Raw genomic sequence first — 84,195 nt, 5'->3', positions numbered from 1 at the left:
TCTTTTCTGACAAATACAAAACTGTTAATGCATAAACTTGGGAAGCGCCGTATACGAGACCCGTACGTACGGTGCTGTGGGAGGTCGGGAAAGTTATTTAACTTTCTCTCCTACCCGATTGCAAAGATGTGCATGCCGTGTAAAGGAAAGGATGGCTAAAAGGTTATACATAGACAGAAAAAGATAGAGAGGTTCTCAGTTGAAACGAAGCGAAAAGGCGTGCTGTCATTCAAGATGAAAGAGAATGAACGAAAATAAATGTGACAAAAACTTGCCAAAACCATACAAATGTACTAAAATGATAAAAAAAGTACAATTTAGAGGTGGCGAAATGAAAAAATCGGAAAAAATATTAATGGCAGCAACGAAACTATGGCTGCAAAACAGCGTCAAAAAAACGACGATGGATGATATCGCAGAAAGCGCTAACGTTTCAAAAATGACGATTTATAAATATTATTCAGATAAAGATACCCTTTACTTGGAAGTGGGCAGCTATTTGCTGGCTAGCTATTCAAAACAGTTGATGTCCATTTCTGGAAGTGAAGCGCCCCTAAACGAAAAGATGGCGCAGATGATTACAGTTGTCAGTGCTTTTGCAGGAAGCGGCGACTATGCACTTTGCCAAGAACTGGTACGCTATAATGATGCACTGCAAGCGCCGTTTGATCAGTACCGAGAAGCTTATGAGCGCGAATTGTACGCGCTCATTGATGCAGGTGTTGCCGAAGGCAAAATACGCGCAGATATCGAACGGCAAATGATTTTTTATTACATTGATATGGGCATTGTGTATTATCAACACAATGAGCATTACCGAAATCATTTGAATGATGATGCGGCTTTTCAAAATCAGTTTATGACATTTTTAATGGGCAATATTTTTATTGAGGTCATACCTGCAAGATAATACCCAATGGAGGGAAAACGATGATGATTATTAATAATGTGACAATCTTATCGATGAAAGATGATCGATTAACGGCAGGACAATATGTCAAGATTGAAAATGAGACGATTAGAGCGATACAAAGTAGTCCCTTTGCCGAGACAGGCGATGTTGAAATAGTGGATGGAACAGATCAATACTTAATGCCGGGGCTTATTAACATGCACACGCATTTAGGCGATAATCCTGATGATTTACAGCTTTACCTCGTGAATGGTGTGACAACCATCCGAAATATGTGGGGATACGGGCGTTTTAAGCCGATGAACTGGATCATGGGGACACGCGTCTTTGATCACCTTACACTAAAACGACAAATTGAAAATGCAGAAGTCGTCGGGCCGGATATTATCACAGCTGGGGCCTTGCTCGACGGCAATCCGCCCGTTTTTCCAAAATATATGTACCTGCACGCATTAAGCGACAGAGAACAAACGCGACGGATTATCGAAAGGCAAGCATTGCAGGGTTATGATTTTATTAAAATCTATCATGCATTGTCACGTCAGCAGTTTGATGAGATTATGATCTATGCAGGTCAGTACAATATGCGGGTTGCCGGTCACGTGCCGGATGATGTTGGCGTGATGCATGCACTTGATTCGAAAATGTGGACAATGGAACATCTTTATGGCTTTATCAATCCTTATCGCCCTGATTTGAATCCAGATATGGAGACAGTGAAAGTTTTGTCACATCAAGCTGCTGAAAAAAAAGTATGGCAGTGTCCAACGCTCGTTGCCAATGAGCGTTTGGCCAATACCGCCATGCAAAAGACTTATGAACGCGAACGATCGTTTCAATATGTATCGAAGCGTCAGCGAAAAGGCATGCGTTTTTTGCAAAAAGCTTCCGAACAGCTTTATGAAAAAAAGGGGATTCCGGGGAATCATGTTTATATGGATGATTACAAAGCGATTGTTGAACTGCTAAGGCGGGCGGGTGCAGGGATACTCGTTGGAACAGACAAAGCCGTGCCTTATGTGGTTGCAGGTTTTTCAGAACACCGTGAAATGGCACTTTTGCAAGACGCGGGTTTGAGCCGATACGAAGTGATTCGTGCTGCAACAGCGGATGCTGCAAAATGCTTGGGCCTCAGTGATTCGCTTGGAACGGTGGAAGTCGGCAAGCGCGCCAATTTAATTCTAACAACGTCTAATCCTCTTGATGATCTCAATGCCATACAAATGCATACCGGTGTTTTTAAAGCTGGCGTTTTTTACAGCCGTACCGAGTGTGATGCGATGCTTTCAAAAATACAAAGTGCTATTTAATGCAGCAGTGCAAAAGGATGTTGGTTTAAGCATTATACAAGCAATGATACAAGCAATGATACAAACAATGATACAAGCAATTGTGTAAGAGCTTCGGAGACATAGTGCCCTTTGAAATGCATTTAACTTCTCAGCAATTGTCGAAGTGCCTTGAAAAAGCGCAGTGGACACAGTAAAATGGAATGGGAGCGTTTAAAGAGGGGGATTGACTGCGGTGCGTGCGTTTTTACACAATCAAAGGCAAAAGTTCATACAAGTCATGCAATTCAACAGCATTTTTTTCAAGGCGATCTTTATTTTGTTCGTCTTGATTTTTATTATAATCCTCGGGTTTTATTATTATGTTAATTCTAGTTATCAAGCGGCTTATAAGGACAAACGCGTTGATGAAAACATCACGGTACTCGCATCGATAAACCGGGAAGTCGATTTAAACATATCGGCGCTGGATGTTCAAGTTCAGGATATTCTTAAAGATGATGAAACGCTGAGCATGGCGATCAGCGGCAATGATGATGCCTTTTACCCCATTGATATTGCACTGACACTCTATACGTTTGCCGCCCGAAATTCGTGGGTTGATACGGCAACACTCTATATAAAAAGCTGTGGCCTCGTGATGGATTCTGATAAGAATATTTCAGAGGTCGCCTCGGAGGACCTATTTAAAGAGCATCGCTATTTTGGTGATGGTTATCTGAGATGGTATGAGGGCGAACTCTATTACATGGCAGGATTCCCGGCTGAAAAACACTTGGCGGTTATGGCGATTCGCCTTGACCGTGAATATATGTACCATTATTTAGTCGATGAAGTGAATATGGATCCAACGCACAGTTTTCTGTATTTTGAAGATATACCTGTTTTTGATTTGTTTAGCAGCTATCCAAAAGCATCGCCGGAGTCGATTGATTTTTCGGAAAAGTTGAGCAATCAAGCCGCCATTGCCAAGGCAAATGCGCAGGGCAAATTAAAACTTAGATACTTATCACAGAAGACGGGATTCGATTGGCTGATTGATATGGAAGAATCCTATTTGTATCCTGGGTTGAATGATGTGCTTTTACAGATGTCACCGTTTTTAATTGGTATTTTGCTCCTGTCATTGGGGGCTTTCTACTATATGTTGAACTATGTTTATAAGCCGATTAAACAAGTCATGGAATCGGTGAAAGGGTACCAGCAAAACAAGGCAGATCATGAAGCACTTAATGAACTCGATACGATTCAGCGATTTTTTGAGGATAATCTGCAAAAACAGGCGCTTCTGGAAAGAGCGCTTTCAAGCGTAGAACAAGAAGTATCAGACCGTTTTATCATGAACCTAGCACAAAGCGAGCAAATGGATGCTGACTATGTTAATCAGTTTCTAGATGAGATCAACACACCTTATCGGGATGACGGCAGGTACCAAGCAATGGTCTTAAAGCGCTTGAAACCCGGAGGCGATCATTATTTGACAATGTATATGCAAATCAATTTTTTGCATCAAATAAGAGCATTTTGGCACGATAAAGCCTATAGCTGCATCTGTGAAACCCCTGCGGGTGATATCGCGCTCATTCATCAATATCCGCCAAAGCATTCCTCTGTGACTGTGAAAAGTGATCTGTCGCAGTTTGAAAATTTTTTGCACGGGACAGAAGCAGGTGAACATTACTGCCTTGGGATCGGCAGGATCTACGATGCACTTTTGCAGGTTCATCAGTCTTACACGGATGCTGAAACCAATGCAGTGACGCGCATGGCAAAACACCAAGGCAGTGCAGTGATAAAGAAGACACCAATCGTACGCGAACCTGAAATCGTGGAATCCGGTAAGGATATTCTGCATATCGCGCATGCGAAGACCTATATTGAAGATCACTTTGCTGACAGTAATCTTTCACTCGGTGAAGTCAGTGAGGCTTGTGCGATTAATAGTTCTTACTTGTCGCGCTTGTTCGTTGAATACCTTTCCCAAGGTTTCTTAGAATACCTGAATAAGCATCGGATCGCATATTCTGAAACGCTGTTGATTGGCAGTGAGATGACCATCGCAGAAATTGCTTCGAAGTCAGGGTTTAATTCATCCCAGAGTTATATTCGCGTCTTTAAAAAATACAATCATGAAACACCGGGGCTCTTTAGGGCGAGAAAGGTAGGTGCACATGAAAAGTCATAAACGTCTTCTAAAAGTTTTTTTCCTAGCTGTGGCGGTCATTGCAGTAGCGGCTGCCTATAAGCAGTTCGTTATTTCGGCGCCATCGGAGCTTGCGAAACATTCAAGTACCGTTCAAAATATTGAACCGAATGGGAAAGTCATCATAATGACGCATTCAGAACAGACGAACAGTGTTACTCATGAACTGGCCGTTCATTTTAAAGAGCGCTTGGAGCACATTTCGAATGGTGAATTACGCGTTAGCATTTACGGTGAGAATACTTTGGGAAGCCTGAATGATGGAATTAACGGCATCTCAAATGGGACTTTTGAAATGCGGCTGGGAATGGGACCTTCCAAGATCATGCGCGTGGTTACTTGGCTGCCCTCTATTCTTGGGACGAGTTCACAAATAATTGACCAAGCACTGGCTTCCAATGAAGCGCTCAAGACGATGATCGAAGCTGAAAACAATGCAGATGGCGTTTACCTCCTGGGGATGATGCCGTCACGCTATCGTATATTGACCAATAATGGGCCAGTGGAAACATTAACAGATCTTAAAGGCATGAAAATTCGGACCATCAACGCGGGAATTGAATCTGACTTTTGGGAATGCTTGGGTGCAGAGCCAAGTGCCTTTAACATCGAACAAGTGTATATGGCGCTTCAGCAAGGGATTGTCGAAGCGCAGGAAAACACTATACCAAGTATTGTGAGCAATAAAATTTACGAATGTCAGACAAATGTGATCCGAACCAATCACAAAGTGTACTTTGATTCTTTCTATATTAATCTGGATTATTACAATTCGTTGACGGATGCAGAACGGACATGGATAGCCGCAGCAGTATCGGATACAATTGAATTTGGCCGTGAGAATCTTAGAGATTATGAACGAGATGGACTGGAAACCATTATTGAAAGCGGTGTAGAGGTAAGTGCTCTCTCAGACACAGAAAAACAAAAAATGATTGAGATTGCATCGCCAATTCTCGTTAAAAGTTTTGCAGAATCATATGGAGCTGATTTTGTAAATGACGTGATTGATCAATTTCGATATGAAATAAAATAAATTATCTCTAGGAAAATGAAAAGTATTATTCAATCATGCGGTTTAAAATTTTATAGTTATTGTTCAAAACTGTCGGAGAAAAAAACCGGCAGTTTTTTTATGGGATGAACAATTTTATAAATGCATCCGGAGGATGTTCAATAATTGACATTTTCAAATGAGCTGTTATTAAAAGCTGTACAATGACAAGGATTGTAAATGTACAAATATCTGAACAACGTGGTATAACAGTGTTAACACCGCTATAAGCCTTTGACAGGAGGTGATTCGTATGAGGCTTGGAACAAATGAACTAATGCTAATATTGTTAATTGCATTGGTCATATTTGGACCGACAAAGTTACCTGAGCTCGGCAAGCTCGCAGGGTCAATGATGGGGACGGTCAAAAAACAAATCGACAGTATGGGTGAAGAAATTAAAGAGGTTGATGAGATCATCAAGGAAACTGTTGTTGAGAAAGGAGACGTATCATGAGATTGGGAACGACAGAATTAATGGTTATATTGGGGATCGCCGTTTTAATATTTGGTCCTTCAAAATTGCCGCAGCTCGGCAAGGCGATGGGGCAAACCATCGGAAATTTTAAAAAGAGCATGGTTGATACAGAAAGCGATTCTTTAAAGAAGGAAGGAATTGATGCTTAATGGAGCACACCGGCAGTGACGCTTTAACAAAGCGTAAACCACGGTTTCAAAAATTGCATAATCTTTTTAATGAAGGTGCATCAGAAAATAAAATGTCTATCATAACGCATTTGGCTGAATTTAGAAGACGGCTTATCGCATGTCTCGTAGTATTTGCAGTTACATTTTGCGTCAGTTTTTATTATGCTGAATGGATTGTTGACCATTTAAGAGCATTGGGCGAGAATTTTAGTTTTATCTATATTTCTCCGACGGAATTGATGCTCTCCTACATTCGGATTGCCGTTATTGCCGGCATTGTGATCTCTTTTCCAGTGATCGGTTATAATTTGTGGCGGTTTTTGTGCCCTGGACTGACGGTTAAGGAAAAGATGGGTTTTTTTGCAATCTTGACATTTGGCGTTGTCTTGTTCGTAGCAGGTGCATCTTTCTGTTACGCGATTGTAATGCCCTTGGCACTAAAATTTTTAGGCGGCATTAACATGGACGGCAGTATTATGCCGATGGTATCCATTCAGAATTACCTTTCATTCGTATTGAGCATGTTGATTACATTCGGTATTGTTTTTGAGTTGCCGATTGTCACGATTTTGCTGACGAAAATAGGGCTGCTGAATCCATTGTTTCTTAAAAAGAACCGAAAGTATGTCTTTTTGCTGACATTTGTTGTCGCCGCAATTATAACGCCGCCGGATATCACAACGCAGATTTTGGTAGCATTGCCGATGATGGTGCTCTTTGAAATCAGCATTGCACTATGTAGTATTTTATTTCGAAAACGGCTTAAGAATATGTCGAGTTAGTTTATTCAAAATAATATTAATGGGGGATAGAAAATGAATATTCAGACCAAAGAACCACATGGTATTACGAGAAGAACGTTTTTAAAAGGCCTTGCAGCTGGCGCGGCAGGCATTAGCATTGCATCAATTATGCCTGGCAACGTCATTAGTGCGGCAATGGTTGCAGCAGACGATGTCGTACATACAACTGACAGCGATGCTAAAAAGTTAAAAGATGGTATTTATATCGACGGCAATAAAACCAATATGAGCGGCAGCCACTATCGTCTTGAATTTATTCAACCGGTTAAACTCATTGCCGTTATCGGCGGTGTTATTCAAACAGAAGGGACTTGGCGATCAGAAAATAAACACCTTGTCTCCGTTGATCCGGACGGTACCATTATTATGAGAGATGGTGTCGGTGGTTACGATGTTGCCGTTTCTTTTACAGAAGGCAACAGTGTACACAAAGTTACTTTTACCACGAGCCAAACAGCAGGTGCTTATGCCATTGAAGTCGATAGACCAATCAACAGAGGCGCTTTTATGATCCGTCTTGCCAATTACTTTGGATGGCCGCATTATAATGCCGTAATGGATGATGGAACGGATATTGATGAAAAAGGCAATATCTTAAAAAAAGAACGCGTTCGAAATTTCTATGATGTAACGGGCAACAGCGACTACGTCAAAGCGATTGAAAGTGCATTGGATATGGGCGTGATCAGTGCGGCGAGTATTGATGACAAATTCTATCCAATGTCTGTTATGACGCGCGAAGATGCAGCGGTTATTATTTGCAGTGCTTTTAAACTAGAACCGGTCGATACAGATTACCTATCGCTTTTCAGTGATGTGAAACAAGTGAGCAAGGAAGCGTATAGCGCATTAAATACTTTATTCGGCATGAATATTATGCGCGGCAGAACGAATGACAGCATTAATCCACTGGATGGCATTACGGATACCGAAGAACGTATTATCATCGAAACGCTTAGCAAAAAAATTGTTTCTCCAGTATGGTCAATGCCCGTATCGCTTCGCAAATTCGTTAGGTGCCGTCCTGAATGGTTTACGCCGACAGAAGGTGCAACAGTGCATTGGCGTACAAGAGCATTTAATATTTCACATAAAGAACTGCTCGGCTTATTTATCCAAGACCGAGGTGTCGGCGTAACACTGGAAGAAAACTGGGGTCCTTGGTATGATTATGTACCGGGTTTTTCAACCGATCCAATGTTTGGACTTAACAATAATAAAGACTTACCGTATGACAACATTTACTTCTGCGTTGAAGTTGAAGCTTATGCAACCAAAGACGGCATGAAAGACAGCCCGTTAAGCCGCTTTATTTGGCGGATTGATAGACCGGCTTGGCATGATTTCGCCATTGATAAACTGCATGAGGGCTCTGCAAACTTCCCGACAGTTTATCGTTTCTTTGATAACTTCCAAGCAGCGGCATTCTATATTGAAGGCAGCAAAATGGGTATTCTCTACGATGGATTGGTGCCAACCAATACGAGTACATCACTTGTCGATGTCGTCAAAGCAAAATATGCGACGAAACCGTTTATCTTTGTATTGGGACACAATCATCCGGATCATAAAGGTGCGATGGCTTCTGCCTATGATATGGGATTAGACGTTTATATCTGTGATCGCGTCGGACCTATCGACGGCGAATGGAGCATTGATGTCTATGGCAAAGATTATACCAGTGCCAATAAGAATATCATCAGCTCAAGATCAGGCACTTATACAGGCTCTAAAATGCACCTGATGAAAGAGGGCGATACGCTGGATCTTGGGAATGTTACTTTTGAAATGATGCGTCTGCCGGGCCACTGTGATGACCAAATGATGCTTTACAGCAAAGACACAGGTTTGCTTTTCTCATCCGATATTTACGGTGTCAATCGATACTGGGTAGCTGACCAGTTTGGCGCAAGAGGCATTAAACTCGATTTGCTGCTGTCGCTGCATCAACAGCTCTTTGATAAATACAATGAAGGCGGCGGTTCTGTTAAGGAGCTCTACACAGGTCATAACAGAATCGGTGTAGGTTCAGATTATTTAATGGTATGGGAACAGTGCATTCAAAAACTCGTTAACTTTGGTCAAGAAAGCATCTCTGATGACCGACGTGGTGACGGTGCAGTGATGGTAATGGATGGCAATAGCTATGATACATTAAACTGGACTGCATTTGCTATCAGCGGGAAACAAGTGATTTCAGATTACAGCGGTAAATATGACAAACAGGGCTTCAGTAGACTCGAAGTTGACAACACTGGGGAAAATCCGTTGATCGAAAGCAATCTGTTATATGATATCAAAAGCAATGCACAGCTTAGCAATGTTTATTTTAAAGATGCGAAACTTGTGGGTCATGACTTTAATTACAAAACCGGTTTTGATACAGTCAATGATAAATTACCGGATGGCAGACTTAAATATATCATCGAGAATAAATTTGTACCTTATGAGTACAAATACGATGTGAAGATTGCATTGGGTCAAACCAGTGTTACCTTGACGCCAATTGCAATGTCAGATATGATTTCAGGCATGTCTGTAAATGGGAAAAAAGCATCCAGCAGATGTCCGATTACTGTGTCGACAAGTAAACCTGCTGAAATTAGAATCGTTGCGCCAGACGGAAAATCCGTTCAGCAATATACTTTTAACTTCACAGTTTAATGGCGTGTACTGACCGTATATGATGTACCTACAGACTTGAACATGATGTTCACTGCCATTTGACTGCGTTGAATGCAGAACCCTGGCCCGAAAGTGATAATCGAGGGACAGGGTTCTTTGCATGTTAACTGAAGTGATCAGAATCTAAATATAGCGTACGGGATGGTTTTATTGCGTCAAATAGCGATATTCAGTAAGGGGATCAGAATAAATGAAAGAGAAGCATAGAATGAAAGATGAGCTGAAACGGGCAAAGCGTTCTCAAAACCTTAAACGAGAAAGAATGAAAACTTTTTTCATCGAAGCGGCAAAAGAAATCGTCGTCGAATACGGTTCAAATGCGCTTTCAGTTAGAAGCGTCGCAGATAAAGCTGGCTATTCTTATGCGACGATTTACAATTATTATGAAGATTTGGATGCGCTGCTCTGGGATGTAAAGCAGTCATTTGTAAAAGATTTACATACATTTCTCATTCGGCACATGCCGAATGTTATTGAGCCGGGGGCGTTGAAGAAACTATTTAGACAGTATGTTGATTTTTACCTTGAAAATCCCAATATTTTTTCCTTTTTCTATTTTACACTGCTGGATGATGAACGCGACCATATTGAAATGATGCACAATTGTTTTATTGCAATTCGTATTTTTGAAACAGAAGCGTTGGTCGTTAAGCCATCCAAAAAGACCGATGCATCTGCGACAACATGCGCCTATGCTATTCACGGACTGCTGATGCTTCACTTTTCATCCGACAGCGCAGCAGATACATTGCGGCAAGATTTGGAGAATGCACTGCTGCTGCTGGATGGATGAACACGTGCTATGCTAAATTGATGACGACTTTAACGGCGCTTGATGGATCAGAAGCGATTTCAAAAGCTTTTTCAGCGTCTTCGAGTGAGAAGACATGTGAGATAATTTCTGTAACTTTGGAATTGTGATTATTAAGATTTTCAATAACTTCTTCGATATCGGTACGATCATAACCGCGAGAGCCCATGATGGCACATTGGGTACTCATCACTTCGTGAAAGCGAATGGGAACAGCTTCCTTGTGCACGGCAATACAGCAAAGACGGGCATGTTGTTTTGCATGTTTCATAAAGAGGTCCACATATTCTGGACGACCGGCGCAGTCGATGACGGCATCAATATCGAATACGGGATTGGCTTCAACCGTCATTTCGCCGTTGTTCATGTTAATGCGATGATTGGTATTAAACATTGTGCCGAAATGCGATGTTAAAAATTCTACGATGGCTTCTTGCCCTTTTGAGGCGTTAAAGCCTGTACCGCCCATTTTTTCCGCCAGTGCTAAACGTCTGTCGTCAATATCCAATACGGCGACATTGCGGTTGCCTTGTGCAATGAGACTGCTCAATGCGCAGAGTCCAATGGTACCGGCACCAATGATTAGAACATTCTCACCCGGTTTGGCACCAACGGTGTTCTTACCGTGTGTTGCGACGCTAAACGGTTCTATGAGGACGGCTTCTGAATAGGGAAGTGAGTCCGGCAAAAGGAATAGATTGTCATTAACTTTAGCGTTTTGAACGCGAACAAATTGTGAAAATGCGCCGGCCATGTCGGCATTATAAGGGTTTGGCGTACATCGCGTAGGCTCTACAAAAACCCTGGCACCAACGGCGATATCATTGACGTTGGTGCCTTTTTTATAGACGTATCCAACCATTTCATGACCAAATTCACTGCCTTTGTTGATGAGCACTTTTTCTCCGCCGTAAAGGTAGCCGGTGATATCGGTACCACAGATGCCTGCACGAACATTTCGGACGATCACATCGTTGGGACCGCATTCCGGAATTTCCTTCTCGACGAGTTTGACATCTTTGATGTCTTGGTAAATGAGTGCCTGCATTGTTTGTGTGCTTATAGAAGCTTGTGTGTTTTCATTTGTCATTTGATTATTCATATCTTTAACTCCTTGTTTTTTTATTTTTTGAATTATCTTTTTAAGTTTAGGATTGGCTTATTAAAAGTGATTGCCTACTGACACCCTTATTATGAAGGGCAACTGTTTTTAAGTTGTTTCAAAAGTGTTTGCGATATATGAATCCGTAGTCTTTTTGGTGATTTTATGATTTCATTTATCATCACGGTATCCTTAATGGATCAGTGGATTGAACCGGCAATGCAAAGCAAGATGCTAGGGATTTTCAACTTGTGGTTTTGTCAGTGAAGGGGGTGCAGGAATTGCCGTCATACTCTTTGTGACAGGCATTTTGCTGGTGTTGATAGAGTGGCACATTGATGGTGAGAGATATACGATGGTGAAAAGATAGATAATGGGAAATACAATTTGACAAAAGCGTATAGCTGCTATATACTTTGGAGTATGATGATGAAAAACGGTGAAAATAAGAACAAAATTAGCTACACGCTACTTCGCGTTGTATGGAAACTCTTTGAAGCTGATCGAAAGTCGCGGTTCTATGGAACAGACAAAGAGCTCTTTGAAGCGGAGATTCATATGATTAAAGCGATAAAAGATAATGAAGGCATCCATGTAACTGGATTGGCCCAATTATTGGGTGTAACCAAAGGCGCAGTCTCACAGATCATTATGAAGCTGCAAAAGAAGGGAATGATTATTAAAGAAACGGATCCTAATAACTTATCAAGGCTGGTTTTGAAGTTAACCTCTACAGGTGAAATCGCATATAGTAACCATGAAAAACTTCATCAAGCGTTTGATGACCTCGTTAATGATACATTAAAAGATGCTTCTGATGAAAATGTTGAATTTCTCGGTGCATTTTTGAGTTCGCTTGAAAACAATATTGATTATTTTGGTGATATTGAGTAAACGTGATTGTTGCTTTCTAACGGTCACCCATTTTTACGAAGTCCGGCGCATTTACAATTGTAGGTGCGCGTCTATTTTAACTAAAGTGTATAGTAGCTATACCCATTCAATCTTAAAAGGAAGTGATTTTAAATGAATAATGAGCATATAAAATTAGAAATGATGCAGTCGGAAAGAATACCGATAATATTGCTTAAACTAGGAATACCAACGATGATAGGCATGATAATTTCAGCGCTTTACAGTGTTGTCGACGCATATTTTGTAGGTGGACTCGGCAGTAGTCAAATGGCAGCTGTTGCGGTGGTTTTTCCGATTGTTCAGATTATTGTTGGCCTTGGGATGACATTTGGAAGTGGTGCAGCATCATACATTTCACGTCTTCTAGGTGAATCTAATCGTGATCAGGCTAATCGAACGGCATCGACTGCATTATTTTCAAGTATGCTGGTTGGAACTGTTTGTATCGTTTTAGCGTTGTGTTTACTTGATAATATATTGGTTTTATTAGGTGCAACCGCAACAATTCTACCCTTTGCCAAAGAATACGCTGTGATTTATATTGCAGGTGCAATTCTGAATATCGTAAATGTGACGATGAATAATGTGATTACAGCGGAAGGAAGAGCGAAGCTTACAATGACATCGATGTTGGCTGGGGGCATTTTAAATGTCGTGTTAGATCCAATTTTTATTTACCGGTTTGATTTTGGCATTCGTGGTGCTGCAATGGCGACTGTCATTTCGCAAGCAGCGACAGTTTGCCTTTATCTGTGGTTCATACTTGGCAAAAGAGGCTATTTGCATTTTTCAATTCGGCTAGTTACTTTAGATCAAAAGATTTTCAAAGAAATCTTTAAAGTTGGTCTTCCCATTTTACTTTTTCAGATTTTAGCGAGTTTATCAATGGGGTTGTCCAATATGACTGCAAGCGCATATGGCGATTCGGCGGTGGCAGCCATAGGCGCGGTAACAAGGATTATGACCCTCGGTACTTATGTCGTTTTTGGATTTATGAAAGGATTTCAGCCGGTTGCTGGGTTTAACTACGGCTCTAAGCGCTACGATCGATTAAATGAAGCAACGAAGGTATCTCTTAGATGGACTACCATATTTTGTACAATTGTTGGCATAATAATGATTGTCATACCGACGCCAATCATATCGCTATTTTCGGAAAGTGATACAGTATTTATTGATATTGGGACGAAAGCATTGCGGGCAAATGGTTTTATATTTCCGTTTTATGGCCTTCAAATGGTATACATGGCACTTTTCCTGGCAATTGGAAAAGGCAAAGAAGGAGGGCTGCTTAGTGTGAGCCGTCAGGGGATTTTTTTTGTACCAATCATTTTGGTTTGTTCTCGTTTGTTTGGACTTGACGGTATTATTTGGGCACAACCGTTAGCCGATATTTTCACGGTGCTGTTCACAGCGTATTTTGCATATGGCTATTATAAGGATATCGATACAATGAAAGGATCGAAAGTGATTAGTCAATTAGAAGGACAAGGAGAATGGATTAATGATCATAACTGATATGAGAGCACTGATGCTCAACAAAAGGGCGAAGGCGAATTCTGAAAAATTGCTTAATAGCTTACAAATTAAGGAAGGAGATGTAATCGCTGATGTCGGTTCTGGCGGTGGGTATTTTACATTCGAGTTTGCTAAAATGGTCAAAAATGAAGGAAAAGTATTTGCTATTGATGATAACGAAAAATTACTGGATTTTATTAAAAGGCGAATTGGAATGGAGAAGGTACAAAATATAGAAACCATTATAGCTAATCCTTTAGGATTTTGTTTATCCGGTGAACGGTGTGATCTTATCTTCTTTAGAAATGTGTTTCATCATATTGATGATCCTGTATCTTACTTTCAAATGTTAAGACAGCACTTAAAGCCAACTGGGCTGGTGGCGATTGTTGAATGGAAAACGCATAGCAGAGGCCATTGTAAGCCAGAGGCAGAGATATGCCAAATGATGAAAAAAGCTGGGTATCGGCAAATGCGTACATTTGATTTTTTACACAATCAGTCTTTTAATTTATTTGCACCGGAAGCAGCATTAGAAAAAGATTTTGATCAAGATCACGTAATCATTTCAGATAAGTCATAGCAAATATTATAATGATAAAAAAGCACCTCACGCCAACCTTTATTGCGGTATTGGTGCTTTTTTCGTGATACGGCAATGCAAGGGATTTCGACGGCATTGCCGAACCAGGGTGAAACGGTTTGTATGAGCTGGTACTATCAGTATAATGAATAAAGAAACATTTGTAAAAAACTATTTTGGCTGTTGTTAATATAGTTTTTTTGTTATATATATTTTAAATTAGAGAAGCGTTTGAATAAAAACAATCATAACATTTTATCTATGAATATCATAAAATATATAGTATTTTACAATTGACTCGGCGCGCCTTAGACTATAACTAGGCAAATACCTCGTTATAAAGGAGCATAAGTATGAAAAGTTGTAAAGTATTGATGCCAATAGGTGCGCTGGGAGGCGGCATTAACCCGGTGTCATTCGAAAATGGTATGAACATGAAGCCGGATGTCATTGCCATTGACGGTGGCTCAACGGATTCGGGGCCTGCGTATTTGGCAACAGGTGCAAGTAAGTATTCTAGAGCGATGTTAAAACATGATTTAGAAATTGCTGTTATAGGCGGGATTAAAGCCAACATTCCCGTACTCGTTGGCAGCTGCTCAACTTGTGGAACCGATTCGACAGTGGATCTCTGTGCGGAGATCGTCGTCGAAATTATGGCAGAACAAGGTTTGAAAGGAAAAGTTGCAAAAGTTTATTCACAACAATCACCTGATTTAGTGAAACAGAAGTGGGATGATGGCAAAATTAAACCGCTAGGCGGGGCCCCGGATATTACACGGGAAACGTTTGATGACTGTGATAATATTGTTGCCTTGATGGGATCAGAACCGTTTATTGAAGCGATTAACCAAGGCGCTGATGTTGTCCTATGCGGCAGAACGACTGATACGGCTATTATGGCGGCGGTACCGTTGATGATGGGCTGTGATCCGGCAGCGGCATGGCATGGCGCAAAAATTGCCGAATGCGGCAGTCAATGTACTGATGGCGCAGGCGGTGACGGCGTATTCCTCATTGTTGATGAAGAAGGTTTTTACGTGAAACCGCTTCAGGAAGGTGTTCATTGTACACCGTATACGGTTTCGGCACATCTCATGTATGAAAATGCAGATCCTTTTAAGCTGGTTGAGCCTTCTGGTGTTATCATGGCGGGCGATGCAACTTATGAACAAGTAGATGATGTAACCGTTTATGTGACAGGTACGAAATTTGAGCACACACGTCAGTATTCAATGAAGCTCGAAGGGGCGCGTGCCAGTGGTCATCAGGCAATTACATTGGTTGGCATTGCCGATGAACTCGTTTTAAAAGATCCGGATACATGGATGAATAACCTCGTCAATCACGTTGATCAATATGTCAAGCAAACGGGGATTCCAGAAACTGATTATTCATATGATATTCGGGCATACGGTTATAATGGTGTGGTAAATTGGCCAAAAGATTACGATTATCCAATGCCGAGAGAAATTGGCGTTATGCTGACGGTTACAGCGAAAACAGAAGAAATTGCCATTCAAATTACAAAGACGTTTAATCCGTTTCTGCTCCACTTTCCTGCCGATTTTAAAAAGCAATTGCCTAGCTTTGCGTTTGCGTTCTCTCCCTCACATGTATACAAGGGACAGACTTATGAATTTATGTTGAATCATATTGTCGAAATTGATGATCCGCTTGAACTTGTTAAATTTGAGTATATCGACGTAAAGTAGGAAAAGGAGTACAGACAATGGCTAAAATTAAAGACGTTGCAAAATACGTCAAATCGAAAAATGCAGGTCCCTTTTGGACGACGCTAGAGATTTACTGTGAAACGTTCGAAGATTATAGGATTATCAGCCAATCAAAGCATTTGACTAAAGAAACGGTTGCAAGACTTTATGATACCGACGCAGAAGCGGTCAAAATGTTTTATCTTGAAAATTTGAAAGTTGTTAAAATTTCATATCCTCGCAAAAAACCACAAGGTCACAAATATGAAAGAGATATGCACTCAGGGCAGCAATATGTACTAATCGCAAATGTTGAGATTTAAGTTGGGAGATTACTTAATGAAATAAGGGGGACACATGTTAGTATTAGCTGGTATTGTAATTTTAGCACTACTCTTGATTCTAATTCTTAAAAGTCCAATGCTTCCAGGTAATGTGATGGCTTTGGTACCGCTCGTCGTTGCACTGGTTTTTGGACTTGGCTTTGAGCATACAATGTTGATGATGCATGAAGGCATTAGTGATATTTTAGTGGTTGCAGCATTGTTTATGTTTGCGACGATTTTTTTCGGCGTCATGTCAGACGTAGGACTTTTCGATCCTATTATTCGCTTTTTAATGAAGCGCGTGGGCAATAACGTCTTTGGCGTCGTAGGTGTAACAGCGCTTATTGCCCTTGTTGGTCATGTTGACGGACAGGGTATTACGACACTCATTATCACAGTGCCGCCAATGCTCATTATATTTGATAAATTGAATATTCCAAGAACATTGATGGCACTCGTTTTTTCAACAGTCGTTCCAACGATGAATATGATTCCATGGGGTGGACCAACAGTCAGAGCTGCCGGGGTTATCAGCGAAGACGTCATGGTACTTTATAAAGCCCTGCTGCCAATCCAGATTGTCGGTTTGGTGTTAAGCTTTGCCATATTGTATATAGCTTCCAAAGCGGAAGAGAAAAAAGGCAACTTTATAAAAGCCGACAATTTAGAAGTTCATGAAAGGAAGCTTTCCGCAGAAGAGCTTGCACTTAAAAGACCAAAATTATTTTGGATTAATGCGCTCGTTACCGTCGTTATTGTCATTGCACTCTTCTTAGGTGTGCCTTCATATATTACGTTTATTATTGGATGCGGGGTCATTTTACCGCTGAATTTTAGAACGGTCAAAGAGCAAAATGCGAGAATAAAGGCGCATGCCGGCAATATCCTGCTCTCCATCTATACCATTATCGGTGCTGGGGCACTGCTTGGCATTATGGAGGGATCCGGTATGTTTGCGGCCATAGCGGAAGCCTTTGTCAGCATCATTCCGGCCTCAATGGGAGGGTTTATTGATATTATCATCGGCCTGCTGATTACGCCGCTTGGTTTTTTACTTAGTGCAGATGCATTGATTTACGGTATTATGCCGGTGATGGTGAACATTGGTGAGGCGTTCGGCATTCCCACAAATGCTATTGCGGGTATGTTTGTTGCCGGGCACTGTTACTCAGCTGGATTGTGTTTGACGAATCCAACGATTTATTTAGGACTTGGCCTGATGGGACTCGAATATAAACAAGCTTTTAAGGCCAATGCGAAATGGATTATTCTAATTGGTTCGATTACCGTATTGTTGGCATCGTTCCTAATCCATTAATCGAATTGATTAGGGCACAATGATTGCTTTTGTATTATAATAAATCTAGGAGACATCCTAGATTTTATTTTACTTAAAAATGCAAAATGTGATATCCGATGATGCGCGTCTTTAGACGGCATCATCAAGAAAACGATCTGTTTGCAGCGACGTCGAGAGAGAATGAGGTGAATAATGAATGATAGACAGCGGCACTATATTTTAACCATTGCTCAAGAAGGCAGCATAACAGCAGCGGCCAATAAACTTTATATTAGTCAGCCGTCTCTGAGTGCGCTTTTGGCCAATGTGGAAGAATCGCTCAGTGTGAAGCTGTTTGATCGGAACAGTACGCCAATTGTACCGACTTTTGCAGGCGAACATTTCATTAAAGCGTCAAAGCAGATTTTAGATATTCAGCGGAAGTTGGAAAACCAGATTGATGAGATTAATAAAAACAATATTGGTCGGGTGGTTATTGGCTGTACACCGCAGCTTTCTTCGATACTCTTTCCAAATCTGCTCACGCTCTTTATGAAAGAAAACCCGGGCGTACAATTGAAATTATTTGAAGAAGACAATGAGACGTTAGAAAATTTAATGATGACGAATAGCATCGAAGTGGCACTTACAACATCCTATATCGGTAAAAATACCTTTGACCATATTCCGCTCTTTAAAGAAGAGCTGATCTTGGTAGCGCCGATGGCAGAAAACACTGATAATGCGGTTCGAAATGATACGCAAAATTTAGAACAAGTGGATTTGTCCATTTATAAAGAGCATAAATTTGTGCTCTTTAAACCAAATCATTATTTGCGTCAGTTTACCGATAAATTGTTCAGCGATCATGGTTTTGAGCCCGATATTTTACTGGAAACAGATAATTGGGAAAGTTGCTATAATATGGCCAAGCAGGGGTTGGCCTGTACTGTATTGCCGTATTATCCGCTCCAACGCATTAAGAATGCACCGCGTGTGCGCCTGTACCGAATCAAGGGCAGTCCATTCCGCCAATTAAATCTTTACTATCAAAAAAGTCGAAATAACGCGGTATTGATCGATCGCGTTATTGAGGTGACAAAACGAACGGTTAACAAAGATATTTGGGATTTTTAGAGAATAAAAAGCGCTGTCGCGTATCTCACGAGAGATATGACAGCGCTTTTTTAATAAATGATTTTGTGCTCTAAATGAAAGGTAATGGTAAAAGTAAATGTTAAGACAACTGGACGATTAGAACCGGGAAAGCAAATGGTTATTACCAAAAGCGCGTATAAAATAATGGTCGTTTATTTTTGGTGTCAGCTACAGTGTCGATTCTTATGAAAAAATGTGTTGAAGTGATCTGAATATAAGTGCTTCGGCTTCGAGATACTGATCGAGGCGCCTTACGACGAAACCATGCTGGCTTTCCAAAAAGCGTTTTGCCGTAACAACCGTCCCGGCTTCTATTAGCCGATAGGCATATTTTTCAGCTTCTTCACCTAAAAGATCATCTCCACAACTGATGATCAGTGCCTCAGGCAGGCCAACGAGCATTTCGTCTGGCGCGAGAAGCGGTGATACCGTGGGGTCTGCCGTATAAGCGGATTCGACATAAGCATCAACATATAATTGTGCTGCGCGGATTGTAATGGTTGGATCGGGAAGATCATCGCCGCCGACAAAAGCACTGCTAATCATGTGCGAAATCTTAGCTGGAATCGAAACGGGTTTTCTATAGGCATTTCGTTTTAATTGCGGCATGGTGTACAAATCTAAAAAAGGATAATCCAAAATTTGAAAAGCAATTTTAAAATCCCGTTTGACTTGATTGACGATGGTAATTGCCGCAGCTAAATTGCCGCCGGCACTGTGACCACACAATACAATTTTGTCAGCATTAAATCCTAGTGTTTCAGCATTGTCATAAGCCCACTTAACCACGTCATAGCATTGATTGAGTGCGAAGGGATATTTGACTTCCGGTGAGGGCTTGTAATCGATATCCAAGACGGCACAGTTTGCGTGATGGCAAATGTTTTTTGAAAAAACAGTATCTTGTTCACGGTGACCTTTGACAAACCCGCCGCCGTGAATATTGATAAAGAGCGGCAGCGTGTTGCCGGTATGATCTGGATAATGGATGAAGATATGTGTGCTGCCGCTTCGTGTCATTACTTCGCGTTCAATGGTTTGATGAACGCTGAACTTATTCAACATGTATTTGTCAACAGTATTACCTGTGCCTGTTTTCCGAAGAAAGTCGACCAATTGATTTTTATTGTCTGAGATCATTTTTCACTCCAGTTTAAATTGATAATGTAAGTGACTTGCTTTATAGTCTAGCAGGCGTTAAATCGTTTAGGAAATACGAATTTATCTATTGGGGCCATGTGAAAATCTCTATACAGTTTAAATAACTTGCTGAAATGGTGTAAATTGCTTAATCTTGCGATTAGATGCGATTAAACACCGGTTTAACATAGTTTTTTTATTATGGAAACAATAATATATATGGTATTTTACTTCTGACCATTAGAGCCGATATAATGAAATCAATAATGAGACGACAATGGCTAAAAGGAGGCAAAAGATGAGCCAAAAAAAGATAATGTATCTATCGAGAAATTTTCCGGCGATACTCACAGATATGATGGCGCCGCATTTTGATTTAAGGATTAATGAAGCAGATATTTTAGAATCTCGAGCAACATTCTTGAAAAAAATAGAAGGGGCCTCTGTGCTTGTCGTGGACTCAAGGGTGAAAATTGACGCTGAAGCGATGCAGGCGGCGGGGCCATCGCTGGCGATGATTTCAAACTATGCTGTGGGTTACAACAACATTGATATTGCAGAGGCGACTAAGCGCGGCATTTTAGTGACGAATACACCTGGTGTTGTCAATGATGCAACGGCAGATATTGCATGGGGATTGCTTTTCAGCATTGCCAGACGCGTTGCAGAAGGCGATCGCATGATTCGCAAAGGACAGTCGTGGGAATGGACGCCAAAGTTTTTTCTTGGAAAAGATATTGTCGGTAGAACACTTGGCATTATTGGTGCAGGACGCGTTGGTATGATGATGGCGAAGCGGTCAGTAGGGTTTAATATGAATGTTATTTATGCAGATGCCTATCCAAATGAAATAATGGAGAAAACGTTAAATGCAAAACGTGTACAGCTTGAAACGCTTTATGAAATGGCTGATTTTATCTCTGTTCATACACCGCTCACACCAGAGACGAAACACATGATCAATGATGAAGCTTTTGATCGTATGAAGACATCTGCAATCCTAATCAATACATCACGGGGCCCAGTCGTAGATGAAAAGGCATTGATCAGGGCATTGAAATCGGGAAAAATATGGGGGGCAGGGCTAGATGTCTTTGAAAATGAACCGATTTTAAATGCTGATCTTTTTGAACTAGAGAACCTCGTCATGACACCCCATATCGGTACGGCAACAGAACAGACGCGATATCAAATGGCAGAACTTGCAGCCAATAACGTGCTTGATTTTTTACAGGGTAAAGTGCCGAAGGGCATTATTAATAGAGAAGTCATGTCAATTAATAAAAACACTTAACGGGCAGTGTACATTGGCTTTCGGCACAACAATCTGAAAATAGCGGCATACGACGCATACCGCAGTGACTGCACCGGAATGAACAATGTAGAGAGGGGGCATTATGGCAAGATTAACTGAAATGCAGCTAAGCGTGTTAAGCAATTTTGATACACCTACAGTCTGTAATGCGATCGAGCGATTTCAACTGCGTTCGCATACAGAGGGATTTGCGCATCCGGGGATGGTTCTGAGAACATCTCAAACGCGCGCCATGGTAGCATATGCTGTCACGGCAAAACTTTCAAGCTGGACACCGGCAACGGCAAGTCAGAAAGCAATGATGTTCGATTATTATGAAGATGTCTTAAAAGTTGATGTACCGACTGTCGCCGTCATGCAGGATATTGACGAAGTCAGAATAGGCACTTTTTGGGGAGAGGTGCAGGCGACGACATTTAAAGCGTTGGGTGCAATTGGTACGATAACCGATGGCGGTATCAGAGATTTGTCGGATGTGGATGCGCTGGGGTTTTACTGCTTTTCTACAGAACTGATGGTTGCCAGAGCAGAAGCACATCTCGTTGAACGAAATACCCCCGTGACGATAAGAAAGTTAATGATTCATCCAGGTGACCTCATCCATGCGGACGGACATGGTATAACGGTGATTCCGCATGAAATTGCACCAATGCTTGCTGAGGCATGTCAAGGGATATGCGATGCAGAAAAATATGTCTTAGAGCCGTGCCGGAAAGCTGTCGCTGAAGGTCAAAGACCGGGAATAAACCAAATTAAAGCGTGGCGTGAACAAATGAATAAACGAAGATAAAGGAGGTACGAAGCGTTGAATGCTGAACAGCTTATGCAAAAGAATCAGGCGTTGAGGATTAGTATTCTCAAAATGCTTGCGACTGCCAAATCAGGACATCCGGGGGGATCGCTGTCTGCAATTGACATCATCAGCGTTCTCTATCATCAAGTGTTAAAGCATGATCCCAAGAAACCGCAATGGCCGGAACGCGATCGGTTTATCCTGTCAAAAGGACATGTTTGTCCGGCACATTATGCAGTATTAGCCGATCAAGGTTACTTTGATCCGGTGGCACTTGATACCTTAAGACAATATGGTTCAATCTTGCAGGGACATCCCAGCATGCATCATACGCCCGGTGTAGAAGTGTCCGGCGGTTCATTGGGACAAGGCTTATCAATCGCCGTTGGCATGGCGCTTGGTGCTAAAATTAGTCATGAGGCTTTTCGCGTTTACTGTATGATGGGTGATGGCGAACTTCAAGAAGGGCAAATATGGGAAGCGGCAATGGCCGCCGGCTATTATAAACTGGATGGCCTATGCGGCATTGTCGATTTTAATCGCATGCAGATTGACGGTTTTACAGAAGATGTCATGTCTGTGAATCCCATTCGAGATAAGTGGATTGCCTTTAACTGGCATGTCATCGAAATAGATGGACACGACCTTACAGCCATTGAAAATGCCTTTTATCAGGCCTCAGCATACAAAGGTAAACCAACAGTGATTATCGCCAAAACAATTAAAGGAAAAGGTGTATCATTTATGGAAAACAATGCAGCGTGGCATGGGACTGCACCAAATAGCGAAGAACTGGCGAAAGCATTGACAGAGCTTGCATGCTGAGAGGAGTGAATGGTCATTGAGATATGTATCATTAAATTTCAACAGAGATAATATTGTGAAAAAGCCGACGCGTGACGGCTATGGAGAGGGTCTCGTTGAAGCAGGCAGGCGGAATCCAAAAGTCGTTGCCATTGGTGCAGACATTACGGCATCTGTCCGCGTCAATTGGTTTCAGGAGAAATACCCCGAACGTTTTATTAGTTTAGGGATTGCAGAGCAAAATCAGGTTGGCGTTGCAGCAGGTTTGAGTTTGTCAGGCCATGTGCCATTCGCAACCAACTACGGTGTCTTTCTCGCGGGTCGCGCATGGGATCAAATTAGAACCACAGTTTGCTATGGTAATTTGAATGTCAAATTCGGTGGGGCACACGGCGGGATTTCTGTAGGGCCTGACGGGGCAACACATCAGGCGTTAGAAGAAATTGCAGTGATGCGATGCCTTCCCAATATGCAGGTTGTCGTTCCCGCAGATTCAATTGAGACGCGTAAAGCGACAATTGCAGCAGCCGAAATGATTGGTCCGATTTATATTCGATTTGGCAGGGAAAAAGTACCGATTATAACGCAAGCGGAAACCCCCTTTAAGATCGGTGAAGCGTATGCGATACGGGAAGGGACAGATGTTGCCATTATCGCCTGTGGTGCGATGGTGTATGAGAGCCTTGTAGCGGCTGAACAATTAGCCGAAGAGGGGATCGAAGCAATGGTTATTAACAATCACACGATCAAACCGTTGGATGCAAAAATGTTGATTGAAGCAGCTGCACGAACCGGTGCTATTGTGACGGCGGAAGAACATCAGGTCGCAGGCGGCATGGGAAGTGCCGTGTTGGAATTGTTGGCCCAGCATTGCCCGGTGCCGGCTAAGATGGTGGGCGTTAAAGATCGATTTGGCGAATCAGGTGATCCGGACGAACTAATGGCAGCATTTGATCTAAAGCACACTGCGATTATCAATGCAGTCAAAACACTGCTAAAGCGGCAATGATGGATGACATCACATATATGTAAAAAGACGCAAATAAGGGGTGATGATTGCTAAATCATTGCCCTTTACGTGTGTCATGAGCAGTCGTTGTGCAAGTACAGCATGCGTTATAATGCAGCGTCTCAAAAAAGTAAGTGAGTGACATTGTAATTTTGGAAGACGCTTTCTTGCGAGTGGATTCCTCTGATTGCCGCGTTATCGTCGATTTAGGTAAGCAAATACTTTATCATGATCGTCTTTCAACGCATAAATGAGATTCATAATAGAGATGTGATCACAGTCGTAGATTGCTTCTTCGGAGTAAAACGCGGCATGTGGTGTAACCAGAATGCGTTCGTGACCAATTAGTGGATGCGTTTTCGGATTTGGATCTTCGGATTTTAAAACGTCCAAACCGGCATAAGCCAATCTTCCGTTTTCAATGGCTGTGAGCAATGCTGTCTCGTCAACACTTTGGCCTCTGGAAACATTGATAAAAATAGCAGGATTTTCAAGGGCACTGAAATAAGCATCATTAAAGAAATCGGTATTTTCTGCTGTGGCATTCATGTGATTGGAAATAATCGTCGCATGTTTTTGAATATAGGCATTGTCGACAAGTTTTACATTCATTGCAGCGGCTGCTGTCTCAGGGAGATAGGGATCATAAGCAATGACATTCATGTCGAAAGCCAGTGCGCGTTTGGCAACGGCCTGTCCAATTCGGCCGAGACCGTAAATCGCGAGTGTATGGGCACTTAAGCGCTTAATTGGTTTAAAAGCGGCAAAGTCCCATTGTTTTTCGATTCGTACGGCATGATCGAATGACAGCAGTTTTCGGGACAGTGCGAGCATAAGTGCCATCGTGTGATCGGCAACTTCCTGTGTACAATATTCCTTGATACTGCTGACGTAAATACCGTTTCGCGTGGCAGAATCGAGATCAATATTAGAGAAACCGGTACTGCCAATGGAAATCATTTTGAGTGATGGTGCAGCAGATAAAACCTCATCGCCAATAGGGATAAAATAAGTGAGTAGACCATCGACGCCGTCGAGATCTTGAATGAGTGTTTTCGAGTCGATATAGGGCTTTATCAAAACAGATGCTTCTGGCAAGTGCTGTGCCAGTGCGCTCACGGCATATTCTGTTGAACCTTCAAGCAGTGCGGCGTAACTGGTGATTAAAATTTTCATACATAGCTCCTTTCGGGGGTTCATTTGACATATGTGCTGATATACAATATACTATAACATAAATATATAATATATAGTATATTTATGTTATGCGTCTATTTGGCAGGCACCCTATTACCAAAATTGGTTTAAAACTGAGGTGACAGCGTCCGGTTTATGTACCGGCGCGGTAAGTATCCATTAGCCCAAGCTGTCTTGCACAGTGGGCTATTCTAGATTTTCAGACTCACTTCTGAGTCTTAAGGCAACAAACGTTTCTTCTTGAGATGGCAATCATCTCATTCTGTACAAAACATATAATCTTTTAATGTAGAAACCTAATAATTAAATATGGCTAAAGGCAAACACCTTCCTTTGGTAAAGAACAATTACGATATGTAAATATATGACATTTTTGTTTTTCTTAAGGTGTATTCGTTGTATTTTCATGTTGCTAATATAGAAGAAGTAATGTAGATAAGCGCTTGATGATTATGCCGAGCCAATATTTTTAGGTATGTGCTTGAATAGACAAACTAGGAGGCATAAGATGGTCTATTTTGAAAATGTTGAAAAGCGATATCCCGATGGGACACTGGCTGTTGACGGTTTAAATTTAGAAGTGGAATCGGGAGAATTTGTGGTGCTCATCGGCCCGAGCGGATGCGGCAAAACCACGAGCTTAAAAATGATTAACCGGCTGGAAGAATGTACAGGCGGTAAAATTTACGTCAACGGCAAAGATATTATGACGCTGAATCCCGTTAAATTGAGACGGCAGATTGGCTATGTTATTCAAGAACGCGGTTTAATGCCGCATCACACAGTTGCCGAGAATATTGCCACCGTGCCGCTCTTGCTGGGATGGCCTAAAAAGAAGATTGATGCACGTGTAGATGAGCTGCTCGATATGGCAGGGCTCCCAAAAGAAAAGTATAAGTACAGACTGCCCGCACAGATGAGCGGTGGTCAACAGCAGCGGATTGGCGTGCTCAGAGCGCTGGCATCCGACCCGGAGGTCGTTTTGATGGATGAGCCATTTGGTGCACTGGATCCAATCAGCCGTGACAACTTACAGAATGAACTTTTGACGATTCATAAAAAGCTTAAGAAAACCATTATTTTTGTTACCCATGATATCAGTGAAGCTTTGAAGCTGGCAGATCGCATTGTCCTTATGCGCCGCGGGAAAATTGAACAAATTGGAACACCGGATGAATTGATCAATAATCCTGCGACAAAATTCGTAGAAGAGTTTATCGGCAGCGATCAGCTCTCGCAAATTTCGGGTGACGCATCGGTAACGGCACTGTTGGAAGATGTCATCATGGAAGTAAATCTAAATGCTGCAATTGAAGACGTCTTGGAAGATATGCAGGATAGAGATGTAAAATCGGCACAAGTGACCGATGCCAAAAGAAGATGGCATGGATCAATCTATCTGTCAACGCTGAAAAAAGCGAAACGTGAAGGCAAGCAGCTGGTGAAAGAGACTTTGAGTGTCAACCGTAAACTCTATGTCGAGGATGGCAATCTTAAAGATGCAGCGGAAATGCTCGTCGATATGGAAGCGCCGATTCCAATTATCAACAGCGCTAACGAACTTCAAGGTATCGTAACAGAAAAAGGCATGGCGAAATACACGATTAACAAACTCATTAAGTAATCATAATTGCCGGTAAACAAAAAGCGTTGACGATGACGACCGTTTACCGCCATTATCAATGATTCTTAAGCAATAATATCAAACGACAAACGGTAAGCAGACGACTAATAAGATTGATGTATAACGACAAATGAAGGGAAGGAGCGGCCTATGAACAACCCAGGTTTTATAGAAGCTTTTATAGATTATGTTTCAAAGAACTACATGCGAATTTTAACGGCAACTGGTGAGCATATTTACATTTCATTGATTGCGCTGGCAATTACGCTGGTGACGTGTATTCCACTTGGTATCTATTTGACACGGAATGAAAAAATAGCACCTTACGTGATTTCAATTGCCAATGTCTTTCAAACAATTCCGAGCTTAGCGCTTTTGGGTTTTTTGATCTTCGTATTTGGGATCGGCAACGACAATGCAATCTGCGCACTCGTGATGTATGCCATGTTGCCGGTACTCCAAAATACTTATACGGGCATTAAGAATGTCGACAAAGCCACGGTTCAAGCGGCAAAGGGCATGGGAATGACCAATTTCCAAATTTTAATGAAAGTACAGATTCCACTGGCGCTTCCGGTTATTATCAGTGGTGTCCGCGTTGCATCGGTATGGATAATCGGAACGGCAGCACTTGCGGCTGCCATTGGCGGAGGCGGGCTCGGACGTCTTATATTCTCAGGATTATCTCTGATTCGAGATGAAATTATTTTTGCCGGGGCATTGCCAGCAACGGCTTTAGCACTCCTGACAGATATGGTGCTTAAAAAGTTTCAAAAGTATACGACGCCAGAAGAACGTGCCAAACGTATTGCCAAAAAGATGAAGGTAAATTTCAACCACTAATATAAAAAACAAGGAGTTTAACATGAAAAAGAAATTGAGAAAATCGATGGTGCTATTGTTGGTGATGAGCCTTATGGTTTTAGCGCTTGGGGGATGCAGTCAAAAGGAAGCCAAAACGCTCAACATTGCGGCTCAAAACATTAACGAGGTTGTTATTTTGGCAAATATGGCAAAATTGTTGGTGGAAGACCAAACGGATTATGAAACGACGATTAATACAGAATTCAACGGTTCTTCTGTTTTACACCAAGCCATGACACAAGGCGAGATTGATCTCTATCCAACTTGGACAGGGACACAGTTAACGGGGATTCTGCGTTATGAAGGTGAAAATATGTCTCAGCGCGATACCTATGAATATGTTAAAAAAGGTTTTGAAGATCAATTTAACATGACCTGGTCAGAACCATTTGGTTTTAACAATACGTATGTCTTCGTCGTAACGGAGGAAACAGCAGAAGAATATGGGTTGGAAACTTCATCACAATTAGCTCCATACGCACCAGAGTGGATTTTAGCCGGTGATGAAAACTTCGACACGAGACCAGATGCTTATCCGGGGTGGTCAGCGGCCTATGGGATCGAGTTTGATGAAGTGCTCCCAATGCAATACGGTCTCGTCTACCGCGCAGTTGATGCGGGTGAAGTAGATGTTGCAGTTGCCTATGCGACCGATTCAAGAATTCAGGAAATGAACCTTAAAATTTTAGAGGACGACAAAGAATTCTTCCCTGATTATAGCGGCGCATATGTTTTAAGCGAGAATGTTGTTAACAATTTCCCTGAGGTAATTGATATCGTCAATCAACTTGGCGGCTTAATTGACAACGAGCAAATGGTAGCGCTCAATTATCGTTATGACAATGGTGAAGATCCAGCAGTAATCGCTAAAGATTTCTTGCAGGAACATAATTTGATTAAATCAGAATAAGCGAATTGACAGCCTTGGCGAAAGATGATTTGAAGTACTCGAGTTAGAAGCGCTAAATTGAGAATACTCAAAAGAGACACTTCGTTAGATGCCAATGGCGATAAAGCAATGATGAACGAAAAAAACTAAAAATGGAGACAGCCTTGGCTGTCTCCATTTAAAACCTGTATAAAAAAGTGGTTCGTTTGCAATCGTGCATTTGACAACTGGCAAAATGACCGCTAAATGCGGCTGATGCAAATAATGACTACAAGAGGTCAATGTAATCAGTTGCCCAATGGACATCGCGAATGTAATTTTCAATGCCGTCTGCATCCTTGTTTTCAAAGCATTGAATAATATGGTTGTGTTCGTCATTTGTTTGAAACAGGATTTGTTGGTACTGATTTGTATTGACTTTCTGTTGATTATAGGTGATGGGAATATAGCGATAGCGCAGGGACTGTATCGTCTCAATAAGGGGAGTATTGCCGCAATTGTCAATATAAACATCGTGAAAATCCTGTTGCAGCACTAAATAGCGCTCGAAATTGCTGAATTCAATGGCGACATTGATGTTGGCGGCGATTTCTCGCATTTTTACAATTTCTTGTTTTGACATATACGGCATCGCGAGTTTAGCGGCAAAAGCGTCGAGATTGCCCATCAGTGCGTAATACTCGAGCATGTCTTCAGCTGTGACTTCGCGAACGTAAAAGCCCTTTCGCGGAATAAAATCGATGATATGATCGGTTGCCAGCATAATAAGTGCTTCACGCGCAGGCGTGCGGCTGATTTCAAGATCTTTGCATATCTTAGGTTCGTTGAGTTTTTCGTTTGGTCGCAGTTCGCCGGATTTGATTCTTTCGTTGATGTATGAGCACACGTGGTCGCGTAAAGATTTGATTTGTGACATGAAATGCCTCCAAGCATTGAAATTTTAACATATAAGCATGTTGTTGAAATGGGAATAAATAGAATATATTGAAAAATAAAAATATACAAAATATATTTGTATATTTTTTAAAACGATATATAAATATATAATATATTATTTGTTTCGTTTTTTCAAACATTGTTTTTATGAAACAACAAATGAAATGACAAATAACGAATGACGAACAAGCGTCCTTTAATCATACAACGATTTGGCTTGTTTTACACGAAAAATGTAATGGATGGAGGTTATGTATGAAAGAACAGATGACAACAGGTGCGGCTTTGCTCGTCGAAGCACTGCAAAATGCAGGCGTTGAGACGGTTTTTGGCATTCCTGGTGTGCACAATTTAAAAATTTACGATGCATTGACCAAAAGTAATATACGGCATATTGCAACGCGTAATGAGAGTGGTGCAGGTTTTATGGCAGACGGCTATGCAAGGCGTTCGGGGAAGGTGGGTACGGCAATCGTCATTACGGGGCCGGGACTTACCAATATCATGACACCAATGGGGCAGGCCTACCACGATTCGATTCCTATGGTCGTTATATCAAGCCAGCTTCCGACAACCATAGTTAATCAGCGTACGGGTTTTCTGCATGAACTCAAAAACAGTACGATTATGGCACAGTCTGTTACGAAGATGAGCAGGATGATTACATCGGCAGATCAGATTGAACACGCTGTTTATGAAGCTTATGCACTTGCGCAATCTGGAAGGCCGGGGCCCGTTCATTTAGAAGTACCACTGGATATTTTAGCGGAAAATGTACAATTTGGCAATACAATTAAAGCAAAAGATCAACAAGCGCCTTTTCGATACAAGGAATATCAAACCGTTGACCACGCCGTACTGGAAAAGGCGATTACACTCATTGACAGCAGTGATAATGTGGCCATCATAGCTGGCGGCGGGGCATGCGGCGCAGTCAAAGAAGTCAATCAATTAGCAGTTCACCTGTCGGCACCTGTGGTTCAAACATGCGCCGGGAAGGGGATCGTTTCAGATTTTCATCCGCTTAGCATGGGAACGCGACTGCCATTTGCAGGTATACGCGCTTTTCTGGAGGAGCAGGATGTGGTGATTGCCATTGGAACACAACTGGCACCGACAGATTTGTGGGAAATGGATTTATCACTTAAGGGAAAACTCATTCAGATTGATATTGATTCAGAAGCTTTTTACATGAATATACCGTCAGACCTTGGACTAAAAGGTGATGCAAAAGTAATGACGGCAGTATTGCTCGAAAAAGTTCAGCCGAAGCGTCGCGACATTGAGGAGACGGTAAAGGCATTAAAGGACGAGGCCATTCAAACGGGGCCTGCTGTTACAGGCAATACAAAGACGTACCACATTGCCATGGATTTTATTGAAGCGGCTGAAAGTGCATTGGGTGAAGACGGTGTATTGGTGGCTGACATGACAACAGCGGCTTATATAGCCTTAAGTGAATACCACGCTCAGACGGCGCGAAGTTTCTTGCATCCCGTCGGCTTCGGGACGCTCGGTTATGCAATGCCCGCCGCCATCGGTGCGAAAGTCGCCGATCCGGATCAATCAATCATCGCGCTTAATGGCGACGGCGGTTTCCAATTTACCATGCAGGAGCTCGCTGTGGCCTGTACACTAAAATTGCCGCTTCCGGTTGTCATATGGAATAACGGGGGGTATGGTGAAATTAAACGAAATGAACAGGCAATGGCTTTTGAGACGCTCATTGCAGTCGATCAGCAAAATCCGGACTTTACAGCACTGGCTGCTGCTTATGGAATAGAGGGGATTCGCGTACACAATAAAACAGAACTTTTAGACGTACTGACAAAGAGCCTGAAAAAACAGGCGCCAACAGTGATTGAAATCAACGTTGAAAAATGGGAAGGGTGATATGTTGCTAAAAGGTATTCGAAAAGAAGTTGAAAACGTCAATCCCTATATCGCCGGGATGACCATTGATGAAGTAAAAGAAGCTTATGGACTTGAAGAGATTATCAAGCTGGGATCTAATGAAAATGCTTACGGCCCGTTCAAGCATGCCAAGCAAGCGATGATTGATGAAATCAATCAGCTCTTCATGTATCCTGATAAAACGTATGAAACCCTTAAAATACAATTGGCAAAGCTTTATGATGTTTCGCCGTCGCAGTTGGCATTGTCTCATGGTGCAGGCGGGATGCTGGAAACATTGGCGCGAACATTTATCGAAAAAGATGATGAAGTACTGCTGCCCGATCAAACTTATGGCCTCTATCGGGAAATTACCCATTTGATGGGTGGTAAGATTGTTAGCGTTCCGCTGGATTCGGCTTATCGCATTGACATTGAGGCGATGATTCAGAAAATGACGCCAAAGACTAAGCTCATTTGGTTATGCAATCCCAATAACCCAACGGGGACAGTTATTGCAAAAGATGATTTTGATCGTTTATTAGCGCAGATGAATCCACATACATGGCTCGTACTGGATGAGGCTTATGCCGAATTTGCAGCACAGCACGTACTGCCTGACGCGATTGATAAAATTGCAGATGGGCATAATATTATTATCGTTCGAACTTTTTCAAAGGCATATGCGCTGGCAGGCGCACGTGTGGGCTATGCCATTGCGAGTCCTGAGATGATAAAAGTGATCGAAACCGTGGCGGAACCGTTTAATGCAAATCGCATCGGTCTGGCAGGCGCGATTGCGACCTTGAAAGAAGATCAGCAGGAATACCAGCAGGCACTGGATGCCATTGTCAAAGATCGCGAAGTCTTAATGGAAGCGCTGAATGCATTGGGGATTCAATGTGTGCCGTCACATGCAAATTTTATCTTTTGCAGAACGCCATATGACGTGGCGCAGCTTTCAGAGCAATTACTCTTGAAAGGCGTGATTATAAGACCGTGTACAGGCTGGGGCTACCCCGATGCCTTTCGGATAACGGTGGGAACGACTGCCGAAAATGAACGTTTCTTAGCAATTTTTAAAGAAGTCATCAAAGCGCTTTAATGGCGCCGTAGCATTGCTTGGAAGCGATCATATTATTTGAGGTGAAGCATGAATCTAATCGGCAACACGAGCATACGGCAAAAGCAATCATTTAGAAAGGGGTGTACAATACTTTGAAAGATGAAATTAGCACATTTGATTTATTCATAGACGGACAATTTATAAAGCCGGCGGCGCAGCAGTATATTCAGGTAAAAAATCCGGCAAATGGCGAAGTGATCGCCACAGTGGCCTCTGGCACGGAAGCCGATGTCGATGCTGCCGTAGCGGCAGCCAAACGTGCAAAACAGTCGTGGAAACAACTGGGGGCAGCAGGCAGAAGCGATATACTCTTCCGCATCGGTGAATGTATCCTGGAAAACGAAGCGCGCTTAGCCCATATCGAAACCATCGACAGCGGCAAGCCCATTGTCGAGACACTTGAGGATATACGTGCCATTGCAGATCAGTTTAAATACTTTGCAGGTGTTATTCGAAGTGAATCTGGGACGTATACCAAACAGGACGGCGAACACATGACGCTTATTTCAAGAGAGCCATACGGTGTCGTTGGACAGATTATCCCTTGGAATTTTCCGTTCCTCTTAGCTGGATGGAAATTGGCACCGGCTCTTGCTGCGGGAAACTGCGTCGTTATTAAACCGGCGGAATTGACGCCGCTTTCACTTTTAGAACTGGCAGATTTAACAAAGGGCATTTTACCGCCGGGGGTTCTGAATATCGTTACAGGCCGCGGTAGCGTCGTCGGTGAGCATCTCGTACAGCATCCAGATGTTCAGAAAATCGCTTTCACAGGCTCAACCGCAGTTGGCAAGCGCATATCTAAAAGCGCAGCGGATTCTGTAATACCGCTGTCCATGGAACTCGGGGGGAAATCAGCGAATATTATTTTTCCGGATGCGCCGATGGCAAAGGCCATTGAAGGCGCGACGATGGGGATTCTCTACGGTCAGGGACAGGTTTGCAATGCTGGATCAAGGCTCTTTGTCCACCAGTCGATTTATGATGAAACGGTGGCGGCACTCGTTGCGCATTTTAAAAAAGTCAAAGTGGGCGATCCGCTTGATGAAGCAACGCGAATGGGCACGTTGATAAGTGAGGCGCAGCTTGAAGTTGTCTCAAATTACGTTGAAACGGGCATAGCAGAAGGTGCGAAGCTGGCCTATGGCGGCAAACGCATGTTGGAGGCGCCATTTGACAAAGGTTACTACTTTGAACCGACGCTCTTCACACATGTCACCAATGAGATGCGCATTGCTCAAGAGGAAATCTTCGGTCCTGTACTGGTGGTCATTCCATTTGACAGTGATGAAGACGTGATTAAGATGGCAAACGATTCCGAGTACGGCTTGGCAGGTGCATGTTGGACACGCGATATCTATAAGGGACTTAAAATTGCAGCAGCTATTGAGACCGGGCTCTTCTGGATTAACGAATACCACTTAGCACCATCCGGTACACCATTTGGCGGATTTAAAAAGTCCGGCTATGGACGCGACAACGATAAATCGGCACTGGAAGCCTACAGTCAAATCAAGACGATTTACATCAGCTTATCTGACACACCAGTTGGTTGGTATCAATAGATGGGCGGTAAATAGGCGGTTTTGGATCGATGGCTGTCGACGATATGAGTGTGATAAAAGAATACCTAGTCGCATAAAAAGATTGAATTTGTTTCAATTTGATAATAAAATAATAAAAGCTATTAATCCGAGGCACTAAATGACGAAGCACGCCTAAAGCGTCCGTTTTTTGAGTGCCTTGCATTATTTTTGCAGTGTGTGCTTGTTTGCAGCATATACGAATGGCGTAATCAAAAGCTGAGTTTAGAATGAAGGAGCAGTCAAATGGCGCGAATCGGAATGATTTTACCTTATCCAGCATTGTATAAAGAGGCAAAGGAGATACTGAAAAAAGTTTCGGATATTGATGTGCAGCATGGTTTTTTAAGCGGGGCGATCCCAGTGGCAAAAGCGATGATTAACAATGGAGCCGAGGTGCTGATTAGTCGAGGCGGGACATCTGACTATTTGAACAAAGCATTTGAAACCATTCCGATCATTGATATTGAAGTCAATAGCTATGACATTGCAGAGGCGATTATTCGTGCCCAAAAACATGATCCGCATATAGCGTTAATTGTATTTAAGACGATGCTGTATGAAGGCCGTAATCTTTCAGATATTTTTGACTGCGACATTAAGACTTATTATCTCGAAAAGGAAGAGGACGCGACGATGGCGATTGGCGCCGCTATTAATGATGGTTATCGAACACTCGTCGGCGGCAGAATTGTCGACAACGTCGCGTGTAATTTTCCGGTTAAAACGTTTATGATTCGGTCTGAAGTCGATTCGATTGTTGCAGCCGTCAGGCAGGGACAACAGATTTTAAAGGCTAAGGACGAATCGCTTCGAAATCTCAATCTGATTCGTGAGGTCGTTCAGAATACGTATATCGGCATTATTGCGGTTAACGAATCCAATGAGGTTAAGATTGCGAATATTAAAGCAATGGCGCTATTGAAAAAAGAACGTGAACAAGTCATCGGCACCGATGTCTACCAATTGCTCTCGATGCCCAGTGATTGTGCAGATGGCAACTTTCTGGCAGAATGCAACGGTGAGCATCTCGTCATCAACAAAAAGACACAGCATATTCAAGCGATTGACATTGGTGCGCTATTTACCATTGAGCGCTCTTCAGAAATCAATGAAAAGGAGCGAGACCTTCGAAAACTCTATGTAAAAAAGGGCTATAAAGCAAAGTATAGCTTTAACGATATCAAAGGTTCCAGCGATGCCATCTGCGAAGCTGTAAAAATTTCCAAACGTTTTGCAAAAGCGGATTCCACAGTGCTCATTATCGGTGAAACGGGAACGGGAAAAGAGATGTTCGCTCAGAGTATCCATAACGACAGCAATCGAAAGCAAGGGCCTTTTGTCGCTGTCAATTGTGCAGCATTAACGGATAGTTTGCTTGAAAGCGAACTCTTTGGTTATGTAAAGGGTGCTTTTACAGGAGCGTCGTCTGAGGGGAAAGAAGGTTTATTTGAGATGGCCCACGGCGGTACGATTTTTCTCGATGAAATCTCCGAGGTGTCGCTGACGACGCAGGCAAAACTGCTTCGCGTGTTGCAGGAAAGGGAAATCATGCGCATCGGGGACAATAAAATCATTCCGGTTGATGTGCGTATTATTGCAGCGACCAATCGTGATTTGCATGTACTCATCGAAAACGGCGTATTCCGAAATGATCTTTATTATCGGCTCAGTGTTTTGAAAGTTTCCATACCGCCAGTGAGAAAACGCATTGGAGATGTAGAATTACTGATCAAAGAATTTTTAAAATACTATACCATAAGTTTACAGCGTGAAATGCCTATACTTGACAAGCAATGCTTTGATGTCTTGAGACACCATGCGTGGCCCGGCAATATCAGAGAATTAAAAAACTTCGTTGAAAGGCTTTTGATTGCTTTTGACGAAACTGTTATTTTTCCGGAGATGATCTATAAAACGCTGGACATAGAGACTGAAACCGTTCGTTTCGAGAAAACAGTACTCACGGAATCGAGCGTTAAAGAAGCCTTTGAACAATATGGCAACAATAAAACCAGAGTGGCAAAAGCGCTGGGAATTGGTCGAACGACATTGTGGAAATGGCTGAAAGAGCACCCGGACTGTTTAGAGGAGCGATCGAAACAGTAAACACTTAAACAGTAAATCAATCTTACAGGACTGTTCGTGAACGCTTTCGAAACGTTCGCGAACAGTTATATAATCAATCAGAATTACCCGAAAATGGCTAAATAAGCGGATCAATGCATGTGTGGTGACTTGGCATTGATTTTGCACTAATAGATATCGAGGCTCAAAGCAGTCTCGATATTATTATTTTAGCGAGAGGTGATTTTATTGCACGCAATTGAAAAAATTTTAGCGAAGGCAAGCGGGCGAACGTTTGTAAAGGCAGGAGAAATCATTAGTGCTAAAGTGGATTTTGCAGAGATTAATGATTTATATTTGCAAACCATCAAGTCATTTGATGAAATGGGTGGCGAAATGGTTTGGGATCGAAATCGTTTGACATTCGTCTTCGATCATTATGCACCGGCACCGACGATTAAATCTGCTGCGATCCATCAGGAGATGAGAGACTTTGCCAAAGTGAATCATTTGACACATCATTTTGACATTAATGAAGGGGTGTGTCATCAAGTGATGCCGGAACATGGTGTCATCTGTCCGGGGACAATTGTCGTGGCAACTGATTCCCACACGACGACACACGGTGCATTTGGCGCCTTTGGCACCGGCATTGGCGCGACAGATATGGCGACAGTGATGATGACGGGTGAACTCTGGTTCAGGGTTCCGGAAATTATTGAAATTAGAATTGAGGGAACACCACCAAAAAATGTTTTGCCGAAAGATGTTGTATTGTCTATACTAGGCAAATTAAAGGCAGACGGTGCCGTGTACAAGGCGATTGAGTTTTCAGGATCATATATCAAACAATTGGATGTTCCCGGCAGAATGGTCATCTGCAATATGGCGGTTGAAATGGGGGCAAAAACAGCATATATGCAGCCAAATGATGCAGTATTAAAGTATGTGGGCGAACGCGCTCAGTTTCCTTTTGAAGTACATTATTCAGATGAAGATTTTGCTTTCAGTGAGACGCACCATTTTGACATCACACATTTATCACCTCAAATCGCCATGCCGCACAGCGTGGACAACGTGGTTGCCATTGAAGCAGTGCCGCAAATTAAAGTCAATCAAGGTTTTATTGGGACTTGTACAGGCGGAAGGGTAGAGGATATTGCAATTGCTGCAAAAATATTAAAAGGGCATAAGCTCGATCGCTATGTCAGGCTTGTTGTAATCCCAGCCTCAAAAGAAGTGCTGCAAACGTGTATGAAACTCGGCTATATTCAAGATTTGATTGATGCAGGGGCGACCATTTCAACACCCGGATGCGGTCCGTGTCTGGGCGCACATGAAGGCATATTGGCACCGGGTGAGGTCTGTATTACAGCCTCCAATCGAAACTTTCCCGGCAGAATGGGGAGCGTAGCAGCTGAAATTTATTTAGCATCGCCTGCAACTGTCGCGGCATCCGTGAAGAATGGTTATATCAGCGATCCGAGGCAAGTGTGAAGGGAGACGGTATGAAAACACAAATAGAAGGTGCTGTCATTATTTTGAAAGACAACATTGATACAGACCAAATTTATCCGGGACGATACTTGGAACTCGTCAACCCGGAAGAGATAAAGACACATTGTTTAGAGGGTGTTTCACCTGAAATTGCAAAACACTTTATCCCTGGTGATATTATTGTAGCCGGACGAAACTTTGGATGTGGTTCCAGTAGGGAACATGCGCCAATTGCGCTCAAGCATCTGGGCGTAAGCCTCATTATTGCCGATTCGTTTGCGCGTATTTTTTACCGAAATGCTCTAAATTTAGGATTGCCTTTGATCATTTGCAAGGGATTAAGTGAAAAGTTAAAGGCGGGAGACAGCCTGTCGGTTGATTTAACACAGTCTGTCATAAAAATTGCGGCAACTGGTGAGACATTTGATTGTGAGCACATCGGTGAGCATGCACTCAGTATTTTAGAAGCAGGTGGGATCAAGCCGCTCATGAAAAAGCGGTTTCAAAAAAAAGAGGGAAATGAAAGGAGTTAAAACGGTATGGTAAATGAAAAACCCATTATTGCGGTACCTATGGGGGATGCAGCTGGGATTGGTCCGGAAATCGTTGCAAAGCTTGCAGCAAATGGTTTTTTGGAACGCTATGCAAAGCCTATTATCTTGGGAGATCAGCGCGTTTTAGAACTGGGCAAGCGTATTGCAAAAGTCGATTTTGATTACCATGTAGCGACAGATATGAGAGAAGCCGTTGCGCATGACGGGCTGACACTTGTGGATACTCAATCGCTGGATACAGCAGATCTTAAGATTGGTGTTATCTCAGGTGTGAATGGCAAGGAGCAAGGGGATCGACTGGTAGACTGCATTGGCTACTGCAACGAAGGCCTTATTGAAGGATTTTGTTTTGCACCGCTTAACAAAGCGGCAATGAAAAAAGGCGGTTATGATTTTCCAAGTGAACATGAACTGTTTGCCCATTATTACGGCATCAAAGAACATTATGGCGAAATGAATGTGATGGAAGGGCTGTGGAATATTCGCGTTACCAGTCATATACCGCTTTGTGAGGTCAGCAAAAATATCAATGAAGAACGTATTATGGATGCTGTTACACTCGGTTACAATACTTTGAAGCGCGTTGGAATTGATCAGCCGGTGGTTGCAGTGGCAGCACTTAATCCACATGGCGGCGATAATGGTACATGCGGCAGAGAAGAAATTGATATTATACAGCCGGCAATGGCACTTGCGAAAGAAAAGGGCATGCCGCTCATCGGGCCATTTCCCTCTGATACGCTGTTTATTCGCGCGTTTAATGAAAAGTTTGACGGCGTCGTTACCATGTACCATGATCAAGGTCAGATTGCGATTAAATTGAAGGGATTTGCACATTGTGTTACCGTATCCGCCGGCTTGCCGCATGCGATCACAACACCGGCACATGGCACGGCTTATGATATTGCCGGTAAAGGCATCTGTAAAACATCTACTTTTGAGGATGCTTACAAGATTGCGGCAAAGATGGCAATAACGGATCGATCAATTAAAGTAAGATAGGGATAGGAGAATGATACAACATGTCTAAGTTGAATTCAAAGCAAATCGTCCCATTAGCGGCAATTACACTCGCGATTATTTTTTTGATCGTGGGAATTACCGATCTGGGATTTTGGGATGATTCAAATGGCCCAATGCCCGGTTTTTTTCCGGTAATTATGGGCATTATAATGATCATTGCAAGCCTTCTTGCATTGTATCAGTCAAAAAGTGAAACGAAGGCAACATATCGAGCGGAAGATTTTCTCGTCATTTTAGGTGCAGCCCTTTTGATTGCCGCTTCATTTTTAATAGGTCTTATTCCCAGTGCCTTGCTCTATGTCGTCTTATGGTTAAAAATAATTGAGAAAGAGACGTGGCTAACAACGTTTAAAGTGCTGTTGGTCATTGGAACCATTGTCATCGGGGTCTTTGTCCTTTGGCTGGAAGTTCCATTTCCAAAAGGGATTATCGGTGAAGTAATAGGGGGGTGGCTGCACTAATGGATAATTTAATGCTGTTGCTGGACGGTTTTCATACCGTATTGACGCTTCAAAATGTATTGGTTGTCGCCATTGGCGCCATATTGGGATTAGTTGTCGGCGCGATGCCCGGTATTGGTTCTTTAGCTGGCGTAGCCCTGTTGTTGCCATTAACGTATAAGTTTAATCCGACCACGGCAATTATCATGCTGGGATCACTTTATTATGCCAATATGTATGGTGGCAGTTTCAGTGCAATTTTACTGAATATTCCTGGGGATAATCCTGCTGTTATGACGGCGTTGGACGGCTATCCTATGGCGACGCAGAAGGGACGGCCGGGTCAGGCCCTGTTTACAGCCAACTTGTCTTCATTTATAGGCGGTACAATAGGAATGTTGATTCTAACATTTATTGGACCTCAGTTAGCGAATGTCGGTTTGAAATTTGGTCCTGCGGAGATGACGGCAATTTTATTAATCGCCATGACGTCTATTAGCTGGCTCGTAGGAGAGAATCCGACGAAAGGGATTATGATTACGATGCTGGGTATTTTGATTGCCTGTGTTGGCATGGATACTTTATCGGGAAGTCCGCGTTATGAATTCGGCAATATGTGGCTCTTGGGCGGTATTCCATTTACCCCATTTGTCATTGGAACGGTTGGTTTTTCACAAGTTATGAAATTGATGAAGGATCGATATAAAGTCGTTGAGTCCGAGTTTATGAATAAACGGTTAACCATCAAGGGTAGTATGCTCACGCGATCTGATGTCAAAAGGCTGCTGCCGCCGGCGCTTCGTTCCGGTTTTCTCGGTACTTTTGTTGGCGTATTACCCGGTGCGGGTGCGACGACGGGTGCCTTTATGGGTTATGGTGTTCAAAAGGCGTTTAAAAATAAGGAACCACTCGGAACAGGTGCACTTGAAGGCGTTGCTGCATGTGAGGCAGCAAATAATGCCGCAGCGGCAGGCGCTTTTGCACCGCTTTTGGCACTTGGTATTCCAGGGTCGGGAACCGGCGCCGTTTTGCTCGGCGGCCTGCTTATGTGGGGTTTGACACCGGGACCGCTGTTGTTTCAAAATGAGTCAGAGTTTGCGTGGGGATTAATTGCCTCGCTATTTGTTGCCAATATTATCACACTGGCAATCGCACTCATGGTAATCCCGTTCCTGATAAAGATTTTAACGGTAAAAGTAAAGTACATGATTCCGTGTATCACAGTGATTTGCATTGTCGGTTCTTACAGCACGAGTAATTCAATGTATGGTGTTTTGGTTATGTTCTTTGCAGGGATATTAGGTTATTTACTTTATAAAAATGAATATCCGACGGCGCCGATGCTGTTGGCATTTGTGTTATCGCCCTTGCTGGAAAGCAGTATGCGTAAGACGTTTATTATATCAGGCGGCAGTGTTTCGATCTTCTTCGAAAAGCCAATTTCGCTGGTATTGCTGATCTGTCTTGCAGCTATTGTAGCGACACCAATTGTCAGGTCGATTATTAAATGGGTTAGACAAGCGAATCACAAAAAGATTCACATGTCATAAAAAATGGAGGGGTATTATGAAAAAGAAAATGTTAGTGATCAGTATGGTTTTGTGTGTGTTGATGGTGTTGGTAGGATGTGGCAATGATGATGGCGAGAAGGCCGACAAAGCATCGCCGTCGGAAGCATCGTTGACAAGTGAGACATCTTCTGACAGCGATGACGCAGCGGCGTGGGCGCCTAGTCAAAATGTTGAATTTATTGTAACGTCAAGCGCTGGTGGCGGCAGTGATATTTTTAGCAGAACCATTACAGATATCATGACAAAAGAGGGTCTTTGCAGCGAAACATTCCTTGTCAATAATAAGACAGATGGCAATGGTGAAGTTGGCCGTTATCAAGTTGCAAACACCAAAGGCGACAAAGCAGATCATACACTTTTGAGTATGAACAGCGGTGATTGTATGGATATGCTGAGCAATACGGATAACCGTTTAGAAAACTTCAAAACACTTGCGCTAATGGCTGTAGACAAACAACTGGTCTTTGTAACACCGGATGGAAAATATGAAAATTTCAATCAGATCATTGATACTGTACAATCAGGCAAAGAAGTCATTGTCGGCGGTAGTAAAGGGAGTGATGTTGCAACATTTGAAGCGCTTCTGAAAGAATTGAATGTCGATGGCGATTTACTTAAATACATTGCTTATGATTCGACTTCTGAAGCGATTACGGCCATTCTCGGCAACCACATTGATATGGTTATTGCAAAACCGGCGGCATCAAAGCAATATGTGGAATCAGAATCGCTTATTCCGATACTGGCACTTTCAGATGAACGGTTTGATGGTAATTTAGGTGAAGCGCCGACACTGAGTGAATTAGGCGATTATGCCGATGTACAGGTACCCGTATGGCGAAGTGTCGTGGCACCGGGTGAAATGTCAGATGAAGCGGCAGCCTATTGGAGTGAAGCGCTGAAAAAGGTTTCAGAGAGCGATGGCTGGATCAGTGGATATTTAGAAAAAAATGCACTCATTGGTGACTATATGAGTTTTGAAGAGACGACCGCCTATTTGGAGGCATTTCAAGAAGACTATTTGAAAACACTTGAAGAATAAGAATCCCAGTAAGTAATCTTCCCCGAAACGCAAGACAAGGGATGCTTTTGAATGATGCTGTCATTTTAAAGCATCCCTTGTTGCGTAGATGATATAGACTGCTGCTGCATGCGACATACGGCAACAATACAGAAATTTAACGTTTAAACTATCGACATAACCTCGTTTGGCGTAGTATAATCAATTATTATGAGAATCGAGGTAATGAGATGACTGAATTTAAAGATAATGAAAATACTTGCGGCTGCGGCCATGATCACGATCACGACCATGCGCACACGGTGACGCTGGAGCTTGAAAACGGTGAAGAACTGGAATGTCCAATCATTGATATTTTTGAGGTCAATGATAAAGAGTACATTGCACTGCTGCACCCAGAAGAGGAGCTGGCACTGCTCTATGGTTTCATTGAATATGAAGACGAAACCATTGAACTCACAGAAATTGTAAGTGATGAAGAGTATGAACTGGTATCAAAAGCGTTTCAGGAATTGTTTGATTCGGAGGATGACGAAGAAGACGAAGCGTAACCGAGAACTGTGTCAATAGGTTATAACTTATATCGCAGATATTGTATGCTCTAAGTGACTTCATAATCGTGATTTTTTCATGATGAATGAAATCGCTTAGAGCATTTTACATATGAGCAACAGATAATAACATTACAATTGTTGCCGAGATGTGAATGCTTCGCAAGATGAGAGGCGGCATTTTAAGAATACTCATCGCCGCACCGGTGCCGACCAGCACAATGGCGGCGATTATAAAAATGAGCATTAAAATGGGCGTGACCGGTGCCGAGTGAAGCTTTTGCAGAGCGAACAGCAGCAGAGCCGCAGTCGCAATCCCTAATATTTTATGTATGGTAAAAAGAGCGATAGCATAGGGTTTGCCGCTAAATGCCAGCCAGATTCCAGTGCCGATCGTACTTAAAAAACCAGGTATAATGATATAATTTAACCACTTAATCGTATTTTGCATTGTAAACCTCCAATCATGTTCAAGACAAATGCAGCATTTCTGCTAATGTGATTTTAGGGTGATGGTAACGTTCTTGACCTTTGGTACCGCTTCCAAACTGAATAGCCTGAACGGGACACCACTGGAGACAGGCAAAACATTGTTCGCACTGATGGTGCCATTTAGGGATGCCCTCACTGAGCGAGATATTATGAACGGGGCATATTTGTGTACAAGTACCACAGCTTGTACAGGATTTTGTGCTGTGAAAGCCATGATCCATGAGCGTGATGCTTGCCATATGGGAGAGCGGTGTTTTTTTTAAGTAGCCTGCCTTGCGAAGCCAAAAAGACTTTTGCAGTGTTTCGCGAAGATTTAACAAATCAACGACGCGTTCCGTGCGGTCATAGGCGCTTTCGATGGTACCGAATTTACGGTTTTTGACGTAGTCGATGATGGCATCACATTTTCTGTCACCGTTAGAAAACAGCTGGGATTTGACAGTGTTTGATTGCATTCTCAAGGTAAAGGGCTTAAAGATACTAAGAAAACCGCCGGATGGATTGATGTAGTTATAAGGCATCTGGATGCCAAAGCCGCCAGCCAGAGGAACTGCTTTTTCTACAAGCAGTGTTTGAAGATAGGGAAGTGAAACACAGGGACTATCACCGTACGTACAGACGGCAAAGCAGTAAGTGCTTTCTGAAATTTTTAACTGCTGAACAAACCGTTTGACGATATAGGGCGTTAAATGATTGTAAACTGGAAAAATGAATCCAATGATTTCAGCAGTTTCCGATGAAGCCGATGCGTCGGATTGTGTGTCAGACATGGAATAATATGTTGCATGGAGGCCTTTGGCCAATTGTTTTGCAACAGCCAGAGAGTTGCCGGTTCCTGAAAAATAATAGAGTTTTGCCTTCGTATTTGACATAGAGGGACACATCGTCAATCTCCTTTCGAACAATTTTTGATGAGACTTAGTGTGTTGCTGCTATCGGCTGTAAGAGTGCTGCAAAAAAATGAATATGCGAGAAAATGCGGTTTTCAATTGCGAGTTTTGAATCGGACCAGTTTTCAAGCAGCAAGTATTCATCGAGCATTCCCTTTAGTCCATAATAATATTCGGCCGTTATCAGCTGGACATCGCAGGGGGGCATATGCCCGGCGGCAATCATTTTTTCGAAAACGGCTTCTGTATAACCTCGCCGAATATGGTAGAGGTTTTTTTTCGCTATGTCGCCTGCGATGGGGTGGGTATACGCTTCTGCCGATACGATTTGAAGGATGGTATGGTAAAGCGGATTAGAAGTTAGGGCACTAAATTTAGCCATATTGGCTTTTAAAAATGCTTCAACACTGCCGGCTGCTACATGACTATTGATTTCAGTATCCGTCATGATGACTTGGTGCGTCGTGTCGTCAAAGTGTTTTAAAATGCGGTCAAATAACTGGGCTTTACCTTTGTAATGATTGTAAAAGGCACTTTCTTTAACGTTTACAGAATAGCATAGTTCTCTGATGCCGACATTGGCAAAGCCTTTGACAGAAGCGAGATAGACTGCGGAGAAAAAGAGTTTATCCTTCGTATGATCAGTTTCTGCAATCATATGATCAAATTGTTCTTTTCGAGTAGGCATAGAAGAATCCTTTCATTAAAATTTAGTTAATTAACGTTCGTTAATATATCATTTTTGAATGATATTCGCAAGTGTATTAGTATTTAAAAATGTTAAAAGCATGTAAAATCATGTTGACAATGGAGATCAAACATGTACAATGGTATACGACGTATACTTTTGTGAACTATTTTTTCCTTTTGGCTAAAGATGGCAATAAAGTGTGAGAACAGGGACTGCGTGTGTTAGGAAATGAGCTGCTTATGAAAATGACAAAAAATGAAATAAAACGAAAACAACTCAGTTGCCGTATTGTTGAAACCGCCACGGAGATGGTTAAATCACGCGGCTATGATCAAACGACAATGGAGGGCATTGCAAAAGCGTGCGAAATAACAAAGCGTACACTCTACAAGTATTATCCCGTTAAAGAAGCTATTTTTGCAGATTATGTGAAGATGATGTTTGCGGAACAGCATGCGGTGCGCAGTGAAGCATTTGAAGCGATGACCTCAACATCTGAACGCGTTGACTATTATATGAAAGCGCTTATGTCGGGGGTTTTAAGGGAGCCTGTTATTTTTGAACACTATATTGTATATGTCATGAGAATGCTCGTCAGTTATCGCGAAACCGGTGAGCGCGGCAGCGGCGTCAGTGTTTTGATCGAACAAATCATCACATCAGGGCGCGCAGAAGGTGTCATTGATTTTGAGATGCCTGACGGGATGATTGCCGATTTATTTTTATTTGTATTTGTTGAAATGACGAAGCAATATTACACAGCACCTGAAAAATTTGATATAGACACCGCGTGCAAATACAGTGTGGCAATGTTTATGAAAGCCATTGCACCGGATAAGACGTAGAGGAGAACAATTATGCAGAGTATTCGAAGCAAGTTGATATTAGGCGTTGTTAGGCATCGCCATTTACTTAAGGGACAGTTAAAGCGTCCTGTCATCGACAAACACTTTTCGGTAGCAGATTTTCGAGAGGGGATCGACAAAGCGTCAGTCAGCATGAATAAAAGGCTGATTGATGCTCTGATAACACCGGTTGATATTGACGGCATGTACGGTGAAATCATCGCTTTAAAAGCACAGCCGCTTCCGGAAGAAAAAATCATATTATATATTCATGGCGGCGGTTTCATTTCCGGGTCATGTCACACACACCGTGCACATGTTTATAAATTTGTTAAAGAAATCGGTACAAAAGCGCTCGTATTTGACTATCGACTTGCGCCGGAGCACCCTTATCCCGCTGCGACAGATGACTGTCTGAGCGCTTACAAGTGGCTTGTTGAAATGAATGGATACCATCCGGATAACATTGTCATTGCAGGTGAGTCAGCCGGCGCAACACTAACGTTGGTAACACTGCTGCGCATTAAAGCGGCTCGTATGGCACAGCCGGCAGGTGCGGCAGCAATTTCGCCTGTGACCGATTTGAGATCGCTGGCCGATTCTTTTAAGAGAAATGCGCCAAAAGACATCGCACCTTATAACTCATGGCACGTCTGGCAGGGATTTTACATGGGAGAAACGGAACCGATGACGCCGTTCATATCGCCGATCTTTGGCGAGCTGGATGGTCTGGCGCCAATCTACTTGTGTATTGGTACCTATGAAATCCATTATGATGATACCGTTAATTTTCATGAACGTGTTTTAGCCGCTGGCGGGTCGTCTGAAATAAAGATACATGAGAAAATGGTGCATGCATTTCCGATTATGGCACCAATGTTTCCGGAAGCGACGGCGGCACTTAAAGACATTTGCCGATTTTTATCTGAAAAACTGTGTTTGCGCTGATATAAGCAAATGATGATGTATATTTCAGTGTGCATGATCTAACGTATGTAAGACCTTTAAGATAAAATGGGCATAGAAAACTTGCGATGTCGTGCTATCTGTGATACTTTGAAGGTGGTTATAGAAAGTGTATGTGGAGGTGGGGAGATGGCCGTTCAAGTAAATGTAGAAAAATTAAAACATGCAGAACAGATTTTTTTTAACCTGTATCCAGACGGTTTTGAATCAGAAGAAATGAAGGCAATTGCTAAAAAGCACAAAGTTGAAAAAATGCGACAGTTCGTCGAAGAACACTTCTATGAAAAAGCTTTTGAAAAGAGCGATCAGATTTTTGAGGACTATGTTAAACTCATTGCACGTTCTTCATTGGTTTCCGTCTTTGAAAAGGCTAAATTTAGAGATGCGGCAAAAGTAATGTCCGCCACCGAAAAAGAGATGATGGTCAATGGCATGAAGGCGTTTTTATATGGTGATCAGGCGGCGGGTTTTGAGATGCAAATTGAAGTGCTGGAACGTTATAAACTTGCAAAGTGGCCGATTCTAACGGTATTGGGACTCTACCAGTTTCCAGCCGTTGAAGTGCTCGTCAAACCGACTACCGTTAAGGGAATCCTAAAATATTTTGAGGTGACGGGTTTTCAGTATACGTCGAAGCCAACGTATGCATTTTATAATCAATACCGGGAACTGATCAACGACATAAAGGCGCAGGCGCATCCAATGCTGATGGTTGACAATGCGGATTTTTGCGGCTTTCTGATGATGACGATGACTTTATAGACTATTTATGGCAACATAAAAGTAGATGATGGCAACATAAATGCTCTGAGATATGGTGCAACTGGATGACAGTGGGGATGCCTTAAATGCGTCTTTTTCTTAATTGGTGTTGCAACGTGAAAGTTTAGGGATGAGCGTTGCCATTTTTTTTCAATATGATAAAATAGTATTGTTCATGGGGCACTGCTTGGCGAAGATCTTTTGGGAATTTCGTTATGGAGTGCCTTTTAAAAATTAGACAATTGGGAGCGGCAGATGAGATCTCTAAAGACGTATTTATCAGAAAATAAGCATTTTTACTGGGTTCTATTGTTATTGCCATTACTGGTGTGGTTTAAACTCTTGGAATTCAATTTAGTGCCGAAATATATGGTGCATTCATTTATTGATGATCTTATCCCGTTTTCAAAAATCTTTATTATACCTTATATTCTGTGGTTTCCGTATATTGCCTACGGCGTTCTGTTTACAGGGAAACATAGCCGAGCCGATTATCTAAAATTATTGATCTTTATCGGTGGCGGCATGTCAATTGCCTACCTATTTTATATGCTTTTCCCGAATGCACAAGCATTAAGACCGACGATTACGGACAATGACCCACTGTCATTGCTGGTTCGCTTTATTTATTGGTCTGATACGCCGACCAATGTTTTTCCGAGTATTCATGTGATCAATGCTGTGGCAGTCGATGCAGCGCTGCATCATTCAGAGGCCTTTTCGCAAAAAAAAGGCGGCAAATGGCTTTCGTCGCTGATGATGATACTCATTTGTCTCTCGACGGTGTTTGTTAAACAGCATTCGATACTGGATGTTGCCGGCGGACTTATCGTATCGGGATGTTTTATAGTGCCGCTTTATTTGATTCCAAAACGTCGCAGTGTACTTGCGGCGATGGCGGCACAGCCAACATCAGAATAGCACGAGTTTTCATATATATTGTATTTTAAAGGCAACTTACATTTACATGGCTATAATTGTAAACAACTAATGGAGGCAAAGAATGCGACTAAAACTATTGATCAACAGCCTCTTCGTTCTTTTCATCGAATCTGTCATCAGCACACTGGTCTTTTTGGGTGTTCCCGAAAAGCATTTTGATTATCGCCGCTGGCCTTTCCGAGAGAAGAAATGGGAAGACGGCGGCAATGTTTACCAGCGTTTGTTTAAAGTGAAAGCATGGAAACATCAATTGCCGGAACTAAGTGATTTTTTTAGCAAGTCATTTTCAAAGAAGAAAATTGAACCGAGAAATCGAGCTTATCTTGAAAAATACGTTACAGAATCATGCCGAGCGGAAATGGCGCATTGGAGCATTATTTTGATGGCATTTATCAGTGTCGTCGCCAATGATTGTGTCATCAGTATGTTGATGGTCGCGATTGCACTCAACATGCCGTTTATTGTGATCCAGCGTTATAATCGACCTAGGATCATGCGCCTGCTAAGGCAGCTGAATCGACGAAACCCTCCTTATGGTGACATTAAAGGCGAGTATGATGTCGATTGGCATGGCCAAATTGTCGTATCGGATGAACGCGTCTATCATTTTCGAGATTATCGAGGCGATTAAGCACGTAAAAACAGATACTGGGGGAGATACGATGACATTTTTACAGAGCTTTGATTTTACGACACTTCAGTGGAGCTTGATTATTTTGGCGGCAATGCTGATCGGTTTTTCAAAGACGGCAATTGGCGGGGTAACATTGCTGGCAGTTCCTATTCTAGCCGGCGTTTTTGGCGGCAGGGCATCAACGGGCGTCATGCTGATGATGCTGATTACAGGGGATTTATTTGCTGTTCGCACTTACTATAAACACGCGGACTGGCAAAAGATTAAAAGACTGTTTCCCTTTACGATATGCGGGGTTTTGCTCGGCGTGTGGCTGGGTGCGCTGATGAATGATGCACAGTTTGCCATGACCATTGCCTGTTCAGTTATCGTCTGTTTGGGCATTCTTATCTATTTTGAAGTAAAAGGTGAGCGGACACAAATTTCCAATGCTGGTTATGTTGCAGTACTTGCGGGTATACTCGGGGGTTTTACGTCAATGATCGGCAATGCAGCTGGGCCTGTGATGAGTATTTATTTTCTCGCCATGGGGTATCAAAAGCGCGACTATATGGGAACCAATGCGTTATTCTTTTTCTTGTTAAACCTTACAAAATTGCCGTTTCAAATATTCGTCTGGCACAATATCACATGGCGAGCAGCCGGATTTGCACTCAGTATGCTCATCCCTGTTGCCGTTGGCGCCATTATTGGTATTTTCACACTGAAACGTATTGATGAACGCGTCTTTCGCTATATTGTCATGGGGATGACGGCAATTGCCGCTGTGAAACTACTGTTGACATAAAACGTGATGGTTAAAATAATACGAACGCTGGCATTAAATTGATGTGTAAGCGGACAATATCCAATAAATAAAGACTCTCCTCATGGACAAACGGGAAAAAGCAATGTGTTTGTTATGAGGAGAGTCTTTTGAATTATGCAGAGATCATGGTTGCATAGTACTCGACGACCAAATGGTCGTTAATTTGAATCGGGATTTCATCGCGATTAGGATCGCGGTGCAGTGTTGCAGTAAAGTTTGCAGGATCGTAATGGATGTAAGGCAATGCATACCTCATTCGGTTGGTGACGTTCTCTTTAAAAAGGCTAACATTTCTAGCGCTTGGTTTTAACGAGATAAAATCGCCGACTGCAACCGCATAGGATGGGATGTTCACTTTTCGGCCATTCACTTGGATATGACCGTGGACGACCATTTGTCTAGCCTGACGGATAGAACTGGCGAAGTTCATGCGGTAAACGAGATTGTCGAGTCGGCATTCGAGATCGCGGATTAATTTTTCGCCAGTGAGTGCAGGCGAACGCTTTGCTGCTTTCACATACCTTCGAAACTGTTTTTCCATGACTTCGTAATAACTGCGGAGTCTTTGTTTTTCAAGCAACTGTTCACCATAAGGCGAGAGCTTTTTTGCATCACGCGCCTGCCCGTTGCCGGAGCGTTTCATCGCTTTTGGATGACCGCAGACATTTAAATTGAGTCGTCTGCATTTTTTAAATCTTGGCCCTCTCATTCGTGCCAATGATATCACCTCCTAAGTGATATAATTTATATGGTTAAGTGATAATTGTTATCAATTAGAAGATTTTATCATGTGTTGCTTTGCTGTCAAGGTCTCATAACGGTTTATCGGAAAAGATGGCTTTAGGCCAGGACATCTATACACAAGAAAGCCAGCCCAATGGGCACTATAACCATTTGAGTACAATCAATCGTGTTAGACATCACGGGAGCATTGAGCGCTTTATCGAGGCAGAAGCCATTGACAACGGCATTATCTATCACTGCGTCAAGCACGAAGTGCCTTTTGTACTCGCAGGTTCTATTCGAGATGATGGGCCGCTGCCCGGTGTTTATTGCGATGCTTATGCAGCGCAGGATGCCATGCGAGACCGCGTTAGAAAGGCGACAACGGTGATCTGCATGGCGACAATGCTGCATACCATTGCGACGGGGAACATGACGCCGTCATACCGCGTACTCGAAGACGGTACGGTACGTGAAATCTACTTTTACTGTGTCGATATTTCAGAATTCATGGTCAACAAACTTACGGACCGCGGCAGCCTATCGGCCAATGGCATTGTCACCAATGTGCAGGATTTTATCTGCAATGTGATGAAGGGACTGGGGTTGTAACAATGAATCGATCTATCACTATAAAGGTTTTCAAAAGCAATAAATGCGATTTATATGGGTGCGTTGAGTATAAAAATTTAAAGTATAAATATGACCACTTATTCTGATTTTTTGTGGTGTGTGAGCATTCTAAATTAGTTTTGTTAAACAGGTTCTTGTTAATCCGCCTTGTGAATATTGAGGATATAATTGAAAGGGTAAGTAATCGCTGGAAAGAGCTACTAAATGAACAAATTGATACTAACAATCAAGATATGGGATGCGTTTGGTTGAAGCTTTAGAGGTTATTTCGTCAAAAAATGGGCGTTTTATCTTTATCTCAATTGTGCAGAAGTATGTGCGTAGATGTATAATACCAATAAGGAACATTATCCAGTATTTTCATTTTGTTATGGAGGCGCTAATGAATTATTTGAACTATATAACTGGAAGTATTATTATTCCAAGCTTAATAGAATATTTAATTTCAAATAAATTTAAGAACTTAAGCGATTCATTGCTTAAGCAGTCAATTCAGGGTAAAGTTGCAGTTTTTAATGAGAATTTTGCAGACACGGAAATTGATAGTCAGAAATTAGTTGAATTTTTATCTTTTGAAGACACGAAAACGAAAATTTTTGATGTGATATTTAAGGCTTATAAATCTAAAAACTTATCACGTGAGGCTTTTGTATTGGAATTAGCCGATGAAGCAACCGCTTATATTAATAAAAATAGAAATGGGGATTACCCAAATGTCACCAATATTAATCTAATGAAAGATTATTTTCTTGCACTATTACGCTATATAGAAGAATTAAGAGAAACTGTACTAAGTATAAACGAGAAAGCTATAGCTTCTTTATTAACAGAGAACATAAATAAAAGTGAAACAAATATCATCAATGAACTGAACAGAACGAGGGATAATGATGTTTTACTGAATGAGAAAATAAAATTGTATACAGAATCAATCGAAAAAGGCATTTTTGAGGAATCGCTAGACTTAATCGAGAATACCATTTACACGGTTTCAATGAACAATGATCAGAAGATAGAATTATTAAATCTTAAGGCAATAATTTATGTGAACATGAATATGCATAAAGAGCTTGAAAAAACTAAAGAACAAATCAATATAATTAATCCTACAAATGGCTATATTGATAGAATTGAATTCTGGTTAGCTTATTTAAAACATGATGATGACGGTGTCGATTCAATCTTAAAAACAATGAAAATGAAAGGTGTGAACACTGTTGCAATAATGCTTTATCAATCAAGCTATCATCTTCGTAATGGCAATTATGAGGAGGTTCTGAAGATACTCTTGGACGAGGCTGGTAATATGAAAAATGAGTTTATTTCAGAGTATAAAGCATTTATACAAATGGGGATTATTGAATTAAGTAGAGAAAATTATCAAGAGGCTTTAAAAAGTTTTTTAAGAGCAAAAGAACTAAAAAATACAATTGAGGCAGAGTATCATTGCACGATGTGTGAATATAAATTATTTAGTGCTAGTTTAGAGCCAGTATTTTACGTTAATGAGAAACTCATAGAAAAAGCGGGTGAGATTGCAGAGAAAATGAGAGCCGTTGAAGTCTTTATTCATAATGCTCCAAAAGAAGTAAAATTAAACTATTGGGTTAGCTATTTGATGGCACTTGGAATAAGTAATTCCTATGAAGCGCTGACCGAATTTGAAAGAATAGATGAAGAATTCAGAGAAAACAAAAGAGTGCTAAGTGTGATTGCTGAGATACATTATCAACTGATGGATTACCCAACTGCAGCTGATTTGTATTATAAAATACGTAATGAAATGCCTTTAAATAGAGCAAGGCTGTTAAATTGTTATAGTAAGATGGAAAAGTGGGATAGCGTTGAACATATATTTAGTGATAACAATATCATCGGTTATGATCATGAGGGCGCGATTCTTTATCATCAGATCATGTTGCTTGATAGAAAAAATGATTATACAAGTATTAATGAATTGATTAGTAGTTTAGAAAGCATACACTATAAGCCACCAATAGTTGTAAATCTTATGATTAAAACAGCTCATAAATATGGTGATATTGCAATGCAACTTGCATTCATAGAAATATTAAATCGCATATCGGATAAGCTTACAATTGATGAAAAACTTTTTTTCGCACGAACTTTGGCTAATCTTAGGGAATATAAAGCCATGCGAGACTTGCTTGCTGACGAAATATATAATAATCAGGATGCGCTGAAATTATATATTGCATCTTACGAGATGGTAGATTCAGAAGATGCGCTATTTAATGAATTAAAAGATGTGGTGTATGGGTGTTACTCATTGGGAATAAAGTTACCTCTTTTGATTCAGAAAAAATTTTATATTGAACTCTTAACTGAAAGATGCGAGGCCTCGCTCAATACTTTGAAAGAGTATAAAGAACTAGAAGGAAATGATATTTTTTATCAATACAACTATATTCAAGCGATCATTCGGGGTGGGCTAAATGATGATGCCTTTCTAGAGGCAAAAAAATTACTAGGATCAGATGTGCTGTCGCACCGCATTATGGCATCTCAGTACTATGCGTACAAAGGGCGCTGGGATGAAGCAAAATCTCAAATGGTCGATTCTTATTTTCAACTGAGTGATCAAATAAGTGATAAAGAGGAGGCTGCTTTTGTACAAATTAGTATGAATAGTTTTAAGGGCATTTATCAAGAACAGAAGTTAGATAAAGCAAACAATGACACCGTATTAACCTTAGCGTCTAAGATGGGAAAAAAAGTACGAATCTGTCTGCACTCATCCGGTTCTAATGTTGCGAATAATGGAGAATTTAAATTTGATTGTTATAATTATAGTGGCACAAGTGATGAAGCTCTTGAGCTAATTGCCCTTGCAAATACAAATGAGATGGTTGTTTATAATGGGAAAGAGTATAAGGTTTTAGAAATTGTAGAGACATATATTCATTTGTTTAGATATTTCTTTTCAAAACTTCAAGATAAGAGAGCTGACACGGATAACAATTTCTTATTTAAGATTACTGCAGGATCTGCTGAAGAAACCATTGAGAAGATGACAGAACAATTGATTGAAAGTAAGAAACATACAGAAAAAAAATTAGAGGAATATAATTTTGGTATTGAAACAGGAATGCCATTAATGTATTTATCAGGAAAATCACCCGAAAAATATAAAAGCATCTTTCATTTCTTATTGGGAAATGATAAATATTGTCTTTATTCAACAACAAGAACGGCTGAAGGGAAAAGTAAAGAGTACGTTTTGTCTTTAAGCTCCATATTTGTTCTTAAGAATTTTGAGCTCCTAGATAAGTTAGAGCGTTTAAACAATAAGATAATTATCACAAGTGGTATCAAGAATTTTATTAAAAGAGGCTTGAACGAAGCTATCAATTCGATCAATATTAAAGGGACTACCTTTTTAAATGACCAGAATCAATTACGAGTAGTTGAGTTTACAGATGAACATAAATACGCTAATCGGAAGTGTTGGACTGATTTGCTTAAGTGTTTAAATCAATTTGAAGAATTGCCTATGACGAGTTTCAACAATGAATTTTATGATGTCATTTATGAAATTGTTGATGTAAGTGATTTTGAATCAATTGAAGTTGTCAGAACGAAAAATGTAACTCTAATTTGTGATGATTGGTTTATAGCAAGAGCAAATGAAACATATGGAAGACAAAATTCGACTGTTGGGTCTTTAGAATTTCTTTATATTGAGGGGGGACTCTCTATTGAAGAGCTTTATGAAGTTGTTTCAGTTGCAAGTAAAAAGAAACTTATTAATGCAGTTTCTTCCGAAATGCTATTTGACTTGTATAAAGATATGATTGAATCAGAAGATAGTTGCAAGCTGGAAAAACTTAAAGACATTTTTATGGATCTATTTAGCGGAGAATACAAAGATTTTCAAGTGAGACTCTATCAAGAATTGCTGCATATAATTGAGCGTAATGAGATGATGACGGCAGCGTTTTATATCTTAATTGAAAGGCCATTTGGATTAGTTCCGTATGAGCAGTACTTAAGTGATTTTATTCACAATATAAGATTTGAATTTGTAGCAGAGAACTCAAATGATAATGGATTATTATGAACACTAGGATGAGTATGGCTGCAACGACACCAGACACCGCTTCAGAAGACAAAATCATCACCGACACCAGCTATATGGATCAAATCTACAAAAGAAATGGTGATGATCTGGTGATTGAAATCTTTAATGATAACAACAGCATTACCATTGATAACTGGTTTGACGGAGAGGCATATCAAGTTGACACCATTATCGCTTCAAATAATAACGTCATGTATAACGAAAACGTTTCGCAGTTAATCCAAGCCATGGCGGCTTATTCGTCAGAAAACGGTATAAGCTGGCAGCAGGCACTAGAAGAAAATCCAGAGGAGGTTCAAAACATCCTGACATCGTACTGGACACACAGCAGTTAAATACTAATTTTCTAAAAGAATATTAAAAAGCAGAAGCGCTGACGAACCTAAAAAATCGTCAGCGTTTTTCATAAATAGTATTTATCACGATCATAACCATTTCGTTTTCATAAGTAGTATGATGGACTTAATGAATTGGGGGAGCATTGTGCTGCCGTTTGTGAGCATACTGCTTACGGCCATTACGATAGGGACGTCCAAACTCATTAAGTACAAATATTGCAAAGATATTCAGTACAATCAAATGATGAAACTTAAAATGTATTTAAACAAGGACTGTGATGCACTCAGAGGTGAAATGCACCATCGAGCAGATGAAATGAAGCAGTCTACAGATCTTCGCATAGTCCAGCACTTTGAACAGCAGCTTAGCGCAAAGATGGCACAGTACAACTTATAAGTTTTGCTTATAAGTCAAATGTCTTTATATCAGAAATTTAAACTTTGCCTTTTTAAGATGCATAAAAAGTGGTATAATTAAAATACAACCAGTCCGAGTTAATGGCTCTAAGGTTTTTTGCTAAGAGCGTTGACCAATGGGTAGAATGGGAAACCAGACTGCCTCCCGTCATTTGGAAAGGATTTGGCGATAACATGCGTTTATTGTTGTTTCGACGTCAATAAATGAGCATTTATTGACAAACTATTTCAAAAGGGAGGCGGTTTTTTTATGGAGCAATTTATCCGTGTCGACATGACGACGCAGCAAGTCACTTCCGGTCCACTACCAGAAAAATACGTGGGACTCGGCGGACGTGCGTTGACTTCTAACTTTGTTAACGACGAAGTGAAGCCAACTTGTCATGCATTAGGCAAGAACAACAAACTCATCTTTGCGCCGGGGCTGCTCAGCGGCACCTCTGCACCGAACTCAGGGAGACTTTCTGTTGGGGCGAAAAGTCCTCTGACCGGTACAATCAAAGAGTGCAACACCGGGGGTCTCTTCTCTCAAAAGATGGCGAAAATGGGCATTAAAGCTTTCGTCGTAGAGGGTAAACCGGCAGACGACAAATTCTATATTATAAAGATTGATATGAACGGCGTTTCCATCGAGGAAGCACCTGAGTCTATTTTAGGCGGGTGCGGCAATTATGAAGCAATTCAAATTTTAAACGAGAAATATGGTGCAAAAGTGGGTATTGCACTGGCTGGGCCGGCAGGCGAACATCGTCTTCCATCGGCAAATATTTCTTTTAAAGATCCGGAAAGCAATATTCGTAGTGCTGGTCGTGGCGGTTTGGGCGCTGTCATGGGATCAAAAAATGTAAAGGCGATTATTATTGACGATGCAGGGGCGAAGCCTGTACCGGTTGCAGATCCTGAAAAATTCAGAGCAGCGGCAAAAATTTTTGCAAGAGCACTTCTCGATCATCCGGTAGCCGGACAAGGGCTTGCAGCATACGGGACAGATGTCCTCGTCAACATTCTCAATGAAGCAGGCGGTTTACCGGCACACAACTTTACAGCCGGCCGCATTGATTACAATGACAACTTCTCAGGTGAAACCATGAATGCACTGATTACAGAGCGCGGTGGTGACGGCAAGGTTTCTCACGGCTGTCACCCGGGCTGTATCATCCGCTGTTCACAGTGGTATCCTGATAAAAAAGGCAAGTACATCACCAGTGGTTTCGAATATGAAACGGTTTGGGGTCTCGGTGCCGATGCAGGCATTAAGGACTTTGACGCCATTGCCTATATTGACCGTGCCATGGACGATGTCGGCGTTGACAGTATTGAAATCGCCGTTGCCGTTGCAACTGCAATGGAAGGTGGTCTGATTCCTTGGGGTGATGGTGAAGGCGTACTTCAAATTGTCAAAGATATGGCAAAACCAACACCATTGGCGCGCATTATTGCAGGTGGCTGTGCCATTGTCGGGAAACTTTGCGGTCTTTATCGAGTACCAGTGGTGAAAGATCAGGCGATTCCGGCTTACGACCCTAGAGCGGTTAAAGGCATTGGCCTTACCTATGCGACGACGCCAATGGGCGCAGACCATACGGCAGGCTACTGCATTTCCGGTAACATCCTTAAAGTCGGCGCTGATATTGATCCGCTGAAAAAAGACGGTCAGATTGAATATGCGAGAGCAATGCAGATCGGAACCGCTGCCGTAGACAGCACTGGCATGTGTCTTTTCGTATACTTTGGGATTGCTGATAATCCGGGCGGCTATCAAGCGTTGATTGACATGATCAATGCACAGTACGGCCTTGAGCTCACAGCAGAAGACGTTGATAAGCTCGGCGAGTCCGTATTAAAGGTTGAGCGTGATTTCAATAAGCGTGCAGGTTTTACCAATGCACATGACAGACTGCCTGAATTTATGGAATATGAACCAATAGAACCGCACAACGTGGTTTGGGATTTCACACCTGAAGAAATTGACGAGGTTTATAATTTCTAAACAGTCTTTAATCACTTTCAGAATCATTTGCAAGCGTTTGGATTGTACTCGAAAAGGGTGTGATGCTATGGGCTTGTAGTGAAGCTGAACATGAATGTTATAATGAATGGATAACGATAAATCGCCGAACTTAAACGTTCGGCGATTTTCGAATAACGGCGAAAAGGAGCATGGCATGAGTAGTGGAACGATTGAGATACGCGGATTTTTACAATTGGATGCCTTTATTCGAAAGCGGTATAAATGTATGCCGCTAATCTTGGAAATTGATGCGCCAATTTCCGGTATCGACCTCGCTAAACAACTGGAAATTCCGTTGGATGAAGTCGAAGTGATTTTTATTAACGGCTTTGTCCATGAAACAGGTGCAATGATTCACCCAGGGGATCGCATGGCCTTTTTGCCGCCGGGATGTCCGGGGCCTTATCGCATTGCCTTGGGTTTTTATGGCAAGAATCAGGATAGCGAAGCGAATTTTAAAATTAAGCCCAAAACCGACGGGGAGGAGGATCTTTCATGACGATTACAGTGAAGCTGTTCGCAACACTGCGGGCATATCACGACAAAATTTTTGATTTAACCATGCCGGAAGCGGTTACAGTCGAAGCAGTCGTTAAGCATTTGGAACTGCCTGCGAACGACATTGCGATTATCATGATTAACGGCAGAGGTGCCAAGATGGACGCAATACTTGAAGAAGGGGATGTGCTGGCATTGTTCCCACCTGTTGGCGGCGGTTGATTGATTAAGATTATAGTGTTATTTAATAAGCAGTTACCAAGTAGGTAACGACTAAAGTTCATGACGATTTGACAGAAGACTTGCAATTTGATAAAATATTGCTAGACGAATGCAACGCACTGTTCATTTTGTGTTGCAGTTCGTGTGTTTTGTGTCTCCTTGGCTGATCGTAATGCTAAGGGATGATTTAAATAAAAACACAATTTTATCACAAGGTGAAGTAACAGCTGTGAGTATCCGGTTTATGAGTTTTCGAGGCCATGTGCCCGATAATAAATTTACCGCTAAGGAGAAAACAACTGTGAAAAATCGTGTTTTAGAACTGGGGTTTGGTTAGGATATGATGTCATGACCTGTGCTATGAAAGTGGTGCAATACACGCGTAAGCGAGGTATAAACGCTCTAACTCTTAAATGAGTTAGGGCGTTTTTTAATCTATAAGAACGTACGATAACAGCGTGCGATTCAAAGCGTACATGAGGAAATGATGCAATTTCCTTACATAAATGAATGACGCAGAGCCCCTTTTTTTAAACTTTTGAAAAAGTTTTTGACAGTCGTTAAAAGCAGATGTCCAATAGTTCGTTCGAAAATGTAAAAATATTGAAATAATGTCGTTTAATTGCTGATAGGCTCGCGCTGATATTTAATAATGGAAATTGATTTGAGACAGTTGTCCAAATCTTATATAAGTGCAAAATAAGCTCACTTTACTGAAATTGCGTCAGCAGATGCAATGTATGGAAGAAAGGATGTGGCAAGAACCATGATAACAACAGGAGAACTGAAAAAGCCTGCAATGAAAAAAGCAGGTGTAAAACAATTATCCGCAAAACAAGCTGTGGCAAAACAATTGGCGGCAAAGCCGTTAAAATCAGTGACAAAACAGCAAAAATGGCGTGATTGGCGCTGGCAGCTTCAAAATCGCATTACGCGTATAGAGGAAGTAGAACGCGCGCTGGATATTACATTTGACGCAACACAAAAGACGGCGCTAACAGAGACAATTGAAAAATTTCCACTGTCGATTACACCTTATTATTTGTCATTGGTTGATTCTAAGCACTATGAAGATGATCCTGTTTTTATGCAGGCATTTCCGCGGACGGCAGAGCTCAATGTCAGCCGTGCAGATATTGAAGACCCTTTACATGAAGACGCCGATAGCCCTGTTGAAGGGATTACCCATCGGTATCCCGATCGCGTACTTTTTCATGTTAGTAACGTCTGTGCGATGTATTGCAGGCACTGTACGCGAAAGCGAAAAGTTGGCGATACCGATTATAATCCTCAAAGATCGGATTATGAAGCGGCATTTGATTATATCGAAAATCATCCGGAAGTTAGAGATGTACTTTTGTCAGGCGGCGATCCTTTTTTATTGGAAAACGAAACCATTGCATATCTGCTGGAAAGACTCAGCCGCATTAAACATGTAGAAGTGATACGAATCGGTACGCGGACACCTGTCGTACTGCCATTTCGCATTACAGATCAACTTGTGAATGTTTTAAAAAAGCATAAGAACTTATGGATCAATACGCATTTTAATCATCCTCAGGAAATAACGCCGGAAGCGGTTGCCGCACTGGACAAACTTTCAGAGGCAGGTATTCCCTTAGGTAATCAATCTGTTTTGCTTGCAGGAATCAACGATTGTCCCGTGTTGATGAAACAATTGGTGCAAAAGCTGACACGACATCGCGTCAGACCGTATTATCTGTATCAGTGCGACCTCTCTGAAGGACTTGAACACTTTAGAACAGATGTTGGTGCCGGCATTGAAATTATGGAGAGCTTGAGAGGACATACCAGTGGATTTGCCGTACCGACTTTCGTCATTGATGCACCCGGCGGCGGCGGTAAAATTCCGGTAATGCCTAATTACCTTATTTCATGGTCTGCCCATAAGGTAATCTTGAGAAATTATGAGGGCGTTATTACAACCTATGAAATGCCGCAGGATTATAAACGTCATCAATGTGACAGCTTCTGTCAAACCAATGCGAAAGCGCATAAGGAGCATCGCGTCGATCCAATTGGCGTCGATCGTCTTTTAAGAGATACCAACGATACCATTACATTAATGCCAATGGAGGTGGTGAGCGAATGAACCCGATCATAGATAGAGAACTTGCGATTGGAGAAAGTAAAATTCAATACGGTGAACATAATGATCGCATTTATGTGATGGAGTACAAGCAAAAGTCAGGTGAGCGCGTACTAAAAACCATTGATCGCCTAATGCAGGAAACAACATACGGAAAAATTATTGCCAAAGTGCCGGCAGAGGCAGAACAGCTCTTTACGGCAAAAGGCTATCGTCGTGAGGCGGAAATTCCCGGCTACTATGAAGGGGTTCGCAAGAGCCTGTTTATGGCAAAATATCCTGACCCGGAAAGACGAAAAGTCGCCAATCGACAGTATCTCGAATCACATTTAAAGCGCTTAAAAGAAATGAAACAAGTCGCACTGAAACCGCTGTCATCGCATTATAAAATGCGTATACTCGAAACGGGCGACATTGATGAAATGGTAACGCTTTACAAACGCGTGTTTGCCTCATATCCATTCCCAATTCACGATCATCAGTTTATAGAACGCACCATGCGTGATGATGTCGTTTATTTTGGTATTTTTTCTGCCGGGGCATTGATTGCGGTCAGTTCCTGTGATATCAACAAGGTGGCGCGTAGTGCGGAAATGACTGATTTTGCAGTAAATCCAGATTTTAGAGGTCTTAAACTCTCTCGGCACCTGTTGGAGGCAATGGAGGTTTACTTAAAAGCAAACGGCATTCAGACGGCGACGACCATTGCACGTGCGGTTTCGCTTCCCATGAATGCAACCTTTGCGAAAGCGGGGTATCGGTTTGGTGGAACACTTTATAACAACACCCATATATCGGGCGAAATTGAATCGATGAATGTTTGGTATAAAAATCTTCGAAGCCGGAAGCGCAGTATATAGTTCAATGTCTTAAAAGATGTGTTTGCGAAGATAGCGTACGAATGGGACTGACAAAAGTGATTTATTTGATCAAGTGAAATTTTGAAGCTAATCGTCGAGGCGCATTGCGGTATCCATAAAACGCGTGAAAGTATTGATTGAAAATTAAAATGATTTGAAAAGTGAGGACGTCTGATGATTCGGGCGTCCTTTACACGTGGGGCTTGCACAATGTCATTTGGTGGGATGCGGTATGTTGCCGGATAAATGGGTATATTAGAAATATTTCAGATAGGGCATTCATTCCGGAAGAAAACGTGGTAGAATTTTAAAAAGACATGTGCTCAGAAGCTTTGTCACACAGTGGAGGATACACGGCGATTATGAAAAAATTAATGAACCGAACGCGTTCGGTATTCATTGCTATTATGGCGCTATCCCTTGTTCTCGGTATATTTGGAATTTACAAGCCGATGAAGGAAGAAGTTGAAACGAACGTGTTAAACAATTTTCAGCTAATATCGTCGACAAAAGCGGCGACTCTGAAAGAGGCGATGAATAAAAGCATTCAAGGGACACGGAGTTTATCCAGTCGTACCATGATTAAACAGGAACTAGTCGCCTACCAGAATGGCGCCATTACTTTTGACGCATTAAAGACGTTTACGCAGGATAAATATGCCGACGGCGTCGGTGCGCTTGAAAATGTTATGTATGCACAGCGCATTGTCGATCAAACCGTGCTTTGTGAAGTTGTAAACGATGGTTATGTCGGCAACACGGTTCCACTGGCAACTGTCAAGGAGGCGTTAGCCTATTATTTAGAAGACCGTGAAGGAAAAACGTGTTTGGAAGTCGTATCCCCCATTATTGAGGATGGGAAAACGATGGGGTATGATCGCGTGGGTTTTTGCCTTAACGATATCGTAGCATTATTAAATCAAGGGAATGTACATTTTGAAATTGGAGAGAGACGAAATGATTTGAATCTTGTTGTAGGGCATGAAAATCTCTATGAAGATGATTTCAATTATTACCAAGTCGTTCAAATTGACGATCAAACAGTGGTTTACAGTTATGCGTCAAAAAAGGAGCTCTTTAAGCGCGTTGAAATGATTACACGGCGCAGTGCTGTCTATGTCGTCGTCGGTTATGGCCTTATGCTCTTGCTCGTCCACTTCAGCATTATCGTTTATGCGAGGCGCCAAATTGAGAAGATATCAGCCGATCGTGATGGCTACAAGATCCGAGCCTATCGTGACAGTTTGACGGATGCGTATTCGAGACTTTATTTTGAAATGTATGTCTCAGAGCATTTGGATGATGCATGTATTCTCTGTATGCTGGATCTCGATCACTTTAAAGCGATTAATGATCAATATGGTCACGCCATTGGCGACGCCGTTTTAAAGACCTTTGTCGAGACGGTTAAGCAATCGATTCAAGAAGATGATTTGGTCATTCGCTACGGCGGTGACGAATTTATTATTATTTTTAAGCAGCTAGATATGGCAGTTGTGACAGAACGCGTTGAACATATTAAAGTCTTGCTGTCGGCAATTCAGACATTTGAATTTGAAATTGACTTTTCATACGGCATCGCAGAAGTTCCCGTGATCAGACAAATTTATGATCAGATCAAAGCGGCTGATCAAGAGATGTATCACGACAAAAGAAAAAAGGCGATTTAGCTCAATGCGAAAGGTCGTAGAGATATTGCAGCAGGGTGTTTTCAATTAGCAAAAGCCGCTAACCAAAATTGGGAGCGGCTTTTTGATGTCATTGCTTCTGCCAAGAAAATTTAAACATAATTTGTAAGTGATCACGTGGAAAGAGTTGCCAAAAAAAAAGAGTTGCCCTATAATAAGCATGAAAGTATGTTTATAACCGAGAAACACAATCACGTGGGAACGAACACGTTTAATGCTTTAGAAGTGATCAAACTGGGTGTTCGAATGGCTTTTTAGGGGATACAAAATCGTTGGGCAGTACGGGGGATGAGATGAATAAAACAAAAAGCAATATACTGATGGCTGCAATCGAAGTCGTATCCAAAAAAGGTTACCATCCTGCAACCATGGATGAAATTGCCAAGGAAGCCAATGTCGCAAAAGGAACGCTTTATTATTATTTTGAGAGCAAGGAATCAATCTTTAACGATATGATTGACAGCGGCATTTCAATGATCCGGGAAGAAATACTCGAAAAAATCAAAGTAACAGAAGATTCGATGCAGCAGTTAAGAATTATTACCCGTGCTATTCTAACCCTCGTCTTTGAACGACGGAATTTGTTTAAAATTATCATTAGCCAGCTCTGGGGCGAAGATATTCGTCAGATCGAATTGCGGAAAAAAATGAACGAAGTCATGGATTTTATCGAAGCGTACATCATCAATTGTGTTGAAGATGGCTATTTTGAAGCAGCGAATACGCGTCTGAAAGCCTTTAATTACTTTGGCGCCATGATGACGACAGCGGTCTATTACTTAAATTTAGAGGAACCCATTGATCATGCTTCGGAAACAATGATTGAGGAAATCTTGTCGCAACTATAATCATAAACAAGGTATTGATTTTGTAAAATAAATATGAACGGATATATAAAAAAGCGTCTATTTGGCTAAAATAGGCGCTTTTCAGCTTTTTTGAAAAAATGATTAATTCTTGACAAGTGCAGTGATGCCACTTAAAATAATACTGACCAGTCAGTACAACATAGGTGGTGATGAATTGAAAGTATTAGACGTCATAAAGGAAGATTATGGCATTTTTAAAAAGGAACTTTACATCAAGGTGATTATTATCGGGATGCTTTTAGTGCCTTTGATCTATGCCGGGATCTACTTAGGCGCGTTTTGGGATCCCTACGGCAAAACAGAAGAACTAGCGATTGCTTTTGTCAATGCTGACATCGGTGTCGAAACCGATGATGGTTATTTAAACATCGGCAGGGATACAGAAGCAAATTTGCGGGCAAACACGGATTTTAAATGGGTGTTTGTCGATGATCGCCAAACGGCACTTGCGGGTGTTGATGCAGGCGACTATTACGCGATGATTGCCATCCCCGAGGATTTTACAAAGTCCATTAATCAAATTGAGGATGGTGAACTCGTACACCCGTCACTGGAATACGTTTCAAATGACAAGAAAAACTTTATTATCAGTATGATCAGCAAAAAGGCAGCTGATAACATTCAAAGTGAAATTAACCAGTCAATATTGGCATCGCTGACAGCATCGCTGACAGATGGACTTGCCAGTGTTCAAGATGGTTTAATTTCAGCAGATAACGGCGCTGTTCAGCTCAATGATGGTCTATTGACTTTGAAGCTGCAAATGCCCAAAGTAACGTCGGGGTTAACGGATTTATCAGAAGGCAGCGAAACATTTGTAGATAAAATGACAGATGCTTCAGATGGTGCGGTGACACTGAAAGATGGGATCTTGACACTGAATGATCAGATACCGGAACTTCAGGACGGGATACAGACACTCTTTGAGGGCAGTGGCATTTTTAAAGACAAGCTTGTGGATGTTGAAGATGGTATTCATCAGATCAATGATGCAGTTAGCGTTCTAGGCGATACAGCACCTCAGCTTCAAGACGGTGTTGATCAATTGGCTGACGGCAGTCAGCAGCTTTCAGATGGGATTGATGATCTCGCAAGCGGTGCCGGGAAACTGGCTTCGGCAGCAGTCGATATCGATGGCGGTGCGGAAGCCATTGATGCGGGTCTTGCCAGTGCAGCAGGCGCCAGTGGCGAGCTGACTGATGCTATGAAAATGTCAGAAGCACTGATGGCGCCGATTTATAATGATTTAAATACAAAAATGACAACCATGACGACGAAGCTGACACAGGCCTATGGCATTGTTGCAACAGAATATACAGGGGCGACACTTCCACCCATACAAAGTGGATTGGGCTCAGTCATGGCGGGAATGGATACTATGTTCGGCACATTAAACGGCAGTGATCCAGATGCGCTATCCGCCATATTGCAGACGACAACACTTGAAAACCTAATTCGCGGCAGCTTAGCGAAATTAAATGGTGGTATTCAAAGTGTCAGAGATGCGCAGGTAAGCGGTGTCTATTTGATGAGCAATGCTAGTCGGACGAATTTAACGACGGCGGTATCATTGTTAAATGATGCCGATGCCATTGTAGCAGCATCTGGGGATTATATTAATCTGGTCGTCGTTGAAGAAATTAACGGACAAGTATTTTCAGGATTAAAATCGCTTGATACAGGCTTAGCGGCACTGAGCGGAGGGGCCAATGATTTAAGCGAGGGAACAAGCGCTTACGTTGAATCGCTGCCCGAGTTTATGGGGGGATTTGATACGTTACAAGAAGGTGCTGATTCGCTTACAGAAGGACTTGAAACCTTCCAAGATAAAATACCGGCGCTTTCAAATGGTATTCAGAACCTCAGCGCGGGAACTGAGACGCTCTCCAACAGTATGCTGAAAATTAACAGTGCTGAAACAGATATACACGATGGTATTACAGAACTATATGAAAGCATGCCCGCTCTTTCAAACGGTGTTGCAGAAATTGCAGACGGCGGCGAAGAACTGGCATCCGGCATGCAAAAGCTCACAGATGCTGCCGGAACACTTAACGATGGCATCGTGATGCTATCCGATCAGATGCCTGATGTTGAAGACGGCATTAATCAGCTTTACGAAGGCAGTGTCCAATTGCATGATGGTCTCGAAAGCGGGATTGCCGATTTAACAGAAAGTACGAAATTTTCGGCGAAGGCCATTCAGGCTTATGCCGATGAAGTCGTTGTGTTGGATGATCAGGATGTTTATCCGGTAGACAATTATGGCCAGAGCTTATCGCCATATTTTGACTCATTGGCATTATGGGTCGGTTCGCTTGTTACTTTTGTCCTGTTAAAGTTCAAAAGACCAAAGGATTACATTGAAGAACCTGCGAAATATGTCTTCGGCAAATACTTGACATTTTTATCCATTAGCGTTGCGCAGTCTCTTGCCTTATCCACTGTGATTCTGCTCATCGGCTTGAGACCGGTTAACATTTTAGGATTTTATGCATTTAATATACTGCTTTCCATTTGTTTTGTAGCAATTCAGCAATTACTGAACTTTACGATGGGCAATGCCGGCAAACTTTTATCGATGGTACTCTTGGTATTGCAGCTGACATCGGCAAACGGAACGTTCCCAGTTGAACTCGAACCGGCATTCTTTCAGGCGATTAGCAAGTTCATGCCGTTCACGTATTCCATTATCGGCCTCAGAGAACTTATCTCAGGTGTTCAATGGCCGCATATGTGGCATGCTATTTTGATGCTGGTGCTGATGGCAATTGTAACCCTTTGTACAACAATGGGCATATATCAGCAAATGGCTAAAAAGCAAAAATCATTTACAAAGGAGGCTCTTAATGAGACGATCTAGAAAAATACTCAGTATGATGCTCATTTGCGTTTTGCTTTTAGGTCAAATTGTTTATGGCAGCGCACAAGCGAGCACGACGGCGAACAATACAACGTCAGATACGTCAGCTGTTAAGTCGGCAGAGAATGCCAATGTAACAACTGACCCGCAAGATCAACAAACGGATCAACAGACCGAACAGCAAGCTAGCCAGCAAACAGATCAAGAAACGACAACGGATGCGAGTACGGCAGCAGAAGTTAAAACGCCTAAAACAGGTGCTGCGATATTTGAAGATAAAGTATTGGCACAATTGACAGCAGAAGCACTCAACATCACAACCGCTCAGCTTTCGGAAGCAACGCTGTCAAAACTGACAAAACTCGATATTGCCAACGAAGGCATTGTCAGTCTGGAAGGGCTGGAATACGCGGTTAACTTAACTGAACTGACAGCAGATCACAACGATATCGAATCGCTGGCACCCCTTGCTGCATTAACCAAACTGCGTATTCTGACACTGGATGATAATAACATTCGCTATCTTGATGATCTTGCTCAAATCAAAACACTTCAGGAATTATCCATCAGTGAAAATGAAATCGGTTCACTGCAAGTGCTCGATGATTTAACAAAATTGACATCGCTTATCGCCAATGACAATGAAATTGATGATTTAACCGTTATCGCTGATTTGACGGCACTGACAAATTTGGAACTCGACGACAATACACTGGATACACTGGAAGGCATTGAAAAGTTTGAAGATATTGAAACCCTTTCATTTTGCAACAATTTGGTAACGGATTTGACGCCGCTTAAAGATCTAGATAATCTCAAACAGGTGTCCCTTGACGGTAACCCACTGGCATCACTTGCAGTGTTTGCGGATATGGATAATCTCGAATGGGTATCCATTGACGGCGATCGTCTCAAGACATCTTCTGAGTACAAGCAGTTTAAAAATAGAGGGCTAGACGTTGTCGTCATTGAAGACCCTGTTCTCGAGAGAGCTTTGAGAGACGAGACGGACAAATGGGAAGGCGATTTATTAAAACAGGATTTAAAACATATTCAATATCTAAATTTGTGGGGAAAGAAAATTTCATCGCTTAAGGGGATTGAGGCATTAAAAGATTTAAAAATATTAAATCTCGGTCATACAGAAGTGAAAGATCTTTCGATGCTTCGTCGATTGTCAAAATTAGAAGCGCTCTACCTCGATGGTGTTAAAGTTGAAAATCTCAGTGTGCTCTCGGGACTTTCAAAACTCAAGACGCTTTCAATCAGCGATGCAGGCCCGTTTGACATTGCACCGATTAATCAGTGTTCAGCACTTGAAACCTTGGAACTCAAGTCGTGCGGTATCCAGGATATCAGCGGCCTCAATGCCCTCTATCATTTAACATCGCTGAATCTCAGCGATAACGCGATTAAGGATATTAGCGTCCTAAGTACTTACCGACATCTTGAAAGCTTGGACATCAGTAAGAATGACGTCTCAGATCTAACGGCGCTTACAAATTTAAAATCGCTTGAGGTTTTGACGCTCAATGAAAATGTCATTACATCACTTGAGCCTCTGTCAGCGATGACAGAGATGCGCCTGTTGCTCGCGAGAGATAACCATCTGTCATCTCTGAATGGCATTGGCGCGATGACATCACTCAAAACACTGGTGGCTGATTCCAATGACATTTCAGATCTTAAGGCACTGGCGGGACTTGACCGTTTAGAAACACTGAGCCTTTCAAAAAATGCTATCCATGAGCTTTCAAGCCTTGACAGCTTAAGCAGACTTAGAACTTTGAACCTTTATGAAAACGCCATTGCATCAGTTTCAGGCCTTCAGTCGTTGACATTCCTCGAAACGCTCTATTTAGATAAAAACGACATTGCCGATATTTCATCACTGGCCAGCTTAAAATACTTGGCGACGCTTTCACTTGGCAGCAATGCCATTGCAGATGCTTCACCACTGGCACAGCTTCGGTACTTAAAGGATCTTGATCTATCGGATAACAATCTCGTTGACATTGCGGCACTGACAGCGCTGCCATATCTCGAGACCGTTAGTCTCAGGGACAACGATATCCCTGACTATGTGCTTGAAAGTGCTTTTCCGGAAAGTGTTGATGTGACAAAATAAGCATTAGGTGAATTTTTCAAGTTTTAAAAAACTTTTGCAACAATGAAATGATGATAAGTCAAACACCCCGCGGCAATGCTGCGGGGTGTTTGGCTTAATATGGAATGCGGTTTTTCAAATCTGCCTCAGGAAACGGGTTATATGCACAGCAAAGCTGTATCGTCACCAGTCCAGCTTTGTGATACAATTATCTGATACCGATGATACGGTTAGAGCCAAGTGCAGGTTTGATAAAAAGATAGCGTTTGATGGTAAGGTCGATCTGAGTGCAGGGCTCCATCAATTTGATAATGTATGGATGATTGAAGAAAAACCCGAGCAGCAGAAAAGAGGGCGTAAATATGAACGATTCACAGCAGTCAAAAGTATACCAAACGTTAACCGCAATGCAGATCGCATATGAAGCCATTGAGCACCCTGCTGTTTATACAATAGAAGAAATGGAGCAGCTAAACTTGCCTGATGCCGATGCGATTGTAAAAAACCTCTTTATTAGAGATGATAAAAAACGGCATTATTATCTGGTTGTGCTGCAAAAGGAAAAAAGGGTGAACCTAAAGGAACTTAGAACGAAACTGGCGAGCAGACCGCTCACTTTTGCATCTGAAACGGATTTAATGGATAAGCTGGGACTTTTGAAAGGCGCGGTGACACCGCTAGGGATTATCAACGACAGCAACCATGAAGTCATCATTGTTCTCGATAAGGCAATTCTGGCGTTTGACCGTGTTGGCATTCATCCCAATGACAATACGGCGACTGTATTAATGGCACCGTCAGCACTTGTAAAGTATATCGAAGCGCTTGGCAATCCGCTGAGCTATATCGACATTGTATAGCGGATAGAGGACTGCAAAAAAAGCAATCGCCGGTATTCGGATATAGAAGGGGTAGAATCCGATACCGGCGATTTCTTAAAACAGGATAAATAGAAGGTATGTTTCAAAATATAAGTGCTATTTTGCAGAATTTTTCTGTTGTTGTCTTGCTTCAAAATAAGCTTCAACTTTGACTTCGCTGTCAAAGGGCTTATTTCTAAAATCGGTTTCTGACATTTTGCCGAACATTTCCTTTTCGCGTGCAGTCGCCGCTTCGGCCTGTTCTAAAAGTGTTAAAAAACGTTCTGGTGGAATGACGATAATGCCATCTAAGTCGCCAAAGATGATATCGCCGGGATTTATAGTGACGCCGCCGCAAGTTATGGGAACATTGTAATCGCCGTTAACTTCGCCGAATCGTCCTGTTGTCGTCACAGGCGAAATGCCAGTGGAAAAGATGGGGAAGTCAAAATTGCGAATACCGATTGTATCGGTGCTCGGACCATCAATGACAATACCGCCAAGCTTTAATTGACTTGCAATACGGGTGACGCCTTCGCCAACGCAGGCGAACTGATTATCTCCGCATCTGTCGACAACGATGACGGACCCCTCTGGTGCGCGTCGCAGGGCATAAAACAGCATTGCGGAATTACGGCCGCTGAATGTTACGGGAAATGCCGGGCCAATGAGTTTAAAATGATCTGCGACGGGTTTGATGTTTAAGTTCATGAATCCGTCTTCAATATAGTGCCCAATAAGTGCCGGATCCACTTTCATCGCCCTGGCGGCGATTGCTTCTGACCATGTCATCATAAAATACCTCAATATTTAAATAGTGATTGCGGATTGCCCGCATGTATGACGATGCCGCTGTTGGCGGCGTTTATTTCATTTAAATAAATCGTGTGAAAAACATAAAGTGTGTGAAGCACTCTGTATTTAAGCCAATTATATTGAATTCGGGGGAGGCTTACAATATAATAAATATAGGATTGTCCTAGTACACTTATGTGAAAGGGACATCGGGAATGTGCTCATAACGCAGTGAGGGATTTGAAAGGCGCGGGGGTTGGAAACATGTATAAATACGAGACGATTACCAAGTATATCAAGACACAAATTGAACAGGGAAACTATAAGCCGGGGGCTCGCATTCCCTCCATCCGAGTTCTTTCGGATCAGTTTAAATGCGGCAAGGAAACCGTGCAAAAAGCACTGGTTACACTGGAGCGCCAACATCTGCTCTATGCCAAGCCCCAAAGCGGCTATTACGTTATAGAAAATCCTGCATCGGATGCGGCAAATCAAGAAAATATGATCTTTGCCTCAACCAGTTATCCCAATATTGAACGTTTTCCCTATGCTGACTTTCAGCACTGCGTGATACAGGCGATTAACTCCTATAAGGAAAATCAGTTTTATTATACAAAAGCTTGGGGGCTGCCTTCACTTTTGCAGACCATCAAGCTGCGGCTTGAGGAAGATCAGATTTTTGCTAAACTCAGTAATATTTTTATGACAACGGGTGCCCAACAGGCAATTGATTTATTGACGAAGATGCCGTTTCCAAATGGCAATAAAACAATCCTTGCAGAACAGCCCACTTACTTTGGCGCTTTAAAAGCCTTTGAACTAAATTTTATGCCGGTTATTGGAATCAATCGCGGCTTAAATGGCATTGATCTCAATGAAATGGAGACGATTTATAAAAAAAATAAAATTAAGTTTTTCTATACATCCTCGAGATTTCATAATCCCATTGGTTATTCTTATACGCGACAGGAAATCCTCGACATGCTCTATCTGGCTGAAAAATACAATGTCTATATTGTCGAAGACGACTGCATGGCAGATTTTATCGAATCGCCAAAGGATTTGTCAATGTTCTCCTATGATGTCAATGAACGCGTGGTGCATATCAACAGTTTTTCTAAGATTCTCTTCCCGGGACTGAGACTTTCTTCAATTGTCTTGCCGACGTCTTTAGTCGATACGTTTTATGACTATAAGCAATGGGCCGATAGCAATAGCGCCATTATTTCACAGGGAGGTCTTGACATCTACATCAAGAGCGGACTGTTTAAGATTCACAAAGAAAAAATGAAGGCGCTCTATGCCAGCCGCATGTCGCATCTAATCAAAACGCTTGAAGCCAACACTTTTGAAGGCATGCAGTTCAGTAAGCCAAAAGGCGGCTATTTTCTTTGTCTCTATATTGAAAATGGGACTCGATTTGATACCATTATGGAAACGCTTGAATCCATGCATATTAAGCTCGTCGATATCCGTGTTTGCTTTCTCAAAGAATTTGCCAATACCAAGGTGATTAGGCTCAGTGTCAGCAAAATGGACAATGAAACCATTGATTATGCCGTGCCGAAGATCCTCGACGTCATTAAGCGCAATACATTACCCTCAAGATGCTGTAGAGAATGATGAATACGGCAAAGAACACACAAATAACGCGGCAGCTGTTTGAGCAGCTGAGGCCAATGTCGAAAAACTAGGAAGATTATGGCATAATATCAGGTTATTAACATGAATGGGAGAGGTATTTGACCTCTCTCTTTATTTTCAAAACAGCGACAGCTGAGACAAATACGGCACAGTCGAGATTGTACTAGGACAATCATATGAAATATGAGTTGAGAAGCACATGGCAATTTCATATAATTAAACAAAACATAAAGTGTGAACATTCTGTAAATGAAAGGAGGTTATTGAGAACATCGTCAAGTATGATGGAGGCATTTATGAAAACAACAATAAGAGATATGAGTTGGACAGAATTTGACGAATATGTCAAATCATCACCTCTGGTGATTATTCCCACAGGTGCAGTCGAAGTTTATGGGCCGCATATGCCCTTAGGCAGCGATATTATCGTCGTAGAGGAAGTTGCCAAACGTTTATCAGAGGCAACGGGTGCATTGATCGCACCGAGTATGAGTGTTGGCGAAAGCAGAGTTCTCGCAAAATTTCCTGGAACGCTTACCGTTGACGAAGCACATTTTAGAGGTTATCTCGAAGATGTTTGTGAAAGTCTGCGGAGCTGGGGCATTACAAAGTTCCTCTTTATTACAGGACATGCAGGGAACGTACCGATGGTGAGCAGTATCTGCAAAGCTTACAAGCTGAGCCATCCAGAGATCAAGACAGCACAGATTGACTGGTGGCGCTTTGTAGGCGCTAACAGCGGAGATGCTTTAGAACATCAAGGATACATGGCGCATGGACATGCAAGCGAGTGTGCAACGTCAATCATGTTGCATATAAGACCAGAACTCGTGAATATGGATGCAGCGGTCAAATTCGAAATACCAGAAGATCAAGCAAATCAGTTCCCGGATATTTTGCAGTATTTTACCATTGATGAAAAGACGAAAACCGGAACTGTTGGAGATGGTACAATAGCGACTGCAGAAAAAGGCGAAAAGATTATTGCCAATTGCATTAAGCGACTTGAAGCATTTGTCAGTGACTATTATTGATAACGATGCTAAAGTTTAAACCATCGCGTAACATACGCTGAATAAAGATAGAGCCAAAAGAGAAGTCAGCCGTATGATTTTAATTTAACGTGAAACACAAAAGCGCTTTCAGGTACCATTGGATACCGGAAACACATCATAAAAGACAGAAGGCAACAACCGTTGGCTAACCTGGCTCAGGTGCACAGCACCGAGGTCAGCAAATATATTATGATTAAAAAGGGGAGAAAAACATGAATAAGATTTACAAACTACTCATTGGCTTACTCGTGATCAGTATGGTGCTCAGTGGCTGTGGCGGTTCTAAAACCGAAGCGCCGGCAGAATCATCTTCATCATCTTCATCATCTTCATCATCGAGTTCAGCAGAAGCGACGACAGAAACGACTTTTAAAGACACACTTGTCATTGCACACCATGAAGAACCGGCAACGTTGGACCCGCAATATTCCAACATGATTTCATGGTTTGTTATTGAAAAAAATATTTTTAATCCTTTGATTGATTACATCGATGAAAAATATGTACCCGTCTTGGCAACATCTTGGGAGAATATAGACGATACACATATTCGCTTTCACTTAAGAGATGATGTACTCTTCCAAAATGGCGAAAAAATGACAGCTGATGATGTTTATTTTACATTTAAACGTGCGCTGGAATCACCAAAAAGTGCTTCAACCTTCAAAACATTGGATATAGAAAATACAAAAGTAATCGATGACTACACGATTGAGTTTGCATTGAATATGCCTGATGAAGCTTTCTTTAATTCCATTACCAGCGGCCGTGGCAATATCGTGTCAAAAAAAGCAGTTGAAGAAATGGGAGAAGCAGAATTTGCAAGAAACCCTATCGGAACAGGTCCTTACATGGTTTCGGAATGGATTTCGGGAACACAAATTAAATTAGTTGCTTTTGACGGTTATTTTAATGGTGTTGCAAAAACGCCGAATCTTGTTTACAAATTTATACCAGAAGCTTCCAACCGCGTGATTGAACTTGAAACAGGCGATGTTGATGTGGCGTTAAACCTTGCATCAAGTGACATCGCACGTGTTCGCGATATGGAAAATGCCGATATCGTCATGGTGCCGTCATACCGCTATACGACGCTTACCATGAGCATGAAAGACGAAGTTTTAAAAGACAAACGCATTCGTCAAGCACTGGCTTATGCCATTGACAAGCCGCTGCTCGTCGACGTTATTTACGGTGAGTCAGCTGATGCGTTAAATGGTGTTATGCCGACAAATGCCATTGGCTTCAAAGAAATGGAACCGACTGAATACAACCCTGAAAAAGCAAAACAACTTTTAGCAGAAGCGGGTTATGAAAACGGTTTAATTTTAGAGTTCCAAGTTGATCCAGGTTCTGAATACCTTGATATTGCCGAAATCATCCAAAGTATGTGGCAAGATGTCGGCGTTACAGCTAATATTATTACGATGGATAGACCATCTTACCTTGCACAGGGCAATGAATATCAAATTTCTGTCCGTGCCGGGAATGCGAATCATCCATCCAATATTCTTATTATCTATGATTCAGCCTTTGGCGATCGCATTCAGCCAAATGACGATTATATTGACAGTGCATTAAATGAATTTAGACAAATTTATGACGATGCAGATCGTAAAGTGGTACTCGATGAACTTCAAGATTACTTGTGGGATATTAAATACACGATTCCACTGGCACATACGAAAACGATCTATGGTCTTTCCAATAATATTGGAAACTTTGTACCTGATCCGCTTGGATTGGTAGACTGGTCAATTGTTACCGTAACAGAATAACGAATTGCGAAGAAAGCGTTAGAAGTGTTGCGAGGCGTAAAAGTACTAAAATTGCTTCGCAACTCTTTTTTCACCCTTTTGCAGCGTAAAACACTTCAAAAATGGAGCATAACCCTATTATTTTACAATAATATCACTTAAAATAACTTAATAATGAACTCCATGATTTAGAGACATCGTTTGACTGCCGTGTATTTAGCGGAATAGTTATTTGCGATGACACCCAAAGAAATATTGAAAGAAGGACACTATGCTTAGGTTTTTATTTAGGCGCATATTAATGATGATTCCAGTATTGCTTGGCGTTTCATTTGTCGTATTCTTCATGAGCTATTTCACACCGGGTGACCCTGCGGTGATGATTTTAGGCGACATGGCAACACAGGAAGATATTCAAATGATGCATGAGCAGCTTAAACTCGATGAGCCATTTCTGGTTCAATACGTTAATTATGTGAAAAATATCGTCACAAAAGGTGACTTTGGCACTTCTTATACGACAAAACAGCCTGTTTTAGATGAGCTTTTGGTTCGTTTTCCAAATACATTTAAACTCGCAGGATTGAGCGTTATTTTATCTGTTATCATTGGTATTACCGTCGGCATTGTCTCTGCCACGCGGCAGTATTCTATTTTAGATAATGTTGCGACGGCGATTTCCTTTATTGGTGTTTCGATGCCGAACTTTTGGCAAGGAATGATGCTGATCATCGTGTTCTCCGTATGGCTCGGTTGGTTGCCGCCATCCGGCTTCTCGACGCCCATGCACTGGATATTGCCGGCAGTTACCATTGGGACGAGTTCGGCGGCACAGATTATGCGAATGACGCGCTCCAGTATGCTGGAGGTTATTCGTCAGGACTATATCCGAACAGCACGGGCAAAAGGGCAGTCCGAACGCATTGTTATATGGCGGCATGCACTGAAAAATGCACTGATCCCCATTATTACCGTAGTCGGTCTTTCTTTTGGGAGACTGCTCGGCGGAGCAGTACTCACAGAGAGCATTTTCTCCATAGCCGGCATTGGTAAGCTAATGGTAGACGCGATTAATATGCGGAACTATCCATTGGTTCAGGGCGGTGTCTTGTTTATTGCCATTGTCATGTCGGTGGTAAACTTAATTGTAGACGTGCTCTATGCATACGTCGACCCAAGAATTAGAACACAATTTACAACCAATAGTATTCGTAAGAAAATAAGACTGGGGGAGGTAGGCGATGAGTGAAAAAACTGTAGCGATAAAGAGCAGAAACAGCGGTATGATGCGAGACGCCCTCGTACGCCTGCTAAGAAATAAAGCGGCAATCCTCGGTTTGGTGATTATCATTGTACTGATCCTGTCAGCGATTTTTGCAGATATTGTTTCACCATTTAGTTATGATGAACAGGATCTCAGACAGCGTTTTATGGCACCGAGTGCAGAACATTACTTCGGCACAGATGAATACGGCAGAGATATCTTTTCGAGAATTGTTTACGGCAGCAGAACGTCGTTGCTCGTCGGTGCAATTTCCGTCACGATCTCCAGCGGTATTGGAACCATTCTCGGTGCGATTTCAGGTTATTACGGCAATCGCGTGGACAATATTATCATGCGGCTGATTGATGTCATGTTAGCCATTCCCAATATTTTGCTGGCAATTTCCATTGCAGCAACACTTGGCCCTGGGATTGTCAACGTCATGATCGCCGTGGGAATTAGTTCAGTGCCCGGCTATGCTCGGCTGGTTCGCGCTTCGGTTATGTCACTGAGAGACCAAGAATTTATTGAGGCTGCACGATCGATAGGGGCGAATGATGCGCGGATTATTTTAAGGCATATTTTGCCAAACTGTTTAGCGCCAATTATCGTTCAAGCGACAATGAGTATTGCGATTGCAATCCTTTCAGCAGCGGCGCTCAGTTTCTTGGGACTTGGTGTCCAGCCGCCGATGGCTGAATGGGGCTCAATGCTTTCCAACGGACGTGCTTATATTCGAGATTATTGGTGGGTTGTCACATTCCCAGGTGTCGCAATTATGTCGACCGTGTTTGCCTTCAACTTATTTGGAGACGGTCTGCGAGATGCACTCGATCCTAGATTAAAACAGTAGGTGGAGGCTATGAGGGATACGTTATTAGAAATTAAAAATTTAAAAGTCATATACAGTACAGATGGCAAAGTGGTTGAAGCAGTCAATCACATTGATTTAAAGATTCACAAAGGTGAAGCGCTGGGGCTTATTGGTGAAACAGGTGCGGGAAAGACGACGACAGCGCTTAGTATACTCAATTTGATACCCAACCCACCCGGTAAAATCGTCGAAGGCGAAATCTGCTATTGTGGACAAAATCTCCTAAAACTGTCACAAAGAGATATGCGTGCAGTTCGAGGGAATAAAATATCCATGATCTTTCAAGATCCCATGACGGCGCTCAACCCCGTTATGACCGTTGGCGATCAAATTGCCGAAGTCATTAGACTGCACCAAAAGATGCCGCGGGACGAAGCCTATATTAAAGCACAGGAAATGCTGGAAACGGTGGGCATTCCCGGTAATCGACTCAAGGATTTTCCGCATCAATTTTCAGGCGGCATGAAGCAGCGCGTTGTCATCGCCATTTCGCTGGCATGTAATCCGGAACTGCTTATTGCTGACGAGCCGACGACGGCACTGGATGTAACCATTCAGGAGCAAGTGCTCGACTTGATGGAAAAACTGCAAAAAGAATTTAATACGTCGCTTTTGATGATTACACACGACCTCGGCGTCGTTGCAGAGGTGTGCGAAACTGTTGCCATTATGTATGCTGGCGAAATTGTTGAATACGGAACCATTGAGCAGGTTTACAATGATACAAAACATCCGTATACAAGAGGCCTGTTTGATTCTATTCCGAAGTTTCATGAAGATGTTAAGCGCCTTAAACCGATTAAAGGACAGATGCCAAACCCGGCCAATCTGCCGGTCGGATGCAATTTTGCCGATAGATGCCCGGACGTCATGCCAAGGTGCCGCGAGAGTGAACCCGTGGTGATTGACGTTGGTGAGAACCACCTCGTAAAATGTTATAAATATATCGGTGGAGGTGATCAGGCATGAGCACTTTATTAGAAGTTAAAAATCTAAAAAAGCATTTTAAAACACCGAATGGAATGCTTCACGCTGTGGACGGTGTCAGCCTAAAAATTGAGACACAGAAGACATTGGGCGTTGTGGGCGAATCAGGCTGCGGCAAATCGACACTTGGCAGAACGATTGTCCATTTGCTCCCTAAAACCAGCGGCGAGATCTATTTCGAAGGTGAAGATATTACCAATATCGATAAAACGGCATTAAAAGCGCTGAGACCCAATATGCAAATGATTTTTCAAGATCCTTATTCGTCGCTAAATCCCAGAATGTCTGTATTTCAGACTATTTCAGAACCTTTGGTGATCAATCGGGTTGAAACAGATCGATCTAAACTCACGAAAAGGGTTTTCGAGCTCATGGATATTGTAGGGCTTTCAGCCGATTTGGCAAATTGCTTTCCACATGAACTCGATGGCGGGAGGCGACAACGGATTGGCGTGGCCCGTGCGCTGGCACTTAAACCGAAGTTTATCGTCTGCGATGAACCCGTATCGGCGCTGGATGTATCTATTCAGGCGCAGATTTTAAATCTCATGCAGGATTTGCAGGATGAGCTGGGACTGACCTATCTATTTATTACGCACGATTTGTCAGTGGTTAAGCATATTTCAGATGATATACTCGTGATGTACATGGGCAAGATGGTGGAATACACATCGTCATCACAGCTCTTTAAAAATCGTTTGCATCCGTATACCAAGGCGCTTCTGGCTGCAGTGCCAATTGCAGAAGTCGGGGCAAAAAAAGAGCGCAGCTTATTAAAAGGTGAAATTTCATCACCGGTTAATCCGAAACCGGGATGTCGATTTGCATCACGATGTGCGTATGTTAAGGATAAATGTCGTACAGAAGAACCTGTTTTTGAAGCTGTGACCGAAGGTCACTACGTCGCTTGCCATTATGTTAAGGAAATCAATCAGCTATAAAAAACCTACGCTATAAAATGTCGGCCAGCAGTGAATGGCTGGCCGACAATAATGTGACGCAAGTATCAATAACAATACATGATGACGTAAGATTGGTATATAATAGAAAGGTAGTGCTATGAGAACATATAAAATCGGCATGATACAAATGGACACGGGCGGTGACCGTGATGATAATTTAAAACGTATTGAAGCGTTTATTGCAAAGGCAAAATCTGAGGATGTTGCCCTAATTGCATTGCCAGAAGTCATGAACCGCATGACTGCGGATCGCACCATAGATACTTCCGAGCCATTGGATGGCCCAACGATTACATTTATGAAAGCATGTGCAAAGAAGTACGGCATGTGGATTCATTGCGGCAGCATCAGAGAAAGGCAAGCGGAAGGCTTGCCGTACAACACGACGGTGTTGTTGAATCCCGAAGGTGAAACGGTTTCGATTTATCGAAAAATTCATCTATATGATGTTGATATTCCGGGAAAAGTAACCGCACTTGAATCTTCGCGCAATAAAGCGGGCGGTGATGTGGTTTCCGTTGAAACGTCAATTGGGCATTTGGGATTGACCATCTGTTATGATCTTAGATTTCCTGAACTTTTCAGATTGCTTTCGCTGCAGGGCTCAGAAATCATCTTTGTACCTGCAAACTTTGCCTATGCAACTGGTGAAGCACATTGGGAAACGCTTTTAAGAGCGCGTGCCATCGAAAACGGATGTTACATTATTGCATCAGCTCAAACGGGTGAGAAACGCGAAAACATTCATTCCTATGGTCATAGCCTGATGATTAACCCATGGGGCGAAATTATTGCGGAAATTGAAAAAGAAGAAGCCATGGTGATTGCAACCGTAGATCTCGATATGGTAACCCGTATGAGAGATGAGTTGCCAAGCTTAAAGAATAGACGTCCAGACGTATATCGACTCGAAACGGTTTAAAGGTATTCAAATTCGCATAATGTTGTGCGACTATATTAAACGTATGAAAAAATGCGTTAAATCAAAGGAGGCTTTTCGACATGCAGTATCAATTTGACAAAATTATTGATCGAAAAAATACCAATTCAGTAAAATGGGAACCCAATGTTTTAAAAACGATGTTTGGCGATGAAGAGATGCTGCCAATGTGGGTGGCGGATATGGACTTTAAATGTCCTGATCCCGTTGTAGAGGCGTTGGTAAAAAGAGCTGAACACGGAATCTATGGTTATGCGGACATTGACGAATCCTATTATGAAGCGATTGTTGACTGGAATGCTCGCCGCAATAACTGGCAGCTTGATAAATCGTGGATCGTCTTTACACCCGGTGTCGTTCCCGCAGTGAATTATTTAGTTCAGACGTTCTGCAAAACGGGCGATAAAGTGATTATTCAAAATCCCGTCTATTATCCGTTCTCAATGGCCATTAATAACAACGGTGCTGGCATTGTGCTCAATCCGTTGAAAGAAGAAGCCGGCGACTACGTTATGGATTATGAAGATCTTGAAGCAAAAGTAAAAGATCCTCGTGTTAGAATGCTGATTCTATGCAGCCCGCACAATCCTGTGGGGCGTGTCTGGCGAAAAGAAGAACTGGAACGCCTTGGTGAAATTTGTTTAGCAAATGATGTCTTGGTCGTTGCAGATGAAATTCACTCAGACCTCATCATGAGCGGGCATCAGCATACGCCGTTTGCAAGCATTTCAGAATCTTTTGCCAACAACAGCATTACCTGTGTGGCACCATCTAAAACATTTAACCTCGCAGGGCTTCAAGTATCGAATATTATTATTCCGAACGATAAACTGCGAAAGGAATATCAAGTAACGCTTGAAAACAATGCGATTCGTCATCCGAATACCTTTGGGATTGTGGCGCTGGAAGCGGCGTATACAAAAGGCGAACCATGGCTGGAAGCTGTTTTAGCATACATTGAAGGCAATATGGACTTTATCAAAAAGTTTGTAGACGAGCGTTTACCGGGCGTAACCTTTAAAAAGCCAGAGGGAACCTATCTGGCATGGCTCGACTTTAGAGGGCTTAATATGGATCAAAGCTCACTTGAAAAGTGGATGCAAAGAGATCTGAAACTGGCACTTGATGAAGGTTATATCTTTGGCAGCGGCGGTGAAGGCTTTGAACGCATCAACGCGGCGTGTCCTCGATCATTGATCGAAGAAGCGCTTGGCCGAATCGAACGCGGCATTAAGGCACTGAACAGCAAATAGGTAAATTTATTAGATTTTCAAATGACGCAATTGGCCGAATGTAAAATGATTTAAGAACAATCGGTACTTAACGAAGTGAATAGAATTTAGAATATTAAGATTGCCGACGGGATAACCTGTCGGCAATTTTTTATAGTGCATTAGCGGCACACTTTTCTTTAATAGATAAGCAAGATCAAAAAACAATTGACAAAGCTGTCTAATGACGTTAGACTATAGTTGTCTAATGATATTAGACAGCATGCGACGCTTGATGCAGCGATTAGATTGGTTAAGTTAATTTGAATCGTTGAAGTTGTAAATTGATTAACATATGAAGCGATAAAAAGCATTGAAATTTTAACGAATGAAATGCGTTAAGATGATATTTAACAAAGAAGAGGTGCAAGGTGTGGAATTGTTAAAGCTAGGTGAAATGGAAATGAAATTTGCAGAGATGATCTGGGAACAGGCACCGGTAACGACGCGGGTGCTCATACAGGAAGCAAAAACGACATTTGATTGGAAACGAACGACGACATATACCATGTTAAAAAGATTGTGTGATCGAGGATTGTTTCAAAATAAAGACGGGGTGGTCGTTGTTTTGATGACCAAGGAAGCTTTTCTGGCGGCACGGGGAGAACAGTTTATTAATGATGCTTATGGGGGTTCTCTGCCCAAATTTATCACCGCTTTTGCGAAACATTCGAAACTTGGCGATCGGGAGATCGAAGCGCTTGAAGCACTTATTGCAGCTTATAAGGATGGCGATCAATGATGGATACAATATTAACAAAACTGTTAACGATGAGTGTGAACACAACAATTGCCATTGGCTGTGTTTTTGCTTTGCGCATACTGTTTCGAAACATGCATAAGCGACACGTTTATCTGCTTTGGTCAGTAGTGCTTTATCGCATGATTTGGCCGTTCTCGATGCATTCGATGGTCGTGGCTTTCAGTCAATGGGCAAAATCGATAGGGGTATCAAGTCATCGGGAATTCGAGACAGCAGCGGCAGCAATTGATGGCGTCGTAGCACAATCACAGCGATTGTCTGTAACGGCACCCGTGGTCAATGCGGTGACGCGGCGTGTCGTGCCAGATGGTGTCATGATACATTCAGATGCTATGTGGGAACGTTTGGTGATTATTATTTGGGTACTAGGTATTTTGGCAGTACTTGGAAAGGGGATTGCTTCGGCAATTCAATTGCAGCATCAGCTGCGCTATGCTGAAAAAGTTGCAGATCAGGCATTGATTTATACGTTGCCTGGTATTGAGACGCCATTTGTTATGGGAATCATAAAACCTGTGATTTACGTACCGCTAGGTTTTGATTTACAGGCGAATCATACTGTTTTACAGCATGAAAAAATGCATATCGTGCGAAAAGATATGCTCTTTAGGCTCATTGGCTATGCGGCAGTAAGCGTTCACTGGTTTAATCCATTGGTATGGCTGGCGTATAGAGTCTCTGAGGCGGATATGGAAATGGCCTGTGACGAGGCGGTTATTGAAAATCTTGGTGAAAGCATAAAGCCCGCTTATGCGACGGCAATTCTCAAGACGGCATCCATGCATACCGCGCAGGGCGTCGGCTTTGGCAAAGGCGATATTAAACAGCGAATTAAACGCGTGTTAAAATATAAACAGCAAAAACGCCTGTTGGTGTGGTCGAGTATTGGCATCTGCTTCATTTGTGCTGTTGGCGTATTGCTGGTGACACAGCGTGAAGCTCCGGCAGCGATGCCTGATCGATCAGCAGTATTAGAGCTCATTGAACCTGTTGACGTTGAGACGCTCTATGCCAATCGTACACTTTATGTTGGGGACAATTCAAAAGTCGTCGGTATTTTGAGCGGTCTTTCAATGCCGGAGGCATTAACCTATGGGGGTGTTGCGCTGCAAACTTCTGAATTGCCTTATGGGGTTACGATACCTCTGACGACAAAAGACGATGCTTATCTCGAACAATGGGGTGATCATAAGGATGCCATTGGCGATCCCAGTGCTTCGATGATTTTGAATCGAAATGCGGCGATATTGCTAGCGCTGATTGACAATGCATCGTGGGTGCGGTATGAAATCAATTCACTGCATGAAGGGCGATCATACACTTTTGACCGTGAATGGGCAGATTCTTTATTTCAGCGTGATATTCGAATGTTTGGTGAGTCTGAAAGCTCACTTGCAAATCTTGCCAATGTGATGAATAATGCATTGCCGGATCAAGTGATCACAAATGCGCTGACGGCGTACTTGCGTTCGAACACAGGTTTTAATGGCGGCGGTGCTGCTGAAAGTCAAAGCGAAGCGTTGATTGAGACGACGTCCTACACACCGCTTGGGATGATTGTTTCGGACAGCAATAACGATTCGGTGACGGTTTATACGGCGGCGATGGCATGTGATTTTACCAAACAGGATGGGCGGCTGATTGAACAGCAGC

The 84,195-nt window shown here is 42.1% G+C and carries 73 protein-coding genes, 1 pseudogene and 1 riboswitch (1 of these 75 cut by a window edge); of the genes and pseudogenes, 65 read left to right on the top strand and 9 right to left on the bottom strand.

Features of this window, described 5'->3' with window-relative positions:
* Window positions 1–331: 331 nt before the first annotated feature.
* The 9 genes from KHM83_RS06865 (at window position 332) to KHM83_RS06825 (ending at window position 10,388) form a co-directional block, all read left to right on the top strand.
* Window positions 332–910, top strand: a complete 579-nt coding sequence (locus KHM83_RS06865; RefSeq protein ID WP_213236250.1) for a TetR/AcrR family transcriptional regulator — start codon at window positions 332–334, stop codon at window positions 908–910.
* A gap of 20 nt (window positions 911–930) precedes the next feature.
* Entirely contained in the window at window positions 931–2,223 is a 1,293-nt protein-coding gene (locus KHM83_RS06860) for an amidohydrolase family protein (protein ID WP_213236249.1), read from the top strand.
* 214 nt (window positions 2,224–2,437) lie between these two features.
* Window positions 2,438–4,387: a helix-turn-helix domain-containing protein gene (locus KHM83_RS19945; RefSeq protein ID WP_213236248.1), complete on the top strand. Its 1,950-nt coding sequence runs from the start codon at window positions 2,438–2,440 to the stop codon at window positions 4,385–4,387.
* Entirely contained in the window at window positions 4,374–5,441 is a 1,068-nt protein-coding gene (locus KHM83_RS06850; protein WP_213236247.1) for a TRAP transporter substrate-binding protein, read from the top strand. Before KHM83_RS19945 ends, KHM83_RS06850 begins: the two co-directional genes overlap by 14 nt.
* A gap of 271 nt (window positions 5,442–5,712) precedes the next feature.
* Window positions 5,713–5,916: a twin-arginine translocase TatA/TatE family subunit gene (locus KHM83_RS06845; RefSeq protein WP_213236245.1), complete on the top strand. Its 204-nt coding sequence runs from the start codon at window positions 5,713–5,715 to the stop codon at window positions 5,914–5,916.
* Window positions 5,913–6,086, top strand: coding sequence for a twin-arginine translocase TatA/TatE family subunit (gene tatA / locus KHM83_RS06840; protein ID WP_213236243.1), 174 nt, complete (start codon window positions 5,913–5,915; stop codon window positions 6,084–6,086). The genes KHM83_RS06845 and tatA overlap by 4 nt, the downstream gene beginning before the upstream one ends.
* Before the next feature lie 92 nt (window positions 6,087–6,178).
* Window positions 6,179–6,889 carry a twin-arginine translocase subunit TatC gene (gene tatC / locus KHM83_RS06835; protein ID WP_213236242.1) on the top strand — a complete coding sequence of 237 codons (711 nt, stop codon included), beginning with the start codon at window positions 6,179–6,181 and terminating at the stop codon, window positions 6,887–6,889.
* Window positions 6,890–6,922: 33 nt separating this feature from the next.
* A complete protein-coding gene (locus tag KHM83_RS06830) occupies window positions 6,923–9,574 on the top strand; it encodes an S-layer homology domain-containing protein (RefSeq protein WP_213236240.1) in 2,652 nt (883 codons plus the stop codon).
* A gap of 211 nt (window positions 9,575–9,785) precedes the next feature.
* Window positions 9,786–10,388 carry a TetR/AcrR family transcriptional regulator gene (locus tag KHM83_RS06825; protein ID WP_213236238.1) on the top strand — a complete coding sequence of 201 codons (603 nt, stop codon included), beginning with the start codon at window positions 9,786–9,788 and terminating at the stop codon, window positions 10,386–10,388.
* Window positions 10,389–10,395: 7 nt separating this feature from the next.
* On the opposite strand, the gene KHM83_RS06820 is transcribed toward KHM83_RS06825, so the two are convergent.
* Complete coding sequence (locus tag KHM83_RS06820; protein ID WP_213236236.1) at window positions 10,396–11,508, bottom strand: zinc-dependent alcohol dehydrogenase; 1,113 nt, start codon at window positions 11,506–11,508, stop codon at window positions 10,396–10,398.
* Between the two features lie 429 nt (window positions 11,509–11,937).
* Between KHM83_RS06820 and KHM83_RS06815 the strand changes: the two genes are divergently transcribed.
* The 7 genes from KHM83_RS06815 (at window position 11,938) to KHM83_RS06785 (ending at window position 18,981) form a co-directional block, all read left to right on the top strand.
* A complete protein-coding gene (locus tag KHM83_RS06815) occupies window positions 11,938–12,402 on the top strand; it encodes a MarR family winged helix-turn-helix transcriptional regulator (protein WP_246542920.1) in 465 nt (154 codons plus the stop codon).
* A 132-nt stretch (window positions 12,403–12,534) separates the two neighbouring features.
* A complete protein-coding gene (locus KHM83_RS06810) occupies window positions 12,535–13,941 on the top strand; it encodes an MATE family efflux transporter (protein WP_213236234.1) in 1,407 nt (468 codons plus the stop codon).
* Window positions 13,928–14,524, top strand: coding sequence for a class I SAM-dependent methyltransferase (locus KHM83_RS06805; RefSeq protein WP_213236233.1), 597 nt, complete (start codon window positions 13,928–13,930; stop codon window positions 14,522–14,524). The genes KHM83_RS06810 and KHM83_RS06805 overlap by 14 nt, the downstream gene beginning before the upstream one ends.
* A 353-nt stretch (window positions 14,525–14,877) precedes the next feature.
* Window positions 14,878–16,239 (top strand): acyclic terpene utilization AtuA family protein, encoded by a 1,362-nt coding sequence (locus KHM83_RS06800; protein WP_213236231.1) that lies wholly within the window; start codon window positions 14,878–14,880, stop codon window positions 16,237–16,239.
* A gap of 17 nt (window positions 16,240–16,256) precedes the next feature.
* Complete coding sequence (locus tag KHM83_RS06795) at window positions 16,257–16,562, top strand: DUF4387 domain-containing protein (RefSeq protein WP_213236230.1); 306 nt, start codon at window positions 16,257–16,259, stop codon at window positions 16,560–16,562.
* Window positions 16,563–16,596: 34 nt separating this feature from the next.
* A complete protein-coding gene (locus tag KHM83_RS06790; RefSeq protein ID WP_213236228.1) occupies window positions 16,597–17,883 on the top strand; it encodes an SLC13 family permease in 1,287 nt (428 codons plus the stop codon).
* A 174-nt stretch (window positions 17,884–18,057) separates the two neighbouring features.
* Window positions 18,058–18,981 carry a LysR family transcriptional regulator gene (locus KHM83_RS06785; protein ID WP_213236227.1) on the top strand — a complete coding sequence of 308 codons (924 nt, stop codon included), beginning with the start codon at window positions 18,058–18,060 and terminating at the stop codon, window positions 18,979–18,981.
* A gap of 204 nt (window positions 18,982–19,185) precedes the next feature.
* Here the strand turns inward: KHM83_RS06785 and KHM83_RS06780 are convergent, their stop codons facing one another.
* Window positions 19,186–20,142, bottom strand: coding sequence for an alpha/beta hydrolase (locus tag KHM83_RS06780; protein ID WP_213236225.1), 957 nt, complete (start codon window positions 20,140–20,142; stop codon window positions 19,186–19,188).
* A gap of 298 nt (window positions 20,143–20,440) precedes the next feature.
* Between KHM83_RS06780 and KHM83_RS06775 the strand changes: the two genes are divergently transcribed.
* The 4 genes from KHM83_RS06775 (at window position 20,441) to KHM83_RS06760 (ending at window position 24,063) form a co-directional block, all read left to right on the top strand.
* Window positions 20,441–21,436, top strand: coding sequence for a 2-hydroxyacid dehydrogenase (locus KHM83_RS06775; protein ID WP_213236223.1), 996 nt, complete (start codon window positions 20,441–20,443; stop codon window positions 21,434–21,436).
* Window positions 21,437–21,539: 103 nt separating this feature from the next.
* Complete coding sequence (locus KHM83_RS06770) at window positions 21,540–22,247, top strand: RraA family protein (protein ID WP_213236221.1); 708 nt, start codon at window positions 21,540–21,542, stop codon at window positions 22,245–22,247.
* Window positions 22,248–22,262: 15 nt separating this feature from the next.
* Window positions 22,263–23,075: a transketolase gene (locus KHM83_RS06765; RefSeq protein ID WP_213236220.1), complete on the top strand. Its 813-nt coding sequence runs from the start codon at window positions 22,263–22,265 to the stop codon at window positions 23,073–23,075.
* 16 nt (window positions 23,076–23,091) lie between these two features.
* The gene (locus KHM83_RS06760; protein ID WP_246542918.1) at window positions 23,092–24,063 is read left to right on the top strand and encodes a transketolase family protein; all 972 of its coding nucleotides are present in this window, start codon (window positions 23,092–23,094) and stop codon (window positions 24,061–24,063) included.
* A gap of 195 nt (window positions 24,064–24,258) precedes the next feature.
* Here KHM83_RS06760 and KHM83_RS06755 read toward each other — a convergent pair whose 3' ends face one another.
* Window positions 24,259–25,239 carry a C-terminal binding protein gene (locus KHM83_RS06755; protein WP_213236218.1) on the bottom strand — a complete coding sequence of 327 codons (981 nt, stop codon included), beginning with the start codon at window positions 25,237–25,239 and terminating at the stop codon, window positions 24,259–24,261.
* A gap of 529 nt (window positions 25,240–25,768) precedes the next feature.
* Between KHM83_RS06755 and KHM83_RS06750 the strand changes: the two genes are divergently transcribed.
* The 3 genes from KHM83_RS06750 (at window position 25,769) to KHM83_RS06740 (ending at window position 28,658) form a co-directional block, all read left to right on the top strand.
* On the top strand, window positions 25,769–26,884 hold the full coding sequence (locus KHM83_RS06750) for an ABC transporter ATP-binding protein (RefSeq protein ID WP_213236217.1): 1,116 nt from the start codon (window positions 25,769–25,771) through the stop codon (window positions 26,882–26,884).
* Window positions 26,885–27,034: 150 nt separating this feature from the next.
* Complete coding sequence (locus KHM83_RS06745) at window positions 27,035–27,727, top strand: ABC transporter permease (RefSeq protein WP_213236215.1); 693 nt, start codon at window positions 27,035–27,037, stop codon at window positions 27,725–27,727.
* Window positions 27,728–27,749: 22 nt separating this feature from the next.
* On the top strand, window positions 27,750–28,658 hold the full coding sequence (locus KHM83_RS06740) for a glycine betaine ABC transporter substrate-binding protein (protein ID WP_213236214.1): 909 nt from the start codon (window positions 27,750–27,752) through the stop codon (window positions 28,656–28,658).
* Window positions 28,659–28,905: 247 nt separating this feature from the next.
* Here KHM83_RS06740 and KHM83_RS06735 read toward each other — a convergent pair whose 3' ends face one another.
* Window positions 28,906–29,553 carry a GntR family transcriptional regulator gene (locus KHM83_RS06735; protein WP_213236213.1) on the bottom strand — a complete coding sequence of 216 codons (648 nt, stop codon included), beginning with the start codon at window positions 29,551–29,553 and terminating at the stop codon, window positions 28,906–28,908.
* Between the two features lie 275 nt (window positions 29,554–29,828).
* Between KHM83_RS06735 and KHM83_RS06730 the strand changes: the two genes are divergently transcribed.
* From KHM83_RS06730 to KHM83_RS06680, 11 genes are all read left to right on the top strand, one after another.
* Window positions 29,829–31,466, top strand: a complete 1,638-nt coding sequence (locus KHM83_RS06730; protein ID WP_213236211.1) for a thiamine pyrophosphate-binding protein — start codon at window positions 29,829–29,831, stop codon at window positions 31,464–31,466.
* A 1-nt stretch (window position 31,467) separates the two neighbouring features.
* Window positions 31,468–32,571 (top strand): histidinol-phosphate transaminase, encoded by a 1,104-nt coding sequence (gene hisC, locus KHM83_RS06725; RefSeq protein ID WP_213236210.1) that lies wholly within the window; start codon window positions 31,468–31,470, stop codon window positions 32,569–32,571.
* 113 nt (window positions 32,572–32,684) lie between these two features.
* Window positions 32,685–34,157, top strand: a complete 1,473-nt coding sequence (locus KHM83_RS06720; RefSeq protein ID WP_213236208.1) for an aldehyde dehydrogenase family protein — start codon at window positions 32,685–32,687, stop codon at window positions 34,155–34,157.
* 264 nt (window positions 34,158–34,421) lie between these two features.
* Window positions 34,422–36,284 carry a sigma-54-dependent Fis family transcriptional regulator gene (locus tag KHM83_RS06715; protein ID WP_213236207.1) on the top strand — a complete coding sequence of 621 codons (1,863 nt, stop codon included), beginning with the start codon at window positions 34,422–34,424 and terminating at the stop codon, window positions 36,282–36,284.
* Window positions 36,285–36,491: 207 nt separating this feature from the next.
* The gene (locus tag KHM83_RS06710; RefSeq protein WP_213236206.1) at window positions 36,492–37,739 is read left to right on the top strand and encodes a 3-isopropylmalate dehydratase large subunit; all 1,248 of its coding nucleotides are present in this window, start codon (window positions 36,492–36,494) and stop codon (window positions 37,737–37,739) included.
* An 11-nt stretch (window positions 37,740–37,750) separates the two neighbouring features.
* Window positions 37,751–38,272 carry a LeuD/DmdB family oxidoreductase small subunit gene (locus KHM83_RS06705; protein ID WP_213236205.1) on the top strand — a complete coding sequence of 174 codons (522 nt, stop codon included), beginning with the start codon at window positions 37,751–37,753 and terminating at the stop codon, window positions 38,270–38,272.
* Between the two features lie 6 nt (window positions 38,273–38,278).
* Window positions 38,279–39,295 (top strand): PdxA family dehydrogenase, encoded by a 1,017-nt coding sequence (locus KHM83_RS06700; protein WP_213236195.1) that lies wholly within the window; start codon window positions 38,279–38,281, stop codon window positions 39,293–39,295.
* A gap of 20 nt (window positions 39,296–39,315) precedes the next feature.
* Entirely contained in the window at window positions 39,316–39,777 is a 462-nt protein-coding gene (locus KHM83_RS06695; RefSeq protein ID WP_213236193.1) for a tripartite tricarboxylate transporter TctB family protein, read from the top strand.
* Entirely contained in the window at window positions 39,777–41,306 is a 1,530-nt protein-coding gene (locus tag KHM83_RS06690; protein ID WP_213236192.1) for a tripartite tricarboxylate transporter permease, read from the top strand. Before KHM83_RS06695 ends, KHM83_RS06690 begins: the two co-directional genes overlap by 1 nt.
* Before the next feature lie 16 nt (window positions 41,307–41,322).
* The gene (locus KHM83_RS06685) at window positions 41,323–42,369 is read left to right on the top strand and encodes a Bug family tripartite tricarboxylate transporter substrate binding protein (protein WP_246542916.1); all 1,047 of its coding nucleotides are present in this window, start codon (window positions 41,323–41,325) and stop codon (window positions 42,367–42,369) included.
* 209 nt (window positions 42,370–42,578) lie between these two features.
* Entirely contained in the window at window positions 42,579–42,899 is a 321-nt protein-coding gene (locus tag KHM83_RS06680) for a DUF1292 domain-containing protein (RefSeq protein ID WP_213236191.1), read from the top strand.
* Between the two features lie 106 nt (window positions 42,900–43,005).
* Here KHM83_RS06680 and KHM83_RS06675 read toward each other — a convergent pair whose 3' ends face one another.
* From KHM83_RS06675 to KHM83_RS06665, 3 genes are read right to left on the bottom strand one after another with little or no spacing between them, the layout of a single operon-like run.
* Window positions 43,006–43,350, bottom strand: a complete 345-nt coding sequence (locus tag KHM83_RS06675; RefSeq protein WP_213236189.1) for a hypothetical protein — start codon at window positions 43,348–43,350, stop codon at window positions 43,006–43,008.
* 19 nt (window positions 43,351–43,369) lie between these two features.
* Window positions 43,370–44,275 carry an EFR1 family ferrodoxin gene (locus tag KHM83_RS06670; protein WP_213236187.1) on the bottom strand — a complete coding sequence of 302 codons (906 nt, stop codon included), beginning with the start codon at window positions 44,273–44,275 and terminating at the stop codon, window positions 43,370–43,372.
* A gap of 34 nt (window positions 44,276–44,309) precedes the next feature.
* The gene (locus KHM83_RS06665) at window positions 44,310–44,969 is read right to left on the bottom strand and encodes a TetR/AcrR family transcriptional regulator (protein WP_213236185.1); all 660 of its coding nucleotides are present in this window, start codon (window positions 44,967–44,969) and stop codon (window positions 44,310–44,312) included.
* A 242-nt stretch (window positions 44,970–45,211) separates the two neighbouring features.
* On the opposite strand from KHM83_RS06665, the gene KHM83_RS06660 reads away from it, so the two are divergent.
* From KHM83_RS06660 to KHM83_RS06635, 6 genes are all read left to right on the top strand, one after another.
* On the top strand, window positions 45,212–45,817 hold the full coding sequence (locus KHM83_RS06660; protein WP_213236184.1) for a TetR/AcrR family transcriptional regulator: 606 nt from the start codon (window positions 45,212–45,214) through the stop codon (window positions 45,815–45,817).
* Window positions 45,818–45,829: 12 nt separating this feature from the next.
* Window positions 45,830–46,765, top strand: a complete 936-nt coding sequence (locus KHM83_RS06655) for an alpha/beta hydrolase (RefSeq protein ID WP_213236183.1) — start codon at window positions 45,830–45,832, stop codon at window positions 46,763–46,765.
* A gap of 147 nt (window positions 46,766–46,912) precedes the next feature.
* Window positions 46,913–47,545: a hypothetical protein gene (locus KHM83_RS06650; protein ID WP_213236182.1), complete on the top strand. Its 633-nt coding sequence runs from the start codon at window positions 46,913–46,915 to the stop codon at window positions 47,543–47,545.
* Between the two features lie 255 nt (window positions 47,546–47,800).
* Window positions 47,801–48,466: a phosphatase PAP2 family protein gene (locus KHM83_RS06645; protein ID WP_213236181.1), complete on the top strand. Its 666-nt coding sequence runs from the start codon at window positions 47,801–47,803 to the stop codon at window positions 48,464–48,466.
* Between the two features lie 82 nt (window positions 48,467–48,548).
* Window positions 48,549–49,118 (top strand): glycosyl-4,4'-diaponeurosporenoate acyltransferase CrtO family protein, encoded by a 570-nt coding sequence (locus KHM83_RS06640; RefSeq protein WP_213236180.1) that lies wholly within the window; start codon window positions 48,549–48,551, stop codon window positions 49,116–49,118.
* 31 nt (window positions 49,119–49,149) lie between these two features.
* Window positions 49,150–49,908, top strand: coding sequence for a sulfite exporter TauE/SafE family protein (locus tag KHM83_RS06635; protein ID WP_213236179.1), 759 nt, complete (start codon window positions 49,150–49,152; stop codon window positions 49,906–49,908).
* 133 nt (window positions 49,909–50,041) lie between these two features.
* Here KHM83_RS06635 and rpsD read toward each other — a convergent pair whose 3' ends face one another.
* Window positions 50,042–50,647, bottom strand: coding sequence for a 30S ribosomal protein S4 (gene rpsD / locus KHM83_RS06630; RefSeq protein ID WP_213236178.1), 606 nt, complete (start codon window positions 50,645–50,647; stop codon window positions 50,042–50,044).
* 119 nt (window positions 50,648–50,766) lie between these two features.
* Here rpsD and KHM83_RS06625 point away from each other — a divergent pair.
* From KHM83_RS06625 to KHM83_RS06560, 14 genes and pseudogenes are all read left to right on the top strand, one after another.
* Window positions 50,767–51,264 (top strand): annotated as a pseudogene (locus tag KHM83_RS06625) (ornithine cyclodeaminase family domain); the annotation flags it as partial.
* Window positions 51,265–51,667: 403 nt separating this feature from the next.
* Window positions 51,668–55,366, top strand: a complete 3,699-nt coding sequence (locus KHM83_RS06620) for a PIN domain-containing protein (protein ID WP_213236176.1) — start codon at window positions 51,668–51,670, stop codon at window positions 55,364–55,366.
* Between the two features lie 14 nt (window positions 55,367–55,380).
* Window positions 55,381–55,722 (top strand): calcium-binding protein, encoded by a 342-nt coding sequence (locus KHM83_RS06615; RefSeq protein WP_213236175.1) that lies wholly within the window; start codon window positions 55,381–55,383, stop codon window positions 55,720–55,722.
* Between the two features lie 130 nt (window positions 55,723–55,852).
* Window positions 55,853–56,122, top strand: a complete 270-nt coding sequence (locus KHM83_RS06610) for a hypothetical protein (RefSeq protein WP_213236174.1) — start codon at window positions 55,853–55,855, stop codon at window positions 56,120–56,122.
* Window positions 56,123–56,201: 79 nt separating this feature from the next.
* A riboswitch (molybdenum cofactor riboswitch) is annotated at window positions 56,202–56,322 on the top strand.
* A gap of 70 nt (window positions 56,323–56,392) precedes the next feature.
* Window positions 56,393–58,132 (top strand): aldehyde ferredoxin oxidoreductase family protein, encoded by a 1,740-nt coding sequence (locus tag KHM83_RS06605; RefSeq protein WP_213236172.1) that lies wholly within the window; start codon window positions 56,393–56,395, stop codon window positions 58,130–58,132.
* A gap of 175 nt (window positions 58,133–58,307) precedes the next feature.
* Window positions 58,308–58,652, top strand: coding sequence for a MoaD/ThiS family protein (locus tag KHM83_RS06600; protein WP_213236170.1), 345 nt, complete (start codon window positions 58,308–58,310; stop codon window positions 58,650–58,652).
* A complete protein-coding gene (locus KHM83_RS06595) occupies window positions 58,649–58,873 on the top strand; it encodes a MoaD/ThiS family protein (protein WP_213236169.1) in 225 nt (74 codons plus the stop codon). Before KHM83_RS06600 ends, KHM83_RS06595 begins: the two co-directional genes overlap by 4 nt.
* 736 nt (window positions 58,874–59,609) lie before the next feature.
* Window positions 59,610–60,986 (top strand): lysine 2,3-aminomutase, encoded by a 1,377-nt coding sequence (kamA, locus tag KHM83_RS06590; protein WP_246542914.1) that lies wholly within the window; start codon window positions 59,610–59,612, stop codon window positions 60,984–60,986.
* Window positions 60,983–61,843 (top strand): putative beta-lysine N-acetyltransferase, encoded by an 861-nt coding sequence (gene ablB / locus KHM83_RS06585; protein WP_213236168.1) that lies wholly within the window; start codon window positions 60,983–60,985, stop codon window positions 61,841–61,843. Before kamA ends, ablB begins: the two co-directional genes overlap by 4 nt.
* 362 nt (window positions 61,844–62,205) lie before the next feature.
* Entirely contained in the window at window positions 62,206–63,513 is a 1,308-nt protein-coding gene (locus KHM83_RS06580; protein ID WP_213236167.1) for a GGDEF domain-containing protein, read from the top strand.
* A 311-nt stretch (window positions 63,514–63,824) separates the two neighbouring features.
* Window positions 63,825–64,379: a TetR/AcrR family transcriptional regulator gene (locus tag KHM83_RS06575; RefSeq protein ID WP_213236166.1), complete on the top strand. Its 555-nt coding sequence runs from the start codon at window positions 63,825–63,827 to the stop codon at window positions 64,377–64,379.
* Window positions 64,380–64,554: 175 nt separating this feature from the next.
* Window positions 64,555–67,263, top strand: coding sequence for a YhgE/Pip domain-containing protein (locus KHM83_RS06570; RefSeq protein ID WP_213236165.1), 2,709 nt, complete (start codon window positions 64,555–64,557; stop codon window positions 67,261–67,263).
* Window positions 67,250–69,391 carry a leucine-rich repeat domain-containing protein gene (locus tag KHM83_RS06565; protein ID WP_213236163.1) on the top strand — a complete coding sequence of 714 codons (2,142 nt, stop codon included), beginning with the start codon at window positions 67,250–67,252 and terminating at the stop codon, window positions 69,389–69,391. The genes KHM83_RS06570 and KHM83_RS06565 overlap by 14 nt, the downstream gene beginning before the upstream one ends.
* Before the next feature lie 341 nt (window positions 69,392–69,732).
* Window positions 69,733–70,230 (top strand): prolyl-tRNA synthetase associated domain-containing protein, encoded by a 498-nt coding sequence (locus tag KHM83_RS06560; RefSeq protein ID WP_213236161.1) that lies wholly within the window; start codon window positions 69,733–69,735, stop codon window positions 70,228–70,230.
* Between the two features lie 117 nt (window positions 70,231–70,347).
* On the opposite strand, the gene KHM83_RS06555 is transcribed toward KHM83_RS06560, so the two are convergent.
* Window positions 70,348–71,025: an RraA family protein gene (locus KHM83_RS06555; RefSeq protein WP_213236160.1), complete on the bottom strand. Its 678-nt coding sequence runs from the start codon at window positions 71,023–71,025 to the stop codon at window positions 70,348–70,350.
* A 264-nt stretch (window positions 71,026–71,289) separates the two neighbouring features.
* On the opposite strand from KHM83_RS06555, the gene KHM83_RS06550 reads away from it, so the two are divergent.
* The 11 genes from KHM83_RS06550 to KHM83_RS06500 all read left to right on the top strand — a co-directional run.
* The gene (locus KHM83_RS06550; RefSeq protein ID WP_213236159.1) at window positions 71,290–72,648 is read left to right on the top strand and encodes an aminotransferase-like domain-containing protein; all 1,359 of its coding nucleotides are present in this window, start codon (window positions 71,290–71,292) and stop codon (window positions 72,646–72,648) included.
* 317 nt (window positions 72,649–72,965) lie between these two features.
* A complete protein-coding gene (locus KHM83_RS06545; RefSeq protein WP_213236158.1) occupies window positions 72,966–73,703 on the top strand; it encodes a creatininase family protein in 738 nt (245 codons plus the stop codon).
* 233 nt (window positions 73,704–73,936) lie between these two features.
* Window positions 73,937–75,502, top strand: coding sequence for an ABC transporter substrate-binding protein (locus KHM83_RS06540; protein WP_213236156.1), 1,566 nt, complete (start codon window positions 73,937–73,939; stop codon window positions 75,500–75,502).
* Between the two features lie 250 nt (window positions 75,503–75,752).
* Window positions 75,753–76,730 (top strand): nickel ABC transporter permease, encoded by a 978-nt coding sequence (gene nikB / locus KHM83_RS06535; protein ID WP_213236154.1) that lies wholly within the window; start codon window positions 75,753–75,755, stop codon window positions 76,728–76,730.
* Window positions 76,723–77,598: a nickel transporter permease gene (gene nikC / locus KHM83_RS06530; RefSeq protein WP_213236153.1), complete on the top strand. Its 876-nt coding sequence runs from the start codon at window positions 76,723–76,725 to the stop codon at window positions 77,596–77,598. Before nikB ends, nikC begins: the two co-directional genes overlap by 8 nt.
* A 9-nt stretch (window positions 77,599–77,607) precedes the next feature.
* Window positions 77,608–78,588 carry an ABC transporter ATP-binding protein gene (locus tag KHM83_RS06525; RefSeq protein WP_213236152.1) on the top strand — a complete coding sequence of 327 codons (981 nt, stop codon included), beginning with the start codon at window positions 77,608–77,610 and terminating at the stop codon, window positions 78,586–78,588.
* Window positions 78,585–79,547 carry an ABC transporter ATP-binding protein gene (locus KHM83_RS06520; RefSeq protein WP_213236151.1) on the top strand — a complete coding sequence of 321 codons (963 nt, stop codon included), beginning with the start codon at window positions 78,585–78,587 and terminating at the stop codon, window positions 79,545–79,547. Before KHM83_RS06525 ends, KHM83_RS06520 begins: the two co-directional genes overlap by 4 nt.
* Before the next feature lie 118 nt (window positions 79,548–79,665).
* A complete protein-coding gene (locus KHM83_RS06515; RefSeq protein ID WP_213236149.1) occupies window positions 79,666–80,490 on the top strand; it encodes a carbon-nitrogen hydrolase family protein in 825 nt (274 codons plus the stop codon).
* Window positions 80,491–80,570: 80 nt separating this feature from the next.
* Window positions 80,571–81,761: a MalY/PatB family protein gene (locus KHM83_RS06510; RefSeq protein ID WP_213236147.1), complete on the top strand. Its 1,191-nt coding sequence runs from the start codon at window positions 80,571–80,573 to the stop codon at window positions 81,759–81,761.
* Window positions 81,762–82,152: 391 nt separating this feature from the next.
* On the top strand, window positions 82,153–82,521 hold the full coding sequence (locus KHM83_RS06505; RefSeq protein WP_213236145.1) for a BlaI/MecI/CopY family transcriptional regulator: 369 nt from the start codon (window positions 82,153–82,155) through the stop codon (window positions 82,519–82,521).
* Window positions 82,518–84,195 carry the 5' portion of a M56 family metallopeptidase gene (locus KHM83_RS06500; RefSeq protein WP_213236143.1) on the top strand. It continues 605 nt past the right edge of the window, so only the first 1,678 of its 2,283 coding nucleotides appear in the window; the start codon lies at window positions 82,518–82,520; the stop codon falls past the right edge of the window. Before KHM83_RS06505 ends, KHM83_RS06500 begins: the two co-directional genes overlap by 4 nt.

The organism is Fusibacter paucivorans (genome assembly GCF_018390735.1).
GTDB classification, from domain to species: domain Bacteria; phylum Bacillota; class Clostridia; order Peptostreptococcales; family Acidaminobacteraceae; genus Fusibacter; species Fusibacter paucivorans.
The sequence above is the reverse complement of the archived record's forward strand: the minus strand, read 5'-3'. Positions and strand labels throughout refer to the sequence as shown.

Coding starts and splice junctions, on each gene's coding strand:
- KHM83_RS06515 (WP_213236149.1), top strand. CDS start 79,666: ATGAGAACATATAAAATCGGCATGATACAAATGGACACGGGCGGTGAC.
- nikB (WP_213236154.1), top strand. CDS start 75,753: ATGCTTAGGTTTTTATTTAGGCGCATATTAATGATGATTCCAGTATTG.
- KHM83_RS06830 (WP_213236240.1), top strand. CDS start 6,923: ATGAATATTCAGACCAAAGAACCACATGGTATTACGAGAAGAACGTTT.
- KHM83_RS06860 (WP_213236249.1), top strand. CDS start 931: ATGATGATTATTAATAATGTGACAATCTTATCGATGAAAGATGATCGA.
- KHM83_RS06805 (WP_213236233.1), top strand. CDS start 13,928: ATGATCATAACTGATATGAGAGCACTGATGCTCAACAAAAGGGCGAAG.
- KHM83_RS06520 (WP_213236151.1), top strand. CDS start 78,585: ATGAGCACTTTATTAGAAGTTAAAAATCTAAAAAAGCATTTTAAAACA.
- KHM83_RS06685 (WP_246542916.1), top strand. CDS start 41,323: ATGAAAAAGAAAATGTTAGTGATCAGTATGGTTTTGTGTGTGTTGATG.
- KHM83_RS06540 (WP_213236156.1), top strand. CDS start 73,937: ATGAATAAGATTTACAAACTACTCATTGGCTTACTCGTGATCAGTATG.
- KHM83_RS06795 (WP_213236230.1), top strand. CDS start 16,257: ATGGCTAAAATTAAAGACGTTGCAAAATACGTCAAATCGAAAAATGCA.
- ablB (WP_213236168.1), top strand. CDS start 60,983: ATGAACCCGATCATAGATAGAGAACTTGCGATTGGAGAAAGTAAAATT.
- KHM83_RS06605 (WP_213236172.1), top strand. CDS start 56,393: ATGGAGCAATTTATCCGTGTCGACATGACGACGCAGCAAGTCACTTCC.
- KHM83_RS06750 (WP_213236217.1), top strand. CDS start 25,769: ATGGTCTATTTTGAAAATGTTGAAAAGCGATATCCCGATGGGACACTG.
- KHM83_RS06850 (WP_213236247.1), top strand. CDS start 4,374: ATGAAAAGTCATAAACGTCTTCTAAAAGTTTTTTTCCTAGCTGTGGCG.
- KHM83_RS06550 (WP_213236159.1), top strand. CDS start 71,290: ATGTATAAATACGAGACGATTACCAAGTATATCAAGACACAAATTGAA.
- KHM83_RS06695 (WP_213236193.1), top strand. CDS start 39,316: ATGTCTAAGTTGAATTCAAAGCAAATCGTCCCATTAGCGGCAATTACA.
- KHM83_RS06510 (WP_213236147.1), top strand. CDS start 80,571: ATGCAGTATCAATTTGACAAAATTATTGATCGAAAAAATACCAATTCA.
- tatA (WP_213236243.1), top strand. CDS start 5,913: ATGAGATTGGGAACGACAGAATTAATGGTTATATTGGGGATCGCCGTT.
- KHM83_RS06655 (WP_213236183.1), top strand. CDS start 45,830: ATGCAGAGTATTCGAAGCAAGTTGATATTAGGCGTTGTTAGGCATCGC.
- KHM83_RS06770 (WP_213236221.1), top strand. CDS start 21,540: ATGGCAAGATTAACTGAAATGCAGCTAAGCGTGTTAAGCAATTTTGAT.
- KHM83_RS06780 (WP_213236225.1), bottom strand. CDS start 20,142: ATGATCTCAGACAATAAAAATCAATTGGTCGACTTTCTTCGGAAAACA.
- KHM83_RS06755 (WP_213236218.1), bottom strand. CDS start 25,239: ATGAAAATTTTAATCACCAGTTACGCCGCACTGCTTGAAGGTTCAACA.
- KHM83_RS06665 (WP_213236185.1), bottom strand. CDS start 44,969: ATGCCTACTCGAAAAGAACAATTTGATCATATGATTGCAGAAACTGAT.
- KHM83_RS06745 (WP_213236215.1), top strand. CDS start 27,035: ATGAACAACCCAGGTTTTATAGAAGCTTTTATAGATTATGTTTCAAAG.
- KHM83_RS06785 (WP_213236227.1), top strand. CDS start 18,058: ATGAATGATAGACAGCGGCACTATATTTTAACCATTGCTCAAGAAGGC.
- KHM83_RS06560 (WP_213236161.1), top strand. CDS start 69,733: ATGAACGATTCACAGCAGTCAAAAGTATACCAAACGTTAACCGCAATG.
- KHM83_RS06680 (WP_213236191.1), top strand. CDS start 42,579: ATGACTGAATTTAAAGATAATGAAAATACTTGCGGCTGCGGCCATGAT.
- KHM83_RS06715 (WP_213236207.1), top strand. CDS start 34,422: ATGGCGCGAATCGGAATGATTTTACCTTATCCAGCATTGTATAAAGAG.
- KHM83_RS06525 (WP_213236152.1), top strand. CDS start 77,608: ATGAGGGATACGTTATTAGAAATTAAAAATTTAAAAGTCATATACAGT.
- KHM83_RS06650 (WP_213236182.1), top strand. CDS start 46,913: ATGGCCGTTCAAGTAAATGTAGAAAAATTAAAACATGCAGAACAGATT.
- KHM83_RS06565 (WP_213236163.1), top strand. CDS start 67,250: ATGAGACGATCTAGAAAAATACTCAGTATGATGCTCATTTGCGTTTTG.
- KHM83_RS06865 (WP_213236250.1), top strand. CDS start 332: ATGAAAAAATCGGAAAAAATATTAATGGCAGCAACGAAACTATGGCTG.
- KHM83_RS06740 (WP_213236214.1), top strand. CDS start 27,750: ATGAAAAAGAAATTGAGAAAATCGATGGTGCTATTGTTGGTGATGAGC.
- KHM83_RS06775 (WP_213236223.1), top strand. CDS start 20,441: ATGAGCCAAAAAAAGATAATGTATCTATCGAGAAATTTTCCGGCGATA.
- KHM83_RS06575 (WP_213236166.1), top strand. CDS start 63,825: ATGAATAAAACAAAAAGCAATATACTGATGGCTGCAATCGAAGTCGTA.
- KHM83_RS06580 (WP_213236167.1), top strand. CDS start 62,206: ATGAAAAAATTAATGAACCGAACGCGTTCGGTATTCATTGCTATTATG.
- nikC (WP_213236153.1), top strand. CDS start 76,723: ATGAGTGAAAAAACTGTAGCGATAAAGAGCAGAAACAGCGGTATGATG.
- KHM83_RS06615 (WP_213236175.1), top strand. CDS start 55,381: ATGGCTGCAACGACACCAGACACCGCTTCAGAAGACAAAATCATCACC.
- KHM83_RS06545 (WP_213236158.1), top strand. CDS start 72,966: ATGAAAACAACAATAAGAGATATGAGTTGGACAGAATTTGACGAATAT.
- KHM83_RS06670 (WP_213236187.1), bottom strand. CDS start 44,275: ATGTGTCCCTCTATGTCAAATACGAAGGCAAAACTCTATTATTTTTCA.
- kamA (WP_246542914.1), top strand. CDS start 59,610: ATGTATGGAAGAAAGGATGTGGCAAGAACCATGATAACAACAGGAGAA.
- hisC (WP_213236210.1), top strand. CDS start 31,468: ATGTTGCTAAAAGGTATTCGAAAAGAAGTTGAAAACGTCAATCCCTAT.
- KHM83_RS06620 (WP_213236176.1), top strand. CDS start 51,668: ATGAATTATTTGAACTATATAACTGGAAGTATTATTATTCCAAGCTTA.
- KHM83_RS06800 (WP_213236231.1), top strand. CDS start 14,878: ATGAAAAGTTGTAAAGTATTGATGCCAATAGGTGCGCTGGGAGGCGGC.
- KHM83_RS06700 (WP_213236195.1), top strand. CDS start 38,279: ATGGTAAATGAAAAACCCATTATTGCGGTACCTATGGGGGATGCAGCT.
- KHM83_RS06820 (WP_213236236.1), bottom strand. CDS start 11,508: ATGAATAATCAAATGACAAATGAAAACACACAAGCTTCTATAAGCACA.
- KHM83_RS06705 (WP_213236205.1), top strand. CDS start 37,751: ATGAAAACACAAATAGAAGGTGCTGTCATTATTTTGAAAGACAACATT.
- KHM83_RS06555 (WP_213236160.1), bottom strand. CDS start 71,025: ATGATGACATGGTCAGAAGCAATCGCCGCCAGGGCGATGAAAGTGGAT.
- KHM83_RS06730 (WP_213236211.1), top strand. CDS start 29,829: ATGAAAGAACAGATGACAACAGGTGCGGCTTTGCTCGTCGAAGCACTG.
- KHM83_RS06635 (WP_213236179.1), top strand. CDS start 49,150: ATGACATTTTTACAGAGCTTTGATTTTACGACACTTCAGTGGAGCTTG.
- KHM83_RS06815 (WP_246542920.1), top strand. CDS start 11,938: ATGAAAAACGGTGAAAATAAGAACAAAATTAGCTACACGCTACTTCGC.
- KHM83_RS06600 (WP_213236170.1), top strand. CDS start 58,308: ATGAGTAGTGGAACGATTGAGATACGCGGATTTTTACAATTGGATGCC.
- KHM83_RS06845 (WP_213236245.1), top strand. CDS start 5,713: ATGAGGCTTGGAACAAATGAACTAATGCTAATATTGTTAATTGCATTG.
- KHM83_RS06645 (WP_213236181.1), top strand. CDS start 47,801: ATGAGATCTCTAAAGACGTATTTATCAGAAAATAAGCATTTTTACTGG.
- KHM83_RS06595 (WP_213236169.1), top strand. CDS start 58,649: ATGACGATTACAGTGAAGCTGTTCGCAACACTGCGGGCATATCACGAC.
- KHM83_RS06810 (WP_213236234.1), top strand. CDS start 12,535: ATGAATAATGAGCATATAAAATTAGAAATGATGCAGTCGGAAAGAATA.
- KHM83_RS06690 (WP_213236192.1), top strand. CDS start 39,777: ATGGATAATTTAATGCTGTTGCTGGACGGTTTTCATACCGTATTGACG.
- tatC (WP_213236242.1), top strand. CDS start 6,179: ATGTCTATCATAACGCATTTGGCTGAATTTAGAAGACGGCTTATCGCA.
- KHM83_RS06640 (WP_213236180.1), top strand. CDS start 48,549: ATGCGACTAAAACTATTGATCAACAGCCTCTTCGTTCTTTTCATCGAA.
- KHM83_RS06790 (WP_213236228.1), top strand. CDS start 16,597: ATGTTAGTATTAGCTGGTATTGTAATTTTAGCACTACTCTTGATTCTA.
- KHM83_RS06735 (WP_213236213.1), bottom strand. CDS start 29,553: ATGTCACAAATCAAATCTTTACGCGACCACGTGTGCTCATACATCAAC.
- KHM83_RS06610 (WP_213236174.1), top strand. CDS start 55,853: ATGAATTGGGGGAGCATTGTGCTGCCGTTTGTGAGCATACTGCTTACG.
- KHM83_RS06825 (WP_213236238.1), top strand. CDS start 9,786: ATGAAAGAGAAGCATAGAATGAAAGATGAGCTGAAACGGGCAAAGCGT.
- KHM83_RS06660 (WP_213236184.1), top strand. CDS start 45,212: ATGAAAATGACAAAAAATGAAATAAAACGAAAACAACTCAGTTGCCGT.
- KHM83_RS06675 (WP_213236189.1), bottom strand. CDS start 43,350: ATGCAAAATACGATTAAGTGGTTAAATTATATCATTATACCTGGTTTT.